The organism is Streptomyces sp. NPDC055966 (assembly GCF_042269865.1).
Taxonomy (GTDB): Bacteria; Actinomycetota; Actinomycetes; order Streptomycetales; family Streptomycetaceae; genus Streptomyces.
In genome coordinates this window covers 168,578-274,325 of the sequence record NZ_JBHJYK010000015.1, presented here as the reverse complement: position 1 = coordinate 274,325, position 105,748 = coordinate 168,578, and the positions used below count along the sequence as shown (strand labels likewise).

The 105,748-nt window shown below is 71.7% G+C and carries 100 protein-coding genes and 2 pseudogenes (1 of these 102 only partly in view); 46 read left to right on the top strand and 56 right to left on the bottom strand.

Annotated features, from left to right (window positions below; genetic code table 11):
* Positions 1-91: 91 nt before the first annotated feature.
* The 14 genes from ACFC8N_RS30100 to ACFC8N_RS30035 form a co-directional block, all read right to left on the bottom strand.
* Positions 92-709 carry an OmpA family protein gene (locus ACFC8N_RS30100; protein ID WP_376291271.1) on the bottom strand — a complete coding sequence of 206 codons (618 nt, stop codon included), beginning with the start codon at positions 707-709 and terminating at the stop codon, positions 92-94.
* A gap of 7 nt (positions 710-716) precedes the next feature.
* Positions 717-1,301, bottom strand: a complete 585-nt coding sequence (locus ACFC8N_RS30095; RefSeq protein ID WP_376291269.1) for a hypothetical protein — start codon at positions 1,299-1,301, stop codon at positions 717-719.
* Positions 1,302-1,362: 61 nt separating this feature from the next.
* Complete coding sequence (locus ACFC8N_RS30090; protein WP_376291286.1) at positions 1,363-1,959, bottom strand: pilus assembly protein TadG-related protein; 597 nt, start codon at positions 1,957-1,959, stop codon at positions 1,363-1,365.
* The gene (locus tag ACFC8N_RS30085; protein WP_356026383.1) at positions 1,959-2,156 is read right to left on the bottom strand and encodes a hypothetical protein; all 198 of its coding nucleotides are present in this window, start codon (positions 2,154-2,156) and stop codon (positions 1,959-1,961) included. Before ACFC8N_RS30085 ends, ACFC8N_RS30090 begins: the two co-directional genes overlap by 1 nt.
* A 101-nt stretch (positions 2,157-2,257) precedes the next feature.
* Positions 2,258-2,998, bottom strand: a complete 741-nt coding sequence (locus ACFC8N_RS30080) for a response regulator (protein ID WP_376291267.1) — start codon at positions 2,996-2,998, stop codon at positions 2,258-2,260.
* Entirely contained in the window at positions 2,995-4,230 is a 1,236-nt protein-coding gene (locus ACFC8N_RS30075) for a sensor histidine kinase (RefSeq protein ID WP_376291284.1), read from the bottom strand. The genes ACFC8N_RS30080 and ACFC8N_RS30075 overlap by 4 nt, the downstream gene beginning before the upstream one ends.
* Positions 4,231-4,564: 334 nt before the next feature.
* Entirely contained in the window at positions 4,565-5,452 is an 888-nt protein-coding gene (locus ACFC8N_RS30070; protein ID WP_356026576.1) for a DUF5936 domain-containing protein, read from the bottom strand.
* 43 nt (positions 5,453-5,495) lie between these two features.
* Positions 5,496-6,440: a type II secretion system F family protein gene (locus ACFC8N_RS30065; RefSeq protein ID WP_356026379.1), complete on the bottom strand. Its 945-nt coding sequence runs from the start codon at positions 6,438-6,440 to the stop codon at positions 5,496-5,498.
* Positions 6,441-6,450: 10 nt separating this feature from the next.
* Positions 6,451-7,788 (bottom strand): CpaF family protein, encoded by a 1,338-nt coding sequence (locus ACFC8N_RS30060; RefSeq protein ID WP_356026377.1) that lies wholly within the window; start codon positions 7,786-7,788, stop codon positions 6,451-6,453.
* An 18-nt stretch (positions 7,789-7,806) separates the two neighbouring features.
* Positions 7,807-8,157: a TadE/TadG family type IV pilus assembly protein gene (locus ACFC8N_RS30055; RefSeq protein ID WP_376291263.1), complete on the bottom strand. Its 351-nt coding sequence runs from the start codon at positions 8,155-8,157 to the stop codon at positions 7,807-7,809.
* 1 nt (position 8,158) lies between these two features.
* The gene (locus ACFC8N_RS30050) at positions 8,159-8,539 is read right to left on the bottom strand and encodes a TadE family protein (RefSeq protein ID WP_376291260.1); all 381 of its coding nucleotides are present in this window, start codon (positions 8,537-8,539) and stop codon (positions 8,159-8,161) included.
* Between the two features lie 7 nt (positions 8,540-8,546).
* On the bottom strand, positions 8,547-9,782 hold the full coding sequence (locus tag ACFC8N_RS30045) for an AAA family ATPase (protein ID WP_362818392.1): 1,236 nt from the start codon (positions 9,780-9,782) through the stop codon (positions 8,547-8,549).
* A 12-nt stretch (positions 9,783-9,794) separates the two neighbouring features.
* The gene (gene cpaB / locus ACFC8N_RS30040) at positions 9,795-10,517 is read right to left on the bottom strand and encodes a Flp pilus assembly protein CpaB (RefSeq protein ID WP_356026367.1); all 723 of its coding nucleotides are present in this window, start codon (positions 10,515-10,517) and stop codon (positions 9,795-9,797) included.
* A gap of 63 nt (positions 10,518-10,580) precedes the next feature.
* Complete coding sequence (locus ACFC8N_RS30035; protein ID WP_356026574.1) at positions 10,581-11,408, bottom strand: hypothetical protein; 828 nt, start codon at positions 11,406-11,408, stop codon at positions 10,581-10,583.
* 402 nt (positions 11,409-11,810) lie between these two features.
* Here ACFC8N_RS30035 and ACFC8N_RS30030 point away from each other — a divergent pair, with 402 nt between their 5' ends.
* Positions 11,811-13,502: a chitinase gene (locus ACFC8N_RS30030; protein ID WP_376291255.1), complete on the top strand. Its 1,692-nt coding sequence runs from the start codon at positions 11,811-11,813 to the stop codon at positions 13,500-13,502.
* Positions 13,503-13,590: 88 nt separating this feature from the next.
* Here ACFC8N_RS30030 and ACFC8N_RS30025 read toward each other — a convergent pair whose 3' ends face one another.
* Positions 13,591-13,989: a hypothetical protein gene (locus ACFC8N_RS30025; RefSeq protein ID WP_376291252.1), complete on the bottom strand. Its 399-nt coding sequence runs from the start codon at positions 13,987-13,989 to the stop codon at positions 13,591-13,593.
* A 207-nt stretch (positions 13,990-14,196) separates the two neighbouring features.
* Between ACFC8N_RS30025 and ACFC8N_RS30020 the strand changes: the two genes are divergently transcribed.
* Positions 14,197-14,676, top strand: coding sequence for a hypothetical protein (locus tag ACFC8N_RS30020; RefSeq protein WP_376291250.1), 480 nt, complete (start codon positions 14,197-14,199; stop codon positions 14,674-14,676).
* Between the two features lie 213 nt (positions 14,677-14,889).
* Here the strand turns inward: ACFC8N_RS30020 and ACFC8N_RS30015 are convergent.
* From ACFC8N_RS30015 to ACFC8N_RS29995, 5 genes and pseudogenes are all read right to left on the bottom strand, one after another.
* Positions 14,890-15,444: pseudogene (locus ACFC8N_RS30015) on the bottom strand (hypothetical protein); the annotation flags it as partial.
* Positions 15,445-15,544: 100 nt separating this feature from the next.
* Complete coding sequence (locus tag ACFC8N_RS30010; RefSeq protein ID WP_376291248.1) at positions 15,545-17,032, bottom strand: GntP family permease; 1,488 nt, start codon at positions 17,030-17,032, stop codon at positions 15,545-15,547.
* 121 nt (positions 17,033-17,153) lie between these two features.
* Positions 17,154-17,564: a RidA family protein gene (locus tag ACFC8N_RS30005; RefSeq protein WP_356026353.1), complete on the bottom strand. Its 411-nt coding sequence runs from the start codon at positions 17,562-17,564 to the stop codon at positions 17,154-17,156.
* Positions 17,564-18,325, bottom strand: coding sequence for an IclR family transcriptional regulator (locus tag ACFC8N_RS30000; RefSeq protein WP_356026350.1), 762 nt, complete (start codon positions 18,323-18,325; stop codon positions 17,564-17,566). The genes ACFC8N_RS30005 and ACFC8N_RS30000 overlap by 1 nt, the downstream gene beginning before the upstream one ends.
* Complete coding sequence (locus tag ACFC8N_RS29995; protein WP_376291245.1) at positions 18,322-19,362, bottom strand: sugar kinase; 1,041 nt, start codon at positions 19,360-19,362, stop codon at positions 18,322-18,324. Before ACFC8N_RS29995 ends, ACFC8N_RS30000 begins: the two co-directional genes overlap by 4 nt.
* A gap of 147 nt (positions 19,363-19,509) precedes the next feature.
* Here ACFC8N_RS29995 and ACFC8N_RS29990 point away from each other — a divergent pair, with 147 nt between their 5' ends.
* Entirely contained in the window at positions 19,510-20,784 is a 1,275-nt protein-coding gene (locus tag ACFC8N_RS29990) for an amino acid deaminase (RefSeq protein WP_356026345.1), read from the top strand.
* Between the two features lie 10 nt (positions 20,785-20,794).
* Entirely contained in the window at positions 20,795-22,405 is a 1,611-nt protein-coding gene (locus tag ACFC8N_RS29985; protein WP_376291242.1) for an amidohydrolase family protein, read from the top strand.
* Positions 22,406-22,415: 10 nt separating this feature from the next.
* On the opposite strand, the gene ACFC8N_RS29980 is transcribed toward ACFC8N_RS29985, so the two are convergent.
* Positions 22,416-23,273 (bottom strand): serine protease, encoded by an 858-nt coding sequence (locus ACFC8N_RS29980; protein ID WP_362818374.1) that lies wholly within the window; start codon positions 23,271-23,273, stop codon positions 22,416-22,418.
* A 232-nt stretch (positions 23,274-23,505) separates the two neighbouring features.
* On the opposite strand from ACFC8N_RS29980, the gene ACFC8N_RS29975 reads away from it, so the two are divergent.
* The 3 genes from ACFC8N_RS29975 to ACFC8N_RS29965 all read left to right on the top strand — a co-directional run bounded on the left by ACFC8N_RS29975 (position 23,506) and on the right by ACFC8N_RS29965 (position 26,175).
* Positions 23,506-24,714, top strand: coding sequence for a pyridoxal phosphate-dependent aminotransferase (locus ACFC8N_RS29975; RefSeq protein ID WP_356026339.1), 1,209 nt, complete (start codon positions 23,506-23,508; stop codon positions 24,712-24,714).
* Positions 24,715-24,805: 91 nt separating this feature from the next.
* Complete coding sequence (locus ACFC8N_RS29970; protein WP_376291238.1) at positions 24,806-25,225, top strand: hypothetical protein; 420 nt, start codon at positions 24,806-24,808, stop codon at positions 25,223-25,225.
* A 44-nt stretch (positions 25,226-25,269) separates the two neighbouring features.
* Entirely contained in the window at positions 25,270-26,175 is a 906-nt protein-coding gene (locus ACFC8N_RS29965) for a hypothetical protein (RefSeq protein WP_376291236.1), read from the top strand.
* Positions 26,176-26,231: 56 nt separating this feature from the next.
* Here ACFC8N_RS29965 and ACFC8N_RS29960 read toward each other — a convergent pair whose 3' ends face one another.
* Positions 26,232-28,064, bottom strand: coding sequence for a phosphoenolpyruvate carboxykinase (GTP) (locus ACFC8N_RS29960; protein WP_356026334.1), 1,833 nt, complete (start codon positions 28,062-28,064; stop codon positions 26,232-26,234).
* A 300-nt stretch (positions 28,065-28,364) separates the two neighbouring features.
* Between ACFC8N_RS29960 and ACFC8N_RS29955 the strand changes: the two genes are divergently transcribed.
* The 4 genes from ACFC8N_RS29955 (at position 28,365) to ACFC8N_RS29940 (ending at position 32,142) form a co-directional block, all read left to right on the top strand.
* On the top strand, positions 28,365-29,078 hold the full coding sequence (locus ACFC8N_RS29955) for a hemolysin III family protein (RefSeq protein ID WP_356026332.1): 714 nt from the start codon (positions 28,365-28,367) through the stop codon (positions 29,076-29,078).
* Between the two features lie 110 nt (positions 29,079-29,188).
* Positions 29,189-30,742: an MFS transporter gene (locus ACFC8N_RS29950; RefSeq protein WP_376291233.1), complete on the top strand. Its 1,554-nt coding sequence runs from the start codon at positions 29,189-29,191 to the stop codon at positions 30,740-30,742.
* A gap of 2 nt (positions 30,743-30,744) precedes the next feature.
* On the top strand, positions 30,745-31,386 hold the full coding sequence (locus tag ACFC8N_RS29945; RefSeq protein WP_356026327.1) for a TetR family transcriptional regulator: 642 nt from the start codon (positions 30,745-30,747) through the stop codon (positions 31,384-31,386).
* A gap of 33 nt (positions 31,387-31,419) precedes the next feature.
* The gene (locus tag ACFC8N_RS29940) at positions 31,420-32,142 is read left to right on the top strand and encodes a Mut7-C RNAse domain-containing protein (RefSeq protein ID WP_362818368.1); all 723 of its coding nucleotides are present in this window, start codon (positions 31,420-31,422) and stop codon (positions 32,140-32,142) included.
* Here the strand turns inward: ACFC8N_RS29940 and ACFC8N_RS29935 are convergent.
* The 6 genes from ACFC8N_RS29935 to ACFC8N_RS29910 form a co-directional block, all read right to left on the bottom strand.
* Complete coding sequence (locus tag ACFC8N_RS29935; RefSeq protein WP_362818366.1) at positions 32,139-34,538, bottom strand: galactose oxidase early set domain-containing protein; 2,400 nt, start codon at positions 34,536-34,538, stop codon at positions 32,139-32,141. The genes ACFC8N_RS29940 and ACFC8N_RS29935 overlap by 4 nt on opposite strands.
* Positions 34,535-35,704 carry a glycosyltransferase family 2 protein gene (locus ACFC8N_RS29930; RefSeq protein WP_356026320.1) on the bottom strand — a complete coding sequence of 390 codons (1,170 nt, stop codon included), beginning with the start codon at positions 35,702-35,704 and terminating at the stop codon, positions 34,535-34,537. Before ACFC8N_RS29930 ends, ACFC8N_RS29935 begins: the two co-directional genes overlap by 4 nt.
* Complete coding sequence (locus ACFC8N_RS29925; protein ID WP_362818361.1) at positions 35,701-37,347, bottom strand: phospholipid carrier-dependent glycosyltransferase; 1,647 nt, start codon at positions 37,345-37,347, stop codon at positions 35,701-35,703. Before ACFC8N_RS29925 ends, ACFC8N_RS29930 begins: the two co-directional genes overlap by 4 nt.
* Positions 37,344-38,612, bottom strand: coding sequence for a glycosyltransferase (locus ACFC8N_RS29920; protein WP_376291228.1), 1,269 nt, complete (start codon positions 38,610-38,612; stop codon positions 37,344-37,346). The genes ACFC8N_RS29925 and ACFC8N_RS29920 overlap by 4 nt, the downstream gene beginning before the upstream one ends.
* A gap of 224 nt (positions 38,613-38,836) precedes the next feature.
* Positions 38,837-40,873: a thioredoxin domain-containing protein gene (locus ACFC8N_RS29915; RefSeq protein ID WP_376291226.1), complete on the bottom strand. Its 2,037-nt coding sequence runs from the start codon at positions 40,871-40,873 to the stop codon at positions 38,837-38,839.
* Positions 40,854-41,444 (bottom strand): ArsR/SmtB family transcription factor, encoded by a 591-nt coding sequence (locus ACFC8N_RS29910; RefSeq protein ID WP_376291224.1) that lies wholly within the window; start codon positions 41,442-41,444, stop codon positions 40,854-40,856. Before ACFC8N_RS29910 ends, ACFC8N_RS29915 begins: the two co-directional genes overlap by 20 nt.
* Positions 41,445-41,614: 170 nt before the next feature.
* Between ACFC8N_RS29910 and ACFC8N_RS29905 the strand changes: the two genes are divergently transcribed.
* Together ACFC8N_RS29905 and ACFC8N_RS29900 are read left to right on the top strand one after the other, a co-directional pair.
* The gene (locus ACFC8N_RS29905; RefSeq protein WP_376291222.1) at positions 41,615-42,019 is read left to right on the top strand and encodes a hypothetical protein; all 405 of its coding nucleotides are present in this window, start codon (positions 41,615-41,617) and stop codon (positions 42,017-42,019) included.
* 76 nt (positions 42,020-42,095) lie between these two features.
* Positions 42,096-45,299 carry a tetratricopeptide repeat protein gene (locus tag ACFC8N_RS29900; protein ID WP_376291220.1) on the top strand — a complete coding sequence of 1,068 codons (3,204 nt, stop codon included), beginning with the start codon at positions 42,096-42,098 and terminating at the stop codon, positions 45,297-45,299.
* 9 nt (positions 45,300-45,308) lie between these two features.
* Here the strand turns inward: ACFC8N_RS29900 and ACFC8N_RS29895 are convergent, their stop codons facing one another.
* Positions 45,309-45,548, bottom strand: a complete 240-nt coding sequence (locus ACFC8N_RS29895) for a hypothetical protein (RefSeq protein ID WP_079173157.1) — start codon at positions 45,546-45,548, stop codon at positions 45,309-45,311.
* Positions 45,541-46,422: a mycothiol conjugate amidase Mca gene (gene mca, locus ACFC8N_RS29890; RefSeq protein WP_356026302.1), complete on the bottom strand. Its 882-nt coding sequence runs from the start codon at positions 46,420-46,422 to the stop codon at positions 45,541-45,543. The genes ACFC8N_RS29895 and mca overlap by 8 nt, the downstream gene beginning before the upstream one ends.
* Positions 46,423-46,525: 103 nt before the next feature.
* Between mca and ACFC8N_RS29885 the strand changes: the two genes are divergently transcribed.
* The gene (locus ACFC8N_RS29885) at positions 46,526-46,924 is read left to right on the top strand and encodes a DUF4307 domain-containing protein (protein ID WP_356026300.1); all 399 of its coding nucleotides are present in this window, start codon (positions 46,526-46,528) and stop codon (positions 46,922-46,924) included.
* A 171-nt stretch (positions 46,925-47,095) separates the two neighbouring features.
* The gene (greA, locus tag ACFC8N_RS29880; protein WP_356026298.1) at positions 47,096-47,596 is read left to right on the top strand and encodes a transcription elongation factor GreA; all 501 of its coding nucleotides are present in this window, start codon (positions 47,096-47,098) and stop codon (positions 47,594-47,596) included.
* 81 nt (positions 47,597-47,677) lie between these two features.
* Here greA and ACFC8N_RS29875 read toward each other — a convergent pair whose 3' ends face one another.
* The 3 genes and pseudogenes from ACFC8N_RS29875 to ilvA all read right to left on the bottom strand — a co-directional run bounded on the left by ACFC8N_RS29875 (position 47,678) and on the right by ilvA (position 50,983).
* On the bottom strand, positions 47,678-48,535 hold the full coding sequence (locus ACFC8N_RS29875) for an ABC transporter permease (RefSeq protein WP_362818352.1): 858 nt from the start codon (positions 48,533-48,535) through the stop codon (positions 47,678-47,680).
* Positions 48,532-49,545 (bottom strand): annotated as a pseudogene (locus tag ACFC8N_RS29870) (ATP-binding cassette domain-containing protein). Before ACFC8N_RS29870 ends, ACFC8N_RS29875 begins: the two are co-directional and overlap by 4 nt.
* 208 nt (positions 49,546-49,753) lie before the next feature.
* Positions 49,754-50,983, bottom strand: a complete 1,230-nt coding sequence (gene ilvA, locus ACFC8N_RS29865; RefSeq protein WP_356026290.1) for a threonine ammonia-lyase — start codon at positions 50,981-50,983, stop codon at positions 49,754-49,756.
* A gap of 162 nt (positions 50,984-51,145) precedes the next feature.
* Here ilvA and ACFC8N_RS29860 point away from each other — a divergent pair, with 162 nt between their 5' ends.
* From ACFC8N_RS29860 to ACFC8N_RS29850, 3 genes are all read left to right on the top strand, one after another.
* Positions 51,146-51,649 carry a MarR family transcriptional regulator gene (locus ACFC8N_RS29860; protein WP_356026573.1) on the top strand — a complete coding sequence of 168 codons (504 nt, stop codon included), beginning with the start codon at positions 51,146-51,148 and terminating at the stop codon, positions 51,647-51,649.
* A 196-nt stretch (positions 51,650-51,845) separates the two neighbouring features.
* Positions 51,846-52,349 carry a sigma factor-like helix-turn-helix DNA-binding protein gene (locus tag ACFC8N_RS29855; RefSeq protein WP_376291215.1) on the top strand — a complete coding sequence of 168 codons (504 nt, stop codon included), beginning with the start codon at positions 51,846-51,848 and terminating at the stop codon, positions 52,347-52,349.
* A 64-nt stretch (positions 52,350-52,413) separates the two neighbouring features.
* Positions 52,414-52,662: a hypothetical protein gene (locus ACFC8N_RS29850; protein WP_376291281.1), complete on the top strand. Its 249-nt coding sequence runs from the start codon at positions 52,414-52,416 to the stop codon at positions 52,660-52,662.
* Between the two features lie 84 nt (positions 52,663-52,746).
* Here ACFC8N_RS29850 and ACFC8N_RS29845 read toward each other — a convergent pair whose 3' ends face one another.
* Positions 52,747-53,907 (bottom strand): cystathionine gamma-synthase, encoded by a 1,161-nt coding sequence (locus ACFC8N_RS29845; protein ID WP_376291213.1) that lies wholly within the window; start codon positions 53,905-53,907, stop codon positions 52,747-52,749.
* A gap of 210 nt (positions 53,908-54,117) precedes the next feature.
* On the opposite strand from ACFC8N_RS29845, the gene ACFC8N_RS29840 reads away from it, so the two are divergent.
* From ACFC8N_RS29840 to ACFC8N_RS29830, 3 genes are all read left to right on the top strand, one after another.
* On the top strand, positions 54,118-55,236 hold the full coding sequence (locus ACFC8N_RS29840; RefSeq protein WP_362818345.1) for a hypothetical protein: 1,119 nt from the start codon (positions 54,118-54,120) through the stop codon (positions 55,234-55,236).
* A gap of 188 nt (positions 55,237-55,424) precedes the next feature.
* Positions 55,425-56,138, top strand: coding sequence for a peptide-methionine (S)-S-oxide reductase MsrA (msrA, locus tag ACFC8N_RS29835; protein WP_376291211.1), 714 nt, complete (start codon positions 55,425-55,427; stop codon positions 56,136-56,138).
* A 137-nt stretch (positions 56,139-56,275) separates the two neighbouring features.
* Entirely contained in the window at positions 56,276-56,869 is a 594-nt protein-coding gene (locus tag ACFC8N_RS29830) for a DUF4291 domain-containing protein (protein ID WP_376291208.1), read from the top strand.
* 162 nt (positions 56,870-57,031) lie between these two features.
* Here ACFC8N_RS29830 and ACFC8N_RS29825 read toward each other — a convergent pair whose 3' ends face one another.
* Positions 57,032-57,544 carry a hypothetical protein gene (locus ACFC8N_RS29825; RefSeq protein ID WP_376291206.1) on the bottom strand — a complete coding sequence of 171 codons (513 nt, stop codon included), beginning with the start codon at positions 57,542-57,544 and terminating at the stop codon, positions 57,032-57,034.
* Positions 57,545-57,666: 122 nt separating this feature from the next.
* Here ACFC8N_RS29825 and ACFC8N_RS29820 point away from each other — a divergent pair, with 122 nt between their 5' ends.
* Positions 57,667-60,084 (top strand): SpoIIE family protein phosphatase, encoded by a 2,418-nt coding sequence (locus ACFC8N_RS29820; protein WP_376291203.1) that lies wholly within the window; start codon positions 57,667-57,669, stop codon positions 60,082-60,084.
* A gap of 342 nt (positions 60,085-60,426) precedes the next feature.
* Here ACFC8N_RS29820 and ACFC8N_RS29815 read toward each other — a convergent pair whose 3' ends face one another.
* Positions 60,427-61,470, bottom strand: coding sequence for an NAD(P)-dependent alcohol dehydrogenase (locus ACFC8N_RS29815; RefSeq protein ID WP_362818339.1), 1,044 nt, complete (start codon positions 61,468-61,470; stop codon positions 60,427-60,429).
* Positions 61,471-61,641: 171 nt separating this feature from the next.
* Between ACFC8N_RS29815 and ACFC8N_RS29810 the strand changes: the two genes are divergently transcribed.
* The gene (locus tag ACFC8N_RS29810; RefSeq protein WP_362818337.1) at positions 61,642-62,550 is read left to right on the top strand and encodes a helix-turn-helix transcriptional regulator; all 909 of its coding nucleotides are present in this window, start codon (positions 61,642-61,644) and stop codon (positions 62,548-62,550) included.
* A gap of 27 nt (positions 62,551-62,577) precedes the next feature.
* Here ACFC8N_RS29810 and ACFC8N_RS29805 read toward each other — a convergent pair whose 3' ends face one another.
* The 5 genes from ACFC8N_RS29805 to ACFC8N_RS29785 all read right to left on the bottom strand — a co-directional run bounded on the left by ACFC8N_RS29805 (position 62,578) and on the right by ACFC8N_RS29785 (position 70,306).
* Positions 62,578-65,886, bottom strand: coding sequence for a S8 family serine peptidase (locus ACFC8N_RS29805; protein WP_376291200.1), 3,309 nt, complete (start codon positions 65,884-65,886; stop codon positions 62,578-62,580).
* Positions 65,887-66,138: 252 nt separating this feature from the next.
* Positions 66,139-66,822: an ABC transporter ATP-binding protein gene (locus tag ACFC8N_RS29800; RefSeq protein ID WP_356026255.1), complete on the bottom strand. Its 684-nt coding sequence runs from the start codon at positions 66,820-66,822 to the stop codon at positions 66,139-66,141.
* Between the two features lie 46 nt (positions 66,823-66,868).
* Complete coding sequence (locus tag ACFC8N_RS29795; protein WP_376291197.1) at positions 66,869-68,344, bottom strand: ABC transporter permease; 1,476 nt, start codon at positions 68,342-68,344, stop codon at positions 66,869-66,871.
* Between the two features lie 147 nt (positions 68,345-68,491).
* Entirely contained in the window at positions 68,492-69,733 is a 1,242-nt protein-coding gene (locus ACFC8N_RS29790) for an Ig-like domain-containing protein (RefSeq protein WP_356026250.1), read from the bottom strand.
* Positions 69,734-69,958: 225 nt separating this feature from the next.
* The gene (locus ACFC8N_RS29785; protein ID WP_356026247.1) at positions 69,959-70,306 is read right to left on the bottom strand and encodes a hypothetical protein; all 348 of its coding nucleotides are present in this window, start codon (positions 70,304-70,306) and stop codon (positions 69,959-69,961) included.
* A 110-nt stretch (positions 70,307-70,416) separates the two neighbouring features.
* On the opposite strand from ACFC8N_RS29785, the gene ACFC8N_RS29780 reads away from it, so the two are divergent.
* A complete protein-coding gene (locus ACFC8N_RS29780; RefSeq protein ID WP_362818327.1) occupies positions 70,417-70,764 on the top strand; it encodes an LAETG motif-containing sortase-dependent surface protein in 348 nt (115 codons plus the stop codon).
* A gap of 64 nt (positions 70,765-70,828) precedes the next feature.
* Here the strand turns inward: ACFC8N_RS29780 and hutH are convergent, their stop codons facing one another.
* The 3 genes from hutH to ACFC8N_RS29765 all read right to left on the bottom strand — a co-directional run bounded on the left by hutH (position 70,829) and on the right by ACFC8N_RS29765 (position 74,473).
* Positions 70,829-72,367 carry a histidine ammonia-lyase gene (gene hutH, locus ACFC8N_RS29775; protein WP_356026568.1) on the bottom strand — a complete coding sequence of 513 codons (1,539 nt, stop codon included), beginning with the start codon at positions 72,365-72,367 and terminating at the stop codon, positions 70,829-70,831.
* A 103-nt stretch (positions 72,368-72,470) separates the two neighbouring features.
* Complete coding sequence (locus ACFC8N_RS29770) at positions 72,471-73,616, bottom strand: diguanylate cyclase domain-containing protein (RefSeq protein WP_376291193.1); 1,146 nt, start codon at positions 73,614-73,616, stop codon at positions 72,471-72,473.
* Positions 73,617-73,678: 62 nt separating this feature from the next.
* Entirely contained in the window at positions 73,679-74,473 is a 795-nt protein-coding gene (locus ACFC8N_RS29765; protein ID WP_356026240.1) for an enoyl-CoA hydratase-related protein, read from the bottom strand.
* Positions 74,474-74,670: 197 nt separating this feature from the next.
* On the opposite strand from ACFC8N_RS29765, the gene ACFC8N_RS29760 reads away from it, so the two are divergent.
* Positions 74,671-75,270, top strand: a complete 600-nt coding sequence (locus ACFC8N_RS29760; protein WP_376291191.1) for a hypothetical protein — start codon at positions 74,671-74,673, stop codon at positions 75,268-75,270.
* Positions 75,271-75,273: 3 nt separating this feature from the next.
* On the opposite strand, the gene ACFC8N_RS29755 is transcribed toward ACFC8N_RS29760, so the two are convergent.
* A complete protein-coding gene (locus ACFC8N_RS29755) occupies positions 75,274-76,380 on the bottom strand; it encodes an adenylate/guanylate cyclase domain-containing protein (protein WP_356026236.1) in 1,107 nt (368 codons plus the stop codon).
* A gap of 117 nt (positions 76,381-76,497) precedes the next feature.
* The gene (locus ACFC8N_RS29750) at positions 76,498-77,364 is read right to left on the bottom strand and encodes a biotin--[acetyl-CoA-carboxylase] ligase (protein WP_356026234.1); all 867 of its coding nucleotides are present in this window, start codon (positions 77,362-77,364) and stop codon (positions 76,498-76,500) included.
* Between the two features lie 111 nt (positions 77,365-77,475).
* Between ACFC8N_RS29750 and ACFC8N_RS29745 the strand changes: the two genes are divergently transcribed.
* From ACFC8N_RS29745 to ACFC8N_RS29730, 4 genes are all read left to right on the top strand, one after another.
* Positions 77,476-79,080 carry an acyl-CoA carboxylase subunit beta gene (locus tag ACFC8N_RS29745; protein ID WP_376291188.1) on the top strand — a complete coding sequence of 535 codons (1,605 nt, stop codon included), beginning with the start codon at positions 77,476-77,478 and terminating at the stop codon, positions 79,078-79,080.
* Positions 79,081-79,131: 51 nt separating this feature from the next.
* On the top strand, positions 79,132-79,341 hold the full coding sequence (locus ACFC8N_RS29740; protein ID WP_356026229.1) for an acyl-CoA carboxylase epsilon subunit: 210 nt from the start codon (positions 79,132-79,134) through the stop codon (positions 79,339-79,341).
* 81 nt (positions 79,342-79,422) lie between these two features.
* Positions 79,423-79,551, top strand: coding sequence for a morphogenic membrane protein MmpB (gene mmpB / locus ACFC8N_RS29735; protein ID WP_263636389.1), 129 nt, complete (start codon positions 79,423-79,425; stop codon positions 79,549-79,551).
* Between the two features lie 13 nt (positions 79,552-79,564).
* Entirely contained in the window at positions 79,565-80,182 is a 618-nt protein-coding gene (locus ACFC8N_RS29730) for a nucleoside triphosphate pyrophosphatase (RefSeq protein WP_356026226.1), read from the top strand.
* Here the strand turns inward: ACFC8N_RS29730 and ACFC8N_RS29725 are convergent.
* Positions 80,154-80,750, bottom strand: coding sequence for a hypothetical protein (locus tag ACFC8N_RS29725; protein ID WP_376291185.1), 597 nt, complete (start codon positions 80,748-80,750; stop codon positions 80,154-80,156). The two genes, ACFC8N_RS29730 and ACFC8N_RS29725, sit on opposite strands and share 29 nt — an antisense overlap.
* Before the next feature lie 368 nt (positions 80,751-81,118).
* Here ACFC8N_RS29725 and ACFC8N_RS29720 point away from each other — a divergent pair, with 368 nt between their 5' ends.
* Positions 81,119-82,891 carry an acetyl/propionyl/methylcrotonyl-CoA carboxylase subunit alpha gene (locus ACFC8N_RS29720; RefSeq protein WP_376291183.1) on the top strand — a complete coding sequence of 591 codons (1,773 nt, stop codon included), beginning with the start codon at positions 81,119-81,121 and terminating at the stop codon, positions 82,889-82,891.
* A gap of 115 nt (positions 82,892-83,006) precedes the next feature.
* Here ACFC8N_RS29720 and ACFC8N_RS29715 read toward each other — a convergent pair whose 3' ends face one another.
* Positions 83,007-83,939 carry a DeoR/GlpR family DNA-binding transcription regulator gene (locus ACFC8N_RS29715; protein ID WP_356030282.1) on the bottom strand — a complete coding sequence of 311 codons (933 nt, stop codon included), beginning with the start codon at positions 83,937-83,939 and terminating at the stop codon, positions 83,007-83,009.
* Between the two features lie 166 nt (positions 83,940-84,105).
* Positions 84,106-85,554: an NAD(P)H-quinone dehydrogenase gene (locus ACFC8N_RS29710; RefSeq protein WP_356030281.1), complete on the bottom strand. Its 1,449-nt coding sequence runs from the start codon at positions 85,552-85,554 to the stop codon at positions 84,106-84,108.
* Positions 85,555-85,670: 116 nt separating this feature from the next.
* Here ACFC8N_RS29710 and ACFC8N_RS29705 point away from each other — a divergent pair, with 116 nt between their 5' ends.
* The 4 genes from ACFC8N_RS29705 to ACFC8N_RS29690 all read left to right on the top strand — a co-directional run bounded on the left by ACFC8N_RS29705 (position 85,671) and on the right by ACFC8N_RS29690 (position 89,081).
* Positions 85,671-86,108 (top strand): gamma-glutamylcyclotransferase, encoded by a 438-nt coding sequence (locus tag ACFC8N_RS29705; RefSeq protein ID WP_356030279.1) that lies wholly within the window; start codon positions 85,671-85,673, stop codon positions 86,106-86,108.
* A 51-nt stretch (positions 86,109-86,159) separates the two neighbouring features.
* Positions 86,160-86,438, top strand: a complete 279-nt coding sequence (locus ACFC8N_RS29700) for a hypothetical protein (RefSeq protein ID WP_356030278.1) — start codon at positions 86,160-86,162, stop codon at positions 86,436-86,438.
* A gap of 108 nt (positions 86,439-86,546) precedes the next feature.
* A complete protein-coding gene (locus tag ACFC8N_RS29695; RefSeq protein ID WP_361131712.1) occupies positions 86,547-87,371 on the top strand; it encodes a purine-nucleoside phosphorylase in 825 nt (274 codons plus the stop codon).
* A gap of 63 nt (positions 87,372-87,434) precedes the next feature.
* On the top strand, positions 87,435-89,081 hold the full coding sequence (locus tag ACFC8N_RS29690; protein WP_376291179.1) for a phospho-sugar mutase: 1,647 nt from the start codon (positions 87,435-87,437) through the stop codon (positions 89,079-89,081).
* Positions 89,082-89,141: 60 nt separating this feature from the next.
* On the opposite strand, the gene ACFC8N_RS29685 is transcribed toward ACFC8N_RS29690, so the two are convergent.
* Both ACFC8N_RS29685 and ACFC8N_RS29680 read right to left on the bottom strand, forming a co-directional pair.
* The gene (locus ACFC8N_RS29685) at positions 89,142-89,390 is read right to left on the bottom strand and encodes a hypothetical protein (RefSeq protein WP_356030273.1); all 249 of its coding nucleotides are present in this window, start codon (positions 89,388-89,390) and stop codon (positions 89,142-89,144) included.
* Between the two features lie 83 nt (positions 89,391-89,473).
* The gene (locus tag ACFC8N_RS29680; protein WP_356030272.1) at positions 89,474-90,163 is read right to left on the bottom strand and encodes a PH domain-containing protein; all 690 of its coding nucleotides are present in this window, start codon (positions 90,161-90,163) and stop codon (positions 89,474-89,476) included.
* Positions 90,164-90,310: 147 nt separating this feature from the next.
* Here ACFC8N_RS29680 and deoC point away from each other — a divergent pair, with 147 nt between their 5' ends.
* The 3 genes from deoC to ACFC8N_RS29665 are packed head-to-tail and all read left to right on the top strand — an operon-like array spanning position 90,311 to position 93,596.
* A complete protein-coding gene (gene deoC / locus ACFC8N_RS29675) occupies positions 90,311-91,270 on the top strand; it encodes a deoxyribose-phosphate aldolase (RefSeq protein WP_356030291.1) in 960 nt (319 codons plus the stop codon).
* 6 nt (positions 91,271-91,276) lie between these two features.
* A complete protein-coding gene (locus ACFC8N_RS29670) occupies positions 91,277-92,707 on the top strand; it encodes an aldehyde dehydrogenase family protein (RefSeq protein WP_356030270.1) in 1,431 nt (476 codons plus the stop codon).
* Complete coding sequence (locus tag ACFC8N_RS29665) at positions 92,700-93,596, top strand: aldehyde dehydrogenase family protein (protein ID WP_376291176.1); 897 nt, start codon at positions 92,700-92,702, stop codon at positions 93,594-93,596. Before ACFC8N_RS29670 ends, ACFC8N_RS29665 begins: the two co-directional genes overlap by 8 nt.
* Before the next feature lie 85 nt (positions 93,597-93,681).
* Here ACFC8N_RS29665 and ACFC8N_RS29660 read toward each other — a convergent pair whose 3' ends face one another.
* Positions 93,682-94,086 (bottom strand): hypothetical protein, encoded by a 405-nt coding sequence (locus ACFC8N_RS29660; protein WP_362818307.1) that lies wholly within the window; start codon positions 94,084-94,086, stop codon positions 93,682-93,684.
* Between the two features lie 127 nt (positions 94,087-94,213).
* On the opposite strand from ACFC8N_RS29660, the gene ACFC8N_RS29655 reads away from it, so the two are divergent.
* Positions 94,214-94,849: a uridine kinase gene (locus ACFC8N_RS29655; protein ID WP_362818304.1), complete on the top strand. Its 636-nt coding sequence runs from the start codon at positions 94,214-94,216 to the stop codon at positions 94,847-94,849.
* A gap of 187 nt (positions 94,850-95,036) precedes the next feature.
* Here ACFC8N_RS29655 and ACFC8N_RS29650 read toward each other — a convergent pair whose 3' ends face one another.
* Complete coding sequence (locus ACFC8N_RS29650; RefSeq protein ID WP_362818302.1) at positions 95,037-95,771, bottom strand: SigE family RNA polymerase sigma factor; 735 nt, start codon at positions 95,769-95,771, stop codon at positions 95,037-95,039.
* 250 nt (positions 95,772-96,021) lie between these two features.
* On the opposite strand from ACFC8N_RS29650, the gene afsQ1 reads away from it, so the two are divergent.
* The 5 genes from afsQ1 to ACFC8N_RS29625 all read left to right on the top strand — a co-directional run bounded on the left by afsQ1 (position 96,022) and on the right by ACFC8N_RS29625 (position 99,922).
* Positions 96,022-96,699 (top strand): two-component system response regulator AfsQ1, encoded by a 678-nt coding sequence (gene afsQ1, locus ACFC8N_RS29645; protein ID WP_356030262.1) that lies wholly within the window; start codon positions 96,022-96,024, stop codon positions 96,697-96,699.
* Positions 96,696-98,306, top strand: coding sequence for an ATP-binding protein (locus ACFC8N_RS29640; protein ID WP_376291172.1), 1,611 nt, complete (start codon positions 96,696-96,698; stop codon positions 98,304-98,306). The genes afsQ1 and ACFC8N_RS29640 overlap by 4 nt, the downstream gene beginning before the upstream one ends.
* Positions 98,303-98,935 carry a hypothetical protein gene (locus tag ACFC8N_RS29635; protein WP_376291170.1) on the top strand — a complete coding sequence of 211 codons (633 nt, stop codon included), beginning with the start codon at positions 98,303-98,305 and terminating at the stop codon, positions 98,933-98,935. Before ACFC8N_RS29640 ends, ACFC8N_RS29635 begins: the two co-directional genes overlap by 4 nt.
* An 87-nt stretch (positions 98,936-99,022) precedes the next feature.
* Positions 99,023-99,610 carry a VanZ family protein gene (locus tag ACFC8N_RS29630; RefSeq protein ID WP_356030258.1) on the top strand — a complete coding sequence of 196 codons (588 nt, stop codon included), beginning with the start codon at positions 99,023-99,025 and terminating at the stop codon, positions 99,608-99,610.
* Positions 99,611-99,721: 111 nt separating this feature from the next.
* Positions 99,722-99,922 carry a PspC domain-containing protein gene (locus tag ACFC8N_RS29625; protein ID WP_356030257.1) on the top strand — a complete coding sequence of 67 codons (201 nt, stop codon included), beginning with the start codon at positions 99,722-99,724 and terminating at the stop codon, positions 99,920-99,922.
* 97 nt (positions 99,923-100,019) lie between these two features.
* Here ACFC8N_RS29625 and ACFC8N_RS29620 read toward each other — a convergent pair whose 3' ends face one another.
* Together ACFC8N_RS29620 and ACFC8N_RS29615 are read right to left on the bottom strand one after the other, a co-directional pair.
* A complete protein-coding gene (locus ACFC8N_RS29620) occupies positions 100,020-100,355 on the bottom strand; it encodes an ATP-binding protein (RefSeq protein ID WP_356030256.1) in 336 nt (111 codons plus the stop codon).
* A 162-nt stretch (positions 100,356-100,517) separates the two neighbouring features.
* A complete protein-coding gene (locus tag ACFC8N_RS29615) occupies positions 100,518-101,681 on the bottom strand; it encodes an adenosine deaminase (RefSeq protein WP_376291168.1) in 1,164 nt (387 codons plus the stop codon).
* 145 nt (positions 101,682-101,826) lie between these two features.
* Here ACFC8N_RS29615 and ACFC8N_RS29610 point away from each other — a divergent pair, with 145 nt between their 5' ends.
* Entirely contained in the window at positions 101,827-102,588 is a 762-nt protein-coding gene (locus ACFC8N_RS29610; protein WP_356030252.1) for an alpha/beta hydrolase, read from the top strand.
* A gap of 5 nt (positions 102,589-102,593) precedes the next feature.
* Here ACFC8N_RS29610 and ACFC8N_RS29605 read toward each other — a convergent pair whose 3' ends face one another.
* The gene (locus ACFC8N_RS29605) at positions 102,594-103,553 is read right to left on the bottom strand and encodes a LysR family transcriptional regulator (protein WP_362818292.1); all 960 of its coding nucleotides are present in this window, start codon (positions 103,551-103,553) and stop codon (positions 102,594-102,596) included.
* Positions 103,554-103,616: 63 nt separating this feature from the next.
* Here ACFC8N_RS29605 and ACFC8N_RS29600 point away from each other — a divergent pair, with 63 nt between their 5' ends.
* Both ACFC8N_RS29600 and dnaN read left to right on the top strand, forming a co-directional pair.
* Entirely contained in the window at positions 103,617-104,927 is a 1,311-nt protein-coding gene (locus ACFC8N_RS29600) for an MFS transporter (protein WP_376291166.1), read from the top strand.
* Positions 104,928-105,046: 119 nt separating this feature from the next.
* On the top strand, positions 105,047-105,748 hold the 5' portion of the coding sequence (gene dnaN / locus ACFC8N_RS29595) for a DNA polymerase III subunit beta (protein ID WP_376291164.1). Its footprint extends 426 nt past the window's final position; only the first 702 of its 1,128 coding nucleotides appear in the window; its start codon is at positions 105,047-105,049; the stop codon falls past the right edge of the window.

Here is a 105,748-nt window from a genome sequence, read left to right as displayed (position 1 = left end):
TAACTCACCCCGGAGCCGTTCCACTTCCCCCAACCTCATACCGGGAAGCTGCCCACCACCAGCCGAGATCACTCGACGTAACGAAGCACTACTAGCTCTGGGTGCGCGGGAAGGACACCTCGACGCGGCGGTTCTTCCTCCTGCCCTCCTCGGTGGAGTTGTCGGCGATCGGGTACTGCTCGCCGTAGCCGCGGACCTCGAAGGTGATGTTCGGGTCGTTCAGGTCCTGCCCCAGGACGGCCTGGACGGCGTTGGCGCGCTGGCGGGACAGGACGTCGCCGTGGGCGGCGGAGCCGAGGTTGTCGGTGAAGCCGAAGACGCGGATCTGGGTCGCGTTCTGCTTCTTGATCTCGTCGGCGATGGTGGCGATCCGGGCCTTCGCTTCGTCGCTGAGCCTGGCACTGTCCTTGCTGAACAGGACCTCGGCCTGGAGTGCGAAGGTCACGTCCGCGTTGGTGTCCTCGCGGCGTTCGTCCCCGCTCTGGTCCTCCACGACCGACTTGATGTCCAGCACCTTGGGCGCGGCCAGGGTGGCGCCCTCGGGGAGCTTGAGGTTCGGCGAGGTGGGGTCGATCTTCACCGGGGCGGCGGCGGAGGGCGCGGTGTCGGGGGGCAGGCTGGGGCCGGTGCCGCCGGCCCGGGCCGGGGTCGCGGTGAGCAGCAGCGTGGTGGCGGCGGTGAGGGTGAGCACGAGACGGGTGGGGGTCACTGGTGCCTCACCCGGAGATCTTGATGCTGGCGGAGGTGAACGTCGGCAGCTGGAACTCCACCTCGGACGTGTTCGCGGGAGGCGCCGGGAACTGCATGAAGACCGCCAGGGTGTCGCCGGCCTTGAGCGTCGAGAAGCCGGTGGTGGTCAGCGGACGGCCCTCGGTGTCCCGCAGCACGTAGTACCGCTTCTTGCCCTGCGGATCGACCAGTGTGGCCCCGCCCAGAGACCTGCCGTTCTTGATGATCTCGGTCTCGTTGCCGCTGAGCGCGGAGGGGATCACGACGGTCTGCGAACCGTCGTTCTTCATCGTGCCGTTGACGGTGACGAACCCGCCCGAGTCCCGTTGCGCGGAGATGATCTGGAGGAGGAGGCCGTCCGACCCGCGCACCTCGGCCAGGGGCTGGTCCGACTGCCCTTCCTGGGCGCTCGGGCCGGCACCGCTCGCCCGGGAGGCGGACGACGAGCTGTGCGGCTTCTTGGCGTCATCGCCGCCGCTGCCGCCACAACCCGTCACGCCGACGGCCAGACCGGCCGCGAGAGCCCACGCGACCATCCCCCTGCGGGCCTTCGCAGTGAACCGAATGCTCATCGCTCCGCTTCCTTCGTCATTCATCGTTCGCTTGTCGGTCGGCTCGCACGGTCCGGTCGGCTCAGCCGGCCAGGTGGACGTCGAAGAGGTCTTCGGGCTTCGGAAGCCCCGCCGGATCGTCCGGCTTGGGCTGCCAGACCTTGTCCTTGCAGGTGAGTTCGGGCAGATCGGCGCCCTTGGCACCCGCGCCGGGGAGCTTGAACGTGCAAAGGGGTTCGATCTCGGCGACGGCATGCGCCGTCGACCTGACGTTCTCCGTCCCGGGCACGACGGAATGGCCGACGGACTTGTTCGTCTCCACGTCGGCCCGGTACTTCAGCAACTCCGGGGAAGAACAGGCGCTCAGCCGGGCGTCGTTCTGCGTGGCGAGCACCTGGGCCCGCCCGCACGGAGCGCCTGGGTCATCGATCCCCGCCTTGCCGTCGAGGATGTCCTGCCACTTCGTCGGGTCCAGCAGGACCTTCAGCCACGCGCCCGTGAGCTGGTCGCGCGTGTTCTGGGCGGCGGCGAGGGCCGCCGCGTCAGCGGCCGTCTGCGCTCCGCTCCGGTTCACGGATGCCTGGCCGACCGCGAGATAGGCGAGAGCGAGAAAGAGCAGACCCGCCACCACCGTGATGTAGATGGGGAAGGCCTGCCCTGCGTCGTTGCGCGGAGAGATCAGCCGCCGGTGACCTGGGCGATCTTGGTCGTGATCGCGTCGTAGATGGACTGCCCGATGCTCGTACCCGTGATCGCCAGCACGATCGCCACGACCACCGCGATGATGCCGAGGTACTCCACCGCGGTCTGGCCCCGGTCGCTGCGGGCGGCGCGGGTCTGCAGGTACGCGACGGTGGTGTTGAACCATTTGCTCACGGTTTTCCCCTCCAGCTTCGCCTCCGATCCGGGCACCGTACGGCCGGACGCGGTGGTCGTCACAGGGCCCCTGGGCCCAACTCCAGGCCCACTCCCCCATGTCACGCCACCCCCAGCCACTTCGCCGCGGCCTGGGATCTGGTGGCGGTCTGGAGCTTGGCGAAGATGCGGTTGATGTGGTTCTTGACCGTCTTCTCGCTGATGAAGCAGGTGGCGGCGATCTGCTGGTTGGTCATGCCGGACGCGATGAGGTCCATGATCTCCGCCTCCCTCGTACTCAGCCGGTACCGGGACCGGGACGACTGTCCCATAGAGGGTTGCATATGCGAAAGCGGTTTGGTTGAGCTTTCCCGTAAAATAAGGGGGAGTTGGGGGTTCACATGTGCAGATGCACTCGACTTGATCCCTTCCAGCAACGCCTTCGCCGCCCCCGGTGTCACGTGCGGCCGGCCCTCGTGCACATCCCGTACGGCCCGCACCAACTGCTCCGTGGTGAACTCGCCGTGCACCAGATAGCCTCCCGCCCCCAGCCGCAACGCCTCCCGCACCGTCTCCGTCTCGTGGCTGTAGGTGAGCATCATGACCGGGGCCAGCCGCACCAGGTGCGGCAATGCCGAGATTCCGTCGGTCCCCGGCATCCGGACGTCGAGGAGGACGACGTCGGGGCGGTGCCGCAGCGCCGCCTCGTAGGCCTCGCGGCCGTCCGTCGCCTCCGCCACCACCGTGGTGTCCGCGCGTCCGGACAGCAGGGCCGTCAGGCCCGCCCGGACCACGGGGTTGTCGTCGGCCACCAGCAGCCGCAGCGGCGGGGCGACGTCCGTGCGCGGCGGGAAGGGGTTCATCGCTGCCTCCTCTCGGGCCCGGCCACGATCGGCAGGGGAAGTTCCACGCGTACCTCCGTGCCCCGTTCCCGGTCGCCCCGGCCGATCCGGATCCGGGCGCCCGTCTGTGCCGCCCGCTCGACCATGCCGAGCAGACCGAAGTGGCCCGAGGCGCGGAGCCGGTCCAGGGTCGTGTCCGGCGGCAGGCCGGTGCCGTCGTCGAGGACCGACAGGCGCAGCAGGGCGCCGTGGATCTCCGCCCGCACCTCGACGTGGGTCGCGGACGCGTGCCGGTGGACGTTCTCCAGCGCCTCCGCCGTGATGGACAGCAGGTGGCGGGCCAGGGGGGAGGGCAGGGCGAGGGGTGTGGTGTCCGGGGGCGGGAGGGTGCACGTCACCGGTAGTCCCGTGCGGGCCGTGAAGTCGTGGGCGTACGACCGTAGTTCGGGCCACAGCGGCGTCCGGTCCCGGGCCTCGGCCACTGCTTGCCCGCCCTCCGGCGCCGCCTCCCGGCGCAGATCCCGCAGCAGCTCTCTCGACTCCGCTGCCGCCCTGCGCGCCGAACGGGACACCAGGCCGGCCTCGGACCTGATGCGGGCCGGGTCGGGGGACTCGGCCGAGGCGGTGGCGGCCAGGCCGTCGGCCGCGAGGGCCACGCCGTACAGGGTCTTGGCCACGGAGTCGTGCATCTCGCGGGCCAGCCGGGCACGCTCGGCGCTCACCGCCTCCGCCGCCGCGAGGCGCGCCTGGGTCGCCGTCAGGGCCTGGGTCGCGGCGCCGAAGCGGAGCATCAGGCCGCGCAGGGTCGAGCCCATGGCGCCGGAGATGACGCACAGGCCGGGCAGGAGCAGGGCCTCGGCGACCGGTGCGTGCCGGTCGGCCTTCAACGTGGCGTGGACCAGCAGCAGGATCAGGCCCTGGAGGGAGGCGAAGCAGGCCGCGCCCCGCCAGCTGTAGACCAGCCCGGCCAGCAGCGGGGTGCACACGCTGACGTAGGCCAGGGTCGTGTCCGGGCCGGCCGAGACGAGGAGGAGGGAGCCGAGGAGGGTGTCGGCGGCGAGGAGGCTGGGGTGGCGCAGCAGGAGGGGGCCGAAGCGTTCCCAGTCGCGGAAGAGGACGTAGGACACCATGAAGGTGACGACCACGGCCACGCCGACCAGGCGGACGCCCAGTCCCGGGGCCGCGTGGAGCAGGGCCGCCGGTGCCGCCAGGGCGATCATCGCCAGCCGGAACCCGAAGACCTGCCGGCACATCGCCTGGAGCGCACTGACCTGGATCTTCTCGGAGGGTTCGGCCTGTCGCGCCGCCGGCCCGGCCTCGGCCGTCGCACCGGCCACCGCCTTCGGCCGACGCAGGAACCAGCCACCGATCCCGGTCAGCCGTCCCCCGCGTCGGCGACCGACCCCGGTCAACCGCCCCCCGGACCGGCCACCGCCTCCCGTCAGCCACCACCCGAACCAGCCGCCAATCCCCCTCAGCCACCCCGCGACCGCCCTCACCCGCCCCCCGGCCAGGGCACCGGCACCCGGCCACTCGCCCGCAGGTCCCCCGCTCCGCTCCGTCGCGCCGGCCACCGTCACCTCCGTCTCACTTCCCCGTGAGCGAGCCGAAGTCCACGCCGGAGCCCAGGATCAGGCCGGCGCCCAGCAGGAGCATCGTCGCCGGGACCATGAACGTGGTGATCATCAGCGTGGCCTTCGGTACCGCGCGGGCGGCCTTGCGGCGGGCGTTCTGGGCGTCGGTGCGGCGCATGTCCTTCGCCAGGGAGACGAGCGTGTCGACGATCGGCGCGCCCAGCTCCTCGCCCTGCTGGAGTGCCGTCACGAACATCGCCACCTGCTCGGAGTCGTTGCGCCGCCGCAGCTCCGCGAAGGCCTGGCGGCGGCTCATGCCGAGGTCCATCTGGCGCAGGGTGATGCGCAGTTCGTCGGCCCAGGGGCCCTCGTAGTGGGAGGCCACCCGGTCCAGGGCCTGGCGGAAGCCGAGTCCGGCGCTGACCACGACCGCGAGCACGTCGAGGAAGTCGGGCAGGGTGCGCTCGATGACGTCCTTGCGGACGCGGATCGCCGACCAGATGCCGACCTCCGTCCAGAACGCGCCGAAGAGCAGCAGCAGTATGGCGACGAACCACTGGCCGCGCAGGAGGAAGACCACGAAGCCGACGAGGCCGAGCGCGCCGTAGACCGCCCGCCGGGCCGCGTAGCGGTCTATGGTCAGGCCGCCGGGGTTGCCCGCGAGGTCGATCTTGCGGCGGTACCTGGCGACCAGGCGCGGGCCCATCAGGCGCAGCACGGCGGGGGCGTAGCGCATGCCCATGCGGTCGATGACCGAGCCGACCGCGCCGGTGCGGGTGGCGCCGACCTCCAGGGCGACGGCGAGGTCGCCGGGAAGCCTGGCGTCCGCGCGGTACATGCGGAGGCCGGCGAAGGCGCCCCAGACGCCGAGCCCCATCAGCAGCGCGAGCAGGATTCCCACCATCGGGCTCACTGTCGGACCCCCCATCGGATCGTCCGCCCCCTCACACGTCGATCCGGCTCAGGCGCCGGATGAGGACGAAGCCGACGGCGTACATCGCGAAGGCGACGACCACGCAGGCCTGACCGATCGATGAGCCGGTCATGCGGTCCAGCGCGCCGTCCTTGACGCCGTTCATCAGGAACAGCGCGCCGACGCCGAGGACGGGGACGGCGTACGAGGTCATGGTCACCTGGGAGAGCTGGGTGCGGATCTCGCGTCTCGTCTCCTTGCGCTCCTCCAGGGTTTCGGTGAGGTTCCGCAGGGCGGACACGACCTGGCCGCCCGCCCGGTTCGACAGCACCAACGTCGTGACCAGGACGACCAGTTCGCGGGACGGCAGCCGGTCGGCCAGCTCGCCCAGCGCGTCGTCCAGGGACTGACCGATCGCCAACTGGTCGGAGACCTTGGCCAGTTCCTGGCCCGCCGGGGCCTCCAGTTCCTCCGCCGCCATGCCGATCGCGGTGCGCAGGGCGAGGCCGGCCTGGGTGGCGTTGGCCAGGATGCGGGCCAGTTCGGGGAGTTGGCCGATGAAGCGCTCGATGCGTTTCTGGCGCTGCCAGTTGAGGAACTGCACGGCCGCGCCGATGCCGAGCAGGCCGGCCAGCGGGCCGAAGAAGGGGGCCAGGGTCGCCTGGCCGATCAGCCAGAGCGCGGCGACCACGGCGAGCATGTAGACGAAGAACTCGCCCGGGGTGACGTCCAGTCCGGTGGCGGCGAGCCGCCGTTCCAGCCAGCGGCCGAAGCGGGTACGGCGCAGTCGCCGGTCCACGTCACGGAAGCGGCGCCGACGGCCGCCGGCCGACTCCGGGCCCGCGTGGGTGAGCCGGTCCACGAGGGCGACGCGCTGGGCCCGGCCCGCGGCGTAGGCGTGCAGCCCGGCCACCGCCAGGGCGCAGGCCAGCAGCGTCACACCGGTGGTGAGCTGGACGAGGGTGTGCAGTTCCATGGTCCTGGTCCTACCTGGCTTCTCGGGTGGTGAGCTGGGCCGCCGTGTGGGCCACGCCGAAGGCCTGCGGGAGGGGCTGGCTCGCCATGTAGAGGCGGTCGGCGGTGCGGCGCGGGAGGGGGAAGTACTGGAAGCTGCCGTGGACGCGGCCGTCCGGCGTCATCGGCTGGGCGTCGAAGCGGGCGACCGTCGCCAGCCGGTACGGCTCCCCGCCGTGGCTGTCGAGCACGGCGATCTCGGTGATGCGGCGGGCGCCGTCGGCGAACCGGGTGAGCTGGACGATGACGTCGACGGCGCTGTTGATCTGGTCGTGCAGCGCGACGAAGGGGACCTCGACGTCGGACATGGAGGCGAGGGTCTGGAGCCGGGTCAGCGCGTCCTCGGCGCTGTTGGCGTGCACGGTCGCGAGCGAGCCGTCGTGGCCGGTGGACATCGCCTGGAGCATGTCGAGGGACTCGCCGCCGCGGACCTCGCCGACCACGATCCGGTCGGGGCGCATGCGCAGCGAGTTGCGGACGAGGTCGCGGATGGTGACGTGGCCCTTGCCCTCGACGTTCGGCGGGCGGGACTCCAGGCGGACCACATGGGTCTGCTGGAGCTGGAGTTCGGCGGAGTCCTCGATGGTGATGATGCGCTCGTGGGAGGGGATGAGTCCGGAGAGGGCGTTGAGCAGGGTCGTCTTGCCGGTGCCGGTGGCGCCCGAGACGATGATGTTGAACTTCGCCTGCACCAGCCCGGCCAGCAGATACACCATGTGCTCGTCCAGCGAGCCGAAGGAGATCAGCTCCTGGAGGGTGAAGGAGCGCGGGAAGCGGCGGATGGTGAGGATCGGGCCGGTCAGGGACAGCGGCGGGATGATGACGTTGACGCGCTCGCCGGAGGGGAGGCGGGCGTCCACCATCGGGTTCGACTCGTCGACCCTTCTGTTCACCGTCGAGACGATCCGCTCGATGGTCTGCATCAGCTGGTCGGCGGAGACGAAGCGCAGCGGCAACTGCTCGACGCGGCCCCCGCGCTCGACGAAGATCGCGTCGGGGCCGTTCACCATGATCTCGGTGATCGACGCGTCCTCCAGCAGCGGCTCCAGGATGCCGAGGCCGAGCGCCTCGTCCACCACGCGGCGGATCAGCTGGGCGCGCTCGACCGTCGACAGCACCGGGCCCTCGCGGCTGATGATGTGTCCGAGCACGCGCTCCAGCCGCGCCCGGCGTTCGGCCGCCGCGAGCGAGCTCATCTCCGCGAGGTCGATCTCCTCCAGCAGCTTGGCCCGGTAGGAGGCGACCAGGTGTCCGTCCTCGCCCCGGCTCCCGTGCTCCTCCGGAGTGCCGATGCGTGCCCGCAGGCTCATGGAATCGCTTCTCCCGGGTCAGTGGTCGAGGGGCATGGTGGCGGTCTTGGTGGCGTCGCCGAAGTCCCAGACGATCTTCGGGATGCGGACGGTGGCCGTGACGGTCACGGAGTCGCCGCCGGAGCCGGACGAGCAGCTCACCGTGATGCCGCTGCTGACGGCTCCGGCGCAGGCCTGCTGGGCGTCCTGGCGCAGGGAGGCGGCCCGCGCCCCGGCCCGGGCCGCCGTACCGGCCTGCTCGGCGGCGTAGGCGACGACGCCGATCTGGATCCCGGCCAGCGCGACGATCAGCAGGACGGGGATGAACCCCAGGTATTCGATGGCCACTTGGCCGCTGTCCCGGCCACGAAGGCGACGGCGGTACGTCATCTCAGTCCTTCACCTCCTCCACGGCACCGGCGTGCCCGTGCACGGTGAGGGGGAAGTCGACGGAGCCGGGGAAGAGGACGGGGACCTTGACGCCCACGTCCACGGTCACATAGCCGCTCTGGTCGCAACCGCTCACACTGGCACCCCCTCGCCACGCCCCCGACAGATGCTTCAGTGCCGCCTGCCGGCACACCCCGTACCGCTCCCCCCGCGGCGCCGCCGTCCCGGCCCTCACTCCCTCGTCCGCAGCATTCCCCGCGAGCGTGAAGGCGTACCCCACGAGCACGGCCTGCCACATGAGCACCAGGGTGAGAATGATCAGCGGTGTCATCCCGAGGAACTCGATGCTCACCTGCCCCCTGTCCCCGCCGGGCCTCCTCATCGCCCGCTCACTCCTTTCGCCGCCGGAATCCCACCGCGCCCCGTCCGCCGCCCCGATGGCCCCCCTCGGCCGCCGCCTTCACGAGGCCCAGCTCTCCGGCGAGCGCCCACAGCGCCTGCTTCACGGTGCTCCTGCCGTCGAGTTCATGGACCCGTCCCGCGTCCACGACGGCCTGAAGTTCCTTGAAATTGGCGGGTACGGCGGTGCGCGCGAGCGCCGTGCCCGTGATGCGCCGGACGAGCGCGGGCTGGATCTCCGCGCTGCGCGCCAGCCGGTTGACGACGGTCGTCGTCTCCTCGGCCTTGCGGATCTGGAGCCGGTCCCACATCCGTACGGTCCGTTTGGCGGCGCGTACGGCGATCACGTCCGGGGTCGTGACCAGCAGCGCGGTGTCGGCCATCTCCACGGCCGCCGCACCCGCGCCGCTCAGCTGGGCCCCGCAGTCGACGACGACGACCTCGTAGCGGGAGCGCAGGGCGCGGACGATCTGCCTGGCGGCGCGGTCGCCGACCTCCTCGCCGCGTTCTCCCTCGGCCGGGGCGAGGAGCAGGGCGAGCCCGGTGTCGTGGCGGAAGACGGCGTCGGCGAGGACGCGGGGCGAGATGTCGGTGATCGCGGCCAGGTCGGCGACGGACCGGCGGAACTGGATGTCCAGGTAGGAGGCGATGTCCCCGGTCTGGAGGTCCAGGTCGACCAGGGCGGTGGGCCGGCCGGAGGCCTGCGCGGCGAGGGCGAGCTGGACGGCGGCCAGCGTCGTGCCCACTCCCCCCTTGGCGCCGCTGACCGTGACGACCGTACCGCCGACGCCGCCCAGCACGTCGGTGCCGTGGCCGAGATGGCGCCGTACCCCGGTCGACCACTGGGCGACGGCCTGGACGCGGCTGGCGAGTTCCTCGTACGACAGCGGGAGGGCGACCAGGCCTCGGGCGCCGGCGTCCATGGCGGCGGCGAACAGCCCGGGGCTCGCGTCGGTGGTGACGAGGATGACGCCGACGGCCGGGAAGCGGAGCGCGACCTCGCGGATCAGGTCGAGGGCCGCGACCGGGCCGACCCGCTCATGGACGACGACGACCTCCGGCAGTTCCTCCACGGACTCGGCGGCGAGCCGGGCGAGGGTGTCGACGAGATGGGTGGAGTCGACGACGGGCGGCTGCGGCTCGGCGTCGGGGAGCTGGCTGAGGAGGGTGACGAGGGAGCGGACGGCGTCGGGGTCCGCACCGGCCGGGAGGATCCTGGTGGGCATGCGGGCCGCCTCTCACTTGTCCGTCGCGAGTTGGTACGTGCGGTCCTTGTCCGGAACGCTGGTCTCGCTGCCGGGGGCCACCAGGGCGAGCCGCACGCGCTGGGCGAAGGACTCGGCGTAGGTGATGCGCTGGGCGTCGAGGGTGGACAGCGCGAAGGTGATCGGGACGGCCTCGCTGGGCTGGCTCTGACTCTGGCTCTGGGTCTGGTTCTTGGTGGAGTCGTCGAGGGCGGTGATGCGGCCGACGTCGAGGACCCGGGCGTTGGTGACGATGATCTTCGACTGGTCGGGATCGCCGTTGTTCTTCCCGGCGAAGGTGGCGTACACGTTGACCCGGGAGCCCGGAGTGATCTTTCCCGCGACCCCGGTCGCCGCGTCGATCATGATGGCGACCTCCTGCTGTCCGGGCTGGAGGGCGGGCTGGTCGACGATCATGTCGTTCTGGAGGAGCGACCCGGCGCGCAGGGTGGTGACGGCGATCTTGCCCTGGATCTGCCGCAGGTCGGTGACGGCGTTGGCGGACAGCCACCGCTTCGGCATCTCGATCTTCTCGAACTGGCCGGTGTCCAGGGCGGTGTACGGCTTCACGTCGGACCTGACCCGATAGGCGCTGACCTCGGGCCCGACCTTGGAATTGACGTTGTGGACGACGGAGAGCACGCCGGCGAACGCGCCGAGAGCGCACAGGACCGACAGGATCAGCAGTATCACGCCGCGGCGCTGACGGGAGTTCATGAACCGTGCAACCTCGTTGGGGGAATCGGTCGAGCGGGATACGAGTCTGTTTTCCGGGGCCGGTCAGGCGGGCGAGCGCTGTTCCAGGGCGCGGGGTGCGGCGGGTTCGTGGGCGGGCGGGGTGGCGGAGCAGAAGACGCACAGGTCGCCGATGACGTCCAGGCCGCACCAGTGACAGCTGGTCTGCCGTACGGAGGTGACCAGTTGGTAGAGGACCGACAGATCGGCGAGGTAGCCGCAGAACTCGATCACGCGGCCGGTGCCCCACCAGTCCCGGGACTCGGCGGGCAGCGGGACCTCGCGCACCCCGTGCACGCTCCACTGCCCGCCGAGTCCGCCGACCCACTCGCTCTGCAACTGCCCCTTCGCGACGAGCATCCAGGTGCTGAACTCGGGCCCCTTGAGCGTGGCTTCGGGCGCGATCTTGACGAGCTGCGGCTCGGGGTGGGCCAGCACGGCGAACTGGCTGCCCGGCACCCAGGATCTGGCGTGGGCCTTGAGCCCGACCGGCACCCGGTCCAGGCGCGCGACCGAGCCCAGCACCGCCCCGGCGTGGAGGTAGTGGGTGAGCAGCCGCCCGGCGGAGGCGAGGATCCCCGGGCTCAGATCGCAGGAGGCGAGCTGGCGCAGCTGCCGGGCGAGCACGGCGATGCCGAGCGGGGGCAGTTCGGGCCGGAAGAAGGCGACGCGGTCGCTCTCCAGCAGCGAGCGCAGGGTGTACAGCCGTTGCATGACGCTCGCGGGCGTGGCGCTGGAACAGACCACGACGAGGTACCCGTACTGCTCGATCAGGGCGTGGAGTTCCACGACCGCCTGCTCCAGCGGCTTCTGGTCGATACCGCTCAGCACGACGGCGGGCACGGTCCGTTCGTCCTGAGCCGGCAGTGCCATGTCGGCACTGGTCACGGCAATGGCAGTTGGCACGCGCAGCTCCCCGCTCTTCACACCCGCCGGCCGTCCGGGGCCACTCCCGTTCCGCCGGGACGACTTCACTGCGTGACTACCTGAGCACTGTATCCACGGCCGTATGGCCGGAGAACAGCGTTTGTGAAGCTCGCGTGGAACTCTCTCGGCACAAGTACCGCGCAAGTCCCGCCAAAACAGGACAGGTTGAGCGAGGTTGCGAAATCCATTTTGGTCTGGACCTCTTGACACCCGAATTGGTCTGGACCAAATTGTCAGCCCAGCGACGGCAACCATCCCTCCCCCCATCTCCCCATCTCCCTCCCGGAGGCCCCAGTGGAGCGCGCACCAGACACAGGCATACCCGGATACGGATACGGCAGACGGCGCATGACCCTGCTGTGGTCGGCCGTCACGACCCTGGCCCTGTCGGTCGCGGGCCTCACGGCGACCGCCGCCCCGGCAGCCGCGGCGGACGTCAACAACGCGACGAACGCGGGCTTCGAGTCGGGCCTGAGCGGCTGGACGTGCACGGCGGGCAGCGGCACGACCGTCTCCTCCCCGGTCCACAGCGGCTCGTCGGCACTGAAGGCGACCCCGGCCGGCCAGGACGACGCCCAGTGCACCCAGGCGGTCGCGGTCGCGCCCAACTCGACGTACACGCTGAGCGCGTGGGTGCAGGGCGGGTACTCCTACCTGGGCGTGACGGGCACGGGCACGACGGACGTCTCCACCTGGACCCCCGACACGACCACCTGGAAACAGCTGTCGACGACCTTCACCACGGGCGCGTCAACGACCTCGGTCACGGTGTACACGCACGGGTGGTACGGCCAGGCGGCCTACTACGCCGACGACGTCTCGGTCTACGGCCCCGACGGCGGCGGGGGCGGAGGCGGCACCCCGCCCCCCACGGTCCCGGCGACCCCGACCGGCCTGTCGGTCTCGTCCACCACGTCCTCCTCGGCCACCCTCTCCTGGTCCCCGGTGTCGGGCGCGACGGGCTACGACGTGTACCAGGACGGCACGAAGGCGACGGCGGTGACCGGCACGTCGGCGACGCTGACGGGCCTGTCGGCCGCCACGTCCTACTCCTTCCAGGTGTCGGCGACGAACGCGGCGGGCGAGTCGGCGAAGTCGACGGCGGTGACGGCGACGACGTCCTCCGGATCGAGCGGCGGAGGAGGCGGGGGTGTGCTGCCGAAGCACGCGGTGACCGGCTACTGGCAGAACTTCAACAACGGCGCGACGGTCCAGAAACTCTCCGACGTCCCCTCCTCCTACGACATCATCGCGGTGGCCTTCGCGGACGCGACGACGACGCCGGGCGCGGTGACCTTCAACCTCGACTCGGCCGGCCTCGGCGGCTACACCGTCGACCAGTTCAAGGCGGACATCAAGGCGAAGCAGGCGGCCGGCAAGAAGGTCGTCATCTCGATCGGCGGCCAGAACGGCACGGTGTCGGTGAGCGACTCGACGTCGGCGACGAACTTCGCGAACTCCGTCTATGCGCTGATGCAGACGTACGGCTTCGACGGCGTCGACATCGACCTGGAGAACGGCCTCGACGCGACGTACATGACACAGGCGCTGCGCGCCCTGTCCGCCAAGGCCGGCTCGTCCTTCGTCCTCACCATGGCCCCGCAGACGATCGACATGCAGTCGACGTCGAACTCGTACTTCCAGACGGCCCTGAACGTGAAGGACATCCTGACGGTCGTCAACATGCAGTACTACAACAGCGGTTCCATGCTGGGCTGCGACGGCAAGGTCTACAGCCAGGGCTCGGTCGACTTCCTGACCGCCCTCGCCTGCATCCAGCTCCAGGGCGGCCTCTCCCCGTCCCAGGTGGGCCTCGGCCTCCCCGCCTCGACGAGCGCGGCGGGCAGCGGCTACGTGTCGCCGACCGTGGTGAACAACGCCCTCGACTGTCTGACGGCCGGCACGAACTGCGGCACCTTCAAACCGTCCAAGACCTACCCCGACCTCCGGGGCGCGATGACCTGGTCCACGAACTGGGACGCGGCATCGGGCAACGCGTGGTCGAGCCCGGTGGGGGCGCATGTGCATGCGCTGCCGTGAGGTGAGACAGCGGTAGTGGCGACGCCCGGGCCTTTGGGGTCCGGGCGTCGCTGCCTGTCGCGAGCGGTGACGGCCGCAAAGCTCCGGCTCACCCCTCGGTGAACAGCCCCGCCGCGTCCGTGGCGTGTACGGCCCGCTGGGCCCAGATTTCGAGCTGGTTGAGGTCCGTGCAGGCTTCGACTCGCTCGCGGATGGTGCCGGGGACCGGGATACCGCGCCGTTCCAGGACGCGGAGGACCGTCTCGCGACTCTTTTGGACGAGCCCTTCTTCCCGTCCTTCCTCGCGTACCTGCTCGGCCAGCGGGTGTCGCCAGAAGTACTGGATCGCGGTCATCAGGTCCCTCCGCATCTGCTTCGCCCGGGGGCCGGTCAGACATGAGTCGATGAACTGCACGAAGACGGCGGCGCTGTCGGGGTCGATGGTCCGCAGGGCGGCGGCCAGGGATTCCGGTATGGCCGGAGCCTGCGGGCCACGCCCGTGTGTCATCCGGGCGCGGAGACAGGGCGGAGATCCTCGTCAATGGCCTGACGGTCCGTCAATGCGATTCCCGCGCCGCCTGGGACGGCACGACCCGCTGGTCATGGCCGACCGCACCCGCAACCCACCGGTGCAGAATCCGGCAGGGATTTCGGTGCTCGTGTCCGGAGCGCAAGCCACTGGTGCCGACGCGCCGACTCGGACAAGCTGCGGCACATGGACTGGACGCCCCTGCTCTCCACACTGACCGGTGCCGTCATCGGCATCGCAGCCACTCTGATCGCCGATCGCAACCGGTGGCGGCGGGAGGAGGCCAGGCACGCGCTGGAAGTACGGCGCGAGGTGTACACAGAGTATGTTTCCGCCCTCAAAGCCGCAGGTGAGGAGATACGGGCCGTCGCTCTGGGCGACCACATGTCCGAGTCGGCGCGCGACGCGGCGGTGCGGGAGGCCGTGCGCGGCACCGGCATCTACACGGCAAGCGAACGCCTCTGGCTCGTGGGCCCGCCGGAGGTCGTGGAGGCGGGTAACGAGGCGTTCCACTGCCTGCGCGCGCTCCGCGACGCCTATGCCTGTGGAGTGGCTGTCGGCTCCGCCGACGACGCGCCGCTGATAGAGCGGCGACGCAAGGCCATGGCGCAGATGCGTCGCCTCATGCGTGAGGACCTGGGCATCGGACCCCTCGGAATCGAGTGATGGGTCTCCAGCCCGAGCTCGGCCCAGCCTCGCGAGGTCCCCGCCCACGGCGGCGAGCAAAACGAGTGGAAGGTGTGGGCGGCGTATTTCTGCTCGCTCGCGCAGGACAGCCTGTCGAAGGAGACCGAGTCGCCGTCACCGAGGCCCAACTCGTCCACTGAGGAACCGCCGGTCGGGCACGACCCCGACCGGCCCGCGTTCCGTCTCCGTCTACTCGCCGTCCTCGAAGTACGCGTCCAGCACCGCGTCGATCTGCTCGTCCCACTCCTTGAAGCGGGACTTCGACGCCGCCTCGATCTCGATCGGGTACCAGCGGCGCTCGGGGGTGTGGACCGTGATCGTGTAGCGCTTGCCGAAGCGGGGGGACTCCGTCTCGACCGCCGCGATCTCGTCCCAGCGGAACTCGCAGGACTCCTCGTCGAGGCGGAGGCGGACGCCCTTGCGGTCGGCCACTATCCGCGCCCGGCGGTCGGACGCCTCGAAGACCGGGCCGTCGCCGTCAGCGGCATCGCTGTCCGTGGTGTCGTCGGCCGTGATGTCGTCCGGCGTGGCGGTACCGGCCGCCTCCTCCGACTTCTCCGGAGCCGGAGCCGGATCCGGGTCCGGGGCCGGGGCCGGCTTCGCCTCCTTCGGCGTCGACGTGTCCGCCTTGGCCGGAGCCGTGAGCCCCGGGATGAAGGCCGGGTCGAAACCGGCGCCCGTGACGGGCTCGGTCTTCAACGGCTCGGCCTTCGACGGCTTGCTGCTCGCTCCTGTGCGCTGCTCCACGGCGGCAGTATGGACGACTTCCCTGTGCCGGAACCAGTCGGACCGCTCATCCCATGGGCAACATCAGTCACCTTCGGAGCCTTCAGGGCCTTTGGAGCCTTCAGACGAACAGGCTCACGGCCGCCGCCACGGCGAAACCGGACACCGAGAGCACGGACTCCAGGACCGTCCAGGTCCTGAGCGTGTCGCGTTCGCTGATGCCGAAGTACTTGGCGACCATCCAGAAGCCGCCGTCGTTCACGTGCGAGGCGAAGATCGAGCCCGCCGAGATCGCCATGATGACCAGGGCCACGAAGGGCTGGGAGTGATCGCCCTCGGTGAGGAGAGGGGCCACGATGCCCGCCGTCGTCACGATCGCCACCGTCGCCGAGCCCTGCGCCACCCGCAGGACCAGCGAGATCAGGTAGGCGAGGACGATCACCGGGAGGCCCACGCCGTGGAAGGTGTCCGAGAGCGCCTGGGCCACCCCGCTCGCCTTCAGCACCGCGCCGAAGATCCCGCCCGCGCCGACGACCAGCAGGATGTTGCCGACCGGCTTCAGCGACGAAGTGGACACGGCCTCAAGGGACTTGCGGGTCCAGCCGCGGCGGATGCCCAGCAGGTAGTACGCCAGGAGCAGGGCGAGCGTCAGGGCCACCATGGGCGTGCCGAAGAACTGGAGGACCGAGCGGGTGGGGGACGGGTCCAGGACGATGGAGGAGAAGGTGGCCGCGAGGATCAGGACCAGCGGGGTGCCGATGATCGTCAGGACCACGCCCAGCGGGACCGGGGTCTCCCGTGGTTCCACGCCCTGCGCGCGCTGCTCCGCCGTCACCGCCCGCTTCGCCTCCTCCGCCGCTTCGGCCATGTCCTGCGGTACGGCGACGAAGATCCGCCGGCCGATCCAGGCGGAGAAGGCCCACGCGGCCAGTACGGCGGGGATGCCGCAGACGACGCCCATGAGGATGACCCAGCCGAGCTGGACGTGCAGCAGGCCGGCGGCGGCGACCGGGCCGGGGTGCGGGGGCAGGAAGGCGTGGGTCATGGAGAGGCCGGCGAGGAGGGGCAGGCAGTAGAGGAGGATCGACTTGCCGCCTCGTTTCGCCGCGGCGTAGACCAGCGGGGCCAGGACGAAGATGCCCACGTCGAAGAAGACCGGGATGCCGAAGATCAGGCCCGTCAGGCCCATGGCCAACGGGGCCCGCTTCTCACCGAACAACGTCAGCAGGCGCGCGGCCAGTACCTCCGCTCCGCCGCTCACCTCCAGGATCGCGCCGAGCATCGTGCCGAGGCCGATGATGATCGCGACGTGGCCGAGGATGCCGCCCATGCCGGACTCGATGGTGGAGACGGCGCTGGAGCTCTGGACGGTGCCGAAGAGTTCGGTGACCGAGAGGCCGGCCAGCAGGCCCACGGCTATGGAGACGGCGAGGAGGGCCACGAAGGGCTGGAGCCTGACCTTGATGATCAGGAAGAGGAGGAGGGCTATGCCGATTCCGGCGACCGTGAGGAGTCCGGGGGTGCCGCCCAGGAGGAGGAGCAGGCCGCCGGTGTGGGGTGGGGCGGGTGGGGTCGTCGCGGCCAGGGGGAGGGAGAGCGGATGGGACATTCGGGGGTCCTCTTCGTAAATGCATCGTGCTTTCGGGCAGGGCGGGGCGCGGCACGGCGGCCCGGGGGTGGGGGACGCCGTGCCGTGCGGGACGTGCGGGAGGTGAGGGATCGTCAGGGACTCAGCCGAGTACGGCGAGCGCGTCGATCTCGATGAGGAGGCCGGCCGGAAGACCGACGTAGACCGTGGTCCGGGCGGCGGGCGGCTGGGTGAGGCCCTGCTCCTCGAAGTAGGTGTTGTAGATCTCGTTCATCTCGGCGAAGTGGTCCACGTCCGTCAGGTAGACGCGGATCATCATCACGTCGTCCCAGCTCGCGCCGCCCTCTTCGAGGATCGCCCGGACGTTGGCGAGGGTCTGGAGGGTCTGCTCGCGCAGGGTGGGGCCGGCCGGCGTCGGGGGCCTGCCCTCCTCGGCGGGCAGGAAGCCGACCTGGCCGGCGACCTGGAGGATGTTGCCCTTCCGCACGCCGTGCGAGAACTTCGCGGGCGGGGTGGTGTGGGTTTTCGGGGTGAGCGCGGTCTTCTCGGTCATCAGGGGGTTTCCTTGATCGGGGTTCTGCCGGAGTACTCGCCGCTGATCGCGTCCGCCGTACGGCGCACCAGCGGGAGCAGGGTGAGGAGTTCCTCGGCGGTGACGACCACGTTCGGCGCGGAGACCGACATCGCGGCGACCACCCGGCCGTCGGCGCCGCGGACGGGGGCGGCGACGCAGTTGATGGACTCCTCGTGGCCGCCGAGGTCGGTGGCCCAGCCCTGTTCGCGCACCGTGGCCAGCTCCTTGAGGTAAGCCTCGGCGTTCGGTGTCGAACGGGCCGTGTACAGGGGGTAGTCGAGCTTGTCCGCGAGGGCGCGGCGCTCGGGTTCGGGCAGGTCGGCGAGGAGGAGCTTGGCGACGGCCGCGACCGTGATGGCGACGGGCTTGCCGATCCGGGAGTACATGCGGACCGGGTAGCGGCTCTCCACCTTGTCGATGTAGAGGACCTCGTTCTCCTCGTGGACGGCGAGGTGCACGGTGTGGCCGCAGGCCTCGTTGAGGCGGACGAGGTGGGGGTGGGCGATCTCTCGGATGTCGAGGTTCTCCATCGCCTCCTGCGCGAGGGCGAACAGGCGGGCGCCGAGGCGGTAGCGCTGGTCGGACTGGCGGTAGACCATGCCGTGTTCGTGCAGGGTGCGCAGCAGGCGAAGGGCCGTGGACTTGTGCACGCCCAGGCGGTCGGCGACCTGCCCGAGGTCTGCGGGGCCCTCGGCGAGCAGCGGCAGGATGCTCAGGGCGCGGTCGACGGTCTGGCTCATGGGGTGTTCGCCTCCTGTTCGGCCACGTCGGCTTGCGTCCAGCCGGGGCCGAGTCGAAGTCTCCCCCATGCGGCGCCGCCGAGGGCGCTCAGCCGGTCGGCGTGGTCCCGGGCGGGGGGCGGGGCGAGGTCGCCGGGGGTGGTGAGGGCCGCGGCGGCGAAGAGGTGGCCGTGGCGCAGCCGGACCGACAGGGGCAGGCCGCGCAGGGTGGCGGAGAGGAAGCCGGCGGCGAAGGCGTCGCCGGCGCCGGTGGTGGCGACGACCTCCACGCGCAGGGCCGGTTCGAAGACGTGCGGCCGATGGCTCGCGAACGCCGTCGCGCCCCTCGCGCCCTGCTTCACCACCAGCACGTCCGGCTCGGGCAGCGCCGCGCGGACGGCCTCGGGGCCGCCCTTGATCCCCCAGGCCTGCTCCGCCTCGTCCTCCCCCACGAACACGACGTCCACGCGCCGGGCCAGGTCCAGCAGCACCAGCGGCCCTTCGGCCGTACGCCACAGCCCCGGCCGGTGGTTCACGTCGAAGGAGAGCAGCGGCCGCCCGGCGCGGGGTGCCGTCAGCGCGTGCATCAGCTCCCGGCACTCGGGCGACAGCGCCGCCGTGATCCCCGACAGGTGCAGCACCCGGCCCGCCCGTGCCGCCCCGAGGTCCACGTTGCCCGCGCTCATCACCGACGCCGCCGAACCGGTCCGGTAGTACGCCACCTCGTGCGCGCCCGTGCCGCGGTCGCCGGCCGTGCGGAAGTAGATGCCGGTGGGCCGGAGCGCGTCGGTGCCCACGGCGCTCGTGTCGACCCCGTATCCGGCGATCCTCTCGACCAGGTACTGCCCGAACCCGTCCGCGCCCACGCGGCTCACCCATCGTGCGGAGTGCCCGGCGGCCGCCAGCACGCAGGCCACGTTGGACTCGGCGCCGCCGATCGCGCGGTCGAAGGAGGGCACGTCCGCGAGGCGTCCCGGGCGGCTGGGCAGGAAGGTGACCATGGACTCGCCGAGCGTCACGACGTCCACAGGCTCGTGCGGAACGGTCCTGGCGCACATGGCGTCGTAAGCAGCGTCGTCGATGATGACTCCTGTCGATGCCCGGGCGGCGGCTCCGTTGACCCGGTGTCGGCGAGATGCTAGACACCAGTTAGCAATACATGCAATGGCCGTTGCACAGATTGCAACAGTCAGGAGAGGGGCTCCATGCGCACCGAAGCGCTCGCCCGGCTGGCCGAGGAACGTGTCGACCACCGCTTCAAGGGCCTCCCGCCCGACGCCGACGGCCTGACCGTCGGCGAACTGGCCGCCCAGCGCCGCAACCTCTTCCGCGCGGCCGACGGCTTCGCCACCCCCGTCCTCGCCCTGTCCGCCGAGCGCCTGGAGCACAACCTGGCGCTGATGGAGGCGTACGCCGCCCGGCACGGGCTGGCCTTCGCCCCGCACGGCAAGACCTCCATGGCCCCGCAGCTCTTCCACCGCCAGCTCGAACACGGCGCCTGGGGCATCACCCTGGCGGTGCCCCACCAGGTGCGCGTCGCCCGGGAGTTCGGGGTCCGGCGGATCTTCCTCGCCAATGAACTCGTCGACGCCGCCGCCCTGCGGTGGATCGCGGCCGAGCTGGCCGCCGACCCGGAGTTCCGGTTCGTCGCCTACGTCGACTCCGTGCGCGGGGTGGAGCTGATGGACGCCGCGCTCAAGGGTTGCGCCAGGCCCGTCGACGTCGTCGTCGAGCTGGGGGCCGGCGACGGAGCCCGCACCGGTGTGCGCACGGAGGCGGACGCGCGGGCCGTCGCCGAGGCCGTGGGCCGTGCGTCCGGCACGCTGCGGCTCGTGGGGGTCGCCGGGTACGAGGGCGAGGTGCCGCAGCCCGATCCGGAGCGGGTGCGGGCGTATCTGCGGCGGCTGGTGGCGCTCGCCGCCGGGCTGGACCGCGCCGGGCTGTTCAAGGGCGCGCAGGAGATCGTCGTCAGCGCGGGCGGCAGCGGCTGGTTCGACTCGGTGGCCGAGGTGTTCGCGGAGATCCCCGAACTGTCCGCGCCCGTGCTGAAGCTGCTGCGCTCGGGTGCGTACGTCTCGCACGACGACGGGCACTACCGCCGGATCACCCCCTTCGCCCGCGTCCCGGAGGAGGGCGCGCTGGAGCCGGCCTTCCGGCTGTGGGCGCAGGTCGTGTCGCGGCCGACCCCGGAGCAGGCCTTCGCCAACGCGGGCAAGCGCGACGCGGCCTACGACCTGGACCTGCCCGCCGCCCAGGTGGTACGCCGCGGCGAGGTCGAGCGCCCGGCCGACGGGATCACCGTGACCGGGCTGTCCGACCAGCACGCCTGGCTGCGCACCGAACCGGGCGCGGACGTGGAGGTCGGCGACTGGATCGGGCTCGGGCTGTCGCACCCCTGCACGTCGTTCGACAAGTGGCAGCTGATCCCGGTGGCGGAGGCGGACGGGACGGTGGTCGACTTCATCCGTACCTACTTCTAGGGGGCCTTCCGTGCAGGACCTGGTCATCCGGGACGCCGACGTCGTGGACGGCAGCGGCGAACCGTCGTACCGCGCCGACGTGGTGATCGACGGCGGGCGGATCGTCTCGATCGTCAAGGAGGCCGCCCAGGCCGGCTGCCAGCGCCCGCGCGCCATGCGGGAGCTGGACGCGGAGGGCCTGGTCCTCTCCCCCGGCTTCATCGACATGCACGCCCACTCCGACCTCGCCCTGCTGCGCGACCCCGACCACAGCGCCAAGGCCGCGCAGGGCGTCACGCTGGAGGTGCTCGGCCAGGACGGGCTGTCGTACGCACCGGTGGACGACCGCACGCTTCAGGAGGTGCGGCGGGCGATCACCGGGTGGAACGGGTACGGCGACGACCTCGACGTCGACTGGCGGTCGGTCGGGGAGTACCTGGACCGGCTGGACCGGGGCATCGCCGTGAACGCCGCGTACCTGATCCCCCAGGGCACGGTCCGGGCGCTCGCCGTCGGCTGGGAGGACCGCGCGGCGACGCCCGAGGAGCTGGACCGGATGCGGCGGTTGGTGGCCGAGGGCATGGAGCAGGGCGCGGTCGGGATGTCCTCCGGGCTGACGTACACGCCCGGCATGTACGCCCCGGACGCCGAACTGACCGAACTGTGCCGGGTGGTGGCGTCGTACGGCGGCTACTACTGCCCGCACCACCGCTCCTACGGCGCGGGCGCCCTTGAGGCGTACACCGAGATGGTGGAGCTGGCCCGGGAGGTGGGCTGTGCGCTGCACCTGGCCCACGCGACGATGAACTTCGGCGTGAACAAGGGCCGGGCGCCCGAGCTGCTCGCCCTGCTCGACGCGGCCCTCGGCGCCGGCGCGGACATCACGCTGGACACCTATCCCTACACGCCCGGCTCCACCACGCTGGCCGCGCTGCTGCCGAGCTGGGCGAGCGCGGGCGGGCCGGAGGAGATCCTGGCCCGGCTCGGCGACCCGGCGACGGCCGGGCGGATCCGGCACGGCCTGGAGGTGACCGGCGCGGACGGCTGTCACGGGGTGCCGGTGGAGTGGGAGACGATCGAGATCTCCGGCGTCACCGCCCCCGCGCTGGGCGCGTTCGTGGGGCGTACGGTCCGGGAGGCGGCACGGCTGCGCGGCGAGTCCCCGTGGGACACCGCCCGGCACCTGCTGCTGGCGGACCGGCTCGGCACGACGATCCTCCAGCACGTCGGGCACGAGGAGAACGTCCGCGCGATCATGCGGCACCGGGCGCACACCGGCGGCTCCGACGGCATCCTGCAAGGCGCCAAGCCGCATCCGCGGGCGTACGGCACGTTCCCGCGCTATCTCGGCCACTACGTACGGGAGTTGGGCGTGCTGGGCCTGGAGGAGTGCGTCGCGCATCTGACGTCCCGGCCCGCGGCCCGGCTGAGGCTGGCGGACCGCGGGCTGGTGCGCGAGGGGTACCGGGCCGACCTGGTGCTGTTCGACCCGGCGACGGTGGCGGCGGGCGCCACCTTCGCCGAGCCGCGCAGGCTGCCCGTGGGGATCCCGTACGTCCTGGTCGACGGCCGGTTCGTCATCGAGGACGGCAGGCGGACGGACGTGCTCGCGGGCCGCTCCGTCCGCCGCGCTCCGAAGTGACCCTGTTTCCCTACGGCTTGGGCAGGGTGCAGCCGGAGGCGTCCAGGTTCAGCTTGTTGCCGGTGGTGAAGCAGGCCGGGATGCCGTACGTCTCCTCGGCGTAGTTGATGCCCTGGCGGACGGTGACGTTGCCGCTCTCGTCGACCTCGCAGGGGTTGTTCTCGGTGCAGCGCTCGCCGTCCTCGTTGCCGGTGTTGTTGACGGCCACGACGTTGCCGGTGGCGGTGTCGATCACCGGGGAGCCGGAGGTGCCGCCGATGGTGTTGCAGGCGGAGGTGTAGCGCAGGGAGTCCTTCCAGGTCCAGTCGCCCTCCTTCAGCCGGTACACGAAGCCGTCCACGGCGCAGCTGTAGATCGTCTTCCAGTAGCCGGAGACGACCTTGATGGCGGTGCCGGCGGTCGGGTGGGTGTCCTGCACGGTCAGCGGGCTGATGCCGTAGCTCTTCTTGATCGCCGCGTACGTGGTGGTCGTGCGGTAGATCGTGACGTCCGTGTCCGTCATGGTCGAGTACACGACCTGGTTGGCGCGCAGGGTGGCGATCTTGCTGCCGGCGGAATTCAGCAGGCCGAAGGTGCGGCTGGAGGACTGGCCGGTGATGACCTCGCCGGGGCTGGGGAAGCCGGTCTCCAGGCAGTGGCCGTTGGTCAGGACGAGGGCCGGGTCGGTGTCCGCGGAGCCGGGGAAGCGGATGACCGAGCCGGAGCAGTTGCTGAGCGAGACGGTGCCGGCGAAGTCGACCGTGACCGCCTTGGCCGCGGGCGCCTTTGCGGTGTGCGGCTGCGCCGGGTGCGGGGCGGCCACCGCCGGGGTCGCGCCCAGGGCGGCCAGGGCCACGGAGGAGAGCACGGCAAGGAGAGGCTTGTTCATGTGGGGGTCCCCTCTGACGACATGGGCGACCGGAGATCTTCCGGCCGCCCTCATGCTTGTCATGCGCATTCTCAAGGTGCGAGAGGGGTGTGAACAAGAAGGCGTCAAGCGCCATAGGGGTTTCCCTGTGCGCCGCTCAGCGTCCGCACGGGCGCCCGGCGGCACCACCCGCGTGTCTCACGTGGCGGAAGACACGGCCCACGAGGCGATACCGGGCCGTAAGCTCACACATATGCAGGTGATCCAGTCGACCAAGCTCGCCAACGTCTGTTACGAGATCCGGGGCCCGGTGCTGGAGGAGGCCATGCGGCTGGAGGCAGCCGGTCACCGCATCCTCAAGCTCAACACCGGCAACCCGGCCGCCTTCGGCTTCGAGTGCCCGCCGGAGATCCTGGAGGACATCCTCCGCAACGTCTCGACGGCCCACGGGTACGGCGACGCCAAGGGTCTGCTCGCCGCCCGGCGCGCGGTCGTCATGCACAACCAGACGCTCGGCATCGAGACCGACGTCGAGCACGTCTTCATCGGCAACGGCGTCTCCGAGCTGATCGTGATGGCCATGCAGGGGCTGCTCGACGACGGCGACGAGGTGCTCGTACCGGCGCCGGACTACCCGCTGTGGACCGCCGCGGTCTCCCTCGCCGGCGGCACGGCCGTGCACTACCGCTGCGACGAGCAGGCGGACTGGACGCCGGACCTCGCCGACATCGAGCGCAAGGTCACCGACCGCACCAAGGCGATCGTGATCATCAACCCGAACAACCCCACGGGCGCGGTCTACGACGAGGCGGTGCTCAAGGGGCTGACGGACGTCGCCCGCCGGCACAACCTGCTGGTCTGCTCCGACGAGATCTACGACAAGATCCTCTACGACGGCGCCACGCACACCCCGACCGCGAAGGTCGCCCCCGATCTGCTCACCCTCACCTTCAACGGCATGTCGAAGGCGTACCGGGTGGCCGGGTACCGGGTGGGCTGGATGTCGATCTCCGGGCCGCGCGCGCACGCCGACTCCTACATCGAGGGCCTGACGATCCTGGCGAACATGCGCCTGTGCGCCAACATGCCGGGACAGCACGGCGTGGTCGCCGCGCTCAGCGGACGCCAGTCGATCAACGACCTGGTGCTGCCGGGCGGCCGGCTGAAGGAGCAGATCGACACCGCCCATGAGCTGCTGACCCAGATCCCGGGCGTGAGCTGCGTGCGGCCCAAGGGCGCGCTGTATCTCTTCCCGCGCCTCGACCCGCAGGTCTTCAAGATCAAGGACGACCGGCAGATGGTCCTGGACCTGCTCCGCCAGGAGAAGATCATGGTCGTCCAGGGCACGGGCTTCAACTGGCCCGAGCCGGACCACTTCCGGGTGGTGACCCTGCCGACGGTCGGTGATCTGCGGGACGCGATCACCCGGATCGGGAACTTCCTGGACGGATACGGCCAGTAGTAGTCGACGGACTTCATTCCGTGACACGACTCAACTTTAGACGAAATCCAAGCTAGGATGGTTTCCTGTCACGCACAGGAGGCCATCCCCCATGTACGAACCGATCCGCACCAAGTCGGTCCACAGCACAGTGCCCGGCGCCTCCTGCGACTTCCCCCACCGGTCGCGCGAGGAGGAGCTGGACATCCAGCTCGCCGGACACCTCGCCGCGCTCCTCGCGGTCACCGACGAACTGCGCGGGCTGACCCCGTCGGCCGACCTGGACACCGCCGCCGAGCGGCTCGCCGGACAGGTGGCCCGGCTCCGCGGCGGGCGCCCCCCGCTGCGGGCCACCGCGTCCGCCGCCGGCGACCCCGCCGCGCTGCACCGGCGCGCGCACACCCTCGCGGGCCGCGCGCTCGTCGTCGCCGCGTCGCGCGCCGACACGGCGGTGGCGATCCTGACGGCCGGGCGCATGGACGCCCACGCCGCCGCGCTCACCGACCCGAAGGAACTCAGCACCACCCGCTGACCCCGGCCGGGGCACCCCGCGGGGCGCGTTGCAGTGCCGGGGCCGTGAGACGAATCGCGGGAATCGTCCTCGCGGTGCTGCTGATCGGCGGTGCGGTGGCCGCCGCCGTCGCGGGCCGGCACGGGGACGACAAGGGCACGGCAACGAAGACCGTGCGGGGAGTGATCGGATCGGAGAAGGCGGACTTCTTCGCCACCCCCGACGTGGTGAAGGCCCTGGCCGCCCAGGGCTGCACCGTCCAGGTCGAGTCCTCCGGCTCCTGGGCCATGGAGGGGCTGGGCCTCAAGGGGTACGACTTCGCGTTCCCCTCCGGCCAGGCGCCCGCCGACGCGCCGGCCGCCAAGTGCCACGCCCAGGAGCCGCTGCCCCGGCCCTTCTGCTCGCCGCTCGTCGTCGTGGCCCACCGCAGCACGGCCGACGTCCTCGCCGCCAACGGGCTCGCGGTGCTCGACGGCAGGGGCGGGGCTGTACGGCGCGGGCGCGCTGATCGCCCCGCCGGAGCGGCCCGCGCTGCCGGACTTCCCGGGCCCGCTGGAGCAACTGGCGTCCGTCCGGGCCGACTTCGGGAAGCTGACGGACTGTCCGGCCGGTGTCGACCTGCCGTCCGAGGCCGCCGCACGGCTCGCCGCCCTCACCGGGCTGCCGGCCGCGCTGCTGGAGCCGGGCTGGGTCGCCGAGGCCCTGGCCCAGGACGCGGAGGCGGTGGACGCCTTCGTCCGCACCCGCTGGTGGACCCGGCTGACCCCGGGCACCGAGCCGCCGAGCGGCATCTGGAGCGCCGGCTCGGCGCGCTGCACGAGGAGGCCGAGCGGCCGGCCTCGGCGCTGCGGGATACGGAGGGGCGCCGGCAGGAGGCGCACCCGCGGCACTTGGAGGACCGGGGCAACCGACACGGGTGCCCCGCACGCCGTTGTGCGGGGCACCCGGGGTCGTCCCACGGCCGGTCGTGACGATCGCTGGTCAGGGCATCCCAACCGGCCGTGGAGTCCGGGGCGGGGCTACGGCACTAGCCGAGGCGCTCCACCAGGGCGTGGTACTGGTCCCACAGCTCCTTCGGGGTGTGGTCGCCGAAGGTGTTCAGGTGCTCGGGGATGAGCGCGGCCTCCTCGCGCCACACCTCCTTGTCGACCGTGAGCAGGAAGTCCAGGTCGGACTCGGACAGTTCGAGACCGTTCGTGTCCAGCGCGCCCTTCGCGGGGAGCACGCCGATCGGCGTCTCGACGCCCTCGGCCCGGCCGTCGAGGCGGTCCACGATCCACTTCAGGACGCGGGAGTTCTCGCCGAAGCCCGGCCAGACGAACGTGCCCTCGTCGTTCTTGCGGAACCAGTTGACGTAGTAGATCTTCGGCAGCTTGGCCTGGTCCTTGCCCTTGGCGACGTCGACCCAGTGGCCCATGTAGTCGCCCATGTTGTAGCCGCAGAACGGCAGCATCGCGAACGGGTCGCGGCGCAGCTCGCCGACCTTGCCCTCGGCGGCGGCGGTCTTCTCGGAGGCCACGTTGGCGCCGAGGAAGACGCCGTGGTTCCAGTCGAAGGACTCGGTCACCAGCGGCACCGCGGAGGCGCGGCGGCCGCCGAAGAGGATCGCCGAGATCGGCACGCCCTTGGGGTCCTCCCACTCGGGCGCGATGATCGGGCACTGGGCGGCGGAGACCGTGAAGCGGGAGTTGGGGTGCGCGGCGGGCTCGGCCGAGTCCGGGGTCCAGTCGCGGCCCTTCCAGTCGGTCAGGTGGGCCGGGGTCTCCTCGGTCATGCCCTCCCACCACACGTCGCCGTCGTCGGTGAGCGCGACGTTGGTGAAGACCGCGTTGCCCCACAGGGTCTTCATCGCGTTGGCGTTGGTGTGCTCACCGGTGCCGGGCGCGACGCCGAAGAAGCCGGCCTCGGGGTTGATCGCGTACAGGCGGCCGTCCTCGCCGAACCGCATCCAGGCGATGTCGTCGCCGATGGTCTCCACGGTCCAGCCGGAGATCGTGGGCTCCAGCATGGCGAGGTTGGTCTTGCCGCAGGCGCTCGGGAAGGCGGCGGCGACGTACTTGGACTCAGCCCGGCTGGAAGCAGAAGGGGGCGGGGTGAGCTTGAGGATCAGCATGTGCTCGGCCAGCCAGCCCTCGTCACGCGCCATGACGGAGGCGATGCGCAGCGCGTAGCACTTCTTGCCGAGCAGGGCGTTGCCGCCGTAGCCGGAGCCGTAGGACCAGATCTCGCGGTCCTCGGGGAAGTGCGAGATGTACTTGGTGGAGTTGCACGGCCACGGAACGTCCTGCTGGCCCTCCTCCAGCGGGGCGCCGAGGCTGTGCACGGCCTTCACGAAGAAGCCGTCGTCGCCGAGTTCGTCGAGGACGGCCTGGCCCATGCGCGTCATCGTGCGCATGGAGACGGCGACGTAGGCGGAGTCGGTGATCTCCACACCGATCGCGGACAGCTTGGAGCCGAGCGGGCCCATGCAGAAGGGGACGACGTACATCGTCCGGCCGCGCATCGAGCCGCGGAAGATCCCCTTCTCACCGGCGAAGATCTCCCGCATCTCGGCGGGGGCCTTCCAGTGGTTGGTGGGGCCGGCGTCCTCCTCCTTCTCGGAGCAGATGAAGGTCCGGTCCTCGACGCGCGCGACGTCGGACGGGTCGGAGGCGGCGTGGTAGGAGTGCGGGCGCTTGATCGGGTCGAGCTTCTTGAACGTTCCCTTGGCGACCAGTTCTTCGGCGAGCCGCTCGTACTCGGCCTCGGAGCCGTCGCACCAGACCACGCTGTCCGGCTGCGTCAGTTCGGCGATCTCGTTGACCCACGAGATCAGTTCCTGGTGGTTGGTGGGGAGGGGAGCCGCGTTGTCGCGCGCCACGGTTGCTCCTAAGTGAGGGTTTTTGGTTTGTCGCCCCGTGGGGGCCGCGACCCGGATGCTTCGCCGCGCCGATCTTGCGCGCGCTCATCCGGTGCCGACCGCACTCATTTGATCATCCGATGCGAATGCCCATCTGTCCAGGGGGCGTCACAGGTGAGCGACGTGACCCATGCCACGATTTTCATGAGTTCCGTGATTCTTTGCGTCCATGTTGGATTCAGCGGAAAGTTCTTTTGCGTTTTCCCTGGTCACCATCAGCCGTTGACGGACGACTTACGGTGTCGTAGGTACCATGCGCGCATGACTGCGTCCGTCCCCGACGCGCCCACGGACACGCCGGCCCACGGCCGCGGTCCCACCGCGCTCTCCTTGCCGCAGCAGGTCAAGCCGAAGCTGCGTGGCTGGCTGCACCTCGGCATGTTCCCGGCCGTACTCATCGCGGGGCTGGTGCTCACCGCCCTCGCCGACTCCACCAGAGGCCGCATCGCCTGCGGCATCTACATCCTGACGGCCTGCCTGCTCTTCGGCGTCAGCGCGCTGTACCACCGGGGCAACTGGAGCCCGCGGATGGACGGCGTCCTGCGCCGCCTCGACCACGCCAACATCTTCCTGATCATCGCGGGCACCTACACCCCGCTGACCCTGCTGCTCCTGCCGGGCGGCAAGGGCGAGTGGCTGCTGTGGGGGATCTGGGCCGCCGCCGCGGCCGGCATCGTCTTCCGCGTCTTCTGGGTCGGCGCCCCACGCTGGCTCTACACGCCCTGCTACCTCGCGATGGGCTGGGCGGCCGTCTTCTTCCTGCCGGACTTCATGCGCACGGGCGGCATCGCCGTCCTGGTCCTCGTGATCGTCGGCGGCCTGCTCTACAGCGCCGGCGGCGTCGTCTACGGCTTCAAGCGGCCGAACCCGTCACCGCGCTGGTTCGGCTTCCACGAGGTCTTCCACTCCTTCACGCTGGCCGCGTTCGTCGTGCACTACGTCGGCATCTCGCTGGTGGCGTACCAGCACGCGTAACCCCCACCGCCCACCACGGCCACAGCTCACCCGAGCTGTGGCCGTTTTTCATGCGCGTGACATCATCTCCCCATTGACAGTAACCATATTTTGAGAGCTACTCTCATTTCATGGTTGCTGTCACTGCGAACCCTCGACGCTGGTGGGCCCTCGGGGCCCTGGTCGCGAGCATGCTCACGCTCGGCTTCGACATGACGATCCTCAACGTGGCGCTGCCGACGATGGCCGCCGAGCTGGGCGCCGGGACCGGCGAGCAGCAGTGGATGGCAGACGCGTACGTCGTCGTCTTCGCCGCCCTGATGCTCCCGGCAGGCCTCCTCGGCGACCGGTTCGGGCGGCGCCGGATGCTGATCACCGGACTCGCCCTCTTCCTGGCCGGCTCCCTGATGGGTGCGCTGGCTCCCGACGTGAACTGGGTCGTCGCGGCCCGGGCGTTCATGGGCGTGGGCGGCGCGCTCGTCACCCCGCTCGCCCTGTCCGTGCTGCCCTCGCTCTTCGGCGCCGACGAGCGCGCCAAGGCCGTCGGCATCATCTCCGCCGCCTCCGCGCTCGGCCTGCCGCTCGGCCCGATCATCGGCGGCTGGCTGCTGAACCACTTCTGGTGGGGCTCGGTCTTCCTGGTCAACGTCCCGATGGCCGCGATCGGCATCGCCGCCTGTGTCCTCCTGCTCCCCGAGACCGGCGACCCCGCCTCCCCGCGCGTCGACGTCCTGTCCGCCGCGCTCACCGCGACCGGCCTCGGCGCCCTCATCTACGCGATCATCGAGGCGCCCGACCGCGGCTGGCACGACCCCCTGGTCCTGACGACGTTCGCGGCGGCCGCGGTGCTGCTCACCGCACTCGTGCTGCGCGAGCGGCGGGCCGAGCGCCCCATGCTCGACATGACGCTGCTGGCCCACCGCGGCTTCCTGTTCAACACGCTCGCCGCGACCCTGGTGATGTTCGTGCTGTCGGGCCTGCTGTTCGTGCTGCCCCCGTATCTCCAGGCCGTCCTCGGCCACGACGCCCTCGGCACCGGCGTGCGGCTGCTGCCGATGATGGGCGGCCTGATGGTGGCCGCGCGGGGCGCCCAACCGGTCGTCGCCAGGTTCGGCGCGCGGGCCGTGGTGAGCGCCGGGCTGGTGGTGCTGGCCTTCGCCGCGCTGCTCGGCAGCCGTACGACGGCGGGCTCCGGCTACGGCTTCGTCGCGCTGTGGCTGTCGATCACCGGCGTCGGCTTCGGCTTCGCCGTCGTGCCCGCGATGGACGGCGCCCTCGCCGCCCTGCCCCGCGACCGGGCCGGCAGCGGCTCGGGCCTGCTGATGACGCTGCGCCAGGTCGGCGCCGCCGTCGGCATCGCCCTGCTGGGCAGCCTGCTCGCCGGGATCTTCCGCGACCGGCTCGACGTCACCGGGCTGCCCCCGCACGCCGCGCACACCGCCGGCGACTCGGTGGTCGCCGCACACCTGATCGCCCGGCAGGCGGGCCCCGAAAGCGCGGCCCGCCTCGCCGCCTCCGCGAACGACGCCTACGTCCACGGCATGGGCGTGACCTTGCTGGTGTGCGGGATCGCCGCGCTGGCCGCCGCGCTGCTGGCGGCGGTCCTCCTGCCGAGGACGCCGTCACCCGCGCGGGAGGCGGAAACCGACGGCGCCACCATGGTCGTCGCCGCGGAGGATGCCTGACAATGAACCGTATGACGGCCGCACGTTCCCCCCTCTCCCCCGCCGAGCGCCCCCAGCTGGGCCTGCGCGAACGCAAGAAGATCAAGACCCGCGAGGCCATCCGCACCGCGACGTACGCGCTGATCAGGGAGCAGGGGTACGACGCCACGACCGTCGAGCAGATCGCCGAGCGGGCCGAGGTGTCGCCGTCGACCGTCTTCCGGTACTTCCCGACCAAGGAGGACATCGTCCTCACGGACGAGTACGACCCGCTGATCGTGGCGGAGTTGCGCGCCCGGCCCGCCGGCGAGCCGTGGATGGAGTCGATGCGGCACGTCATGCACAAGGCCCTGGAGGCCGGCACGGGCGAGGACCCCGAGGTGGTGCGGCTGCGCACCCACCTCACGGTGCAGGTCCCCGCCGTCCGCTCCCGGATGTTCGAGAGCATGTCGGAGACCGGCCGCCTGCTCCGCGGCGCCCTCGCGGAACGCTACGGCCTGGACCCCGACGCCCTGGAGGTCCGCGTCTACGCGATGTCCCTGATCGGCGGCCTGATGGAGGTCTCCATGTACTGGGCCGAGAACGACTTCGCGGGCGATCTGGGCGACCTCATGGACCGGGCCCTGACCGTCCTGGACCGGGGCCTGCCCCACGAAAACCGCTGAGAGCGCCCCGCCCCGGCATGCGATGCTGACGGGGTGAACGCAGCCGAGATCCACGTCGAAGTCGCCCCCGCGCTCCATGTGTTCGTACCGCAGTCCCGGCGCGGTGGTTCAACGGTGCTGGCCACGGACGGCGTCTCCACCCTCGGCCATGTCATCGAGTCCCTGGGCGTCCCGCTGACCGAGGTCGGCGCGCTGGTCGTGGACGGCCGCGAGGTGCCCGTGTCGCACATTCCGCGGGCGGGCGAGCAGGTGCGCGTGCGCCCCGTCGAGCGCCCCCAGCGGGTCCCCGGCGCCCCGCTCCGCTTCCTCCTCGACGTCCATCTGGGCACCCTGGCCCGCCGCCTGCGCCTCCTCGGCGTGGACACGGCGTACGAGTCGACGGACATCGGCGACCCCGCCCTCGCCACCCGCTCGGCGGCCGAGAAACGCGTGATGCTCAGCCGCGACCGTGGCCTGCTGCGCCGCCGCGAACTGTGGGCCGGGGCCTTCGTCTACAGCACCCGCCCCGACGACCAACTCCACGACGTCCTCGACCGCTTCGCCCCCGACCTGCGCCCCTGGACCCGCTGCACGGCCTGCAACGGCCTGCTGAAGCAGGCCACGAAGGACGAGCTGGCCGACCAGCTCAAGTCCGGCACCCAGCGCTCGTACGACGTCTTCGCCCAGTGCACGTCCTGCGGTCGGGCGTACTGGAAGGGCGCGCACCACGACCAGCTGGAGGCGATCGTGGAGCGCGCCCTGTCACAGCACGGCTAACGCCTGCTCGCATCCCCCTTGTCGCACGCGGTTCCGTTCCTGTTCCGGTCCAGCCCCAGCGGGTCGTCGCCGCCGTTGACCTTCAGGAGCCCGTAGCCGTTGCGCTTCAGCCAGGCGCACCGGGCGGCCGTCGTCTTCTGCACCCCGGGCGGGAAGGCCGTCGGCACGCAGACGTTGATCGAGCCGTAGTGCCGGTCGCAGCCGGACAGCGTCGGGCTGACCTGCTGGGACGTGCGCTTCTTGGCGGGCCCCGCGACCTTGCCGGTGAGGCCGTCGGCGAAGGCGTGGATGTGCGGGGACGCGGCGGTCAGGGCCGCCGGGCCCGTCAGGTGCACCCACTGGGCCACCGAGGGCACCCCGTTGGCGTCCACCGCGAAGAGCATGTACCAGCCGGGCGGCGCCAGGTTGGGGTTGTTCGTGATGTTCAGGTCGACGTTGTTGCCGTCGACCGAGAGGGGCAGGTCGACGAAGCGCTGGTTGGGATCGGAGGAGTGGGTGACCGCGGCCGGGCGGATCAGCTCCGCCTTGGCGATCGGGCGATCGACGGTGATCCGCTGGGTGTCGCCGTACTTCCACTCCTGGCTGATCACCGAGGTGATCGTCGGCCGGGGGCCCTTGAAGAGGTAGGGCGGGGTGTAGATCGACACGTTGTGGTTCCAGCTGCCGTTGCCCGGGTTGTCGCCGGTGGCCATCACCCGGCCGTCGGGCAGCAGGAACGCCGAGGAGTGGTAGCCGCGGGACTCGGGGTCGGCGGCCACCTGCTGGAAGGCGTTGGTGGCGGGGTCGTACAGCGAGGACTCGTACACCGGGTTGGCGCGGTTGTGCAGGGCGCCGCCGGTCTCCAGCACCTTGCCGTCGGGCAGCAGCACCGTGGAGACGTACATCTTGCCCTGGCTGCCGGTCTCCGGGACCTTGCCGTTGCCCAGGTCGACCGTGCCCTGCGGGATCGGCGGACCGGCGACGTACGACGGGTTCGCCTGCTTGAGGTCGATCACGTCGGTGAGGCGGCCCGCGTCCGGGTTGGAGTCGATGTTGCCGCCGCCGACCGTCAGCACCCGCTGGTCCTGCGCCGGAGGCAGCAGCACGGACGACGACTGGTCCCGCTGGTCCTTGTTCTGCAGTCCCGGGATCTGGGTCACCGTGTTGGCGCCGTAGTCGTAGATCGCCGAGCCGGTGCCGGGGATGTTGTTGCCGAAGACATGGCTGCCCGTGTAGAAGAGGCGGCCGTCCTGCATGAGGACCATCGCCGGGTACAGGCCCCAGAACGACCAGGTCTGGTTGACCTTCCACGTCGGCAGCCACTGCTGGTCCTTGTCGGACCAGCGCTCGGCGGTCACGGACCCGGTGGAGTCCTCGCGCAGCCCGCCGAAGGTGATGACGTCACCGTTGCCCAGCTCGGTCGCCGACGGGTACCAGTGGCCGTCGTTGAGGTCGTTGGTCCTGGTGTAGGTCTCGGTCTTCGGGTCGAAGATGTACGAGTCCTTGAACCCCTCGTACCCGTGCGTGCCGTTCGGGTCCGGATAGGCCTTGTTGCCGCTCAGCACGAGCACCCGGCCGTCCTGCAACTGCACATGCCCCGCGCAGAACATGTCCTTCGGGGTGGGGATCACCTTGTACGTGCCGTTCACCGGGTCGTACACCGCGCTCGTGAACGTGCCCGCGTTGAAGGCGTCCTGACTGTTGCCGGAACCGGCGATCAGCAGCACCTTGCCGTTGCTGAGGACGACGGAGTGCATGGAGCGGACCGGGTTCTGCGTCGGCAGGACGGACCAGCTGCCGCCCGCGCACTGGTCGTTGGTGCCGGTGCACTGGGCGGGCGGGGTCACGTCCGGGACCTGGTCCATGGTGTAGTCGTCGGTGGTCGCCGAGCCGGTGCCGTAGACGGAGACACCCCAGGTGATGCGGTCGGTGCCGGGCGGGATCTCGGGGGTGCGGACGGTGGCCTGCGTCCAGGCCGAGGCCATGTCGAGGGTCTTGACGTCGGTCCAGTACTGCCAGCCGGCGGTCGTGTCGTGCCGGAACAGCGTGACGTTGGCGTCCGGCGTGGTGGTCTTGTACCAGACCCCGAGGTCGTACTGCTTGCCGACGGTCACGGCCGGTGCGCAGTCGGTGGACTCGGTCAGCATCGCCTTGCGGTCACCGTCGACCCGGCGGGTCAGCGTGACCTTCATGGCCGTCGACCCGGAGTGCGCGTCCGAGGTCGTCTCGAAGCTGAAGTCGTTGTCGCCCCAGCCCGATTTCTCCCAGCAGTACGGCATGCCGTCCGTGCCGGCGGTCTCGAAGCCGGGGTTCTTGATCAGGTTGGCGGCCTCGGCGCTCTGCGGCGCGGCCAGGAGCAGACCGGCGGTCAGGGCGCCCACCCCGGCCAGCGCGGTCCGTCTGCGGTACTTGCTCAAGCGGCTCTCCTTGCTCGGCTCCCCCGGCGGCGGGGGAGGTAGACCAGCGCTTCGGTCCCGACGAAGCGCAGGACGAACGTCATGACCAGCGCGAGTGCGGTGGCCGGCAGGGCGCCCATGCCGAACCGGCCGACGAGCAGCGCGATCAGCGGGATGCGCAGCACCAGGTCGGCGTTGGCGAGCAGCGTGAACCGGCCGAGCCGGTCCCACCAGCGGCGGTGCGCGCGCCGGTCGCGGAACAGCAGTTGCTCGATGAGCAGGAAGTTCCAGGCGACGCCGAACTGGTTGGCGAGGATCTCGGCGGGCACGTAGTGCATGCCGAGGTCGGTGAGCGCCCACAGCCCGGCGAGGTTCGGCACGAACCCGCTGGCACCGATCAGCCCGAAGCCGACCATGCGGGCGACGGGCGAGGCGGTGCGCAGTCCGGCCAGATGGCGCAGGAAGCGGAAGCCCTCCTGCGCGGTCGACTTGGACTCCCCCGCGAACCGTTCCTGGAAGACGAACGGCACCTCGGCGACCCGGCCCGGACGGCTGCGGACGGCCAGCTCCAGGAGGATCTTGTAGCCGAGAGGCTTCAGCACCTCGGCGCTGACCGCGCTGCGCCGGATGGCGAAGAAGCCGCTCATCGGGTCGCTGATGCCGTGCAGCCGGCGCGGGAAGAGGGCCTTGGTGAGCCAGGTCGCGCCGCGCGAGACGGCCACCCGGTAGCCGCCGGCGAGCCCGGCCCGGCTGCCGCCCTCGATGTACCGGGAGGCGACGACGAGCCCGGCGTTCGCCCGCTCGCCGGTGGCCACCAACTCCGGTATCAGGGACGGCGGATGCTGGCAGTCGCCGTCCATGACGACGATCCACTCCGAGGTCGCGGCCTTGAGCCCCTCGACGACCGCCCCGCCGAGCCCGCCGACGGGTTCCGCACGGTGCAGCACGGCCACCGGGAACGGGCAGTCCTGGGCGGCCGCGCGGATCACCTCGGGGGTGTCGTCGGTGGAGTCGTCCACGAAGACGACCTCACAGGGCAGCCGCGCGGGCACCGACTCGGTGATCAGCCGCAGCAGCCGCCGGATGTTCGCGGACTCGTTGAAGGTCGGGACGACGACGGTGACGGCGCCGGGCTCAGCTATCTCTGCGGCGTCCAGGCCGGGTATCGGGGCGGTGTACTCGCTCATCGGGCGCCGCCCACTGCCTGGATCCGGCGGATCTCGATGCGGTCCGGGCCGCTGCCGAAGGTGGCGACCGGCACGGAGTGCTGGATGGCGGCCCTGACACCCGGCAGGTCCTTGGCGTCGCGGCGGACGGTCGGCGAGGCGACGACGTAGTCGATGTCCCGCCAGCCGTGCGGCAGGGTCCTGGTGACGGCCGGGTCGAGGTCGGCCTTGTAGAACCAGATGGCGCCGAGCCCGGGCCGGTACCCGGCGTGCACGAGGTCCAGCCAGAGGGCGTCGTCGACGAGGACCCGGGTGTCCTTCGGGTCCGCCACCTGGGTGCCGAGCCAGTGGGAGGCCTGCCGGTAGGGCTTGTTGGCGTCGGCGGTGACGGCGGTGCGGTCGCCGTCGTACCAGTGCGGCACGACGTAGGCACAGGCCGCGAGGGCGAGCACGGCGACGGCCGCGTACCGGCCGCCGGTGACGTACCGCCTCTCGCCCTCGGTCCGCCGGCGGCGCAGCACCGCGTGTGCGACGCACGCCACGCCGCCCGCCAGCACCAGGGCGAGGAAGGGCAGCGCGCCGATGATGTACATGGCGGGCAGATAGCCGTTCGGGCGCAGGGCGACGAGCGCGAGGACCGCCACGGCCAGGGCCGGTCCGGTGAGCGCGCGGGCGGTGCCGGACCAGCGCCGGGTGAGCAGCAGGAGCAGGGCTCCGGCGAGGCCGCCGAGGGGCAGGACGCGGTCGTAGTACAGCCAGGAGTGGAGCACGCCGTACGACCCCGAGCCCCGGTCGAGGAGGAAGCCGGAGCCCGGCCGGGACATCTGGTAGGTGATGCCGTCCCACAGGGACACGTGTCCGGCGCCGGGGAACAACTCGCCCTTCAGCAGCGCGAAGAGCGGATACGACAGGCCGATCAGGGCGCAGGCGGTGACGGCTCCGGTGAGGGCGAACTTACGGGTGTCGCGGTGGCTGTGCCGCCACATGGTGACGAACAGGGCGGGCAGGACGACGAGCATCGTCTCCTTGGTGAGCACGCTCGCGGCGGCGGCGAGGCCCGCGCCGAAGTGGTGCCAGAGGTGGCGGCTGGGCGAGGCGGCGAGGCAGAACGCCAGCAGCAGCCACATCACGGCGATGTTGTCGAGGAAGATCTCCCGGCTGAGGACGACCGCGAGCGGGGAGAGCCCGAACAGGGCCGTGCCGAGCGCGGCGGCCCAGCGCGGCAGCGAGAGCCGGCGGCCGAGGACGTAGACGAGGACCGCGCTGACGCCGCTGATCCCGAGCATGGCGAGGCGCATGGTGGCGACCGTCATGGAGCCGGGGCTGAGCGCCGAGGGGATCCAGCCGAGCAGGGCTATCTGGATCCAGCCGAGCGGTGGGTGGTCGTACCAGTAGGTGTAGTGGGCGAGGCCCCGGCCCTGCTGGACGGCCCAGGCCTGGGCGAGGTAGGTGCCCTCGTCGTCGCTGAGGGTCGGGTAGTCGGCGATGTTCCAGCCCTGGACGACGAGGATCACGACGAGCAGGGCGCCGCAGAGCAGCAGGTCGGGCCGGGAGGAGCGGAGCCGTACCGGTGGCTCGGCCTGGCCCGCCGGAGGGTCCGTGGGCACAGGCCGGCCCTGCGCGGGGACCGTGGCTGCGGTCACCGCGGGAAGAGTGGAGGTCACGCGGGAACATCCTCTCGGATCGGCTCGGCCGCGGTGAGGTGCGCGCCGACGTGCGAGGTCAACTCCCATTCGTTCCGGCCGCGTTGCTCACGCCACACGGCGCGGATCGCGGCACCGGCGAGGAGGACCTGGTAGAAGGGGCCGCCCACGATGAGCTTGACGTAGTGGGTGAGGCGGACCCGCAGGCCGTACTGGACGCCGAAGTCGTGCAGCCCGACCACCTCGAAGACGAAGGTGACGACGGCGGTGACCAGCGGCAGGAAGGTGAGGAAGGCGACGCCGACGGGCACGTCGAGGAAGAGCGCGACGGCCGCGTTCAGCGGGATGACGACACCGGAGAAGGCCTGCATGAACGGGGTCATCAGGGTGTACCGGGCGAGCAACCGCTGCCCGAATCCCGGGAGTTCGCGCCAGTCCTTCTTCCGGTACACCTGGAGGAAGCCCTGGTTCCAGCGGGTGCGCTGCTTGAGGAGCGACATGAGCGAGCCCGGCGTCTCCTCGCGGGTGACCATGTCGGAGTCGTAGGCGACGACGACCTTCTTGCCGACGGACGAGAGCCGCACGCCCAGGTCGCAGTCCTCGGCCAGGCAGTCGGGGTCCCAGCCGTCGGCCTCCCTGAGGACCTGCGTCCGGACGAAGACGGTGTTGCCGCCGAGCGGGATGAACCCCTTCTGCGCGTGCAGGTGCAGCCGGGAGCGGAACCAGAAGAAGTACTCCAGGCAGTTGCGCAGGCTGTACCAGCTGGAGTGGAAGTTGATGAGCTGGACACCGCCCTGGACGACGTCCGCGCCGGTCGCGCGGAAGGCGTGGTCGACGTGGGCGAGCAGCTCCGGATGGACCTGGTCCTCGGCGTCGAAGACCCCGACGACGTCGCCGCGGCAGTGCGGCAGCGCCGTGTTCATGGCCTTGGGTTTGTTCTTCTTCTCGTGGGTGTCGACGACGACCCGCACGCGCGCGTCACGCGTGGCGGCCTTCTCGGCCACCTCCGTGGTCTCGGGGTCGTCGTGCCCGACGATCACGATGATCTCGAAGTCGGTGTGTGTGGACTCCAGCAGCCGCTGGATGGTGTGGTCGAGCACGGCTTGCTCGTGCCGGGCCGGCAGGAGCAGCGAGAAGGACAGCTGCTCGCCCCCTTCCGGTCTGCCGAAGCGGGTGGAGGCGAGCACCTCGGGCGTGCGCCACGCGTGCATCTGCCACCACAGGGTGAACGCCGCCATCCAGAAAAGGGCAAGCGAGACGGCAGCGATGAAGACAGACGTCAGCAAAAGATCCCCCCAGATCCCCCTGAATCCCCTGAGCGCACGACGGTCGGTCATCACCGGGTCACTCGTCGTGTCGCTGTGGAGATCGTAGGAGGGATCTGTGAAGTGTGGGAGCTCTTCAGATAAATAGCTTGTTTCGGAACGGGGATGCGGTAAGCGGTATCTATCCGAACACCCGCTCACTTTCGGACAGTTGCCGCTTACCGCCTGCCGTGCGTGTCCGCAGCTCAGTGCTCGTTCAGGGCCGTACGCAACCGCTCCGGATCGGTCGTCGGCGCCTCGCACGTGAAGTTACGGCAGATGTAGGCCGCGGGCTGACCTCCGACGAGCGGGCGGTCCGCGAGAAGCGGGAACTCGTCGCTCCCCGCCGCGCCCACGGCGACGACGGCGCCGGGGGCGGTGCCCAGAAGTGCGGTGCGGTGCAAGGCCGTTGCGCTCTTGTCGGGGGTGGTGCCGGTTGCGACGACGGCGATCTCCCGCGGCCCGTCGCGCAGGGCCTCGGCGACGGCGAGCCCCCAGCCGATGAACCGCGGCACACGCGGCCCGAGCGTGGTGACGACCCCCAACGCCCGCTCGGCGGCGGTCCGATGGGGCTCGGATCCGGTGTGCGCGGCGTAGCCGAGCAGCGCGCCCGCCGCGGCGGTCCAGCCGGAGGGGGTGGCGTTGTCGGTGGGGTCCTGCGGGCGGCGGATGAGCCGCTCGGCGTCGGCGGCCGTGTCGTACAGCGCGCCGGTGTCCGGGTCGGCGAAACGGGTGAGCACGTGGTCGAGGAGCAGCCCGGCGAAGTCGAGCCAGACGCCCTCCCCCGTGACGGAGGCGAGCGCGAGGAAGCCCTCGGCGACGTCGCCGTAGTCCTCCAGCACCCCGGCGTTGGCACCGGCGCGGCCGTCCTTGCTGGTCCGGGCGAGCCGGGCGTGCTCGTCGAGGTGCACGCGCACGAGGAGGTCGGCGGCGCCGAGGGCGGCCTCGACCAGGTCGGGCCGGTCGAAGTAGGCGCCGGTCTCGGCGAGCGCGGCGATGGCGAGCCCGTTCCAGGCGGCGACGACCTTGTCGTCCCGTCCGGGCGCGGGCCGCTGCCGGCGCTCGTGGAGCAGCCGCTCCCTGATGGCGGCGATCTTCCCGGCGTCGAAGAGGGTGTCCTGCTGGGGAAGCTGGAGGACGGACTGCCCGTGCTCGAAGGTGCCCTCGTCGGTCACGCCGAAGTACTGGGCGGCGAGGTCGCCGTCCGCGTCCCCGAGGACGGCGCGCAGCCGCTCCGGCGTCCAGACGTAGTACGCCCCCTCGACGTGCCGTCCGCTGCCGTCGTCGCTGTCGGCGTCGAGCGCCGAGGCGAACCCGCCCTGTTCGGTGCGCAGTTCACGGACGAGGAAGTCGGCGGTCTCCAGGGCGACGCGCCGGGCGAGATCGGCCCCTGTGGCCCGCCACAGGTGCGCGTACACGCGGCAGAGCAGCGCGTTGTCGTAGAGCATCTTCTCGAAGTGCGGCACGACCCAGTCGCGGTCGACGGAGTACCGCGCGAACCCGCCGCCCAACTGGTCGTAGATCCCGCCCCGGGCCATGCGCTCACAGGTGTCCCGGGCCATCTGCAGCGCACCCTCGGCGCCGGTGCGCGCGTGGTGCCGCAGCAGGAACTCCAGCACCATGGACGGCGGGAACTTCGGCGCCCCGCCGAATCCGCCGCGCTGCGGGTCGTACTCCCGGGTCAGCCCGAGCAGCGCCCGCGCCAGTTCCTCCTCGCCGGGCACCCGGTCGCCCTGGTGGCTGATCTCCCGCTGGGCGAGGTCGCGCACGATCTTCCCGGCGACCTCGCCGACCTCGTCCCTGCGGGTGTCCCACGCCTGCCGGACCCCTTCCAGCACCTGCCGGAAGGAGGGCATGCCGTGCCGGGGCGCGGGCGGGAAGTACGTGCCGAAGTAGAAGGGTTCGGCGTCCGGGGTGAGGAACACGGTCATGGGCCAGCCGCCCTGCCCGGTGGCGGCCTGCACGGCCTCCATGTAGACGGCGTCGACGTCGGGGCGCTCCTCGCGGTCGACCTTGACGCTGACGAAGTGTTCGTTGAGGTACTCGGCGGTGGCGTGGTCCTCGAAGGATTCGTGCGCCATCACGTGACACCAGTGACAGCTGCTGTATCCGACGCTCAGCAGCACGGGCCTGTTCGTCCTGCGGGCCTCGTCGAAGGCCTCGGCCGACCAGGGCCACCAGTCGACGGGGTTGTCGGCGTGCTGGAGGAGATACGGGGACGTCTCATGCGCCAGTCGGTTCACCGCTCCACTCTCCCACGGGCTCGGGGAGGGCGTAGAAACGCATCATCACCGGGCGCGCCCCCTCGGGCGCCCCCTCGCGCGCGTGCCCGAACCGGTCGAGCAGCGCGTGGTACTCCCTCATGAACGCGAGCAGTTCCTCCCGGGTCAGCCAGGTGCCGTGGCGCTGGATCTGGGCCCAGCCCTCGGGTCCGCGGTACTCCTCGTGGGCGCGCCGGTAGAGGACGGAGTCGAACTCGATCTTGAGGTGGGCCAGTTCCGCGACGGCCGCGTACTCCTCGGGGGCCATGGTGGCCGGGTCGGGGGTGGTGTGGCTGAACGGCAGCGACCGCCACCACCGCTCCCGCCCGCCGGACTTCTCCGGGATCTCCTCGATGAGCTTCTGCTCGGCGAGTTTGCGCAGGTGGTAGCTGGTGGTGCCGGAGCTCTCGCCGAGTTCGCGGGCGAGCACGGTGGAGTTCGCCTCGCCGTGCCGGCCGAGGTATTCGAGGATCCGGCGGCGCAGCGGATTGCCGAGGGACTTGTAGAGGGCGGTGCGCTCCAGGCTGGTCATCTCGGGCATGCCGTGGGTCATGGCGCCACCGTAACCCTGAGAACCCTGAGACGTCCCCGATGATTGCCGAGATTTCTTTGCAGAATTTTCTCTGCGGTCTACGGTGAAGACAGTCGCAGTCCGCAGTCCACAGTCCGGAGAGCGGAGACGCGGAGACCAGGGACGGGAGAGGTGGCGAGGGGGACATGAGCATGGGCGGGAAATGGGCCCTGGTCCTGCTGGGATCGTCGGCGGTGCTGCTGGTGCCGTGGATGGTGGTGCTGGCCATGACACTGCCGGGCAGCGCACAGGTGGACAACTGGCCGCTGGCCTGGATCGGCCTCGACGTCCTCATGGCCGCGGGCTGTGCGGCGACGGCCCTGCTCGGCCTGCGCGCCGACCCCCGCGCCCGGCTCACGGCCTCGGCGACGGCGTCGGCGGCGGTGCTGGACGCCTGGTTCGACATAACGACGGCGGGCACCGGCGCCCCACTGGCCGAGGCGCTGCTGTGCGCGGTGGCGGAGGCGGCCCTCGCGGGAGCGTGCGTCCACTTCGCCCTGGCCACGGACCGCCACCGCCGGCCGGCCGTCGGCACGAAACCCTCACCCCTCCGGTGATCGTCGCACCCTCGCCATCTCGTCCCGCCCGAAGGACACTCGTAGGCAAGGACATTGCCGCCGGAGGGGACGGGACATGCGCGAGAACCATCGGGCGGAGGCCGAACGGCTGCTGGTGCGGGCCGTGGAGGAGGAGGTACGGCGCTCGGGCGGCCGGATCGACGGACAGATACTGCTGTCGCGGGCGCGCGGCGCGCTGGAGGCGATGGCGGGGGCGGCCGGCGAGGAGTACGAGGCGTACACCCACGCGCTCGACGAGACCGAGGCCGGACGGCTGACCTTCGCTCAGCGCTACGGCCGCGCGGGGGCCGGAACCTCCTTACTGGTGGCGGCCGTTGCCGCGGTCGCCGCGGCGGTGACCGACCTGTCCCTCGGCACCGGCACCGGTACGGCCGTCGGCACGGGCGTCGCCGCGGGCGTGGCCGGTGCCGCCGCCTCCGTGGTGAGGGTGGCAGGCTCCCATCTGCCCGCCGCCCACCACCACGCCGGTGCGACGGGGCAGCCCGGCGGGCCCGAGCAGTTGCGGTTGCAGTGGCTGACCGCGCTGGAGGTGCGGGGCATCCGCCCGTTCCTCGACCAGCAGCGGATGCTCAGCGCCTCCACGGGCCCGAAGAAGACCACGAGCCCCACCCTGCGCGGCGCGGACAAGAGCGCGGCGGCCCGCAGGCGCACGGTGCTGGAGCAGTCGTTCGGCCAACTCCCCGAGCCGGACGGCCGGTTCGCGGGCCGCAGGACGGAGCTGGCGCGGATCCGCCAGTGGGCGCAGGCGGCCCGCGCGGCCACCGAGACCCGGCCGACGGTGGTCGTCCTGCACGGCGAGCCCGGCTCCGGCCGGACCACGCTCGCCGTGCGCGCGGCGCACGATCTGCGGGACCACTTCCGCGGCGCCGTGGTCGTGGACCTGCGCGGCGGCGGCCAGGAGCAGGCTCCGCTCCCCACCCGCGACGCCCTGCTGCACCTGCTCAACCGGCTCGGCGCACCCCGCGAACAACTGCTGTTCCGGGAGCGCTCGTCCCCCGACCAGCAGCTCAAACGGCTCTCCGAGCTGTACCACCAGCACCTGACCGGCCTGCCGGTGACGATCGTGCTGGACGACGCCCGCGACCCGGAGCAGGTGCGGGCCCTGGTGCCGGAGCGCTCCGACAGCCTGGTCCTGGTCACCGCCCGCACGGACCTCGACCTGCCCGCGGACCTGCCCGCCTGGGTGCACCACCTGCCGGTCGAGGCGCTGGACGCGGCGGGCGCCGAGGAGTTGCTGAACGCCGCCGCCGAGGACGCCTCGGGCCCCTACGACGCCGACTCCGCCGACCGGATCCGGGACCTGACCGGCGGTCTGCCGCTGGCGCTGCGCGTCGCGGGCTCCGCGCTCGGCCCCCGCTCGCCCCGGCAACTGGCGGCGGACCTGAGCGCGTACGGCCCGGTGGAGCCGGCGGAGCGCGCCCTGTGGCTGCGCTACAGCGACCAGCCGGAGCCCGAGCGCCGGCTGCTTCGACGGCTCGCGCTCGCGGGGCGCGCCTCGCTCGGCGTCGCGGCGGCCGCCGCACTGCTCGCCACGGACGAGGCCGAGGCCACCCGCCGGCTCACCGCCCTCGCCCGGGCCGGACTCCTCGACCATGTGCGCGGCAACCGCTACCGGCTGCACGACGTGGTGCGCGTCTTCGCCCAGGCCCGGCTGCTGGACGAGGAGGACCCGGCCGAGCGCACGGCCGCGCAGGAACGGCTGATCGTGAACTACGCGGATCTGGCCGACTCGGTGCTGCGCCTGGTCGACGGGAACATGTCGACGCGCTCGCACCAGTTCGGCCCGCACGGCTTCACCTCGCTCGACGAGGCGCTGCGCTGGCTGGACGACGAGTCCAGCTTCATCACGGCGGCCCTGCGCCAGGCGGAGGGCGTGAACCAGGCCGCGGTGCTGAACCTGCTGGGCGCGCTGTGCGACTACTGCCTGCTGCGCGGCGACCTGTACCGGCTCGGTGAGATCAGCGAGCTGGCGCAGGCCGTGGACGAGGGGCTGCTCATGCGCTCGGTGCAGTGGCGCACCGGCATCGCGGCCCGGCAGCTGGGCGAGCTGGACAAGGCGCGCACCACCCTCGCCTCGGTGGTCGACCTGTACCGGGAGGCGCATCACGACGCCGGCGCGGCCCGCGCCCTGTGCTCGCTCGGCATCACGCTGCACCACCAGGGCAACCTCACCGAGGCCGCCGCGAAACTCCAGGAGGCGCTGGACCTGCAGGCATCGCCGGAGCTGGCGACCGACCGGGCCTGGACGATGCACGCCCTCGCGGCCGTCCAGCGCGACCGGGCCCGGCTGTCGGAGGCGCTGGAGCTGCTCACCCGCTCCCTGGTCCTGCACCGCGAGGGCGGCTCGGTGCACGGCGAGGCCTGGGCCCACTTCCAGCTCGGCCAGCTGGCCCTGCGCATGGGCGACGTACCGCGCGCGGAGACCGAACTGCGCACCGCTCTGGAGCGGTACGGGCAGACGCGTGACGCGCGCGGCGAGGCCTGGGCGCTGACCCAGCTGGCCCGGGCCCGCCTGGTGGACGGCGACGCCGCGCCGGCCGTCGAGGGCCTGCGGCAGGCGGGCGCCCGGCACCGGGAGAACGAGGACGCGCGCGGCGAGGCGTGGACGCTGTACTACCTGGGCCAGGCACTGGAGGAGTCCGGCGAGCTGGACCACGCGGTGCGCGACCTGGAGCGGTCGCGCACCATGTTCTCCCGCATGCGGGACGTCTACGGCCTGGCCTGCGCCCGGCACCACTCGGCCCGGGTCACCCGGGACCAGCGGGCCGCGCAGACCGGTTCGCTGCGCAACTCCGGCTTCGCCCGCCAGCTCCTCGTGGACGCCCGCGCCGACTTCCAGCGCATCGGCGTCGCCCACGGCGAGGCGTGGACCTGCCTGGAACTGGCCGTGGTCGACGCGGGCAACGCGCGCACGCAGGCGGCGCTGGCCCTGTGCGACGAGGCACGGGACCTGTTCGCCTCCTACGGCGACCTGCGCGGTGAGGACTGGGCCCGCTTCCTGCGCTGCACCCTGCTGCCGTACGCGGCACCGGGCGGTACGGAGGTGGGCACGGCGGTCGCCCAGGAGGAACTGGCCCAGCTGGCCCGCGCCTCGCATCCCCTGCGGGACGAGAAGCTGGCCGAGGGCCTCGCGGCGTACGCCGTGCTGCTGGAGCGGGGCGCCAGCCTGGAGGCGGGCTGGCAGGCCTGGCGCCTGCGCATGACACCGGACCGCCACGCCCGCGAGGTGATGGGAGTGGCGGTACCGGCGGGGCGCTGACGCCCCGGGTCAGCCCCGCTGCGCCGCGGAGTCCGCCTTCTGCTCGGCCTTCGTGTCGGAGGCCTCCTTGAAGTCGACCTTGCCCATGTGCTTGCTCATCGACTTCATCAGGCCCCACACGGCCAGGGCCATCACCGCGAAGACGATGAAGCCGAGGACACCGGGGGTGACCTTGTTCTCGTCCACCTCCTTGGCGAGGGGGACGAGGTGCGTCACTGCCAGGCTCACGCTTGCGCTCATATCAGGCATTGTCGCGGATGCCCGCGAAGAGGTCGTCCTCGGGGAGGGATGTATCGACGAGGGACTTCGCCAGCTCGTACTCCTCCGTGGGCCAGACCTCCTTCTGGAGCTCCATCGGCACCTTGAACCAGCCGCCGTCCGGGTCGATCTGCGTGGCGTGCGCGATCAGCGCCTTGTCCCGGATCTCGAAGAAGTCCGCGCACGGAATGTGCGTGGTCAGCGTGCGCTCGACGCGCTCGATCTCGCTCCAGCGCTTGAGCCACTCGCCGTACGGCGACTCCAGTCCGCGGTCGAGCATCGCCTGGTGCAGCGCCTCGGTGCGGGGGCGGTTGAAGCCCTGGTTGTAGTAGAGCTTCAGCGGCTGGTAGGCCGGGCCGTACTCGCTCTCGGGGTACTTCTCGGTGTCCGCCGCGCCCTCGAACGCCACCATCGAGATCTTGTGGGTCATGATGTGGTCGGGGTGCGGGTAACCGCCGTTCTCGTCGTAGGTGGTGATCACCTGCGGGCGGAAGGCGCGGATCTTGCGGACCAGTTCGCCGGCCGCCTTGTCGATGTCCTCCAGGGCGAAGCAGCCCTCGGGCAGCGGGGGCAGCGGGTCGCCCTCGGGCAGGCCGGAGTCGACGAAGCCGAGCCACTCCTGCCCGACGCCGAGGATCTCGCGGGCCTCGTCCATCTCCTTCTTGCGCACCTCGTGGATGTGCTCCTCGATGTACGCGTCGCCCTGCAGCTTGGGGTTGAGGATGGACCCGCGCTCTCCCCCGGTGCAGGTCACCACCAGGACGTCGGCCCCCTCGGACACGTACTTCGCCATGGTGGCCGCGCCCTTGCTGGACTCGTCGTCGGGGTGCGCGTGTACGGCCATCAGTCGCAGCTGGTCAGTCAAGACTCAATCCTTGGTTAAGTCGGCGCCCCGCGGCTTGGGGTGCGTTCGGCGGCTTCTATAGTGACCGAATCGGGGGGCGAATAATTCCGCGGAGAGGACGATCATGAGTACGGCGAGTGCGCGGCTGCCCGAGGGCCGCTACGGCCGCTCCTCGGACGAGCGTGCCGACCGCAAGCTCCGGGTCGCCGCCGTGGTGCTGGGCGCCCTCCTGCTCTCCCTCGTCGGCTACTTCGCCTACCACTACGTCGCCGAGACCAAGATCAGCGCCCAGGTGATCACCTTCGAGGCCTCCGGCAACGCGGTCCAGGTCCATCTGGAGGTCCACAAGGACTCCGGCACCGACGGCTACTGCACCCTGCGCTCCCAGGCCGCGGACGGCTCCGAGGTGGGGCGCGCGGACTTCCGCTTCGACGGCAGGGCCACGCGGATCGACAAGGTCGTCACGCTCCGTACGACGGCGAAGGGCACCACGGCCGAGCTGCTCGGCTGTCACACGGGTTGATCCATCACCCCCAACAGGCACATGCTGACCTGCGTTGATGTGATTCTGATGGCTTATGTCCTCCCCCTTTGGCCCGTGAATTGTTAGGCTCGTGGTTTCGCCCATCCAAGAGGGAACATTCTTCTGGGTAGGGCGATGCTTTGTATTCCCAGTACCGACGAGGAGCACCCTGTGACCCAGACCAGCGAGAACGTCACCTGGCTGACCCAGGAGGCGTACAACAAGCTCAAGGCCGAGCTTGAGTACCTTACTGGTCCTGCGCGCACGGAGATCGCCGCCAAGATCGCGGCCGCGCGCGAGGAGGGCGACCTGCGCGAGAACGGCGGGTACCACGCGGCCAAGGAGGAGCAGGGCAAGCAGGAGCTGCGTGTGCGGCAGCTGACCCAGCTTCTTGAGAGCGCTCAGGTGGGCGAGGCTGCGACCTCCGCCGACGGCGCCGTCGCGCCGGGCATGGTCGTCACGATCGCCTTCGACGGTGACGAGGACGACACCCTTGAGTTCCTGCTCGCGTCCCGTGAGTACGCGAGCACCGACATCGAGACGTACTCGCCGCAGTCCCCGCTCGGCTCCGGCGTCCTCGGCCACAAGGTCGGTGAGGACGCGGAGTACGAGCTGCCGAACGGCAAGAAGGCCTCGGTGCGCATCCTGAAGGCCGAGCCGTACTCGGGCTGACCCACCGGCCCTTCCTGGCATCGAGCCCCCGGTGTCCGCCGGATCCCGTGGACACCGGGGGCTTCGCCGTGCCCGGAGCCGTCAGGCGGTGGCCGAGCGGTACTTGCGGACCGCGAGGGTGCGGAAGACGGCGATGATCAATATGGAGTAGATCAGCGAGGCCCAGACCGGGTGCTCCATGGGCCAGGCGTGCGAGGTGGACTGCCCGGGATCGGCGAAGAGCACGCGGCAGGCCTGCGCGGTGGCGCTGAAGGGGTTCCACTCGGCGACGTGCCGCAGCCACGGGGTCATGTGGCCGGGGTCCACGAAGGCGTTGGAGATGAACGTGACCGGGAAGAGCCAGATCAGTCCGCTGGACGTGGCCGCCTCCGGGGTGCGGACGGACATGCCGATCAGCGCGCCGATCCAGGTGAACGCGTAACCGAGCAGGAGCAGCAGGCCGAAGGCGGCGAGGACCTTGGCGACGTTGGTGTCGCCGTGGGTTCCGACGCGCCAGCCGACCAGCAGGGCGACCACGGCGAGCACGACCAGGGTGACGGCCGTCTGCACCAGGTCGGCGAGCGTGCGTCCGGTCAGCACCGCGCCCCGCGCCATCGGCAGGGAGCGGAAGCGGTCGATGAGCCCCTTGTGCATGTCGTCGGCGATACCGGCACCGGAGCTTGCCGTCGCGAACGTGACGGTCTGCGCGAAGATGCCCGCCATGAGGAAGTTCTTGTAGTCGACGGCGCTGGTGCTGCCGCCGATCTGCATGGAGCCGCCGAAGACGTAGGTGAACAGCACCACGAACATGATCGGCTGGATCAGCCCGTAGATGATCATCTCCGGGATCCTGGACATGCGGATCAGGTTCCGCTGCGCCACGACCATGGAGTCGCGGACGGACCAAACGAGAGGGTTTCCCGGCGGTGCCACCCGCACGGCGTCGGTGACGGCGCTCACTTCACGGCCTCCTTGCCGCCCCGCGGGCGGCTCTCGTCGTCGTTCTCGTCCCGGGCGTCCGGGCCGTCCGCTTCGGCGACGTGTCCCGTCAGCGACAGGAAGACGTCGTCGAGGGTGGGGCGGCGCAGCCCGATGTCGTCTATCTCGATCCCGCGGCTGTCCAGCTCCCGGATGATCTCGGCGAGCAGCTTCGCGCCGCCGGTGACCGGGACCGTGAGCTTGCGGGTGTGGTCCTCGACGGTGGTGTCGCCCTTGCCGAAGCCCCGCAGCACCCGCGCGGCGGTCGCGAGGTGCTCGCGCTCGTGCACCACGACCTCGACGCGCTCGCCGCCGGTGCGGGCCTTGAGCTGGTCGGAGGTGCCCTTGGCGATGACCCGGCCGTGGTCGACCACCGCGATGTCGTGCGCGAGGTGGTCGGCCTCCTCCAGATACTGCGTGGTGAGCAGCAGGGTCGTACCGCCCGAGACGAGCTGCTTGATGACCTCCCACAGCTGCTGGCGGTTGCGCGGGTCGAGGCCGGTCGTCGGCTCGTCCATGAACATCACCGGCGGCGAGACCACCAGGGCCGCGGCGAGGTCGAGCCGGCGGCGCATGCCTCCGGAGTAGGTCTTGGCGGGTCGGTCGGCGGCGTCCGCGAGGTGGAACTGCTCCAGCAGCTCCGCCGCGCGCGCCTTGGCCGCCTTCGACCGCAACTGGTACAGCCGGCCGACCATCTGGAGGTTCTCCCGGCCGGTCAGATACTCGTCGACCGCCGCGAACTGGCCGGACAGGCCGATGGAACGGCGCACGGTGTCGGGGTGCTTGAGCACGTCCACGCCCGCGACGACCGCCTTGCCGCTGTCGGGGCGCAGCAGGGTCGTCAGGCAGCGGACGGCCGTCGTCTTGCCGGCGCCGTTCGGCCCGAGCAGGCCGAGCACCGTGCCCTCGGGCACATCGAGGTCGACGCCGTCCAGAGCCCTTACGTCGCCGAAGGTCTACACCAGGCCTTCGGCATAGATGGCGCCTGGCATGTCTGTCTCCACGTCGTCGGGAATGGGACGTCCGGAGTTCTCCGGGAAAGCGTAGGTATGCACGCTCGAATACGCCTGCGGTTTTCCCGGTGCGGGCAGGCGGTCCGGCGCCACACGACACACCATAACGCGATGTATCGCGTCTCTCAAGAGGGATGACGACGGATTACGAGGGCTTACTCGAACGAGTGACCGTAGGGGGCGGGCTTCAGTCCATGACCGTGTAGCCCGCGTCGCGCAGGGCCCGGCCGACCTCGGCGCAGTGCACCGGGCCCTTCGTCTCCAGGTGCAACTCCACCTCCGCCTCCGTGAGCCCGAGCCGGGGGTCGGTGCGGACGTGGCTCACGTCGAGGACGTTGGCGTCGACCGCCGACAACACGCCGAGAAGCGTGGCGAGAGCGCCCGGGCGGTCCGTCAGCCGCAGCCGAACGGCCAGGTAGCGGCCCTGCGCGGCCATGCCGTGCCGCAGCACGCGCTGCATCAGCACCGGGTCGACGTTGCCACCGGAGAGCACCGCGACGACCGGGCCCTCGAAGGTGTCCGGCGCGGCCAGCAGCGCCGCCACCGGGCTCGCTCCGGCCGGCTCCACGACCAGCTTGGCCCGCTCCAGGCACAGCAGCAGGGCCGCCGACAGCTCGTCCTCGCCGACCGTACGCACCTCGTCGACCAGGTCCTTGACGATCCCGAACGGCACCACGCCCGGCCGCCCCACCTTGATGCCGTCGGCCATCGTCGCCGGGTTCTGCACCGACACCGGGTGCCCGGCGGCCAGCGAGGGCGGATAGGCCGCCGCGCCCGCCGCCTGCACGCCGACGATCCTGACGTCCGGCCGGATCGCCTTCACCGCGACCGCGATGCCGGCCGCGAGCCCGCCGCCGCCCATGCCCACGACGATCGTGCGCGCCTCCGGGCACTGCTCCAGGATCTCCAGGCCGACCGTGCCCTGACCGGCGATGACGTCCGGGTGGTCGAAGGGGTGGATGAACACCGCACCCGTCTTCGCCGCGTACTCCTCGGCGGCGGCCAGCGTCTCGTCGACCACCTGGCCGTGCAGGCGCACCTCCGCGCCGTACTCCCGGGTGGCGCTGATCTTCGGCAGCGGCGCACCCTTCGGCATGAACACCGTGGCGTGCACGCCCAGCAGCGCGGAGGCCAGCGCGACACCCTGCGCGTGGTTCCCGGCGCTCGCGGCCACCACCCCGGCCGCCCGCTCCTCCGGCAGCAGCCCGGCGATCCGCACGTAGGCGCCGCGCAGCTTGAACGAGCCGGTCCGCTGGAGGTTCTCGCACTTGAGGTGCACCGGCGCGCCGACCAGCTGCGACAGGTGCCGGCTGCCCTCCATCGCGGTCACCCGTGCCACGCCCGAGAGCATCTTCTGGGCGCCCCGCACGTCGTCGAGGGTGACGGAACGCAAGGAGTCAGCCGTGCCGTAGCTCATGACTCCAGCATCGCAGTTCACGGTCGTACCCGGCGGGTGTGACCAAGCACCGAGACCGGTTTGCGCAGCGCCGGTACGGGCCACGCCCGGGCCGCGTACCCTGTCCCCCAACCCAGCAGTCCTTCATGAAGCGAGCCTCCGGCCATGCCCACAACACCTGAAATGTCGATGGACATGACGACCGTCGGTGACACCGGTCTTCTCGACACCCTCCAGCACGAGGTGGCGGTGTTCGCGCGCCGTGCCGAACAGACCCGGCTCGGGGGCGTCGGGCAGGTGCGCAACTCCATGGACCGCGCGGCGTATCTGCTGCTCAACCGCCTTGACCGGGAAGGCCCGATGGGCGTCAAGGCGCTCGCGGCGAGCATGGGCATCGACTCCTCCACGGTCACCCGGCAGGTGGCGCCGCTGGTCGACACGGGGCTCGTCAAGCGCACCTCGCACCCCGAGGACGGGCGGGCCGTGGTGCTGCAGCTGTCCCCGCGCGGGGCGGCACGGCTGCAGGAGGTGCGCGACTCCAGGCGTCAGCTGATGGCCGAGCTGACCGAGGGCTGGGAGCCGGAGGACCGCGAGCAGTTCTGCTCGCTGCTCACCCGCTTCAACCGCGCGCTCTCCGCGCGGATGACACCGGGGAGCGTACCGGCGGAGCAGCCGCCGGCCTCCTGACCGCGGGGCACGCCCGACCGCGGCCACCGCCCGTTCCCTCCGACCGCCGCCAGGCCGTCCCCCGCCGTCACCACCGGTCGGTTCCGGCCTCTTGACCGGGGGCCGCCGCTGTCCTCATATGAGACCGGGTCCTGCGTCGTACGCGGTTCACCTGTCCCGTACCGGACAGGGCCCCGTGCGTGGGGGGGGAGGAACGGTGTCTGATCGGCAGGCGGCCCGACATGCCCGCCGGGCCCGGGAGTTCGAGACGTTCGTCGCCGGCGCCGCCGGGCGCCTGCTGCATGCCGCCACGCTGCTCACGGCGGAGGCACCGGACGCCAACCCGCGCGCGCGGCGCCTGCTGACGCATGCGCTCGCCCACACCTACGCGCACTGGGACCGCCTGCACGGCGAGGACCCGTACGACTGTGCCCGCCAGTTCCTCGCCGGCCGCTTCGCGCGCGCGACCTGGCACCAGTACGGCGTCTTCGGCAGCGCCCGACCGGATCCGCGCAGCCCGCTCGCCGCCCTGGCTCCGCAGGAACGGCTGATCCTGGTGCTACGGCTCTACGAGGGCGTCGCCGAGCAGCAGACGGCGGCCCTGCTGGGGCTGCCCATCGAGCGCGTGCACACCATCTGCGACCGCGCGACGGCCACCGTGTTGCACCCCGCCCGCCCGGCCGCCCCGCGCGCGGTGGGCACGAAGGTGGCACCGTCGTGAGGCGGGGCGTCCGTCACGAGACGTGCGGTGTCACGGCGGGGCCCACGCGTGCGTGGCGGGCGTCGTGAACCGGGCCGAGCGGGAGGCCGCCGTACGGCAGATCATGGAACGGGCCTCGGCGCCGGTACCGCAGGACCTGTGGGCGGAGGCGGTGCGCCGCGGTGAGCGTCTGCTGCGGCGCAGACAGGCGGTCCGCCGGGTGCTGTGGCTGCTGGCGTGCGCCGCCGCCGTCGCGTTCTGTGTGTGGGCGGCCCGCGTGCACCCGTGGACACAGCCGCCGTCCCAGACGACACCGCCGCTCACGGGCTGGTGAGCCCGCCGCCCGGCACGCGTGCGCGAGCGCGCGTGCCGGGCGGGTACGACGGAGGTGCGGGGACGGCGTGCGGGGACGGGCGGATCAGGCCTGGCCCAGGGCCTGCTGAAGGTCCTGGAGCAGGTCGTCGACGTTCTCGATGCCGACCGACAGACGCACCAGGTCGGCGGGGACCTCCAGCGCGGAGCCCGCCGCGGAGGCGTGCGTCATCCGGCCGGGGTGCTCGATCAGGGACTCCACACCGCCGAGCGACTCGCCGAGGGTGAACACCTTGGCGCGGTTGCACACCTCGACGGCGGCCTCCTCGCCGCCCTCGACACGGAAGGACACCATGCCGCCGAACGCCCGCATCTGCTTGGCGGCGGTCTCGTGACCGGGGTGCTCGGGCAGGCCCGGGTACAGCACCTGCGTCACGCGCGCGTGCCGGGTCAGCATGTCGGCGATCCTCGTGGCGTTCTCGCTGTGCCGGTCCATGCGCACCGCGAGGGTCTTGGTGCCGCGCAGCACCAGCCAGGAGTCGAAGGGGCCGGCGACGGCGCCCATCGCGTTCTGGTGGTAGGCCAGCTCCTCGCCGAGCGCCTGGTCGGAGACGATCAGCGCGCCGCCGACCACGTCCGAGTGACCGCCCATGTACTTGGTGAGCGAGTGCACGACGACGTCGGCCCCGAGCGCCAGCGGCTGCTGGAGGTACGGCGTGGCGAAGGTGTTGTCGACGACGAGCTTCGCGCCCGCGTCGTGGGCGACCTGGGCCACGGCGGCGATGTCGGTGATGCCGAGCAGCGGGTTGGAGGGGGTCTCCACCCAGACGGCCTTGGTCTTCGGGGAGAGCGCGGCGCGCACGGAGGCCGGGTCGCTGGTGTCGGCGACGGACCACTCCACACCCCAGCGGGTGGCGACCTTGGCGAAGAGCCGGAAGGTGCCGCCGTAGGCGTCGTTGGGGATGACCACGTGGTCGCCCGGGGTGAGCAGCGTGCGCAGCAGGGTGTCCTCGGCCGCGAGGCCGGACGCGAACGCGAGACCGCGACGGCCGCCCTCCAGCGCGGCGAGGTTCTCCTCCAGGGCGGTACGGGTGGGGTTGGCGCTGCGGCTGTACTCGTAACCGCCGCGCAGCCCGCCGACGCCGTCCTGCTTGTAGGTCGACACCTGGTAGATCGGCGGGACGACCGCGCCGGTGAGGGGATCCGCGGTGTTGCCCGCGTGGATCGCGAGGGTCTCGAAGTGCTGACTGATGTGCCTGTCGCTCATGTGCACCGAGCGTAATGCGCCTTACCGGATGCCGTCGCCCGCCGGGCCCGAGGAGCGGTGCGAGGAGCGCCGGAAGAAGGGATTTCCCTGTGTCGGACGCCGCCCGTCCGGTACCGGGCGACGCCTCGCCTGTCATGCCCCCGACGGGAGTTTTCCACAGTCTCCGGCGGGGGTTGGCACTTTGTCGGCGGTGTCTGGTTCGCTTGAGGCATGGCGATTCTCTGGCTGCTGATGGCGCTGCTCATGCTGAGCTTCGTCCTGCTCCCGTTCATGCGGCGCAGGCGCGGAGTGATCGAGCAGGTCCCCCCGGAACACCCGGACGCCGCCGACCCGGCGGCCTACGGCTTCGTGCGCCAGGAGGAGCTGGACATACGGATGCCCGGCGCGGACCAGGATCTGCTGGACGTGCTGGAGCTGGTGCAGCGCACGCAGGACTACCGCGCGGCGGCCCAGCTGCTGGCCGGCACCGAGAAGGAGGGCGAGCGGCGCTGGCAACGGGTGCAGGCCTTCGCGGGCGCCGCCGCGCTGGAGCTGCAACAGCGGCCCGGCGGGGTGCACGAGACGCCGGGCGGCCAGTGGCTGCGGGTGTGGCGGGCCGAGCAGCCCAAGGACGCGGGCGGTGCCGCCGTGCACGCGGAGTTCCTGGCGCAGCAGGCGTGGCGCACGTCGACGCCGGGCACGGACGACTTCCGGATCATCATGGAGGAGGCCCGGGAGGCGTGCGGACAGGCGGCCCTGCTGGCGCCCGGCGACCCGGTGCCGTACATCGTCGAGCTGTCCGTCGCCCGTGGACTGGCCTGCCCGCAGGCCGAGTTCGAGCAGCTCTGGCTGAAGATCCTCGACCGCGCGCCGCATCACATGGGCGCGCATCTGGCGGCGCTGCACTACTGGTGCGAGAAGTGGCACGGCTCGCGGCAGCTGGCGTACTCCTTCGCCGAGGCCGCGGCGGCCCGCGCCCCGCAGGGCTCGCTGCTCGCCGCGCTGCCGCTCTTCGCGGTCTTCGAGCACCTCCCCGAGGTGAACCTGGTGGCGGGCTTCTACCAGAGCGAGGTCGTCACCAAGGCGATGCACGGCGCCCTGCACGCGGTGCACTCGGCCCGCCCCGACGACCCGATGCTGGCCCACGTCCGCCATCTGCTGATCTTCTTCCTGGTGCGCGCCGAGCGCTGGGCCGAGGCCATGCACCAGCTGATACACGTCGACGGGCACGTCGGTGCGCTGCCCTGGACCCTGTCCGCCGACCCGGCCGCCGAGTTCGCCGTCTACCGCGCACTCGCGGTGGCGGGTTACGAGGCCAACGGCGGCAGCCCCGCGAGCCTGCCGGGCTGAGCGGACGAGACGGTCCGGGTGAGCGGGGCCGAGTCCGCGGGCCGACCGGACGGGCCGGGTCCACGGGAGATGTGACGCAACGCTGACGGCGAGGGCGTGACCGGAATTCACCCACACCGCCGGACGTTCCTCCTGCGTGCCGGCCCGCTCACCGGGACCGGCCCCGCTCCGACCGACAGGGAGACCCCATGCTCTTCGGCCGCGTCCCGCAGCTGCCCACCCCCGAGCAGGCCCTCACGGGCCGCCCCTCACTCCCCTACGCGGTCCCCGACCGCCACACCGTCCTCGGCGCGCCGCTCCTCGGCCCCTACCCCGAAGGCCTGGAGATCGCCGACTTCGGGATGGGCTGCTTCTGGGGTGCCGAGCGCAGGTTCTGGCAGCTCCCGGCGGGCGTGTACACGACGCTGGTGGGCTATCAGGGCGGCTACACGCAGTACCCCACCTACGAGGAGGTCTGCTCGGGCCTGACCGGCCACACGGAGGTGGTCCGCGTGGTCCACGACCCGAAGGTGATCTCCTACGAGCGTCTGCTGAAGACGTTCTGGGAGTCCCACAACCCGACCCAGGGCTTCCGCCAGGGCAACGACGTGGGCACGCAGTACCGCTCGGCGATCTACACCCACACCCCCGACCAGGCCACCACCGCCGAGGCCTCCCGCACCGCCTACCAGCAGGTCCTCTCCGCCTCCGGCTACGGCACGATCACCACAGAACTCCTCCCCTCCGAAGGCCGCCCCTTCTACCCGGCGGAGGCGTACCACCAGCAGTACCTGGACAAGAACCCGGCCGGCTACTGCGGGCTCGGTGGTACGGGGGTCAAGCTGAGCGACCCCTTCGAGACGAACTGGGGGGCTTCCTGCCCGACGGGCGTCGCTCCGGCGCCGGAGGTCACGGACAAGTAGCCGGTAGCCCGGTGGGTCCGACGCGGGCGCCGTGGCACCAGCAATGCGTACAGTGCCACGGCGGGCGCTCTGCGTCGCAGTGAGCGGCAGTCGAAAATCGGTGGCCGCCTGTACCGGCTGACTCCACGCTGTACGCCATGGAACAACCGCAACGCGAGATCCGTGCGGACTACGCGGACTCCACGATCACCGTCTACCAGGCGTACGCCCCGGAAATCGGCCTGCCCGCCGTCCAGGAGGGCCGTTTCCCCACCGCGTGGAAGCGCGACAGGATGACGTGGATCAAGCCGTCGTTCCTGTGGATGATGTACCGATGCGGCTGGGGCGCCAAGGAAGGCCAGGAGACCGTTCTAGCGGTCGAGATCAGCCGTGACGGCTTCGAGTGGGCGCTGCGACACGCATGCCTGTCGAGCTACGTCCGCGGGGTTCACCCGAACCGGGCCGCATGGCAGAGCCAGTTGAAACGCGCGCCCACCCGCGTGCAGTGGGACCCCGAGCGGGATCTGCACCTGCGACCCCTGCCGTACCGGTCCCTGCAACTCGGCCTCTGCGGTGAGGCCGCACGACGCTATGCGGACGAGTGGACAGTCTCCATCCGCGACATGACCCCACTCGCCCACGAGATCCACGTCCTGGTCAACAGCGGCGATCTGGACTCCGCCACCCGGCTGCTGCCCCAGGAACGCCCCTATCCCGTCGAAGACGAACTTCTTGCCCACCTACGCGGATGACGGGCTGCTCCCCCGGCAACCGGCTCCGCCCTCCGGGTCACATGGCAGCACAGGCTCGCCAGGACGGAGGTCAAGCTGAGTACCCCGTTCGAGACGAACTGGGGGCGTCCTGCCCGACGGGGCTCACGTCGGCTCCTGCGGAGGAATGAACGGTGCCGGTGATCATGTCCGTTGATCGCCGGACGGACCCTGCTGCGCGCGCTGGAGACTTTGGAAGCCGGCCGAGCGGTCCGGCTCGACGAGGTCGACGCCTTCGCCGCCCGGCGCCACGCGGAGAAAGCGGCCGGCCGACGGACCCCACGCCGCATCGACGCGGCGTACCGGCCGGGGCCTCGCTGGCCGAGCCGAACGGCACCCTCTCGCCTTGGGCTCGTCGCCGCCGTCGCAAACCGTCACACGGCGTTCCGGCGTTCTCCCTTCCCGGACGAGAGCCTCTGCCTGGACGATCAGGTACAGCAACTGACCGACCTGAACGCCCGCCTCGACGGCTGCGCCACCCTGTACCTCACGAACCTCGGCCGGGTGGACGCTCCGACCCGGGGCACTCTGGCCGAGACGATCAGCGGAATCGAGCGCCTCATCCGTCCGGGCCGGGCGCCCCTGAACGGTGATCTCCTCCTGCGGCTGCGTTTCGCGGACCTCGTCGCATACGCCGCAGCGGTCCCGCTCGGGCATCGAGCGGTGCCCGACGCGTATTGGTTCCGGGTCGCAGGCGGGATGCGGGAGTCGCGAGTGGGGGGTGCGGGGAGGAACATCGGAGGCATGGAGGCAAGGTGGTGGCTATGGGGACGCCGTCCATGCATTTCAGCGAGAGTCCGGAGGATCCCTTCGCCCTCGGTCGTGGCGCCTCGGCCGTGCTCGACGATCGGGGCATCGTGGTCGGCTGGAGCACACGTGCGCAGGAACTGCTTGGGTACCCGGCCGGGGAGGTGATCGGAAGGGCCTGGCAGGACCTCCTGGTCGACGCCCGTGACCTGCCGGTCGTACGGTCCGTCGTGGTGGACGCCATGAGGGCGGGTGGATGGTTCGGCGTCCTGCCCGTCCGGGGCCGCGACGGACGCCGTGTGGAGATGGGTTTCCGGGCCCGTGCGGTCACCCGGGAGGGCGGTCAGGAGTGGCTCCTGGTCGGTGCTCCCGCCGCGGAGGTCATTGCCTGGCAGCGGGACCGTGCGCTGTTGGACGGCTTGTACCACCGGTCCCCGATCGGCCTGGTCACCTACGACCCGGACAGGAAAGTGATCCGGGTCAACCGTGCGGTCGAGAAGGCGAGCGGTGTCCCGGCCGAGGCGCCGGTGGGCCACCGCCCCCGCGCGTTCATGGTCGACGAGGACGCGGGTCCGGCAGACGAACGGGTCCGGCACGTCCTGGAGACCGGTGAGCCGTTGATCTTCACGGAGCAGTCCGCCCGGGCACGCCACGATCCCGGTCGGGAACGGATCGTGTCCGTCTCGGCGTTCCGCATGGAGGACCCATCGGGCCGGGTGCTCGGCGTGGCGGAGACGATCGAGGACGTGACCGACCGCCACCGGGCGCGACGCCGGCTCGCCCTGCTGAACGAGGCGAGCGCCCGGATCGGCACCTCCCTGGACGTGGCCCAGACCGCTCGGGAGCTGGCCGAGGTGGCCGTCGAGGGGCTGGCCGACTACTGCTCGGTGGACCTCCTCAAGCCCGTGACACTGGGTGACGAACCCGTTGCCGGCACGGCGGTTCCGCTGCTCCGGGCCGCCTTTTCGCCGGCGGAACACCGCCTCCCGTTCCGGGAGGGCGACATCGTCCCGCTGCTTCCGGAGTCCCCGCAGGCGCGGTGCCTGGCCGAGCGCCGCCCGATCCTCGAAGGGCTGCTGTCCCTCCGCCCCGAGTGGTACGCCATGGACCGGCGGCGCGTCGAGATCGCCCTGGGTCTGGGCGTTCATTCGCTGATCGCGGTACCCCTGCTCGCGCGCGGGCTGGTGCTGGGCGTGGTGAGCCTGTGGCGGTCGCGCAGTTCGGAGCCCTTCGAGGACGACGATTCCGCGGTGGCCCAGGAGCTCTCCTCGCGTGCGGCCGTCTGCATCGACAACGCCCGCCGCTTCACCCAGCAGCAGAGCGCCGCGCTGACGCTTCAGCGCAGTCTGCTGCCGAGCGCGGCGTCCGACCTGCCGGCCGTGGAGGTGGCCTGCCGGTACCTCCCGGCCAGCGGTGAACCGGGCATCGGCGGCGACTGGTTCGACGTGATCCCGCTGTCGGGGGCCCGGGTCGCCCTCGTCGTGGGCGACATGGTCGGCCACGGCATCCACGCCGCGGCCTCGATGGGCCGGCTGCGTGCCGCCGTGCGCACCCTGGCCAGCCTCGACCTGGAACCGGACGAGGTGGTGGCGCGGCTGGACGACCTGGTCAGTCTGCTGGCGGCCGAACGGGAGGCGAACGCCGACGGCGACCCGTCGGCGATCGACCAGGTGCTCGGGGCCACCTGTCTCTACGCCACCTACGATCCGGTGTCACAGCACTGCTCCCTGGCCCGCGCCGGCCACCCGGCACCGGTGGTGGCGACCCCGGACGGCGAGGTGACCGTGCTCGACCTGCCCGCGGGACCCCCGCTGGGCCTGGGCGGACTGCCCTTCGAGACGTACGACCTGGACCTCCCCGAGGGCAGTCTGCTCGCGCTCTACACCAATGGCCTCCTGGAAGCACGGAACGGCGACATCGACGCCGCGCTGGGGAGCCTGCGCACCTGCCTCGCCCACGCCACGGAACCCCTGGACCACACCTGCCGCAGCGTGGTCGAAGCGCTGCTGCCCAAGGACCACCTCCCCACCGACGACATCGCGCTGCTGATTGCCCGTACGCGGGTGCTGCCGCCGCAGGACGTCGCCTCATGGCAGCTGCCCCTGGAAGCGACCGCCGCCGCCCGCGCCAGGGAGCTGACCACGGCGCAACTGACCGAGTGGGGGCTGCCCGAACTGGCCTTCACCACCGAACTGGTCGCCAGCGAGCTCGTCACCAACGCCTACCGGTACGCGGCCGGCCCGGTCATCCTGCGCCTCGTCCGTACGCACTGCCTGATCTGCGAGGTGTCCGACACCAGCCACACGTCCCCCCACCTCCGACGGGCCCTCAGCACGGACGAGGGCGGACGCGGTCTCTTCCTGGTCGCGCAGCTCACGGAGCGGTGGGGCACCCGTTACAGCCACGACGGCAAGACCGTCTGGACGGAGCAGCCGCTGCCGCCCGCGTGAAGCCGGCGGCCGTCGTTCACTGCGTGTGGAAGCCGCCCTCCGGCCAGGCCGGGGTGGGTCCGTCCCGGACCGGGCTCCGCCGGGGGGTGAGCGTGGTGGATCATCAGCCGGGCGGCCTCGGTGGTCATGCAGGGCGCGGGGCCGCCGGGGCCGGGCCGGGCGGGGCGGTACATCGACACCATGAGCTGCCGGGGGCCCGCCGAGGGGACCCACGGGTCCGGGCGGTGCGCGTCGACGGGGTGGAGGGTGTCCCGGCCGACGGCGTACGGCCCGGTCGGGGCGGGCAGTTCGGCGGACCGTACCTGCTGTGGCTGCTGGGCCGCCGCGGCCGAACCGGTCGGGTCAGATCGTGGCCGTGTCGATCACGAAGCGGTAGCGGACGTCGCTGGACAGGACCCGCTCGTAGGCCTCGTTGATCTCCTGCGCGCCGATCAGCTCGATCTCGGCGCCGATGCCGTGCCCGGCGCAGAAGTCCAGCATCTCCTGGGTCTCGGCGATGCCGCCGATCATCGAGCCCGCGAGGGTCTTGCGGCCGCCGATCACCGAGAACAGGTTGAGCGAGATGGGCTCCTCGGGCGCGCCCACGTTGACCAGGGCACCGTCCACCTTCAGCAGCGACAGCAGCGCGCCGAAGTCCATCGGCGCCGAGACGGTCGAGACGATCAGGTCGAACGTGCCGGTCAGCTGCTTGAAGGTCTCCGGGTCGCTGGTGGCGTAGTAGTGGTCGGCGCCCAGCTTCAGGCCGTCGTCCTTCTTGCGCAGGGACTGCGACAGGACGGTGACCTCGGCGCCCATCGCATGGGCGATCTTGACGGCCATGTGGCCGAGGCCGCCCAGGCCGACGACCGCGACCTTCTTGCCGGGGCCGGCGTTCCAGTGGCGGAGCGGGGAGTACGTGGTGATGCCGGCGCACAGCAGCGGGGCGGCCACGTCCAGGGAGAGGCCGTCCGGGATGCGCACGACGAAGTTCTCGTCGACGACGACCTTCTCGGAGTAGCCGCCGTAGGTGGGCTCGCCGTCCCTGCCGACGGCGTTGTACGTGCCGACCATGCCCTTGAGGCAGTACTGCTCGTGGCCGGCCAGGCAGTTCTCGCACTCGCGGCAGGAGTCGACCATGCAGCCGACGCCCACGCGGTCGCCGACGGCGAACTTCGTCACGCCGGTGCCGACCTCGGCGACGACGCCGGCGATCTCGTGGCCGGGCACCATCGGGAAGACGGCCTCGCCCCAGCCCTCGCGGGCCTGGTGGATGTCGGAGTGGCAGATACCGGCGAACTTGATGTCGATCAGGACGTCGAACTCGCCGACCGCGCGCCGCTCGATGGTCGTCCGCTCCAGCGGGGCCTTCGCGGCGGGCGCGGCGTACGCAGCAACAACAGTGGTCATGCCGGGGTTCTCCTCGTGGGGGTGGGCGCGCCCTGGCTGTCTTCTGCCGGGCGTGCTCTCCAGCCTGCCGGACATCCGGCGGTTCACCCAGGTCACAGCCCTGCGTACGACTGCTGTGCCTACCACTGGCGGGGTCAGGATGCCGTACGTACGACCAGGAATACTGGGCGTATGGAACGCAGCGACACACAGCCCGGAGCAGCCGCCGCGGGGCACGCCCTGGACCGGCGGGCCGAGCTGAGCGAGTTCCTGCGCAGTCGGCGGGCCCGGCTGAAGCCGGAGGACGTGGGGCTGCCGGACTTCGGGCGGCACCGGCGGGTGCCGGGGCTGCGCCGCGAGGAGCTGGCGCAGGTGGCCGGGGTGTCGGTGGCGTACTACACGCGCCTGGAGCAGGGCAACGGCCGCAACGTCTCGGCGGAGGTGCTGGACGCGATCGCCCGCGCCCTGCGGCTGACGGACGCCGAGCACGCGCACCTCACCCACCTGGCGAAGCCGAAGTCGCACAAGAAGAAGCCGGCGGCGCGGCAGCAGCAGGTGCGCCCGGCGCTGCGGCAGCTGCTGGACACGATGGACGGCGTACCGGCGTACATCGTCGGGCGGCGCTCGGAGATCCTGGCGTGGAACCGGATGGCGGCGGCGGTCTTCGGCGACTGGGCGGAGCTGGCGCCGGCCGAGCGGAACTGGGCGCGGCTGGTGTTCCTGCGGCCCGACTACCGTGAGCTGTTCGTCGACTGGCAGCAGAAGGCGATCGACATCGTGTGCGCGCTGCGCATGGACGCCGGCTGCTACCCGGACGACCCGCGGCTGTCGGCCCTGGTGGGTGAACTCTCCGTCAAGAGCGAGGAGTTCCGGCGGCTGTGGGCCACGCATGACGTCAAGGAGAAGAGTCACGGCGTCAAGCGGCTGCACCATCCGCTGGTCGGCGATCTGGCCCTGCACTTCGAGTCGTTCCGCCTGGCCGACGACGCGGACCAGTCCCTCGTCACCTACCACGCCGAACCGGACTCCGGGTCCGCCGACTCCCTGCGCCTGCTGGCCAGTTGGGGCACGGACGCGAGCCGGGCGGGCTCCTCCGTCTAGCCGGCCCCAACCGGTCGGCGGCGCAGGTCATCTGCCGAAGTACGCGTCCCAGATCGTGATGTCCGACGTGTTGCCCTTCTTGTCGGTGATCACGCAGCGGAGGGAGACGGACCGGCCCTCCGCCGGGTTCTTCAGGGTGATTCTGCCGTCCTCGACGGTGACCTGCCGGAAGGTCCTGCCGTCGTAGGAGGCGTACACCGTCAGGGACTTGAGGTTCCTGCCCGCGGCGGGGCCCTCGACGGCGACCGGGAAGGTGACGGTCCGGCCGGCGGGGACGCGGCTGTCCAGGCCGGTCCGGATGCCGTAGTGCGGCACGGAGGCCGGCAGTTCGGTGAACCCGTCACGCTTCTCGGAGCGGAAGGTCCAGGACGCGTCGATCCGCGAGGAGGCCCGCGCGACCTTCGCCGAGCGCTTGACCGAGGTGGTCAGCCGGTAGGCGGCGTCCCCGGCGGGCACCGTGAAGGGCTCGCCGAACAGCGCGTCGCCGTTCGAGCCGATCTCGGTGCCGTCGCGGTACAGGGTCGTCCGCACCGAGGTGAAGTCGGAGTACCCGGCGTGCCCGCCCGAGTCGGCGAACAGCGGCAGCGAGCCGTAGATCTTGTCGCCGTCGCGGAACAGACCGAGCCCGGCCCCGACGTGCGGGCCGAAGACCGCGGTGTTGACGGTCTTGGTGTAGGTGCGGCCGGCCTTGAACGTGAACTCGCCGAGCTCGTAGCCCGCGTCGGCGACCGCGTCCTGGCCGCTCCCGGCGTTCTGGGCGAACTCAAGCTGCCAGTTCACCCCGCCGATGGCGGACAGGTGCAGGGTCCGGGTGCCGGGCAGTTGCTGCGGGAAGCTGAGCGACGTGGCGCCGTTCGCGCCGGGCAGCCGGCCGACGGCGTTCAGCGTGCCGGTCTTGCCGTTCGCGGCGGCGCCGAGCCGGGCCTTGACCGTGGCCAGCTCGCCCGCCCCGAAGTGCTTGGTGTAGCCGGTGGCGAGCTCGCTGACCGGGCCGCCGGTCGTGATGTCGTACTGCTCGCTCGCGCCCTTGGTCCAGTGGCCGTCCCACTGCTGGAACAGCGACCCGGCGGGCAGCCGCGGGCCCAGGTGGGCGCTGCGGAAGTTCCGGTACGAGTCGAGGAACATGCCGTAGTCGTACTCGCCGCCCCCGAGCGTGAGGGCGTATCCCGGATAGGCGAACCGCGAGGTGACGCCCTTGGCCGGGACGGTGATGTCCACCGGTCCGGCCCTGCGCGCGTCGATGGTGATCGTCTGCTTCCCGGACACGGCCAGCTTCGGCTGGGCGATCCAGTCGGTGCCCTTCGCGCCCTCCTTGTCCGCGTAGACGGAGGAGTTGAGGACGTACGTGCCCTTCCGCAGGCGCACCGTCACCGTGCCGGACGGGTCGTACGGGCTCAGCTGCGCGCCGGCCGCGAGACCGGCGACACCGTCGAGGCCGGTGTCGTAGTACTTCGCCGGCCTGCCGTCGCGGCCGATGACCTTCAGCGTGACGTCGTACGACTCCACCTCGCGCGTCACCGCCGCGGCCGTACGCACGCTCTGGCCGGCGCCGGTCGCGGTCACGTAGGCCGCGTAGGCGCCGTCGAGGGTGCCGCCCAGCCTGGTGTCGGCCGTGAGCCCGACGGAGGCCGTGCCGTGCGCCGGGACCGTCACCCGCTTCGCGCCGAGCGTGAAGAAGCCCGCCGGAGCCGCCTTCCCCCTGGGGTCCGTGGCCGTGCTGCTCAGGGTGAGGGTGACGGCCTTGTCCCCGAGGTTGCGGTACGTCACCTTCCCGGTGACCGGCTTGTCGTCGGTGTGCGGCCACTGCTGGACGCCGAGGTTGACCGAGACCGGGTCGGCGATCACCGACTGCGTGAGGGCCCTGTCGACCGCGACACGGCCCGCGCCCTGCTGGAACGGCGTGTAGTGGCCGCCCTCGGCGGAGCCGGTCAGCGCGCCCTTCAGCTCGGCGTAGCCCCAGTCCGGGTGCTCCTGCTTCAGGATCGCGGCGGCGCCCGCGACGTGCGGGGCGGCCATCGAGGTGCCGGAGAGGGTCAGGTAGCCCGCGGGCTTCTCGCCGACCTCCTTGTCGAGGACGCTGCCCCCCGCCGCGGCGGCGGTGATGTCCACGCCGGGGGCGGTGACGTCCGGCTTGATCGCGCCGTCGCCGGCACGCGGGCCGGAGGAGGAGAAGTCGGCGAGCCTGTCCTTGTCGTCGACGGCGCCGACGGTGAGCGCGGCGTCCGCGCTGCCCGGCGAACCGAGCGAGTTCGGGCCGTCGTTGCCCGCCGCGACGGCGAACAGGATGCCCCTGGTCTCGGACAGCTTGTTCACCTCGGCCTCAAGGGGGTCGGTGCCGGGGCTGTCGTAGCCGCCGAGGCTGAGGTTGACGACCTCGGCGCCCTGCGCGGCCGCCCACTCCATGCCGGCGAGGACGCCGGAGTCGTCGCCGGAGCCGGTGTCGTCCAGGACCTTGCCGTTGAGGATCTCGGCGTCGGGCGCGACGCCCTTGTACGTGCCCGCGGACGCGGTGCCGGTGCCCGCCACGATGGAGGCGACGTGCGTGCCGTGCCCGGAGTGGTCGGTGGCGTCGGCGGCCGAGGTGAAGTTCCTGGACGCGATCACCCGGCCCTTGAGGTCCGGGTGGCCGGTGTCCACGCCGGTGTCCAGGACGGCGACCTTCACGCCCTTGCCGGTGTAGCCGGACTGCCGGGCGGCCGGGGCGCCGGTCTGCGGCACGGACGTGTCGAGGGAGGCCTTGCGGACGCCGTCCAGCCAGACGTGCGCGATGCCGGAGGCCGCCGCGTCGCCGTCGGTGACGGCGCGCCACAGGGCGGCGGTGTCCCGCACCGGGGTCTGCACGGCGTCGGCGTCGAGCGCGGTCAGGGTGCGCCGCAGCCGGCCCGCGTCCCGGACGACGGCCTTGGCGGCCGCGGCGCCGCCGCGGTAGCCGACGATCACCTTCAGGCCGTCCTTCTGGGCCCTGCGGGTGGCGGTCCTGTTCAGCTCGGTGATGTCGAACAGGCGCTGGTCCAGCGTGCCGGAGGCCACCAGGCGGGCCGCGTCGGCGGGGATCACCAGCAGGTGCCCCGCGGCCCTGCGGACCTGGAACGGTATGTGCGCACGGCCCTCGGCCCGCTCCAGGCCGATGGCCCGGCCCTTCGCGTCGAGGTCGACCCGGTCGCCGGTGATGAGGGTGACGTGGGTCTTGGCGGTGAGCGCGGAGCCGGTGGCCGGGGTGCCGAAGGCCGTGGCCGGGGGGCCCGCCGGCGGCCTCGCCGACGCAGGGCTGGTCACACCCGCGGCGAGGGCGACGGCCGTTGCCGCGGCCGCACCGGCCACGGCAACGGTTTTCACTTGTCTGCGCAAGTTCTCCCCCTGGAGACGGAGTGCCGGGCGAATACCCCGTTCACCCGGCCGGGGGTGGTCGTGTGCACATGAAGGTCACCCCCCGGACCACGCAGTATGCCGGGGGGTGTTCAAACGCCTCAACAGATGTGAGGACGGTAAGAGAAAGGTCGGGAAACTGTAACCCGGCGGACTGGTCACCGTTACACGACCGCGAAGTTCCTTATGGGAAAGCCGTGTTGGATCAAGGTCGGATACGAGTCAGGCGCCGGCGTTCTCCCTTACCGTGATCTTTCCCTTGCGGATGGTGGCCAGCCGCGGCGCCTTCTTCGCGAGGGCGGAGTCGTGGGTGACCATGACGAAGGTCAGCCCGTGCTCCTTCCACAGGCGTTCGAGCACGTCCATGATCTCGTCCCGCATGCCCTCGTCGAGGTTGCCGGTCGGCTCGTCGGCGAGCAGCACCTTGGGCTTCTTCACCAGGGCGCGGGCGATGGCCACGCGCTGCTGCTGCCCGCCGGACATCTCGCCCGGCAGATGTCCGAGGCGCTCGCCGAGGCCGACGGAGTGCAGGGCCTCGGCGGCGAGTTCGCGGCGCTCCTTGGCCTTGATGCCGAGGGGGACGAGGGCGGTCTCCACGTTCTCCTGGGCGGTGAGGGTGGGGATGAGGTTGAAGGACTGGAAGACGAAGCCGATGTTCTCGCTGCGGACCCTGGTCAGCCGGGCCTCGCTGAGCTTGGCCAGGTCGGTGCCGTCCAGGATCACCTCGCCGGAGGACGGCCGGTCCAGGCCGCCGAGCATCTGGAGGAGGGTGGACTTCCCGCCGCCGGTGGGGCCCTGGATGACGAGCCGGTCTCCGTCGCCGATGGTGAGGTCCACACCGTCGAGGGCGTGGACGGTGTCCTTGCCTCTGGTGTAGCGCTTGGTCACGTTCCTGAGGTCGTACATGGTGGCTCCTGGGGGGTCGGATTGGCGTACTGACGGACGAGCGGCCCTACTCCACCCGCCTCAGCGCGTCCGCCGGCCGCAGCCGCGACGCGCGCCACCCGCCGAACGCCCCGGCGACGAGGCCGCCCGCCACCGCGAGGCCCACCGCGAGGACGATCGTCGTGACGCTGACCGGGGCCGTCAGGGCGACCTCCAGGGTCTTCGCGGCCTGGCGGCCCGGACCGCCGAAGCCGCCGCCACCGCCACCGAACCCGCCTCCGCCGCCGAATCCGCCGCCGCCCGTGCCGCCGCCACCGCCCAACTGCGCCTGGAGCGTCGGGCTGACGGCCGTGACGACGTAGGCGCCGGCCAGGCCGAGCGCGATGCCGAGGGCGCCGCCGACCAGGCCGTTGACCATGGCCTCGCCGACCACCTGCCGGGTCACCCGGCCCGACCTCCAGCCCAGCGCCTTCAGCGTGCCGAACTCGCGGACGCGGCGGGAGACCGCGGACGAGGTGAGCAGGCCCGCGACCAGGAAGGCGGCGACCAGCACGGCGATGGACAGCCACTTACCGACGTTGGTGGCGAGGGAGGAGGCGGTGGACAGGGAGCCCGAGACCGTCTTCGCCAGGTCGGCGGAGGTGGTGACCGTCGTACCCGAGACGTTCTTCTGGATCGCGCTCTTGACGGAGTCGATCTTCTGGGAGTCGGTCGCCTTGACGTAGATCGTGGTGACCTTGTTCGCGTTGTCGCTCAGGGTCTGGGCCTGCTTGAGCGGGATGTACAGGTTGGCCGCCGCGTCGCCGCTGGTGGCCGTCGCGATGCCGATGACCGAGTACTTCACGTTCTTGATGGTCACCGTGGAGCCGGCCTTGAGGCTCTTCTCCTTGGCGTACGAGGCGTCGGCGACGGCGACCTTCGCGTCCGTCTCGGCCGTGGTGAACGTACGGCCGCTGGTGATCTTGGAGGAGGTCAGCGGGCCGAGTTCCGGCCTGGCCACGTCGGTACCGAAGACCGAGTACTGGTTGACGTCGAAGTTGGCGCCGCCGCCCTTGACCTCGCCCTGCGGCCGGCCGGTCCCGCCGCCCCGGCGGAGGCCGCCGGCGTCTCCCCCGTTCTGCTGGAACTGGCCGCGGGTGAACTGACCGCTGACCTTGAGCACGCGCAGGCTCAGCCCGCCCACGGCGGACGAGACGCCCTGCTGGTCGCCGACCTTGGTGACGGTGGAGGAGGCCAGGGTGGTGAAGCCCTGCACCATGACGCGGTCGCTGCTCTGCGTCGAGCTGTCGCCGTCGGCCTTGGCGCCGAACTGGAAGCGCGGCCGCTGCGCGTTCCCGGTGTCGGCGCTCGCCGCCTTGGTCACCGTCATGTCCGTGCCCAGGCCGTACAGCGACTGGAGCACCTTGTCCTGGGCCTTGCCCATGCCGCTCGACACGGAGTTGACCACGATGACCAGCGCGATGCCCAGCGCGAGTCCGGAGGCGACGACGAGGGCCGCCTTTCTGCGGCGGCGCAGTTCGCGCCTCAGGTAGGTGAAGAACATGGCCGCAAGCTAGGTACGGTCCGTGATGGCACCATAAGGCGGACATAAAAGAAGCATGAGAAGGCTGTGGCCCCGCCCATGACCGGCCCGGAAACACTGATGCCGCCCCCGGGGGGGCGGCATCAGAAAGCTGTGGGATCAGCGGCGTCAGACGGCCGAACCGGCCTTCCACTGCGCCCAGTTCATGTTCCAGCCGTTGAGGCCGTTGTCCGGCTGGACCGTCTTGTCACCGGTGTTCTGGACGACCACGACGTCACCGACCAGCGAGTTGTTGTAGAACCACGCGGCCGGCATGTTCTTGTCGCCCGCCCCCTTGACGTCCTGGAGGCCGACGCAGCCGTGGCTGGTGTTGACGCTGCCGAAGACGGACGGGGCGCCCCAGTAGTTGCCGTGGATGAAGGTGCCGGAGCTGGTCAGGCGCATGGCGTGGGGCACGTCCTTGATGTCGTACTCGCCCTTGCCGTCGGAGTCGGTGAAGCCGACCGTCGCGCCGTTCATCCGGGTCTGGGTGAACTTCTCCGCTATCACCATCTGGCCCTCGTACGTGGTGTGCTCGGGCGAACCGGCGGAGATCGGGATGGTCTTGACGACCTTGCCGTCCTGCGTGACCTTCATCTGCTTGGTCTTCGCGTCGACGTAGGAGACCTGGTTGCGGCCGATGTGGAAGGTGACCGTCTTCTGCTGGACGCCGTAGACGCCGCTCGCGCCCTCGACACCGTCGAGCGCCAGCTTGAGGGTGACGGTGGAGCCCTCCTTCCAGTACTGCTCGGGCCGGAAGTCCAGGCGGTTGGCGCCGAACCAGTGGCCGACGACCTCCTGGCCGCTGCTGGAGGTGACCGTGATGCCCTTCTGGACGGCCGCCTTGTTGGAGATCGCCTTGTCGAAGTTGATCGACACGGGCATGCCGACGCCCACGGTGGAGTCGGCGTCCGGGGTGTAGCTGCCTATGAAGCTGTTGGCCGGGGAGACCGTGGTGAAGGACGCGTTCTCGTGCGCCACGCGGCCCTGGGAGTCCGTGGCCTCGGCGGCGACCTTGTACGTGGTGGAGCGGTCCAGCTGGGCGGTCGGCTTCCAGCTGTGCTTGTCGGCGGAGAGCTGCCCGGCGACGGTCTTGCCGTCCTGGGTGGTCATCTGCACGCCCGTCAGGGTGCCCTTGGTGACCGTGACGGCGGCGGAGTTGTTGATGGAGGCGTTGTCGGAGCCGTCCTTCGGCGTGATCGTGATCTGCGCCTCGGACGACTTCTTCGCAGCGGCCGCGTCGGCCTTGGCCTGCGAGCTGTCGCCGCCGGCGGAGGCCTTGCCGCCGCCGGAACACGCCGAGAGCATCAGCACACTGCCGAGCAGGGCGGACGCGGCCATCAGGCTCCTGCGCCGCTTACTGTCCGTCATCACAAGCTTCTCCATCGTTGCCGAGTCGCGAATCCCCGAGAGTCCCCGTAAGACCTTTAACCTTCAACGCTACGGCCACGTCGTCCCGTTCCGGATCCAGTGGATCTGTGGGGCACACCACGTCCGCGACGGAGCGGAGGGTGCGGGAGGCGGCTCGTGCGCTGTCTGAGACGACGAAACCCCGGACGGCGGTTGCCGTCCGGGGCCAACACTGCCCCGGGACGCTCAGACCATGCCGCCCACTTCCTCGTCGTCGCCGTCCACATCATCCTCGTCCAGGTCCCAGTCGGGCGAATCAGGGTCGTAGGCGATCCGCTCGCTCGACCAGGACGCCTGTTGGAGTTCCACCCCGGGCACCTCGCTGACCAGGTCGAACGGATCCACGAGATAAGCGAGGGCCTCCGCGGTGTCTTCCGTCACAGCGCCCTCGGCATGGGCCCGCTCGGCCTCCGGCAGCTCCGGATCCCGCGCGAGCCGGTCCAGCGCGGCCTTGGTGATCTCGTCCTCGCCGTGCACCTCAAGGACCAACTCCACCCGAAGTCGCACAAAACGTGATGTCTCTTCGTCGCTCATGGCGCGAGCGTACGACTGAAACCCCTCGTGACTTTCCTGTGACCCGCGCCTTTCACTAACATCGCCTCACACGGCCAATTCGCCAGCGTCACAAGGGGGATCGATATTCCGTGTCATCCGCTCGCCGTCCGCTGCTGACCGCCACCGCCGCGGGCACTCTGCTCTGCGCGCTGTGGTTCGTCCCGTCCGCGAACGCCTCGCAGGACTCCCCGGCGGACACCAGGGCCAGAGCGGCCGTGTCCGAGTACTCGTCGTACTCCACGACGTCGATCACGCAGCAGGCCCGAGCGGTCTCGCGGGCGACCTCCGCGACCGCACAGGACGCCGCCGACGCCACCGAACTCGCCGACACCGGAAGCCCCGACACGACGCCGTACGTCGTCGGCGGCACCCTTTTCCTCGCCGTGGGCGCCGGGTTCGTGGTGTATTCGGTGCGCCGCGAGCGACTGGGTTTCTGAACCGCCGACCTGACGTGGCAACAGGGCCCCCGCACCGGCGGGGGCCCTGTTGTGCTGCCGTCCCCTACTGCAGCGGACCGGTGACCGACTCGACCGCGGTGACCAGGTGGCCGCCGCGCACGAAGGCGTCGGCCGCGGCCAGGTCGGGCGCGAGGAACCGGTCCGGGCCCGGGCCCCGCACCCCGGCGCCGCGCGCGGCCTCGATGGCGGCCTGCGAGGCGGGGGCCGGGGTCAGACCCTCGCGCAGCTCTATGGCGCGGGTGGCCGCGTACAGCTCGACCGCGATGACCCGGGTGAGGTTGTCGACGGCGGTGCGCAGCTTGCGCGCGGCCGACCAGCCCATGGACACGTGGTCCTCCTGCATCGCGGAGGAGGGGATGGAGTCCGCGGACGCGGGCACGGCGAGCCGCTTCAGCTCGCTCACGAGCGCGGCCTGGGTGTACTGGGCGATCATGAGCCCGGAGTCGACACCGGCGTCGTCCGCGAGGAACGGCGGCAGGCCGTGGCTGCGGTTCTTGTCGAGCAGCCGGTCGGTGCGGCGCTCGGCGATGGAGCCGAGGTCGGCGGCGGCGATGGCGAGGAAGTCCAGGACGTAGGCGACCGGGGCACCGTGGAAGTTGCCGTTGGACTCGACCCGCCCGTCGGGCAGGACGACGGGGTTGTCGACGGCGGAGGCGAGCTCGCGCTCGGCGACGAGCCGGGCGTGCGCCATGGTGTCCCGCCCGGCGCCGGCGACCTGCGGGGCGCAGCGCACCGAGTAGGCGTCCTGGACGCGCGGGGCGTCGTCCTGGTGGTGCCCGGTGAGCTGGGAACCCTTGAGCACGGCCAGCATGTTGGCGGCGGAGGCGCCCTGGCCCGGATGGGGCCGGATGGCGTGCAGCTCGGGCGCGAGCACCTTGTCGGTGCCGAGCAGCGCCTCCAGGCTGAGGGCGGCGGTGACGTCGGCGGACTTGTAGAGGGTGTCGAGGTCGGCGAGCGCCATGACCAGCATGCCGAGCATGCCGTCGGTGCCGTTGAGGAGCGCCAGGCCCTCCTTCTCACGCAGCTCGACCGGCGCGATCCCGTGCGCGGCGAGCAGCTCACCGGCGGGCCGCACCTGACCGTCGGGCCCTTCGGCGTCGCCCTCCCCCATGAGCGTGAGGGCGCAGTGGGACAGCGGGGCGAGGTCGCCGGAGCAGCCGAGGGAGCCGTACTCGTGGACGACCGGCGTGATCCCGGCGTTCAGGACGTCGGCCATGGTCTGCGCGACCTCGGGCCGCACACCGGTGTGCCCGGAGCAGACGGTCTTGAGCCGCAGGAACATCAGGGCCCGTACGACTTCGCGCTCGACCCGCGGCCCCATGCCGGCGGCGTGCGAGCGGACGATGTTGCGCTGCAGCTGGGCGCGCAGTTCCGGGCTGATGTGCCGGGTCGCCAGGGCTCCGAAGCCGGTGGAGACGCCGTAGACCGGGTCCGGCTTGGCCGCCAGCGCGTCCACGATCCCCCGGGCCGCGGCCAGGGCCGCCACCGCCTCCGCCGACAGCTCGACGCGGGCGCCGCCGCGCGCCACGGCGAGAACGTCGGACGCCGTGACACCGGACGTCCCCACCACCACAGTGTGCATATCCATATTCAGGAGCGTACGCATTGAATGCGGTGATGTCACTAGGGTGGATGTCACGAGTGGAGATCAGGAGCGACCCTTACCGAACCGTACGCCCTCCGCCTCACGGCAGACGCCCGCGGAACCGCCGCCGCTCGGCGGGCGCGAGATGCGGCGGCTCGTCCACCAGCCGTACGACCGGATCCTCGGACCCCTCCCGCCCCGCCACCACCGGCCGCTCGGCGCGCAGGGCCTTCGCCCGGTACTGGGCGGCGTCGGCGAGCCGGAACAGCCGCCGCGCGTCGCCCACCTCCCCGATGGCGTCCGCGGTCGAGGCGACCCCGCACGCCACCCCCTCCCCCGGCTCCAACTCCCCTGCCCGGCGGCACAGTTCGTCGGCGGCCTCGACGACGTCGTCGACGGGCGGCCCGACGGCCAGCAGACAGAACTCGTCGCCGCCGAGCCGCGCGGCCAGCGCGCCCGGCACCATCGCCCCGCACAGCGACAGCACCGAGCCGAAGCGCTCCAGCAGCCGGTCGCCGACGGCGTGCCCCAGGGTGTCGTTGACCCGCTTGAGCCCGTTGAGATCACAGACCACCAGGCTGACGATCACGCCTTCGGCGCGGTGCCGTTCGACGGCCTCCTCCAAGTGGACGTCCACGGCACGGCGGTTGGCGAGCCCGGTGAGGGAGTCGGTGAACGCGAGCCGGCGGGCCTCCTCCAGCCGCTCGCTCTGCGCGAGCCCGGCGGCCACGACGGCGGCGAGCACGGTCGCGAACCCGGCGTCGCCGGGACCGAACACCGCGGCCCGCACCCCGCGGGCGACATACAACTCGCCCCAGGCCCGCCCGTGCAGCACGACGGGGGCGACGACACAGCAGCCACGCCCCCGCCGGCGCAGGGCGGCAACGCGCTGGTGGAAGTAGCCCGGCGTGCCCGCGGCCGTCCCCTCGGCGGTCTCCACCCAGGCGTTGGCCCCGCCCCCGCCCGCCCACCGCTCGTGCAGGAACTCGGTGATCTCCGGGAACTGGTGCACCGGATAGGTCTCCGCCTCGGGAAACTCCTCCTCGTCCGGCCGCCGGTCCCCCACGTTCACCAGGACCCTGAGCCGCCCCACCCCCCGCTCCCACACGGACAGCGCGGCGAAACTGCCGTCCAGCGCCCGGCACGCCCCGAGCGCGGCGGCCCGCCACGTCTCCGGTGGGGTACGCGCCGCCGCCATGCCCTGCGCCAGCGCGACGACGGCCGCAAGCCGCTTGTCCTCACCCATTACTCCAGGTTAGGGAGAATTCCGGGCAATCGGGACATCGGTCTGCCGCCGGAGGCGCCGCTTCACTCCCCGGGCCACTCCGGCTTGCGCTTCTCGTTGAAGGCCGCCACGCCCTCCGCCCGGTCCCCGGAGAACGCCACCGAGCGCCACGCCGCGTCCTCCACCTCCAGCCCGGCCCGCAGATCGAGCCCGTGCCCCAGCCGCAGCGCCCGCTTGGCGGCCCGCAGCCCGACCGGCGAGTTCCCGGCGATCCGCGCTCCCAGCGCCAGCGCCTCCTCCCGGTCCCGTCCCTCGTCCACCAGCTGGTCCACCAGCCCCAGCTCGGCCGCCTCCGCCGCCGCCACCCGCCGCGCCGAGAAGATCAGCTCGGCCGCGCGCGCCGCCCCGACCCGGCGCGGCAGCAACTGCGTACCGCCCCCGCCCGGAATGACCCCCACGGACACCTCCGGCAACCCCACCACCGCCGTGCGGTCGGCCACGATCAGGTCGCAGGACAGGGCCAGTTCGAAACCGCCGCCCAGCGCGAACCCGTGCACCGCCGCCACCGTCGGCATGGGCAGCTCCAGCACCCCGGTGTACGCCCCGCGCGTCACCGGCCGCTGCCGCAGCAGATCCGCGTCGCTGAACGAGTTCCGCTCCTTCAGATCGGCCCCGACGCAGAACGCCCGCTCGTGCGAGGACGTCAGCACCACCACACGCGCGTCCCGGTCGGCGGCCAGCGCCGTACACGCGGCCACGAGCGAGCGGGCCATCTCCGTGGAGACGGCGTTCATGGCCTTGGGCCGGTCGAGCACCAGCTCCGCGACCTGCCCGTGCCGCCGCACCAGCACGAACTCCCCGAACCGCTCCTCGCTCATGACACCCTCCGGCTCACGTGTTAACGCGGGTTAACTCCCTGTCGGCCCGATCATCGCAGCCGTACCGGCCCCGGAAAACCCCGGGGGGCTACGCCCGTTCGAGTGACATCCCGCCCGACTCCCCGCACATCACCCACAGGACCGCATAGCGTGCGTCCGCCACGGCAGAGCCGGGGCGCACGGCGGGGAGGGAAGCCATGACACCGATACGTGCCCAGTTGCGTACGGCCGTCTCCACCACGGAAGCGGCACCGGACGAGAGCACCCCGCCCGGCGGCGTACGACGCGGCCGGCACCGCAAGCCGCGCCCCCGCAAGATGCTCCTCGCGGCCGGCGGCCTGGCCCTGGCCGCCGGCGCGCTGAGCCTGGTCCGCGTGGCCTCCGACTCGGGGGTGGACTCCCCGGCCACGGCGGAGGCCGACCCCCGCACCACCGGCACGGCCGACCACGCGGCGAACACGGCCGCCTCGGTCACCGGCTCCCCCACCGCGCTGCCCTCGGCGACCTCCGCCATGGGCGGCAGCAGCCCGCTGCCGGCACGGCCCCGTCCGACCGCGGCCCGGCCCGCCGCACCGACGGCCGCCACGGCACCCCCCGCACCGGCGGCCACCCCACCGCCCACGGCCACGCCGTCCCCGACGCCCTCGCACCCGGCCCCCACGGCCACGCGTCCCACCCCCACCACCGCCGCGCCCACTCCCGCTCCGAGCCGGAGCGGCGAGGACCCGGACCCGGGCGGACTGTGCGTACCGGTGATCGGCCTCTGCGTCGACACCCCGGGAGGCCCTAGGAGGTGAGCGTCAGGCGGGGGTGTCCCGCCGGGCCAGCAGCCACGGCTCGACCACGCCGAGCCCGCGCACCGGCCGCTGCCACATCGGCTGGAGCCCGAAGCGGTACGCCGGCGGCTCCTCGCCCTCCTTCTCGGCGGCCGCCGCGGCCTCGGCCGCCTCTGTCTCCGAGGCGGGCGCCTCACCGGTGCGGATCAGCTCCTCGGCGAAGGCGCTGTCCACCAGCACGGCGTCGCGCGGCGCTATCGAGGTCAGCCGGGAGGCCAGGTTCACGGTCGTACCGAACACATCACCCATCCGGGTGGTGACCGTGCCGAACGCCATCCCCACGCGCAGCTCCGGCATCGTCTCGTCGTGGGCCATCGTCTCGACCAGCCGCAGCGCGATGTCCGCGGCCGTACCGGCGTCATCGGCCGCGTACAGCACCTCGTCACCGAGGGTCTTGATCAGCCGCCCGCCCCGCGCGGCCACCAGGTCGGCGGCGGTGGTCTCGAACGCCTCGACCAGCTCCCCCAGCTCCTCCTCCTCCATCCGCCGGGTCAGCCGCGTGAACCCCACGAGATCGGCGAACCCCACGGCGAGGCGCCGGTCGACCATCTCCTCGTCGTCGGCGGTCTGCACCACCCGCCCGGCCGACGCGGCGAGCTGCCGCCGCCACACGTAGACCAGGAACTCCTCCAGCTCGGGCAGGAGCAGCTCGACGATCGGATACGTCACCTCGGTGCGGGTCATCCCCGGCTCCGGAGGCTCGGTCAGGCCCTCCAGAAAGGAATCCATCTGCCATTCGGCCAGTCGGGCGGTGGTCTGCCCCGTGGACCGCGCCACCTGGACGGCCATGGCCTCGCTCAGCAGCCCCGCCTCCACGAGACCGGCAAGGCGCCGCAGGGCCAGCACGTCGGCCTCGGTGAGCGCCTTGGCCTGCCCGATGTCCGCGAACCCCATGGCCCGCCAGAACCGCGACGCCAGCTCCATGGAGACACCGGCGCTACGGGCCGCCTGGAAGGGGGTGTAACGGCGCTCCGCACCCAGGATGAGGTGTTCGAGACGCAGCGCGAGCGGGTCCTCGCCGGAGTCGGCGGCCTGCGGATCCGCTCCGGAGCCCGTGTCGTCGACGGTCACGCCTGCTGCCCTTCCGATCTGTCACGGTCAGATATCGACCGGCCTCAACTCTACGGCAGGTGTGCGCCAGCTCACTCCGTCGGGTTCGGCGGGGGGGGTGTTCCCCGCGCCCCTTCGTCAGGCAGGCCGCAGATGCACGATGTCCCCCGCCCCCACGGGCTCCTGCACCCCCTCCGCCGTGGCGATGACCAACCGCCCGTCCCCGTCCACGGCGACGGCCTCCCCCACCACCGCCCGGTCCCCCGGCAGCAGCGCCCGCACACTGCGCCCCAGCGTCGCGCACCCGGCGGCGTAGATCTCCTGGAGCCCGCAGGCGCCCGGATCCCCACCGGCCCCCCGCCAGCGCCCGTACCACTCCTCCAACGCCCGCAGCACGGCCCGCAGCAGCGGATCCCGGTCCGTCCCCGCCGCCCCGGCCAGCGCCAGCGATCCCGCCTGCGGCACCGGCAGTTCCTCCGTCCGCAGCGAGACGTTGATGCCGACGCCGATGACGACACCGTCCTCCCCCGCCCGCTCCGCGAGGATGCCACCGGCCTTGCGCTCCTCTCCGCCGACGGTCACCAGCAGGTCGTTCGGCCACTTCAGCGCCGTGTCGACACCCGCCGCCCGGGACAGCCCGGTCGCCACGGCGACCCCGGTGAGCAACGGCAGCCAGCCCCACCGGGCCACCGGCACCCCGGCGGGCCGCAGCAGCACGGAGAAGAACAGCCCCGACCGCGGCGGCGCCGTCCAGCGCCGGTCCAGCCGCCCCCGCGCAGCGGTCTGCTCCTCCGCGACCAGCACCACGCCCTCCGCCACGTCCCCCGCGGCGGCCCTCGCCACGAGGTCGTTGTTGGTGGACCCGGTGCGCTGGACCACCTCCACCTCGGTCCACAGGCCCCCGTCCCGCACCAGGGCGCGCCGCAGCGCACCGGCGTTGAGAGGGGGACGGTCCAGGTCGGACCAGCGGCTGCCGTTGTCGTCTGCTGCATCTCGGGGCGTCATGCAAGCCACCCTAGGTGTGGGAAACGCCGCACTGCTGATCGGTAGGCACGCCACTACGCTACGGATGAGTAATCGTCCCCCCTTTTGAGCAGGCAGGGAGCCGCGATCCCGATGTCCGAGCCGGCAGAGCGCAAAGAGATCGACATCCATACGACCGCGGGCAAGCTCGCGGATCTCGAGCGCCGTATTCACGAGGCGACGCACGCCGGCTCGGCACGTGCGGTCGAAAAGCAGCATTCCAAGGGCAAACTGACGGCCCGTGAGCGCATCGCCCTCCTCCTCGACGAGGACTCCTTCGTCGAACTGGACGAGTTCGCCCGCCACCGCTCCACCAACTTCGGCCTGGAGCAGAACCGCCCGTACGGCGACGGCGTCGTCACGGGCTACGGCACCGTGGACGGCCGCCCGGTCGCCGTCTTCTCCCAGGACTTCACGGTCTTCGGCGGCGCCCTCGGCGAGGTCTACGGCCAGAAGATCGTCAAGGTCATGGACTTCGCGCTGAAGACCGGCTGCCCGGTCATCGGCATCAACGACTCCGGCGGCGCCCGCATCCAGGAGGGCGTCGCCTCCCTCGGCGCGTACGGCGAGATCTTCCGCCGCAACACCCACGCCTCCGGTGTGATCCCGCAGATCAGCCTGGTCGTGGGCCCGTGCGCCGGCGGCGCGGTCTACTCCCCGGCGATCACGGACTTCACGGTCATGGTCGACCAGACGTCCCACATGTTCATCACCGGCCCGGACGTCATCAAGACGGTCACCGGCGAGGACGTCGGCTTCGAGGAACTGGGCGGCGCCCGCACGCACAACACCGCCTCCGGCGTGGCCCATCACATGGCGGGCGACGAGAAGGACGCGATCGAGTACGTCAAGCAGCTCCTCTCCTACCTCCCCTCCAACAACCTCTCCGAGCCCCCGGTCTTCCCGGAGGAGGCGGACCTCGCCGTCAGCGACGAGGACCGCGAACTCGACACCCTCGTCCCGGACAGCGCGAACCAGCCGTACGACGCGCACTCGGTGCTCGAACACGTCCTGGACGACGGCGAGTTCTTCGAGACCCAGGCCCTGTTCGCGCCGAACATCCTCACCGGCTTCGGCCGGGTCGAGGGCCACCCGGTCGGCATCGTCGCCAACCAGCCGATGCAGTTCGCCGGTTGTCTGGACATCGCGGCCAGCGAGAAGGCCGCCCGCTTCGTGCGCACCTGCGACGCGTTCAACATCCCGGTGCTGACCTTCGTGGACGTCCCCGGCTTCCTGCCCGGCGTCGGCCAGGAGCACGAGGGCATCATCCGCCGCGGCGCGAAGCTGATCTACGCCTACGCGGAAGCCACCGTCCCCCTCATCACGGTCATCACCCGCAAGGCCTTCGGCGGCGCCTACGACGTCATGGGCTCCAAGCACCTCGGCGCCGACCTCAACCTGGCCTGGCCGACCGCCCAGATCGCCGTCATGGGCGCCCAGGGCGCGGTCAACATCCTGCACCGCAGGACCATCGCCGAGGCGGAGGCGAACGGCGAGGATCTCGAAGCCGTCCGCGCCCGCCTGATCCAGGAGTACGAGGACACCCTCCTCAACCCCTACGTGGCGGCCGAGCGCGGCTACGTCGACGCGGTGATCATGCCGTCCGACACCCGCGCCCACATCGTCCGCGGCCTGCGTCAACTGCGTACGAAGCGGGAATCCCTGCCCCCGAAGAAGCACGGCAACATCCCTCTCTAGTCCCTGGTCCCCCCAAGTCCCCGCCAAGCCGTGCTGCCCCTGGGAGCGGTCATGAACATCAAGGTCGTACGAGGCAACCCGACCCCGGAGGAGCTGGCCGCCGCCCTGGCGGTGGTCCGCGCCCGCGCCGCGGTGGCAGCGACAACGCCGCCCGGCGCGAGCGGCCCGCGGGACGCGTGGTCCGACCCGTCCCGCATCGCGGCCAGGCGCGTCCCGAATCCGGGCCCGGCGTCGTGGACGCGCACGTACTGGCCGGCCTGACGCTTCGGTGGACGAGACCGTGCGCCAACTTGAGTAGCCGTACTCAGGCGCGCGCCCGCCACCGCACCGCACGCTGGACGCGTGCTCTGGTCAGACCCTGAAGACGAGCCGCCGGAGGACCTGCGCGAAGCGCAGGACATGCTCCGGCGGCTCGGTCTCTTCATGGCCGTGGCGATGATCCTGGCGATGCTGGTGATCGGTCTGAGGTGAGTAATCTGACTCCATGACCGCAACGCGCCGCAGGCGACTCATCCTCGCGTCGAAGTCCCCCGCCCGTCTGGGCCTCCTGCGCCAGGCCGGCCTCGAACCCGAGGTGATCGTCAGCGGGGTCGACGAGGACGCCGTCACCGCCCCCACCCCGGCCGAGCTGGCCCTCGCCCTCGCCGAGGCGAAGGCCTCGGTGGTGGCGGCCAAGCCGGAGGTGCACGGCGCCCTGGTGATCGGCTGCGACTCGGTGCTGGAGCTGGACGGCCAGGCCCTCGGCAAGCCCGCCGACGCCGAGGAGGCCACCGCCCGCTGGAAGGCGATGCGCGGCCGGGCCGGCACCCTCCAGACCGGACACTGCCTCTGGGACACGGAGGCCAACCGGTACGTCGCCGCGGTCGCCTCCACCGTCGTCCGCTTCGGCGAGCCCTCGGACGACGAGATCGCCGCGTACGTCGCCTCCGGCGAGCCCCTCTACGTCGCCGGGGCCTTCACCCTGGACGGCCGTTCGGCGCCGTTCATCGAGGGCATCGACGGCGACCACGGCAACGTGATCGGCATCAGCCTGCCCCTGGTGCGCAAGCTGCTGGCCGAACTGGGCATCGGCATCACGGAGTTGTGGGCACCGGCCGAATGACGAGCTGGGCGGGTACGGAGTCCTGCGGGTCCCCGTCCCCGTCCCGGGGCTCGCCGGGGGCCGTACGCGGCGCCGGGACGGCCGCCGCTCCCGGAGCCGGGGCGGAGCCCGGCTCGCCGGCGGCCGCGGGCTCCCCGCCCGCTCCCGCCCCGCCGCCGGAGGCGTCCGGCCGCACCCCGCCGTCACGGTCGTACGTCATCAGCAGCAGGACGATGAGCCCGAGCACGACCACCATGAACAGGAACGCCGTCCAGCCGACCAGCCCCCAGGCGAACGCCCCCAGCAGGCCGTGCACGACCGCGGCGCTGATCAGCACGACCCGGCCGAAGCCCGCGGGGGCGCGGTCGCGTATCGCGACCAGGACGGCCACCAGGGCGCACAGGGCGAAGTAGAGGCCGAAGACGACGCCGCCGATCTTCGAGGACGTCGCCATCGTCGACGGGTCGAGGCCGGCCAGGGACATGTCCTGCCGGTCGACGACGATTCCCAGGAACCAGTTCAGCGCCGCGATGAAGACCGCCTCCGCCAGAAGGACGACCGCCACGACCCACGCCACAGGTCTGCGCACCACCGCGGATCCACCCACTCTCGTGCCAGCGTTCCAGTTACCCCAGGTACGTTCGGTACATCGCGAACGCTACTAACGGGTAAACCGGGGGACAAGGGTTCGCGCGCCAGCAAAGAATCATTGGGCCATTCGTAGGGACTCGACAAAGAAACGGAGTGGGCCGCAGCACGCTCTCACAGAGACCTTGACCACATAACAGAGCTAGGGTTTCCCGGAGGAGCCGTGCGTGCTGTGGCGCGACAAGGGGTTTCGCGGTCGAGCGAGCCTCGAGTCACGCTCCGTGTGGGCAAGCTCACCATTGGGGACGGGTCGAAGTGCCGTGTCGGCAGTCCCTAAACTCGGCTTGTTTCAAGGAGGGAGCCTCAATCGTGCGCAAGGTGCTCATCGCCAACCGTGGCGAAATCGCTGTCCGCGTGGCCCGGGCCTGCCAGGACGCCGGAATCGCGAGCGTTGCCGTCTACGCCGACCCGGACCGGGACGCATCGCATGTCCGCGCCGCGGATGAGGCGTTCGCCCTGGGCGGTGACACCCCGGCGACCAGCTACCTGGACGTCGAGAAGGTCCTGAACGCGGCGCGCGAGTCCGGTGCCGACGCCGTCCACCCCGGCTACGGCTTTCTCTCGGAGAACGCCGAGTTCGCCCAGGCGGTGCTGGACGCGGGCCTGATCTGGATCGGCCCGCCGCCGCAGGCCATCCGCGACCTGGGTGACAAGGTGGCGGCCCGTCACATCGCCCAGCGCGCCGGCGCCCCGCTGGTGGCCGGCACGCCGGACCCGGTCAGCGGCGCGGACGAGGTCGTCGCGTTCGCCGAGGAGCACGGCCTGCCGATCGCCATCAAGGCGGCCTTCGGCGGCGGCGGCCGCGGCCTGAAGGTCGCCCGGACCCTGGAAGAGGTCCCGGAGCTGTACGAGTCGGCGGTGCGCGAGGCGGTCGCCGCCTTCGGCCGCGGCGAGTGCTTCGTCGAGCGTTACCTGGACCGCCCCCGCCACGTGGAGACCCAGTGCCTGGCGGACAAGCACGGCAACGTGGTCGTCGTCTCGACGCGTGACTGCTCGCTCCAGCGCCGGCACCAGAAGCTGGTGGAGGAGGCCCCGGCGCCGTTCCTGACCGACGCCCAGGTCGCCGAGCTGTACCGCGCCTCCAAGGCCATCCTGAAGGAGGCCGCCTACGAGGGTGCGGGCACCTGCGAGTTCCTGGTCGGCCAGGACGGCACGATCTCCTTCCTGGAGGTCAACACCCGGCTCCAGGTGGAGCACCCGGTGACCGAGGAGGTCGCCGGCATCGACCTGGTCCGCGAGATGTTCCGGATCGCCGACGGCGAGGAGCTGGGGTACGACGACCCGGCCCTGCGCGGTCATTCCTTCGAGTTCCGCATCAACGGCGAGGACCCGGGCCGCAACTTCCTCCCGGCCCCCGGCACGGTGACGAGGTTCGACGCGCCCTCCGGTCCCGGTGTCCGCCTGGACGCGGGCGTCGAGGCCGGCTCGGTCATCGGCCCGGCGTGGGACTCCCTGCTGGCCAAGCTGATCGTGACCGGCCGTACCCGCAAGGAGGCCCTTCAGCGGGCCGCCCGCGCCCTGGACGAGTTCCAGGTCGAGGGCATGGCGACGGCGATCCCCTTCCACCGTGCGGTGGTGAAGGACCCGGCCTTCGCCCCCGAACTCACCGGCTCTGCCGACCCGTTCACGGTCCACACCCGCTGGATCGAGACCGAGTTCGTCAACGAGATCAAGCCCTTCGCCGCCCCGGCCGACGCCGAGGCGGAGGAGGAGGCCGGCCGCGAGACGGTCGTCGTCGAGGTGGGCGGCAAGCGCCTGGAGGTCTCCCTCCCCTCGTCGCTCGGGATGTCCCTGGCCCGCACCGGCCTCGCGGCGGGCGCCAAGCCCAAGCGCCGCGCGGCCAAGAAGTCCGGCCCGGTGGCCTCCGGCGACACCCTCGCCTCCCCGATGCAGGGCACGATCGTCAAGATCGCGGTCGAGGAGGGCCAGGAGGTCCAGGAGGGCGACCTGATCGTCGTCCTGGAAGCCATGAAGATGGAACAGCCCCTGAACGCCCACAAGGCGGGCACCGTCAAGGGCCTCGCCGCCGAGGTCGGCGCCTCCGTCACCTCGGGCGCGGCGATCTGCGAGATCAAGGACTGACCGCGCCTTCGACACCTTCGGCGAAACGCCCGGCGGACCGACTTCGGTGGGTCCGCCGGGCGTTTCGTTTCAGCTGGGCGCCGGATCCGCCCGGACCGGGAAGCCGCCCAGGAGGCTAACGCCGCCTCATGTCCGCGACGCGCCCCCGCTCGGCGCCCGTCGGCTCTCCCATCCCCGCGCCCGAGCGGAGCGGCATGTGCCCCCTGCGTGGCCCCGGCAGGGGAGCGCGGCGGGTCGCCGGGACCTGTTCACCCCCCGGGTTCCCGCTCGCCCCGGCCACGGCGATCTGCACCCCTTGGTCGGCAAGGGCCTGCAACTCGGTCGCGGCGCGGTCGTCGTGGGCCGGAGGCTCGTCGGTGACCAGGCGGGTGATGAGGTCCGTCGGCACGGTCTGGAACATGGTGTCCGTACCGAGCTTGGTGTGGTCGGCGAGGACCACGACCTCGGCGGCGGCCTGGACGAGCGCCCGGTCGACGGACGCCGAGAGCATGTTGGAGGTGGACAGGCCGCGTTCGGCGGTCAGACCGCTTCCGGAGAGGAAGGCCTTGGACACCCGCAGCCCCTGGAGGGACTGTTCGGCGCCGGAGCCGACGAGGGCGTAGTTGGAGCCGCGCAGGGTTCCGCCGGTCATCACGACTTCCACGCGGTTGGCATGGGCCAACGCCTGGGCGACCAACAGGGAGTTGGTGACCACGGTCAGTCCCGGTACCCGGGCGAGCCGGCGGGCCAGCTCCTGCGTGGTCGTACCGGCCCCGACGACGATGGCCTCGCCTTCTTCGACGAGGCCCGCGGCGAGGTCGGCGATGGCCGTCTTCTCGGCGGTCGCGAGATGGGACTTCTGGGGGAAGCCCGACTCGCGCGTGAACCCACCCGGCAGTACCGCACCGCCGTGCCGGCGGTCGAGGAGTCCTTCTGCCTCCAGTGCCCGCACGTCCCGCCGTACGGTCACTTCGGAGGTCTGGACGACGCGGGCGAGTTCACGGAGCGACACGGCACCGTTCGCTCGCACCATTTCGAGAATCAATTGGCGACGTTCAGCAGCGAACACGAAACTGACAGTAACCCCAGCGACCGTCTGCTTTCAGCAGTTTGCGCCGAATAACAGAAGTTGTTCGCATGGTGGGGCGGGAAGTGGTATAGGACCTATCCGCCCCGACTATGCCGTACGCACACGCGGCAACTCCCCGTGACCAGCGGGGAGTCCGGGTCCGCCGTCAGGCCTCGGCGCTCGCCTTGCGGCCGTGAAGCTGACGCGCCACCTCCGCGATCGACCCCGAAAGGGAGGGGTACACGGTGAACGCGTTCGCGATCTGTTCGACCGTCAGATTGTTGTCGACGGCGATCGAGATGGGGTGGATCAGTTCCGAGGCGCGGGGCGCCACGACGACACCGCCCACGACGATGCCCGTGCCCGGCCGGCAGAAGATCTTGACGAAGCCGTCCCGGATGCCCTGCATCTTCGCGCGCGGGTTGCGCAGCAGCGGCAGCTTCACCACCCGGGCGTCGATCTTGCCCGCGTCCACGTCCGCCTGCGAGTAGCCGACGGTCGCGATCTCGGGGTCGGTGAAGACGTTGGAGGAGACCGTCTTCAGGTTCAGCGGGGTCACCGCGTCGCCGAGGAAGTGGTACATGGCGATACGTCCCTGCATGGCGGCGACGGACGCGAGCGCGAAGACGCCCGTCACGTCACCGGCCGCGTAGACGCCCGGAGCGGTCGTACGCGAGACCTTGTCGGTCCAGATGTGACCGGACTCGCGCAGCTTGACGCCGGCCTCCTCCAGCCCCAGCCCGGCGCTGTTCGGAATGGCGCCGACGGCCATCAGGCAGTGCGTGCCGCTGATGACGCGCCCGTCGGCGAGCGTCACCTCGACCCGGTCGCCGACGCGCTTGGCGGACTGCGCGCGGGAGCGGGCCATGACGTTCATGCCACGGCGCCGGAAGACGTCCTCCAGCACGGCGGCGGCGTCCGGGTCCTCACCCGGCAGCACGCGGTCCCGGGACGACACGAGCGTGACCTCGGACCCCAGCGCCTGGTAGGCACCGGCGAACTCGGCGCCGGTCACACCGGAGCCGACCACGATGAGCTCCTCGGGCAGCTCGGTCAGGTCGTACACCTGGGTCCAGTTGAGGATGCGCTCGCCGTCGGGCTGGGCGTCGGGCAGCTCGCGCGGGTGACCACCGGTCGCGATGAGGACGGCGTCGGCGGTGAGGGTCTCCTCGGTGCCGTCGGCGGCGGTGACGACGACCTTGCGGGACCCGTCGAGGCCCTGCATGCCCTCCAGCCGGCCGCGCCCGCGCAGGACCCGGGCGCCGGCGCGCGTGACGGAGGCGGTGATGTCGTGCGACTGGGCGAGGGCCAGCCGCTTCACCCGGCGGTTGACCTTCCCGAGGTCCACCCCGACCACCCGGGCCGCCTGCTCCAGCGGCGGGGTGTCGTCGGCGACGATGATGCCGAGCTCCTCGTACGACGAGTCGAAGGTCGTCATGACCTCCGCCGTCGCGATGAGAGTCTTCGACGGCACGCAGTCGGTCAGCACCGACGCTCCGCCCAGACCGTCGCAGTCGACGACGGTCACCTCCGCGCCGAGCTGAGCGGCCACCAGCGCCGCTTCGTATCCGCCGGGTCCGCCACCGATGATCACGATCCGAGTCACGTACCCCATTGTCCCGCACGCTTCAAGGTGCTACTGCCCGGGGGCGGACGTGCGTGCCGCAGCAGGCCTTCTGTGGCAGGAGTGAGGGGAGGTCCGCGCACCGGGGGCTGCCGTACCCTCTGTCCATGTCGCTCTATGCCGCGTACGCCGGCAACCTCGACGCACGGCTGATGTCGCGCCGCGCACCGCACTCCCCGCTGCGCGCCACCGGCTGGCTGAACGGCTGGCGGCTGACGTTCGGCGGCGAGCAGCTGGGCTGGGAGGGCGCGCTGGCGACGATCGTCGAGGACCCGCTGGCGCAGGTCTTCGTCGGCCTCTACGACATCGCTCCCCCGGACGAGGAGTCCCTCGACCGCTGGGAGAGCGTGGGTCTCGGCGTCTACCGCCGCGTACGCGTGCGCGTGCACACCCTGGACGGCGAGGAGCCGGCCTGGACGTACGTCCTCGACGGCTACGAGGGCGGACTCCCCTCGGCGCGCTACCTCGGCGAGATCGCCGACGCGGCGGAGTCCGCGGGAGCACCACACGATTACGTGATGGAGCTGCGCAAGCGGCCCTGCTGACCGGGACCGGCTTCTAGACTCGGAACACCGGCGCACCGAACGGGAGATCGCATGGCCCCCACCACATATGACGTCTACTACACGGTGCAGGCCTCGGAGGCCCGCGACCGGCTCGACGACCGGCAGCGCGCCGCCTTCGACAAGGGCATCGCCCTGCTGGCCCGCGACCCCTTCCTGCCGGTGTCGCGGCCCATAGGGTCCACCGGCGACGACCGTACGATCCGCCTCACCCAGAACATCCTGGTGGAGTACACCGTCAGCCGCGGCCGTCTGCTGATCTTCATCGTCGAGGTCTTCAACGACAAGGACGTCCTCATCACCGACGAGTGACACCCGGGCGCTCGCGGCATCCCTTGTCGGAAACGACAAGACAACGATCGCGATCCCGTGACGTCTGTCATCTACGCGCGTAGGCGAAGAGCGGCTACCCTCGACGACGTGAACGCATCTCTTCTTCCGGACGACATCCAGGGCGACCCGTACGCCGCCGCCGACGCCGCCGCCGCGCGCCTGCGCGAACTCACCGGCGCCGAGACCCACGACGTCGCCCTCGTGATGGGCTCCGGCTGGGCTCCGGCCGTCGACGCCCTGGGCGCACCCGACGCCGAGTTCCAGGTCACCGAGCTGCCCGGCTTCCCGCCGCCGGCCGTCCAGGGGCACGGCGGCAAGATCCGCTCGTACTCCTTCGGTGACAAGCGCGCCCTGGTCTTCCTGGGCCGCACGCACTACTACGAGGGCCGTGGCGTCGCCGCCGTCGCCCACGGCGTGCGCACCGCCGTGGCCGCCGGCTGCAAGACCATCGTCCTCACCAACGGCTGCGGCGGCCTGCGCGAGGGCATGCGCCCCGGCCAGCCGGTCCTGATCAGCGACCACATCAACCTCACGGCCACCTCCCCGATCGTCGGCGCCAACTTCGTCGACCTGACGGACCTCTACTCCCCCCGCCTGCGCGCCCTGTGCAAGGAGATCGACCCCACCCTGGAGGAGGGCGTCTACGCGCAGTTCCCCGGCCCGCACTACGAGACCCCGGCCGAGATCCGCATGGCCCGCGTCATCGGCGCGGACCTGGTCGGCATGTCCACGGTCCTGGAGGCCATCGCCGCCCGCGAGGCCGGCGCCGAGGTCCTGGGCATCTCCCTGGTCACCAACCTGGCCGCGGGCATGACCGGCGAGCCCCTCAACCACGAGGAGGTCCTCCAGGCGGGCCGCGACTCCGCCGCGCGGATGGGCGAGCTGCTGGGCCAGGTGCTGGGCAAGCTGTAAGCGGGCCGAACGGGGGTCTGGGGGCGAAGCCCCCGGCGAAGACAAGGAGAGGTTGATTCCAAGGTGCACGACGATCTCATCGCCAGGGCCAAGGCATGGCTCGCCGAGGATCCCGACGCGGAGACCCGCGACGAACTGGCCAAGCTGATCGACACCGGCGACGTGGCGGAACTGTCGGCCCGGTTCTCCGGCACGCTCCAGTTCGGCACCGCAGGCCTGCGCGGCGAACTCGGCGCCGGCCCGATGCGCATGAACCGCAGCGTCGTCATCCGGGCCGCCGCCGGCCTCGCCGCCTACTTGAAGGCTCAGGAGCCCCCCCAGGGGGAAAGCGGGGCCGGGCTGGTCGTCGTCGGCTACGACGCCCGCCACAAGTCCGCCGACTTCGCGCGCGACACCGCCGCCGTGATGACCGGCGCGGGCCTGCGCGCCGCCGTACTCCCCCGCCCGCTGCCCACCCCCGTGCTCGCCTTCGCCGTACGGCACCTCGGCGCGGTCGCGGGCGTGGAGGTCACCGCCAGCCACAACCCGCCCCGCGACAACGGCTACAAGGTGTACCTCGGCGACGGCTCCCAGATCGTGCCGCCCGCCGACGCGGAGATCGCCGCCGAGATCGACGCCATCGCGAGCCTGAACGACGTACCGCGCCCGGAGTCCGGCTGGGAGACCCTGGACGAGTCGGTCCTGGAGGCGTACCTGGCCCGTACGGACGCCGTCCTGGCCCCCGGCTCCCCCCGCACCGCCCGCACGGTCTACACGGCGATGCACGGCGTCGGCAAGGACGTCCTGCTGGCCGCGTTCGCCCGCGCCGGCTTCCCCGCGCCGGTACTGGTCGCCGAACAGGCCGAGCCGGACCCCGACTTCCCCACGGTCGCCTTCCCGAACCCGGAGGAGCCGGGCGCGATGGACCTGTCGTTCGCGCAGGCCCGCGCCACCGGCCCGGACCTGGTCATCGCCAACGACCCCGACGCCGACCGCTGTGCCGTCGCCGTGAAGGACGGCGCCGACTGGCGGATGCTGCGCGGCGACGAGGTCGGCGCGCTGCTCGCCGCCCACCTGGTGCGCCGGGGCGCGACCGGCGTGTTCGCCGAGTCGATCGTCTCCTCCTCCCTCCTCGGCCGCATCGCCGAGAAGGCGGGCCTCCCCTACGAGGAGACCCTGACCGGCTTCAAGTGGATCGCCCGCGTCGACGGCCTGCGCTACGGCTACGAGGAGGCCCTCGGCTACTGCGTGGACCCCGAGGGCGTGCGCGACAAGGACGGCATCACGGCGGCCCTCCTGATCACGGAGCTGGCCTCGGGGCTCAAGGAGGACGGCCGCACCCTGCTCGACCTCCTCGACGACCTCGCCGTCGAACACGGCCTGCACGCCACCGACCAGCTCTCGGTCCGCGTCCAGGACCTCTCGCTGATCGCGGACGCCATGCGCCGCCTGCGCGAGCAGCCGCCGACCGAACTGGCCGGCCTGCCGATCACCCGGTCCGAGGACCTGACCCTGGGCACGGACAGACTGCCCCCGACCGACGGCCTGCGCTACACCCTCGACGGCGCCCGCGTGATCGTGCGCCCGAGCGGCACCGAGCCGAAGCTGAAGTGCTACCTGGAGGTCGTCGTCCCGGTCGCGGACCACACCGCTCTCGCGGCCGCCCGCGCCCGCGCGACGGACCTCCTCGCGGCGATCAAGCGGGACCTGTCGGCGGCCGCCGGCATCTGAGCCGTACGCACGGCGACAGGGGCGGCCCTGGACCGGGGCCGCCCCTGTCGCCGTGTGCGCTCAGTCCGAGGAGTCGGCGGGGATGCCGGCCGGCAGGCACGTCATCAACGCTGCGGGATTGCCGACGAGTACCAGGCTGCTGAGGAGCCCCCCGGTGGCCAGCTGGGCCGGCGCGCGGCAGGAGGAGAGGATCGTCGTTCCGCGATCCGGGGCAACGGGTGTGGGGGCGGCCCAGGCGGCGGAGGCCTGGCTCACTCCCGCAAGGGCGAGGAGGACGACAGCGGTCCGGGTGATCTTTCTTGCGTTCATGACCGTTTCAACGATCACCCCGCGCCACAGGGCATTGCTCCCTTGCGGTGAGTCGCGGCGCAGCTTCGCCGCACCGGCACGCCTCAGCCCGTCGCCAGGAGGATCGCCAGCAGGATCGCGCCCGCCACCGCCGGCGCGGCCACCTCGTAGGCCCAGCGCACGGTGATCTCCCCCTGCGCCGACTCCGCCTCGCCGCGCCGCTCCAGAAGCTCGCGCAGCTCCCCCATGGCCTGGTCGGACTCCGCGCGGGTCGCACCGGCCGGGGCGGCGCCGCCGCCGACGGCACCGAAGCCGCCGAAGCCGCCGAGCCCGCCGAGGTTGCGTCGCGCGGGCCGGTCGCCGCGGGCCGTGTCCGCCGCCGCCCGCGACGTGCGCATCTCCGCCTTCTTGCGGGCCCGCAGCGAGACGGGCAGCGCCCAGAGCTGGTACTTGCCGCCCGCCTTCACGACGACCTCGTTGGAGTAGCCGGAGCGCAGGGAGGCGATCTCGCCCCAGGGCAGGCTGATCACGCGGAAGGGGTTGCGGATCCGCAGCCGGTCCTCGCTCGCGTAGACCGCCGGGCGCAGCGTGAAGGCGATCACCAGCGGCACGACCAGGATCATCCCGGCGAGCGCCAGCCACGGCGCGCGGCCGTGCCCCTGGAACAGGGCGTCGCAGCCCAGCCAGAGGATGACGGCGAGCAGCAGCACGCCGCCCACGAGCGCCATCGGCGAGCGGTAGGCCCGGTCCTTCACGGCGAGGGACGCGGGGGGCTGGTGGTCCGGGGTCGTCATGGCCCCGATTCTGCACGACATCCGCGGCGGCGGCCCACGTACCCCGGCACCGGCGCTCATCCGTGACCTCCGAAGGAGAGATGAGCAGCACAGGGCTTCCCGGGGGTATACATCCGCTACGCGCGTAGATATGCTCGTCTGGTGACCATGCCCACTACTGCTCCCCCAGCACACGCGCTCGCCGACGTCACCGCGTCCGACAGCACGCTGCGCCGCTTCCTGCACGGGCTGCCCGGCGTCGACGCGGTCGGCCTGGAGGCGCGGGCCGCGTCTCTCGGCACCCGTTCCATCAAGACCACCGCGAAGGCGTACGCCATCGACCTCGCCATCTCGATGGTCGACCTGACGACGCTGGAAGGCGCGGACACCCCGGGCAAGGTCCGGGCGCTCGGCGCCAAGGCGGTCCATCCCGACCCGACGGACCGGACGACCCCGACGACGGCGGCCGTCTGCGTCTACCCCGACATGGTGGCCGTCGCCAAGGAGGCCGTCGCCGGGTCCGGCGTCAAGGTCGCCTCCGTCGCCACCGCCTTCCCGGCCGGCCGTGCCGCGCTCGACGTGAAGCTGGCCGACGTCCGCGACGCCGTCGCCGCGGGCGCGGACGAGATCGACATGGTCATCGACCGGGGCGCGTTCCTCGCCGGCAAGTACCTGAAGGTGTACGACGAGATCGTCGCCGTGAGGCAGGCCTGCGGCACGAGCGCCCGGCTGAAGGTCATCTTCGAGACCGGCGAGCTGTCGACGTACGACAACATCCGCCGTGCCTCCTGGCTCGGCATGCTGGCCGGCGCCGACTTCATCAAGACCTCGACGGGCAAGGTGGCGGTCAACGCGACCCCCGCCAACACCCTGCTGATGCTGGAGGCCGTGCGGGACTTCCGTGCGCAGACCGGCATCCAGGTCGGCGTGAAGCCGGCCGGTGGCATCCGCACCACCAAGGACGCCGTCAAGTTCCTGGTCCTGGTCAACGAGACCGCGGGCGAGGACTGGCTGGACAACCACTGGTTCCGCTTCGGCGCCTCCTCGCTCCTGAACGATCTGCTGATGCAGCGTCAGAAGCTGGCCACCGGCCGCTACTCCGGCCCCGACTACGTGACGGTGGACTGATCCCCCATGGCTTTCGAGTACGCTCCCGCGCCCGAGTCCCGCTCGGTCGTCGACATCGCCCCCTCCTACGGCCTGTTCATCGACGGCGAGTTCGCCGAGGCGGCCGACGGCAAGGTCTTCAAGACGGTCAGCCCCAGCACGGAAGAGGTCCTCTCCGAGATCGCCCAGGCGGGCGAGGCGGACGTCGACCGCGCCGTGAAGGCCGCCCGCAAGGCGTTCGAGAAGTGGTCGGCGCTGCCCGGCTCCGAGCGCGCCAAGTACCTGTTCCGCATCGCCCGGATCATCCAGGAGCGCAGCCGCGAGCTGGCCGTGCTGGAGACGCTGGACAACGGCAAGCCGATCAAGGAGACCCGCGACGCGGACCTCCCGCTGGTCGCCGCGCACTTCTTCTACTACGCGGGCTGGGCCGACAAGCTCGACCACGCCGGGTTCGGCCCCGCGCCGAAGCCCCTGGGTGTGGCCGGTCAGGTCATCCCGTGGAACTTCCCGCTCCTGATGCTGGCGTGGAAGATCGCCCCGGCCCTCGCGACCGGCAACACGGTCGTCCTGAAGCCCGCCGAGACGACCCCCCTGTCCGCCCTGTTCTTCGCGGACATCTGCCGCCAGGCGGGCCTGCCGAAGGGTGTCGTCAACATCCTTCCCGGCTACGGCGACGCGGGCGCCGCCCTCGTCGCGCACCCCGACGTCAACAAGGTCGCCTTCACCGGCTCCACGGCCGTCGGCAAGGAGATCGCGCGGACCGTCGCCGGTACGTCGAAGAAGCTCACCCTCGAACTGGGCGGCAAGGGCGCCAACATCGTCTTCGACGACGCCCCGATCGACCAGGCCGTCGAGGGCATCGTGACCGGCATCTTCTTCAACCAGGGCCAGGTCTGCTGCGCGGGCTCCCGCCTCCTCGTCCAGGAGTCGATCCAGGACGAGCTGCTGGACTCCCTGAAGCGCAGGCTCTCCACGCTGCGCCTCGGCGACCCGCTGGACAAGAACACCGACATCGGCGCGATCAACTCCGCCGAGCAGCTGGCCCGGATCACCGCGCTGGCCGAGCAGGGCGAGGCGGAGGGCGCCGAGCGCTGGTCGCCGAGCTGCGAACTGCCCTCGTCCGGCTACTGGTTCGCCCCGACGCTCTTCACGAACGTCACCCAGGCGCACACCATCGCCCGCGACGAGATCTTCGGCCCGGTGCTCTCCGTCCTCACCTTCCGCACCCCGGACGAGGCCGTCGCCAAGGCCAACAACACGCAGTACGGCCTGTCCGCGGGCATCTGGACGGAGAAGGGCTCACGGATCCTGGCGGTGGCGGGCAAGCTCCGCGCGGGCGTGATCTGGTCCAACACGTTCAACAAGTTCGACCCGACCTCGCCGTTCGGCGGTTACAAGGAGTCGGGCTTCGGCCGCGAGGGCGGTCGCCACGGCCTGGAGGCTTACCTCGATGTCTGACCGCACCAATGAGCGTCTGAGCGTCTTCAAGACCTACAAGCTGTACGTCGGCGGGAAGTTCCCGCGTTCCGAGAGCGGCCGGGTGTACGAGGTGACGGACTCGAAGGGCAACTGGCTGGCCAACGCTCCGCAGTCCAGCCGTAAGGACGCCCGGGACGCGGTCGTCGCCGCCCGCAAGGCGTTCAGCGGCTGGTCCGGCGCGACGGCGTACAACCGCGGCCAGGTGCTCTACCGCGTCGCGGAGATGCTGGAGGGCCGCCGCGAGCAGTTCGTGCGCGAGGTCGCCGACGCCGAGGGCCTGTCGAAGTCGAAGGCGGCCGCGGTCGTGGACGCCACGATCGACCGCTGGGTCTGGTACGCGGGCTGGACCGACAAGATCGCCCAGGTGATCGGCGGCGCGAACCCCGTCGCCGGGCCGTTCTTCAACCTCTCCTCCCCCGAGCCGACCGGCGTGGTCGCCGTCCTGGCTCCGCAGGAGTCGTCGTTCCTGGGTCTGGTCTCGGTCCTCGCCCCGGTCATCGCCACCGGCAACACCGCGGTCGTGATCGCGAGCGAGAAGTCTCCGCTCCCCGCCCTCTCCCTGGGCGAGGTCCTGGCCACCTCCGACGTCCCGGGCGGCGTGGTCAACGTCCTGTCCGGCCGTACGGCGGAGCTCGCGGCCCCGCTGGCCGCGCACCAGGACGTCAACGCGATCGACCTGGCCGGTGCGGACGGCGAACTGGCCAAGGAGCTGGAGATCGCCGCGGCCGACAACCTGAAGCGGGTCCTGCGTCCACAGGCTGTGGATTACTCCGAGACGCCGGGGACCGAGCGGATGACGGCGTTCCTGGAGACGAAGACGGTGTGGCACCCGACAGGCTCGCTCGGCGCGTCGCGGTCGTCGTACTGACCCATCGGAAACGCCACCGGGAAAGGGGCGGGGGTTGCGGCGGTGGCACACATCGCGCGGCCCCACGCCCCTTTTCGTGGCGCCTTCAGATGCCCGGCCCGCCCAGCACCCGGTCCGCCCCCGGCAGGCTGCCGATGGACGGGGCCTCCGCCACCGGCCCCGTCACCGTCTGCGTACCGACCGGCTTGAAGTCGGCCAACTGCGTGCCCACGCCGTTGTCCAGGGGGTCGACGCCCGTGCCCGCCAGGGGGTTGGGCTTGAGGCCGGCCACCGGGCCCGTGACGTAGGGGACCGTGGCCGCGAGGACCGCCAGGCCCGCCTGGGGGTCGAAGTCCCCGAGGGAGGTCGGGCGCGACGGCACCTTCACGGGTGGCGCGGCCGACTCCGCGTGCGCCGTGACGGCGCCGGCGCCCAGGGCCGCCCCTGCGGCCGCGAGGGCGATCAGGGCGCGCGGTGCGACGGGGGGTCGGGGGGAGTGCTGTCGGGCCATCGCTGGTGCCACCTTCCGGCGCGCAGGGTAATGGTATCGACACGCAGGGTAGTTGAGGCGGGAGTCACGCTCAAAAGCCGACCCGCGGGGTCGGCAGGCGGCCCACCATGCGTCAAACTGGTGTTCCGTGAGCATTCATCCTCCGGCCCCCGCCCGCGTCGTGCTGCTGTGCGGCCCCTCGGGTTCGGGCAAGTCACTCGTCGCCGCCCGTTCCGGGCTCCCCGTGCTGCGCCTGGACGACTTCTACAAGGAGGGTGACGACCCGACTCTGCCCCTGGTGCAGGGGAGTTCGGACATCGACTGGGACCACCCGGAGTCCTGGGACGCGGACGTCGCCGTCGAGGCCGTCATCCGGCTGTGCGCCACGGGCTCGACACCGGTGCCGGTGTACGACCTCGCGCTGAGCGCCCGTACCGGCGAGAACACGCTGCACATCGGCCGTACCCCGCTGTTCATCGCCGAGGGCATCTTCGCGGCGGAGATCGTCGAGCGCTGCCGGGAGCTGGGGGTGCTCGCGGACGCGCTGTGCCTGAGCCGCGGCCCGTTCACCACCTTCCGCCGGCGCTTCCTGCGGGATCTGCGGGAGGGCCGCAAGTCGGTGCCGTTCCTGCTGCGCCGGGGCTGGCGGCTGATGCGCGCGGAGCGGTCGATCGTCGCCCGCCAGGTGTCCCTGGGCGCGCACGCCTGTGACCGTGACGAGGCGCTGGGGCGGCTGACCGCCGCCGCGGCGGGGCGGCAGGTCCGGCAGCAGACGGCGGCATAGGAGTCGTACGTACACGTACGTACGAAAAAGCGGGACTGGACAGGCCCCCCGGCCCTCCAGTCCCGCTTCTCGTGCTCCCCCGTTCCCCCTCCCTGTTCCCCCCGTGGGCCCACCCCCAGCGGTGCCCACGGCGGCCCCCGTTGTTCCCCCGTGTCCCCCTCGGGCCACCCCCCGGTGACCCCGGCCTTCAGGCGACCAGTTCGCCGAAGGCGTTCTCCTCGTCACGGCCGAAGCTGAGGACCTCGTCCTCGCGCAGCCGGCGCAGCGAGCGCCAGATGCTGGACTTCACCGTGCCGACACTGATGTTGAGGATGTCCGCGATCTCCGGGTCCGTGCGGCCCTCGTAGTAGCGCAGGACCAGCATGGTGCGCTGGAGTTCGGGCAGCCGGGCCAGCGCCTGCCACAGGACCGCGCGCAGCTCGGTGCCGCGCATCGCGTCCGTGTCGGAGGGCGTCTCCGGCAGTTCCTCGGTCGGGTACTCGTTGAGCTTGCGGCGCCGCCAGGCGCTGATGTGCAGGTTGGTCATGGTGCGGCGCAGGTAGCCGCCGACGGCCGCCTTGTCGCTGATCCGGTCCCAGGCCCGGTACGTCGAGAACAGCGCGCTCTGGAGCAGGTCCTCGGCCTCGAAGCGGTCGCCGGTCAGGTGGTAGGCGGTGGCGTACAGGGAGGCGCGGCGCTCCTGGACGTAGGCCGTGAACTCCGCCTCCGTCAGCGAGCGACGCCGCTCCCCCGAGCCCTCCCCGTGCCCCTCCCCCGTGTGCGTGTCGACCACCGACATGTACGTCGGGTGCTGACGCCCGGTGCCGCGAGCGCACCCCCGCCCGCTCACGGCACCGGACTTCTCGGAACCGGACCGGTGCGTGTGCACGTCGTGCAGACGCGTGACCACTGCGCTGGTGCTCATGCTGTGCAGCGTGTTCATCTCGCGCTCCCCGTCGTGGACGTCCGGTGGTTCGGTCCTGCCGGGCCGGCTTCCGACCGATCCGGTCGGCCGCCTGGCCCGTGACGAAAACTCTGCCGGGGGCACTTCATGGCCGTGTCCGCCGACTGTCACAGACCTGTCACAGGGGTCCTGCTCAGGGATGTCACAGGAAGTGCACATGTCGTGGCGGTAGGGAAGGGCTGGTGCGGGCAGGTGGGAGGACGGCGGGTCCATGGGCCAGAATGAGCCCGTGGCTTCCCTGTTGCTGATCGAGGACGACGACGCCATCCGCACGGCCCTGGAGCTCTCGCTGACGCGCCAGGGCCACCGGGTGGCGACCGCTGCCAGCGGTGAGGACGGTCTGAAGCTGCTGCGCGAGCAGCGGCCCGACCTGATCGTGCTGGATGTGATGCTGCCCGGGATCGACGGCTTCGAGGTGTGCCGTCGGATCCGGCGCACCGACCAGTTGCCGATCATCCTGCTGACCGCGCGCAGTGACGACATCGACGTGGTGGTCGGGCTGGAGTCCGGCGCCGACGACTATGTCGTCAAGCCCGTGCAGGGGCGGGTGCTGGACGCCCGCATCCGGGCCGTGCTGCGGCGCGGGGAGCGCGAGTCCAGCGACTCGGCGACGTTCGGCAACCTGGTCATCGACCGCTCGGCGATGACCGTGACGAAGAACGGCGAGGACCTCCAGCTGACCCCGACCGAGCTGCGGCTGCTGCTGGAGCTGAGCCGGCGGCCCGGTCAGGCGCTGTCCCGCCAGCAGTTGCTGCGGCTGGTGTGGGAGCACGACTACCTCGGCGACTCGCGCCTGGTGGACGCCTGCGTGCAGCGGCTGCGTGCCAAGGTCGAGGACGTGCCCTCGTCGCCGACGCTGATCCGTACCGTCCGTGGTGTCGGCTACCGCCTGGACACCCCTCAGTGACGGACAGGCAAGGGGGGCTGCGCGGCTGGACCGCGGGGCGTGCGAGGAGTCTGGCGCGGCTCAGGTTCACCAGTCTGCGGCTGCGGCTGGTCGTCGTCTTCGCGCTGGTGGCCCTGACGGCCGCCGTCTCGGCATCCGGCATCGCGTACTGGCTGAACCGCGAGGCGGTGCTCACCCGCGCCCAGGACGCGGTGCTGCGCGACTTCCGCCAGGAGATGCAGAACCGCGCGGGCGCGCTGCCGGCACACCCCTCGCAGGACCAACTCCAGCGCACCGCCGGGCAGATGGCGACGAGCAGCCAGGGCTTCAGTGTGCTGCTGGTCGGCCAGGACGCGAGCGGCAGGACGGTGTACGGCAACTCGGGCGGGATCAACGGCTTCTCGCTGGAGGACGTGCCGAAGTCGCTGCGCGCGGCGGTGGACAGGCAGCAGAAGGTGTCGGGCGCCAACAAGGAGCCGTACCACCTGTACTGGCAGCGGGTCGTGGCGCACGGCACGCCGTTCCTGGTGGCCGGTACGAGGGTGATCGGCGGCGGTCCGACCGGCTACATGGCGAAGTCCCTGGAGCCGGAGGCCAAGGACCTCAACTCGCTGGCCTGGTCGCTCGGCATCGCCACGGGCCTCGCCCTGATCGGCGCCGCGCTGCTCGCGCAGGCCGCCGCGACGACCGTGCTGAAGCCGGTGCACCGGCTCGGGGTCGCCGCCCGGCGCCTGGGCGAGGGCAGGCTGGACACCCGGCTGCGGGTCTCCGGCACCGACGAACTCGCCGATCTGTCCCGGACGTTCAACAACGCGGCCGAGGCGCTGGAGCACCGGGTCGCGGAGATGGCCGCCCGGGACGAGGCCTCGCGCCGGTTCGTCGCCGACATGAGCCATGAGCTGCGTACGCCGCTGACCGCCATCACCGCCGTCACGGAGGTGCTGGAGGAGGAGCTGGAGGCGGAGTCGGGCAGCATCGACCCGATGATCGAGCCGGCGGTGCGGCTGGTGGTCAGCGAGACACGGCGCCTGAACGACCTGGTCGAGAACCTGATGGAGGTCACCCGCTTCGACGCGGGCACCGCCCGGCTGGTCCTGGACGACGTCGACGTCGCCGACCAGATCACCGCCTGCATCGACGCCCGCGCCTGGCTGGACGCCGTCGAACTGGACGCGGAGCGCGGCATCCACGCCCTGCTGGACCCGCGCCGGCTGGACGTCATCCTCGCCAACCTGATCGGCAACGCGCTCAAGCACGGCGGGTCGCCGGTGCGGGTGTCGGTGCGGGCGGCGGACGAGGAGGTGGTCATCGCGGTGCGCGACCACGGGCCGGGCATCCCGGAGGACGTCCTGCCCCACGTCTTCGACCGCTTCTACAAGGCGAGCGCCTCCCGGCCGCGGTCCGAGGGCAGCGGACTGGGCCTGTCCATCGCCATGGAGAACGCCCACATCCACGGCGGCGGGATCACCGCCGCCAACTCGCCCGACGGCGGGGCGGTGTTCACCCTGCGGCTGCCACGGGACGTCTCACGGCTGACCGAGGAGCCGGACGAGGGCGACGGCAAGGGCGGCGGGACCGACACGGACAGCACGAGCGGCACGGACAGTTCAGGAAAGGAGGGGTCATGACCGTACGACGCGCGACGGCACGAAGCCGGGCCGCACGCCGACTGCTGGCGCTGCCCCTCATGGGCCTGGCGCTCTCCGGCTGCGGCATCCGGGCCACGGAGGTGCCGACCGACTTCGGGGCGGCGCCGTCCCGGGTGCCGTGCTCGCTGGCCGGGCCGGACCGCTCCGCGCAGTCCTCGCGGGGCGTGCCCGTGCAGGTCTTCCTGCTCTGCGGGGCGTCCCTGGTGACGGTCGACCGGACGGTCGGCGTCGCCGTGGGCACCCCGGACGCCCGGCGCCGGGTGATCGTGGCCCAGGGGCTGCTGGACCAGCTGGCGGCATCGCCGTCCGCCGCCGAACGCTCCGCGGGCTACACGACGTACGTCCCGGGCGGCCTGAGCGTGTCGGGCCCCGGTCCGAAGGACCCCGAGGACATGCTCCGGCTGAGCACGCCTCCGGCGCACCTGACGTCGTACGCCCTGGCGCAGGTCGTCTGCACCCTGTCCGACTCGGCGGCGACGGAGGGCGACGGCTCGGTCATCCTGGCCGGCCCGGTCCCCGACACCCCCCGCCGCTACGCCTGCACGGACGACGTCCGCAACCGCCCGGGAAACGCGCAGCCGCCGTCGAGCGCGGTGCCGGCGAGCTAGCGCCGCCGGGGTGCGGCCGGACCGTGGATGACACGTCGGGGAAACCGATGCGGAACCGATCGTGCCCGGGGCTGCGTCTAGGGGGTCGTGCAGCGTCAAGGCTCCTTCGGCGGCAGCGCCGCGTTCCGCATCAGGGTGGCAGGAGGCGTCCTCCTCGTCGCCCACCTCGCTCTCGTCGCCTGGCTGACGCTGCGCCCGCTGGACGTGCCCTGGGTGACACCGCCCAATCTGCATCCGCTGGCCGGCATCCGCGCCGACCTGGCACTCGGTGACCGGGAGGCGGCCCGGCGCCTCGGTGAGGGGCTCGCCCTGCTCGCCCCGCTGGGCGTGCTGCTGCCGGCGGTGCACGGCAGGCTGACCGTCTCCCCGCTCGCCTCCCTGATCCGTACGGCCGCGGCGGGCGCCCTGATCTCCCTCGGCATAGCGCTGCTGCAGACCGGGGTGCCCGGCCGGGTCGCGGACGTCGACGCGCTGCTGCTGAACACCGCGGGCGTCGTCCTCGCCCACCTGGCCGTCGTGCCGGCGGGCCGCGCATGGCTGCGCCGCCGTGAGGCGGGGGGCGCGTGTGCCGCGCGAGAGGGCGCCGGCTCCGGGGCCGGGCGGCCCGTCACGCTCCAGGAGGAGCTGTCTCAGGGTCGCACCCCGACGATTCCCAGGGTCGGGATCGCCCCGTAGAGCGATGCTTCGCCCCCTTCGTCTCCCTACCGTGGAAGAAGGTCGAGGGACGCCACCGGGGCGGCCCCGGCCACCGGCCCGGCAGCGGGCCGACGACACGGAGGAGCCGCGATGACCGCCCTTGCCCGCCCCACCCACGGCCGCGTGATCGCCGGCGTGTGCGCCGGACTGGCCCGGCGTTTCGGCACCTCCGCGACGACGATGCGGGTGATCTTCCTGCTCTCCTGCCTGCTCCCGGGCCCGCAGTTCCTGCTCTACATAGCCCTGTGGATCCTGCTGCCCTCCGAGGAGAAGTCCCGCACCGCCTGGTAGACGTGCGAACGCCGTTGGGGCGCCCCGGAGGACAACTCCGGGGCGCCCCAGCGGCGTTGTGCCGGCCGGCGGCCGGGTCAGGCCGGGTCGGGCGGGGTCAGGCGACCGGGAGGCCGTTCACCGGGAGCCCGTGCGTGGGCAGGCCCGTGTGGGCCGTCGGCAGTCCGCCGAGCAGCCCGGCGGCCGGGGCGGTCGGGCTCTTGGCGAGGGCGTTCTGCGCGGCCGGCTGCGCGGCGGCGGCCGCGGTGCCCACGGCGCCCTGCCCCCGGCTCAGCGCGGCGTTGGCGGCACCCGGCAGCGTCTGGGTGACGGAGCCCAGGGCCTGGCCGGATTCCGGGAGGGCCGGGGCCGCGTTGGCCGCGCCCGCACCGACGGCGGCGAAGGCGGCGCCGAGGGCGGCGACACCGAGAGTCTTGACAGCAGACTGCTTCATCGTAAATGCATCCTTGAATGCGGAGACGGGAGAGGAGACGGGAGATCAGAGTCGATCCCAGCGGTCCTCGACCGTAAACACGCCGAACCGCACGCCGCAAACACCGAAATGCGGACACTATGTGAAAGCGCGTCCGCATTTCATGCCGAATACCGGGTGCGCTCACTCCTCCGAGTGAGCGGAGCCGCTGGTGGAGGCCGTCTGCTGGAACAGCCATTCGGATTTCAGTTCTGCATATCCGGGCTTGACGACGTCATTGATCATCGCAAGTCGTTCATCGAAAGGAATGAACGCGGATTTCATCGCATTGACGGAGAACCACTGGAGATCGTCGAGCGTGTAACCGAATGCCTCGACGAGATGCTCGAATTCCCGGCTCATGCCGGTGTGCGACATCAGCCGGTTGTCCGTGTTCACCGTGGCCCGGAAGTGCAGCCGGCGCAGCAGCCCGATCGGATGCTCGGCGTACGACGGCGCGGCCCCGGTCTGGAGGTTGGAGCTGGGGCACAGCTCCAGCGGGATCCGCTTGTCCCGGACGTACGACGCCAGCCGGCCGAGCCGCACCGAGCCGTCCTCGCGGACCTCGATGTCGTCGATGATCCGCACCCCGTGCCCGAGCCGGTCGGCGCCGCACCACTGCAGCGCCTGCCAGATGGACGGCAGCCCGAAGGCCTCGCCGGCATGGATGGTGAAGTGGTTGTTCTCGCGCTTGAGGTACTCGAAGGCGTCCAGGTGCCGGGTGGGCGGATAGCCCGCCTCCGCGCCGGCGATGTCGAAGCCGACCACGCCGGAGTCCCGGTACCGGTTGGCGAGTTCGGCGATCTCCAGGGAGCGGGCCGCGTGCCGCATGGCGGTCAGCAGCGCGCCGACCCGGATCCGGTGGCCGTCCTCGCGGGCGAGCCGTTCGCCCTGCCGGAAGCCCTCGTTGACCGCCTCGACGACCTCTTCGAGGGTCAGCCCGCGCTCCAGGTGCTGCTCGGGGGCGTAGCGCACCTCGGCGTAGACGACCCCGTCCGCGGCGAGGTCCTCGGCGCACTCCCGCGCGACCCGGACCAGCGCGTCCCGGGTCTGCATCACGCCGACGGTGTGCCGGAACGTCTCCAGATACCGTTCCAGCGAGCCGGAGTCGGCGGCCTCGCGGAACCAGATGCCCAGCTTGTCCGGGTCGGTCTCGGGGAGGTCCGCGTACCCGGTCTCCTGGGCGAGGGCGACGACGGTGCCGGGGCGGAGGCCGCCGTCGAGATGGTCGTGCAGCAGAACCTTGGGCGCCCGGCGGATCTGGTCCGGCGTCGGAACGACCCCGATCGGTGCAGTCTGGCTCGTCATTTCCGCACTCTAACGCCTACGCGCGTAGAGGACCCGGTGAACGCGACGGCTCTTTCACCGCACTTTTCCGGCGCTTTCCCGCCGATACGCAACAGTGACCGCACGTACGGGTTTGGTACACCGCCCCTTCTGACACTGTTCTGTCATGGGACAGCAAGCGACGCCGGTCCGAACGGCCGGGCTGGGAAAGGCAGTCGGCCCGGAGCCGACGGCGGTGAGCGGAGCGGTGCTGCTGCTCCCCGGCGGGGAGGAGGTGTCCGCCCGCCGGCCGTCCCCCGTGCGGGCGACGCTCGCGCTGCGCCCGCTGGGCCGCCGGTTCGTGCGCGCGGGGCGGGCCGAGGGGCTGGCCGTGCACACCGTGCGGTACCGCTACCGGGGCTGGAACGGCAGCGAGGCGCACCTGGCGGCGGACGCGGGGTGGGCCGTCGACGAGGTCGTACGGCGGTACGGGGACGTTCCCGTCTGCCTGGTCGGGGTCGACATGGGCGGCCGCGCGGCGCTGCGGGCGGGCGGCCACGAGGCGGTCAACTCCGTGGTGGCGCTGGCTCCTTGGCTCCCCGAGGACGACGTGGCCGCGCCTGCCGAGCCGGTGAAGCAGCTCGTGGGGCGGCGGGTGCTGATCGTGCACGGCACGAACGACCAACGCACCGATCCCGAGCTGTCGTTCCGGTACGCGGCGCGGGCGAAGAAGGTGAACCGGGAGGTGTGCCGGTTCGAAGTGCACTCCGACGGCCACGGGTTGACCGGGCACCGGGACGAGGTCGGGTGGCTCGCCGTCGACTTCATGCTCGGCGCGCTGTACGGACACCACCTGTCCCGGCCGGTCGAGGACGCGTTGGCCGCGCCGCCGCCGATCGGGTTGCGGATGCCGCTCGCGGCGGGCTTCGGCAGGTCGTTGAAGCGGTAGACCCGTCAGGGCAGCAGGTTGCCCCTTCGCGACAGCAGGAACTTCTTGAAGGCGGCCACCGGCGGGGTGTCCGGGCGGTCCGCGAGCCAGGCCACACCGATCTCCCGCGCCGCCCTCGGGGCCGTGACCGTCAGTTCCACGACGCCCGGCCTCGGGACCGTCGGCGGGGGCAGGAGCGCGACCCCCAGGCCCGCCGCCACCAGGCCCCGCAGGGTCTCCGCCTCCTCGCCCTCGAAGGCGATCCGGGGGCGGAAGCCCGCCTCGCGGCACAGGGCGTCGGTGATGCGGCGCAGGCCGTAGCCGGGTTCCAGGGTGACGAAGGTTTCCTCGGCGGCCTCGGCCAGGCGGATGCGTCTGCGGCCGGCCAGGGCATGGTCGGCGGGGACGACCAGACGGAGTTTCTGCTCGTCGAGGCGGCGGGCGACCAGGTCGGGGGCGTCGGGGACCGGGGAGGTCAGGCACAGGTCCAGCTCGCCCGCGCGCAGCCGCTCCAGCATGGCCTCGCCGTAGTTCTGGACCAGGCTGAAGCGGATGCGCGGGTGGTCGGCGCGGAAGGCGTGCAGGAGGCCCGGTACGGTCTCGGCGCCCATGGTGTGCAGAAAGCCGAAGGCGACCTTGCCGGTGGCCGGGTCGGCGTCGGCGCGGACCTCCTCGGCGGCCCGCTCGACCTCGGCGAGGGCGCGTTCGACCGAGGCCAGGAAGGTGCGGCCGGCGGGGGTGAGGGAGACGGTGCGGCCGTGCCGGGCAAAAAGGTCGACGCCGAGGTCCTGCTCCAGGCGGACCATCGCGCGGGAGAGGGTGGACTGCGGGACGTTCATCTCGTGCGCCGCCCGGGTCACGTGCTCGGTGCGGGCCACGCCGGCGAAGTAGGCGAGGCGGGGGGCGAGCACCTTCGACATCTCAGACATGTCTTCTGTGTCACTGTTCGATGACAGGCGAGCCTGTGAGCTCTGCTGATGCGCCATGGGAACGATTATGGCGATTCCATGCATTGGACGCATGAGGCGGGCCGTCCCTACGGTCTAGGTATGTCTCCCGCCAGTACCGGGGCGTCCACCACCGTGGTCGCCACCTCGCCCGTCCCCGCCGCCGACGCCTCCGTCGACACCTGCGACTCCGCCGTCGACACCCGGCTGACCCCGGGCGGCCCCGGCTACCGCCGGATGAGCTTCGCCCTCTTCCTCGCCGGTGTCGCGACGTTCGCGCTCCTGTACTCCACGCAGGCCCTGCTGCCCCTGATCTCCGGCGAGTTCGGGGTCGCGGCGAGCGACGCGAGCTGGACGGTGGCGGCCGCGACCGGCGGACTGGCGCTGTTCGTGCTGCCGATGAGCGCCCTGTCGGAGCGCTTCGGCCGCCGTGCGGTGATGACGGGCTCGCTGGCCGTCGCGGTCGCCGTCGGCCTGCTGGTGCCGTTCGCGCCGTCGCTCGGCGTGCTGGTGGTGCTGCGAGCGGTGCAGGGCGCGGCGCTGGCCGGTCTGCCCGCCTCGGCGCAGGCCTATCTGGCCGAGGAGGTCCGGCCGAAGGCGCTGGTCACGGCGATCGGTCTGTTCGTCGCGGGCAACAGCGTCGGCGGGATGAGCGGCCGGATCATCACCGGCTGGGTGGCCCAGGCGTGGGGCTGGCGGGTCGCCGTCGCGGTGATCGGCGTGATCGCGGTCGGCTGCGCGGTCGCCTTCCGGCTGCTGCTGCCGGCGCCGAAGCACTTCACGGCGGGCTCGCTGCGGCCCCGGATCCTGCTCGGCACGGTCCGCGACCACCTCGCCAACCCGCTGCTGCGCCGGCTGTACGCGATCGGCGCGCTGTTCATGACGGTGTTCGGCGGCGTGTACACCGTGATCGGCTACCGCCTGACGGAGGCGCCGTTCGGGCTGCCGCAGGGCATCATCGGCTCGATCTTCCTGGTCTACCTGGTGGGCACGGTGTCCGCGTCGACGGCGGGCCGGCTGGTGGGCCGCCTCGGCCGACGGGGCGCGCTGTACCTGGCGGGCGGTACGACGACGGCCGGTCTGCTGCTGTCGCTCGCGCCCTCGCTGCCGCTGGTGCTGCTGGGTCTGGTGCTGATCACGGCGGGCTTCTTCGCGGGGCACGCGGTGGCGTCCTCGGCGGTCAGCAAGACGGCCACCCAGGGCCGTGCGCAGGCCTCGGCCCTCTACCAGTCGATGTACTACATCGGCTCCAGCGTCGGCAGCACGGTCGGTGCGACGGCCTTCCACGCGGACGGCTGGGGCGGCACGGTCGCCGTGGGTCTCCTCGCGGTCATCGGTGTCGTGACGATCACCGTCGCCGGCTCGCGGGCGGCCCGGGTCGCGGCCCGGACGGCGCCCGTCGCCGCGCACTGAGTCCCCTCGTACGACTCGTACGACGCTTTCACCGAACCCCCTGCTCAGGGGCGGTTGTCAGTGGGCGCGGATATCGTCCGCCCTTGGTCAACCGGCCCACTGAGCAGGGGGTTTGTCGTATGGAATTCCGGATCGCGCGCGGGGAGCTGGCCGAGGCGGTCGCCTGGGCGGGGCGGGCGCTGCCCGCGCGGACGACGGTGCCGGTACTGGGCGGGCTGGTGCTGAGCGCGGAGCCGGGGCGGCTCTCGGTGTCGGGGTCCGACTTCGAGACGGCGGCGCGGGCCGGGGCCGACGCCGAGGTGGCGGTGCCGGGCCGGGTGCTGGTCCTCGGGCGGCGGCTGCTGGACATCTGCCGGGTGCTGCCCGACGGCCCGGTGAGCTGCGCGCTGGAGGGCAGCCGGTTCACGGTGGAGGCGGGCGGCACCCGCTTCGGGCTGTCGACACTGCCGTACGAGGAGTACCCGGCGCCGCCGGCGGCGCCCGCGCCGTACGGCGAGGTGGACGCGGCCGGGTTCGCGACGGCCGTCGGACAGGTGGCGGTCGCAGCGGGCCGCGACGACACGCTGCCGGTGCTCACCGGGGTCCAACTGCGGCTCGACGGCGCGGAGATGACGCTGTCGGCGTCCGACCGGTACCGGTACGCGGTGCGCGCGCTGCCCTGGCGGCCGAGCGGCCCGGACGGTGAGGCCGTGGAGGTGCTGCTGCCCGCGCGGCGGCTGCTGGAGGTGGCGCGGGCGCTGGGGAAGTGCGGCACGCTGCGGATCCTGCTGGACCCGGCCACGGCGCAGAGCTCGGGAGCCGTCGGTTTCGAGGGCGGGGAC

Coding starts and splice junctions, on each gene's coding strand:
- ACFC8N_RS29705 (WP_356030279.1), top strand. CDS start 85,671: ATGTCGCTCTATGCCGCGTACGCCGGCAACCTCGACGCACGGCTGATG.
- ACFC8N_RS30080 (WP_376291267.1), bottom strand. CDS start 2,998: ATGAACCCCTTCCCGCCGCGCACGGACGTCGCCCCGCCGCTGCGGCTG.
- ACFC8N_RS29760 (WP_376291191.1), top strand. CDS start 74,671: ATGACACCGATACGTGCCCAGTTGCGTACGGCCGTCTCCACCACGGAA.
- msrA (WP_376291211.1), top strand. CDS start 55,425: ATGCTCTTCGGCCGCGTCCCGCAGCTGCCCACCCCCGAGCAGGCCCTC.
- ACFC8N_RS29680 (WP_356030272.1), bottom strand. CDS start 90,163: ATGACGACCCCGGACCACCAGCCCCCCGCGTCCCTCGCCGTGAAGGAC.
- ACFC8N_RS30005 (WP_356026353.1), bottom strand. CDS start 17,564: ATGACCGAGAAGACCGCGCTCACCCCGAAAACCCACACCACCCCGCCC.
- deoC (WP_356030291.1), top strand. CDS start 90,311: ATGCCCACTACTGCTCCCCCAGCACACGCGCTCGCCGACGTCACCGCG.
- ACFC8N_RS29685 (WP_356030273.1), bottom strand. CDS start 89,390: ATGAACGCAAGAAAGATCACCCGGACCGCTGTCGTCCTCCTCGCCCTT.
- ACFC8N_RS29605 (WP_362818292.1), bottom strand. CDS start 103,553: ATGGCGCATCAGCAGAGCTCACAGGCTCGCCTGTCATCGAACAGTGAC.
- ACFC8N_RS29745 (WP_376291188.1), top strand. CDS start 77,476: ATGTCCGAGCCGGCAGAGCGCAAAGAGATCGACATCCATACGACCGCG.
- ACFC8N_RS29670 (WP_356030270.1), top strand. CDS start 91,277: ATGGCTTTCGAGTACGCTCCCGCGCCCGAGTCCCGCTCGGTCGTCGAC.
- ACFC8N_RS29600 (WP_376291166.1), top strand. CDS start 103,617: ATGTCTCCCGCCAGTACCGGGGCGTCCACCACCGTGGTCGCCACCTCG.
- hutH (WP_356026568.1), bottom strand. CDS start 72,367: ATGCACACTGTGGTGGTGGGGACGTCCGGTGTCACGGCGTCCGACGTT.
- ACFC8N_RS29795 (WP_376291197.1), bottom strand. CDS start 68,344: ATGTTCTTCACCTACCTGAGGCGCGAACTGCGCCGCCGCAGAAAGGCG.
- ACFC8N_RS29910 (WP_376291224.1), bottom strand. CDS start 41,444: ATGACCCACGGCATGCCCGAGATGACCAGCCTGGAGCGCACCGCCCTC.
- ACFC8N_RS30045 (WP_362818392.1), bottom strand. CDS start 9,782: ATGCCCACCAGGATCCTCCCGGCCGGTGCGGACCCCGACGCCGTCCGC.
- ACFC8N_RS30060 (WP_356026377.1), bottom strand. CDS start 7,788: ATGAGCCTGCGGGCACGCATCGGCACTCCGGAGGAGCACGGGAGCCGG.
- ACFC8N_RS29820 (WP_376291203.1), top strand. CDS start 57,667: ATGCATTTCAGCGAGAGTCCGGAGGATCCCTTCGCCCTCGGTCGTGGC.
- ACFC8N_RS29610 (WP_356030252.1), top strand. CDS start 101,827: ATGGGACAGCAAGCGACGCCGGTCCGAACGGCCGGGCTGGGAAAGGCA.
- ACFC8N_RS29620 (WP_356030256.1), bottom strand. CDS start 100,355: ATGAAGCAGTCTGCTGTCAAGACTCTCGGTGTCGCCGCCCTCGGCGCC.
- ACFC8N_RS29615 (WP_376291168.1), bottom strand. CDS start 101,681: ATGACGAGCCAGACTGCACCGATCGGGGTCGTTCCGACGCCGGACCAG.
- ACFC8N_RS29750 (WP_356026234.1), bottom strand. CDS start 77,364: ATGACGCCCCGAGATGCAGCAGACGACAACGGCAGCCGCTGGTCCGAC.
- cpaB (WP_356026367.1), bottom strand. CDS start 10,517: ATGAACTCCCGTCAGCGCCGCGGCGTGATACTGCTGATCCTGTCGGTC.
- ACFC8N_RS29845 (WP_376291213.1), bottom strand. CDS start 53,907: ATGAGCGACAGGCACATCAGTCAGCACTTCGAGACCCTCGCGATCCAC.
- ACFC8N_RS29955 (WP_356026332.1), top strand. CDS start 28,365: ATGACTGCGTCCGTCCCCGACGCGCCCACGGACACGCCGGCCCACGGC.
- ACFC8N_RS29700 (WP_356030278.1), top strand. CDS start 86,160: ATGGCCCCCACCACATATGACGTCTACTACACGGTGCAGGCCTCGGAG.
- ACFC8N_RS29975 (WP_356026339.1), top strand. CDS start 23,506: ATGCAGGTGATCCAGTCGACCAAGCTCGCCAACGTCTGTTACGAGATC.
- ACFC8N_RS30010 (WP_376291248.1), bottom strand. CDS start 17,032: ATGTCCCATCCGCTCTCCCTCCCCCTGGCCGCGACGACCCCACCCGCC.
- ACFC8N_RS30065 (WP_356026379.1), bottom strand. CDS start 6,440: ATGGAACTGCACACCCTCGTCCAGCTCACCACCGGTGTGACGCTGCTG.
- ACFC8N_RS29790 (WP_356026250.1), bottom strand. CDS start 69,733: ATGACGGACAGTAAGCGGCGCAGGAGCCTGATGGCCGCGTCCGCCCTG.
- ACFC8N_RS29785 (WP_356026247.1), bottom strand. CDS start 70,306: ATGAGCGACGAAGAGACATCACGTTTTGTGCGACTTCGGGTGGAGTTG.
- ACFC8N_RS29980 (WP_362818374.1), bottom strand. CDS start 23,273: ATGAACAAGCCTCTCCTTGCCGTGCTCTCCTCCGTGGCCCTGGCCGCC.
- ACFC8N_RS29770 (WP_376291193.1), bottom strand. CDS start 73,616: ATGGGTGAGGACAAGCGGCTTGCGGCCGTCGTCGCGCTGGCGCAGGGC.
- ACFC8N_RS29950 (WP_376291233.1), top strand. CDS start 29,189: ATGGTTGCTGTCACTGCGAACCCTCGACGCTGGTGGGCCCTCGGGGCC.
- ACFC8N_RS29895 (WP_079173157.1), bottom strand. CDS start 45,548: ATGCCTGATATGAGCGCAAGCGTGAGCCTGGCAGTGACGCACCTCGTC.
- ACFC8N_RS29830 (WP_376291208.1), top strand. CDS start 56,276: ATGGAACAACCGCAACGCGAGATCCGTGCGGACTACGCGGACTCCACG.
- ACFC8N_RS29665 (WP_376291176.1), top strand. CDS start 92,700: ATGTCTGACCGCACCAATGAGCGTCTGAGCGTCTTCAAGACCTACAAG.
- ACFC8N_RS29840 (WP_362818345.1), top strand. CDS start 54,118: ATGGCGATTCTCTGGCTGCTGATGGCGCTGCTCATGCTGAGCTTCGTC.
- ACFC8N_RS30055 (WP_376291263.1), bottom strand. CDS start 8,157: ATGACGTACCGCCGTCGCCTTCGTGGCCGGGACAGCGGCCAAGTGGCC.
- ACFC8N_RS30095 (WP_376291269.1), bottom strand. CDS start 1,301: ATGAGCATTCGGTTCACTGCGAAGGCCCGCAGGGGGATGGTCGCGTGG.
- ACFC8N_RS29635 (WP_376291170.1), top strand. CDS start 98,303: ATGACCGTACGACGCGCGACGGCACGAAGCCGGGCCGCACGCCGACTG.
- ilvA (WP_356026290.1), bottom strand. CDS start 50,983: ATGAGCTACGGCACGGCTGACTCCTTGCGTTCCGTCACCCTCGACGAC.
- ACFC8N_RS30000 (WP_356026350.1), bottom strand. CDS start 18,325: ATGAGCCAGACCGTCGACCGCGCCCTGAGCATCCTGCCGCTGCTCGCC.
- ACFC8N_RS29990 (WP_356026345.1), top strand. CDS start 19,510: ATGCGCACCGAAGCGCTCGCCCGGCTGGCCGAGGAACGTGTCGACCAC.
- ACFC8N_RS30075 (WP_376291284.1), bottom strand. CDS start 4,230: ATGTGCCGGCAGGTCTTCGGGTTCCGGCTGGCGATGATCGCCCTGGCG.
- ACFC8N_RS30030 (WP_376291255.1), top strand. CDS start 11,811: ATGACCCTGCTGTGGTCGGCCGTCACGACCCTGGCCCTGTCGGTCGCG.
- ACFC8N_RS29625 (WP_356030257.1), top strand. CDS start 99,722: ATGACCGCCCTTGCCCGCCCCACCCACGGCCGCGTGATCGCCGGCGTG.
- ACFC8N_RS30035 (WP_356026574.1), bottom strand. CDS start 11,408: ATGGCACTGCCGGCTCAGGACGAACGGACCGTGCCCGCCGTCGTGCTG.
- ACFC8N_RS29825 (WP_376291206.1), bottom strand. CDS start 57,544: ATGCCCGAGCGGGACCGCTGCGGCGTATGCGACGAGGTCCGCGAAACG.
- ACFC8N_RS29710 (WP_356030281.1), bottom strand. CDS start 85,554: ATGGGGTACGTGACTCGGATCGTGATCATCGGTGGCGGACCCGGCGGA.
- ACFC8N_RS29945 (WP_356026327.1), top strand. CDS start 30,745: ATGAACCGTATGACGGCCGCACGTTCCCCCCTCTCCCCCGCCGAGCGC.
- ACFC8N_RS29930 (WP_356026320.1), bottom strand. CDS start 35,704: ATGAGCGAGTACACCGCCCCGATACCCGGCCTGGACGCCGCAGAGATA.
- ACFC8N_RS29800 (WP_356026255.1), bottom strand. CDS start 66,822: ATGTACGACCTCAGGAACGTGACCAAGCGCTACACCAGAGGCAAGGAC.
- ACFC8N_RS29995 (WP_376291245.1), bottom strand. CDS start 19,362: ATGTGCGCCAGGACCGTTCCGCACGAGCCTGTGGACGTCGTGACGCTC.
- ACFC8N_RS29730 (WP_356026226.1), top strand. CDS start 79,565: ATGACCGCAACGCGCCGCAGGCGACTCATCCTCGCGTCGAAGTCCCCC.
- ACFC8N_RS29900 (WP_376291220.1), top strand. CDS start 42,096: ATGCGCGAGAACCATCGGGCGGAGGCCGAACGGCTGCTGGTGCGGGCC.
- ACFC8N_RS29650 (WP_362818302.1), bottom strand. CDS start 95,771: ATGAACACGCTGCACAGCATGAGCACCAGCGCAGTGGTCACGCGTCTG.
- ACFC8N_RS29815 (WP_362818339.1), bottom strand. CDS start 61,470: ATGACCACTGTTGTTGCTGCGTACGCCGCGCCCGCCGCGAAGGCCCCG.
- ACFC8N_RS29970 (WP_376291238.1), top strand. CDS start 24,806: ATGTACGAACCGATCCGCACCAAGTCGGTCCACAGCACAGTGCCCGGC.
- ACFC8N_RS29810 (WP_362818337.1), top strand. CDS start 61,642: ATGGAACGCAGCGACACACAGCCCGGAGCAGCCGCCGCGGGGCACGCC.
- ACFC8N_RS29905 (WP_376291222.1), top strand. CDS start 41,615: ATGGGCGGGAAATGGGCCCTGGTCCTGCTGGGATCGTCGGCGGTGCTG.
- ACFC8N_RS29740 (WP_356026229.1), top strand. CDS start 79,132: ATGAACATCAAGGTCGTACGAGGCAACCCGACCCCGGAGGAGCTGGCC.
- ACFC8N_RS29765 (WP_356026240.1), bottom strand. CDS start 74,473: ATGAGCGAGGAGCGGTTCGGGGAGTTCGTGCTGGTGCGGCGGCACGGG.
- ACFC8N_RS30020 (WP_376291250.1), top strand. CDS start 14,197: ATGGACTGGACGCCCCTGCTCTCCACACTGACCGGTGCCGTCATCGGC.
- ACFC8N_RS29885 (WP_356026300.1), top strand. CDS start 46,526: ATGAGTACGGCGAGTGCGCGGCTGCCCGAGGGCCGCTACGGCCGCTCC.
- ACFC8N_RS29860 (WP_356026573.1), top strand. CDS start 51,146: ATGTCGATGGACATGACGACCGTCGGTGACACCGGTCTTCTCGACACC.
- ACFC8N_RS30050 (WP_376291260.1), bottom strand. CDS start 8,539: ATGAGGAGGCCCGGCGGGGACAGGGGGCAGGTGAGCATCGAGTTCCTC.
- ACFC8N_RS29660 (WP_362818307.1), bottom strand. CDS start 94,086: ATGGCCCGACAGCACTCCCCCCGACCCCCCGTCGCACCGCGCGCCCTG.
- ACFC8N_RS30025 (WP_376291252.1), bottom strand. CDS start 13,989: ATGACACACGGGCGTGGCCCGCAGGCTCCGGCCATACCGGAATCCCTG.